Source organism: Archangium sp. Cb G35 (assembly GCF_001896145.1).
GTDB lineage: Bacteria > Myxococcota > Myxococcia > Myxococcales > Myxococcaceae > Archangium > Archangium violaceum.
In genome coordinates this window covers 58,556-173,898 of record NZ_MPOI01000009.1, presented here as the reverse complement: position 1 = coordinate 173,898, position 115,343 = coordinate 58,556, and the positions used below count along the sequence as shown (strand labels likewise).

At 69.1% G+C, this 115,343-nt stretch carries 79 protein-coding genes and 2 pseudogenes (2 of these 81 running past the window's edge); 39 read left to right on the top strand and 42 right to left on the bottom strand.

Features of this window, described 5'->3' with window-relative positions; translation table 11 throughout:
* Nucleotides 1-990 carry the 3' portion of a hypothetical protein gene (locus tag BO221_RS27000; RefSeq protein ID WP_073563403.1) on the top strand. 327 nt of this gene lie to the left of the window's left edge, so 990 of the gene's 1,317 nt are visible here — the last part of the coding sequence; its start codon lies beyond the left edge, outside the window; it ends in the stop codon at nucleotides 988-990.
* A gap of 3 nt (nucleotides 991-993) precedes the next feature.
* Here the strand turns inward: BO221_RS27000 and BO221_RS26995 are convergent, their stop codons facing one another.
* The 4 genes from BO221_RS26995 to BO221_RS26980 form a co-directional block, all read right to left on the bottom strand.
* A complete protein-coding gene (locus BO221_RS26995) occupies nucleotides 994-1,713 on the bottom strand; it encodes an isoprenylcysteine carboxylmethyltransferase family protein (RefSeq protein ID WP_073563715.1) in 720 nt (239 codons plus the stop codon).
* 133 nt (nucleotides 1,714-1,846) lie between these two features.
* Entirely contained in the window at nucleotides 1,847-2,524 is a 678-nt protein-coding gene (locus BO221_RS54980) for a hypothetical protein (RefSeq protein ID WP_158079916.1), read from the bottom strand.
* Between the two features lie 13 nt (nucleotides 2,525-2,537).
* Nucleotides 2,538-3,263: a hypothetical protein gene (locus tag BO221_RS26985; RefSeq protein WP_143195706.1), complete on the bottom strand. Its 726-nt coding sequence runs from the start codon at nucleotides 3,261-3,263 to the stop codon at nucleotides 2,538-2,540.
* 52 nt (nucleotides 3,264-3,315) lie between these two features.
* Nucleotides 3,316-5,328 (bottom strand): WD40 repeat domain-containing protein, encoded by a 2,013-nt coding sequence (locus BO221_RS26980; protein WP_233166281.1) that lies wholly within the window; start codon nucleotides 5,326-5,328, stop codon nucleotides 3,316-3,318.
* 53 nt (nucleotides 5,329-5,381) lie between these two features.
* On the opposite strand from BO221_RS26980, the gene dbpA reads away from it, so the two are divergent.
* Both dbpA and BO221_RS26970 read left to right on the top strand, forming a co-directional pair.
* A complete protein-coding gene (gene dbpA, locus BO221_RS26975; protein ID WP_073563399.1) occupies nucleotides 5,382-6,770 on the top strand; it encodes an ATP-dependent RNA helicase DbpA in 1,389 nt (462 codons plus the stop codon).
* A 31-nt stretch (nucleotides 6,771-6,801) separates the two neighbouring features.
* Nucleotides 6,802-7,857, top strand: coding sequence for an alpha/beta fold hydrolase (locus tag BO221_RS26970; RefSeq protein ID WP_083681407.1), 1,056 nt, complete (start codon nucleotides 6,802-6,804; stop codon nucleotides 7,855-7,857).
* Between the two features lie 74 nt (nucleotides 7,858-7,931).
* Here BO221_RS26970 and BO221_RS26965 read toward each other — a convergent pair whose 3' ends face one another.
* A complete protein-coding gene (locus tag BO221_RS26965; protein ID WP_073563398.1) occupies nucleotides 7,932-9,398 on the bottom strand; it encodes a M12 family metallopeptidase in 1,467 nt (488 codons plus the stop codon).
* Nucleotides 9,399-9,695: 297 nt separating this feature from the next.
* On the opposite strand from BO221_RS26965, the gene BO221_RS26960 reads away from it, so the two are divergent.
* Nucleotides 9,696-10,886 (top strand): hypothetical protein, encoded by a 1,191-nt coding sequence (locus tag BO221_RS26960; RefSeq protein WP_073563397.1) that lies wholly within the window; start codon nucleotides 9,696-9,698, stop codon nucleotides 10,884-10,886.
* A gap of 47 nt (nucleotides 10,887-10,933) precedes the next feature.
* Here BO221_RS26960 and BO221_RS26955 read toward each other — a convergent pair whose 3' ends face one another.
* On the bottom strand, nucleotides 10,934-12,187 hold the full coding sequence (locus tag BO221_RS26955) for a M56 family metallopeptidase (RefSeq protein WP_073563396.1): 1,254 nt from the start codon (nucleotides 12,185-12,187) through the stop codon (nucleotides 10,934-10,936).
* Nucleotides 12,184-12,546: a BlaI/MecI/CopY family transcriptional regulator gene (locus BO221_RS26950; protein WP_073563395.1), complete on the bottom strand. Its 363-nt coding sequence runs from the start codon at nucleotides 12,544-12,546 to the stop codon at nucleotides 12,184-12,186. The genes BO221_RS26955 and BO221_RS26950 overlap by 4 nt, the downstream gene beginning before the upstream one ends.
* 438 nt (nucleotides 12,547-12,984) lie before the next feature.
* On the opposite strand from BO221_RS26950, the gene BO221_RS54040 reads away from it, so the two are divergent.
* Nucleotides 12,985-15,555 (top strand): CARDB domain-containing protein, encoded by a 2,571-nt coding sequence (locus tag BO221_RS54040; RefSeq protein ID WP_143195705.1) that lies wholly within the window; start codon nucleotides 12,985-12,987, stop codon nucleotides 15,553-15,555.
* A 32-nt stretch (nucleotides 15,556-15,587) separates the two neighbouring features.
* On the opposite strand, the gene BO221_RS26925 is transcribed toward BO221_RS54040, so the two are convergent.
* Nucleotides 15,588-16,745, bottom strand: coding sequence for a cytochrome P450 (locus tag BO221_RS26925; RefSeq protein WP_233166280.1), 1,158 nt, complete (start codon nucleotides 16,743-16,745; stop codon nucleotides 15,588-15,590).
* Nucleotides 16,746-16,983: 238 nt separating this feature from the next.
* Here BO221_RS26925 and BO221_RS26920 point away from each other — a divergent pair, with 238 nt between their 5' ends.
* Entirely contained in the window at nucleotides 16,984-17,478 is a 495-nt protein-coding gene (locus BO221_RS26920) for a nuclear transport factor 2 family protein (protein ID WP_073563393.1), read from the top strand.
* Nucleotides 17,479-17,482: 4 nt separating this feature from the next.
* On the opposite strand, the gene BO221_RS26915 is transcribed toward BO221_RS26920, so the two are convergent.
* Nucleotides 17,483-18,712 (bottom strand): hypothetical protein, encoded by a 1,230-nt coding sequence (locus tag BO221_RS26915; protein WP_073563392.1) that lies wholly within the window; start codon nucleotides 18,710-18,712, stop codon nucleotides 17,483-17,485.
* Between the two features lie 292 nt (nucleotides 18,713-19,004).
* Between BO221_RS26915 and BO221_RS26910 the strand changes: the two genes are divergently transcribed.
* The 6 genes from BO221_RS26910 (at nucleotide 19,005) to BO221_RS26885 (ending at nucleotide 33,006) form a co-directional block, all read left to right on the top strand.
* A complete protein-coding gene (locus BO221_RS26910; RefSeq protein WP_073563391.1) occupies nucleotides 19,005-23,825 on the top strand; it encodes an Ig-like domain-containing protein in 4,821 nt (1,606 codons plus the stop codon).
* A gap of 88 nt (nucleotides 23,826-23,913) precedes the next feature.
* The gene (locus BO221_RS54035; RefSeq protein ID WP_233166279.1) at nucleotides 23,914-24,594 is read left to right on the top strand and encodes a hypothetical protein; all 681 of its coding nucleotides are present in this window, start codon (nucleotides 23,914-23,916) and stop codon (nucleotides 24,592-24,594) included.
* Between the two features lie 484 nt (nucleotides 24,595-25,078).
* The gene (locus BO221_RS26900) at nucleotides 25,079-28,315 is read left to right on the top strand and encodes a WD40 repeat domain-containing protein (RefSeq protein WP_073563389.1); all 3,237 of its coding nucleotides are present in this window, start codon (nucleotides 25,079-25,081) and stop codon (nucleotides 28,313-28,315) included.
* A 117-nt stretch (nucleotides 28,316-28,432) separates the two neighbouring features.
* On the top strand, nucleotides 28,433-29,449 hold the full coding sequence (locus BO221_RS26895; RefSeq protein ID WP_073563388.1) for an Rpn family recombination-promoting nuclease/putative transposase: 1,017 nt from the start codon (nucleotides 28,433-28,435) through the stop codon (nucleotides 29,447-29,449).
* Nucleotides 29,450-29,528: 79 nt separating this feature from the next.
* Nucleotides 29,529-31,646, top strand: coding sequence for a nitrogen regulation protein NR(II) (locus tag BO221_RS26890; protein WP_073563387.1), 2,118 nt, complete (start codon nucleotides 29,529-29,531; stop codon nucleotides 31,644-31,646).
* Nucleotides 31,636-33,006: a sigma-54 dependent transcriptional regulator gene (locus BO221_RS26885; protein ID WP_073563386.1), complete on the top strand. Its 1,371-nt coding sequence runs from the start codon at nucleotides 31,636-31,638 to the stop codon at nucleotides 33,004-33,006. The genes BO221_RS26890 and BO221_RS26885 overlap by 11 nt, the downstream gene beginning before the upstream one ends.
* A gap of 4 nt (nucleotides 33,007-33,010) precedes the next feature.
* On the opposite strand, the gene BO221_RS26880 is transcribed toward BO221_RS26885, so the two are convergent.
* Both BO221_RS26880 and BO221_RS26875 read right to left on the bottom strand, forming a co-directional pair.
* Nucleotides 33,011-34,378, bottom strand: coding sequence for a di-heme oxidoredictase family protein (locus BO221_RS26880; RefSeq protein ID WP_073563385.1), 1,368 nt, complete (start codon nucleotides 34,376-34,378; stop codon nucleotides 33,011-33,013).
* Nucleotides 34,379-34,475: 97 nt separating this feature from the next.
* Nucleotides 34,476-35,309 (bottom strand): hypothetical protein, encoded by an 834-nt coding sequence (locus BO221_RS26875; protein WP_073563384.1) that lies wholly within the window; start codon nucleotides 35,307-35,309, stop codon nucleotides 34,476-34,478.
* Between the two features lie 426 nt (nucleotides 35,310-35,735).
* Here BO221_RS26875 and BO221_RS26870 point away from each other — a divergent pair, with 426 nt between their 5' ends.
* Complete coding sequence (locus BO221_RS26870) at nucleotides 35,736-38,720, top strand: hypothetical protein (protein WP_143195704.1); 2,985 nt, start codon at nucleotides 35,736-35,738, stop codon at nucleotides 38,718-38,720.
* 219 nt (nucleotides 38,721-38,939) lie between these two features.
* A complete protein-coding gene (locus BO221_RS26865; RefSeq protein WP_073563382.1) occupies nucleotides 38,940-40,289 on the top strand; it encodes a VCBS repeat-containing protein in 1,350 nt (449 codons plus the stop codon).
* Nucleotides 40,290-40,334: 45 nt separating this feature from the next.
* On the opposite strand, the gene BO221_RS26860 is transcribed toward BO221_RS26865, so the two are convergent.
* The gene (locus tag BO221_RS26860) at nucleotides 40,335-42,083 is read right to left on the bottom strand and encodes a hypothetical protein (RefSeq protein WP_143195703.1); all 1,749 of its coding nucleotides are present in this window, start codon (nucleotides 42,081-42,083) and stop codon (nucleotides 40,335-40,337) included.
* Between the two features lie 76 nt (nucleotides 42,084-42,159).
* Between BO221_RS26860 and BO221_RS26855 the strand changes: the two genes are divergently transcribed.
* The 11 genes and pseudogenes from BO221_RS26855 to BO221_RS56410 all read left to right on the top strand — a co-directional run bounded on the left by BO221_RS26855 (nucleotide 42,160) and on the right by BO221_RS56410 (nucleotide 52,225).
* The gene (locus BO221_RS26855) at nucleotides 42,160-42,678 is read left to right on the top strand and encodes a hypothetical protein (RefSeq protein ID WP_073563380.1); all 519 of its coding nucleotides are present in this window, start codon (nucleotides 42,160-42,162) and stop codon (nucleotides 42,676-42,678) included.
* An 82-nt stretch (nucleotides 42,679-42,760) separates the two neighbouring features.
* The gene (locus tag BO221_RS26850; protein ID WP_073563379.1) at nucleotides 42,761-44,434 is read left to right on the top strand and encodes a right-handed parallel beta-helix repeat-containing protein; all 1,674 of its coding nucleotides are present in this window, start codon (nucleotides 42,761-42,763) and stop codon (nucleotides 44,432-44,434) included.
* 251 nt (nucleotides 44,435-44,685) lie between these two features.
* Nucleotides 44,686-45,114: a hypothetical protein gene (locus tag BO221_RS26845; protein WP_073563378.1), complete on the top strand. Its 429-nt coding sequence runs from the start codon at nucleotides 44,686-44,688 to the stop codon at nucleotides 45,112-45,114.
* Nucleotides 45,101-45,631 (top strand): DUF6232 family protein, encoded by a 531-nt coding sequence (locus tag BO221_RS26840; RefSeq protein ID WP_143195702.1) that lies wholly within the window; start codon nucleotides 45,101-45,103, stop codon nucleotides 45,629-45,631. The genes BO221_RS26845 and BO221_RS26840 overlap by 14 nt, the downstream gene beginning before the upstream one ends.
* Before the next feature lie 55 nt (nucleotides 45,632-45,686).
* Nucleotides 45,687-46,418 carry a M90 family metallopeptidase gene (locus tag BO221_RS26835; RefSeq protein ID WP_073563376.1) on the top strand — a complete coding sequence of 244 codons (732 nt, stop codon included), beginning with the start codon at nucleotides 45,687-45,689 and terminating at the stop codon, nucleotides 46,416-46,418.
* A gap of 224 nt (nucleotides 46,419-46,642) precedes the next feature.
* Nucleotides 46,643-47,149, top strand: coding sequence for a PTS sugar transporter subunit IIA (locus BO221_RS26830; RefSeq protein ID WP_073563375.1), 507 nt, complete (start codon nucleotides 46,643-46,645; stop codon nucleotides 47,147-47,149).
* A gap of 162 nt (nucleotides 47,150-47,311) precedes the next feature.
* Nucleotides 47,312-47,659: an outer membrane beta-barrel protein gene (locus BO221_RS52790; RefSeq protein WP_083681402.1), complete on the top strand. Its 348-nt coding sequence runs from the start codon at nucleotides 47,312-47,314 to the stop codon at nucleotides 47,657-47,659.
* A 13-nt stretch (nucleotides 47,660-47,672) separates the two neighbouring features.
* Nucleotides 47,673-47,762, top strand: a complete 90-nt coding sequence (gene kdpF / locus BO221_RS26820; protein WP_073563374.1) for a K(+)-transporting ATPase subunit F — start codon at nucleotides 47,673-47,675, stop codon at nucleotides 47,760-47,762.
* Between the two features lie 7 nt (nucleotides 47,763-47,769).
* Nucleotides 47,770-48,824: pseudogene (locus BO221_RS57655) on the top strand (potassium-transporting ATPase subunit KdpA).
* 15 nt (nucleotides 48,825-48,839) lie between these two features.
* A complete protein-coding gene (locus BO221_RS26810) occupies nucleotides 48,840-49,211 on the top strand; it encodes a potassium-transporting ATPase subunit C (RefSeq protein WP_073563373.1) in 372 nt (123 codons plus the stop codon).
* Nucleotides 49,208-52,225, top strand: a complete 3,018-nt coding sequence (locus BO221_RS56410) for an ATP-binding protein (RefSeq protein ID WP_233166278.1) — start codon at nucleotides 49,208-49,210, stop codon at nucleotides 52,223-52,225. Before BO221_RS26810 ends, BO221_RS56410 begins: the two co-directional genes overlap by 4 nt.
* A 1-nt stretch (nucleotide 52,226) precedes the next feature.
* Here BO221_RS56410 and BO221_RS26795 read toward each other — a convergent pair whose 3' ends face one another.
* The 3 genes and pseudogenes from BO221_RS26795 to BO221_RS57650 form a co-directional block, all read right to left on the bottom strand.
* Nucleotides 52,227-52,787 carry a putative toxin-antitoxin system toxin component, PIN family gene (locus BO221_RS26795; protein ID WP_073563371.1) on the bottom strand — a complete coding sequence of 187 codons (561 nt, stop codon included), beginning with the start codon at nucleotides 52,785-52,787 and terminating at the stop codon, nucleotides 52,227-52,229.
* 36 nt (nucleotides 52,788-52,823) lie between these two features.
* Nucleotides 52,824-53,303 carry a helix-turn-helix domain-containing protein gene (locus BO221_RS26790; protein WP_233166277.1) on the bottom strand — a complete coding sequence of 160 codons (480 nt, stop codon included), beginning with the start codon at nucleotides 53,301-53,303 and terminating at the stop codon, nucleotides 52,824-52,826.
* Between the two features lie 89 nt (nucleotides 53,304-53,392).
* Nucleotides 53,393-54,744, bottom strand: a pseudogene (locus BO221_RS57650) (sigma-54-dependent transcriptional regulator).
* Nucleotides 54,745-55,099: 355 nt separating this feature from the next.
* Between BO221_RS57650 and BO221_RS26780 the strand changes: the two are divergent.
* Entirely contained in the window at nucleotides 55,100-55,801 is a 702-nt protein-coding gene (locus BO221_RS26780; RefSeq protein ID WP_158079915.1) for a DUF3575 domain-containing protein, read from the top strand.
* A 16-nt stretch (nucleotides 55,802-55,817) separates the two neighbouring features.
* On the opposite strand, the gene BO221_RS26775 is transcribed toward BO221_RS26780, so the two are convergent.
* The gene (locus tag BO221_RS26775) at nucleotides 55,818-56,558 is read right to left on the bottom strand and encodes a GNAT family N-acetyltransferase (RefSeq protein WP_073563368.1); all 741 of its coding nucleotides are present in this window, start codon (nucleotides 56,556-56,558) and stop codon (nucleotides 55,818-55,820) included.
* 84 nt (nucleotides 56,559-56,642) lie between these two features.
* Here BO221_RS26775 and BO221_RS26770 point away from each other — a divergent pair, with 84 nt between their 5' ends.
* The 3 genes from BO221_RS26770 (at nucleotide 56,643) to BO221_RS26760 (ending at nucleotide 60,674) form a co-directional block, all read left to right on the top strand.
* Nucleotides 56,643-57,719 (top strand): trans-acting enoyl reductase family protein, encoded by a 1,077-nt coding sequence (locus BO221_RS26770; RefSeq protein ID WP_073563367.1) that lies wholly within the window; start codon nucleotides 56,643-56,645, stop codon nucleotides 57,717-57,719.
* A 249-nt stretch (nucleotides 57,720-57,968) separates the two neighbouring features.
* On the top strand, nucleotides 57,969-59,558 hold the full coding sequence (locus tag BO221_RS26765; RefSeq protein ID WP_073563366.1) for a methyl-accepting chemotaxis protein: 1,590 nt from the start codon (nucleotides 57,969-57,971) through the stop codon (nucleotides 59,556-59,558).
* A 108-nt stretch (nucleotides 59,559-59,666) separates the two neighbouring features.
* Nucleotides 59,667-60,674, top strand: coding sequence for an Rpn family recombination-promoting nuclease/putative transposase (locus BO221_RS26760; RefSeq protein WP_073563365.1), 1,008 nt, complete (start codon nucleotides 59,667-59,669; stop codon nucleotides 60,672-60,674).
* A gap of 22 nt (nucleotides 60,675-60,696) precedes the next feature.
* Here BO221_RS26760 and BO221_RS26755 read toward each other — a convergent pair whose 3' ends face one another.
* From BO221_RS26755 to BO221_RS26735, 5 genes are all read right to left on the bottom strand, one after another.
* Entirely contained in the window at nucleotides 60,697-61,587 is an 891-nt protein-coding gene (locus tag BO221_RS26755; RefSeq protein WP_073563364.1) for a sulfite exporter TauE/SafE family protein, read from the bottom strand.
* Complete coding sequence (locus BO221_RS26750) at nucleotides 61,584-62,204, bottom strand: rhodanese-like domain-containing protein (RefSeq protein ID WP_073563363.1); 621 nt, start codon at nucleotides 62,202-62,204, stop codon at nucleotides 61,584-61,586. The genes BO221_RS26755 and BO221_RS26750 overlap by 4 nt, the downstream gene beginning before the upstream one ends.
* Before the next feature lie 24 nt (nucleotides 62,205-62,228).
* Nucleotides 62,229-62,933, bottom strand: a complete 705-nt coding sequence (locus BO221_RS26745; protein WP_073563362.1) for an MBL fold metallo-hydrolase — start codon at nucleotides 62,931-62,933, stop codon at nucleotides 62,229-62,231.
* Nucleotides 62,934-63,056: 123 nt separating this feature from the next.
* Nucleotides 63,057-64,379, bottom strand: coding sequence for a sigma-54-dependent Fis family transcriptional regulator (locus BO221_RS26740; protein WP_233166276.1), 1,323 nt, complete (start codon nucleotides 64,377-64,379; stop codon nucleotides 63,057-63,059).
* A 109-nt stretch (nucleotides 64,380-64,488) separates the two neighbouring features.
* Nucleotides 64,489-65,766, bottom strand: coding sequence for an FAD/NAD(P)-binding oxidoreductase (locus BO221_RS26735; protein ID WP_083681400.1), 1,278 nt, complete (start codon nucleotides 65,764-65,766; stop codon nucleotides 64,489-64,491).
* A 328-nt stretch (nucleotides 65,767-66,094) separates the two neighbouring features.
* On the opposite strand from BO221_RS26735, the gene BO221_RS26730 reads away from it, so the two are divergent.
* The 5 genes from BO221_RS26730 to BO221_RS26710 all read left to right on the top strand — a co-directional run bounded on the left by BO221_RS26730 (nucleotide 66,095) and on the right by BO221_RS26710 (nucleotide 75,800).
* A complete protein-coding gene (locus BO221_RS26730) occupies nucleotides 66,095-70,210 on the top strand; it encodes a protein kinase (RefSeq protein ID WP_073563361.1) in 4,116 nt (1,371 codons plus the stop codon).
* Between the two features lie 34 nt (nucleotides 70,211-70,244).
* Nucleotides 70,245-72,596 carry a HAMP domain-containing sensor histidine kinase gene (locus BO221_RS26725; RefSeq protein WP_073563360.1) on the top strand — a complete coding sequence of 784 codons (2,352 nt, stop codon included), beginning with the start codon at nucleotides 70,245-70,247 and terminating at the stop codon, nucleotides 72,594-72,596.
* A 167-nt stretch (nucleotides 72,597-72,763) separates the two neighbouring features.
* Entirely contained in the window at nucleotides 72,764-73,732 is a 969-nt protein-coding gene (locus BO221_RS26720) for a glutathione S-transferase family protein (RefSeq protein WP_233166275.1), read from the top strand.
* A 155-nt stretch (nucleotides 73,733-73,887) separates the two neighbouring features.
* Nucleotides 73,888-74,892, top strand: coding sequence for an alpha/beta hydrolase (locus BO221_RS26715; protein ID WP_073563358.1), 1,005 nt, complete (start codon nucleotides 73,888-73,890; stop codon nucleotides 74,890-74,892).
* A 257-nt stretch (nucleotides 74,893-75,149) separates the two neighbouring features.
* The gene (locus tag BO221_RS26710) at nucleotides 75,150-75,800 is read left to right on the top strand and encodes a hypothetical protein (protein ID WP_073563357.1); all 651 of its coding nucleotides are present in this window, start codon (nucleotides 75,150-75,152) and stop codon (nucleotides 75,798-75,800) included.
* 11 nt (nucleotides 75,801-75,811) lie between these two features.
* Here BO221_RS26710 and BO221_RS26705 read toward each other — a convergent pair whose 3' ends face one another.
* The 4 genes from BO221_RS26705 to BO221_RS26690 all read right to left on the bottom strand — a co-directional run bounded on the left by BO221_RS26705 (nucleotide 75,812) and on the right by BO221_RS26690 (nucleotide 82,753).
* Nucleotides 75,812-78,511: an AsmA family protein gene (locus tag BO221_RS26705; RefSeq protein WP_073563356.1), complete on the bottom strand. Its 2,700-nt coding sequence runs from the start codon at nucleotides 78,509-78,511 to the stop codon at nucleotides 75,812-75,814.
* A 209-nt stretch (nucleotides 78,512-78,720) separates the two neighbouring features.
* Nucleotides 78,721-80,394 (bottom strand): PT domain-containing protein, encoded by a 1,674-nt coding sequence (locus tag BO221_RS26700; protein WP_143195700.1) that lies wholly within the window; start codon nucleotides 80,392-80,394, stop codon nucleotides 78,721-78,723.
* A gap of 104 nt (nucleotides 80,395-80,498) precedes the next feature.
* Nucleotides 80,499-81,158: a hypothetical protein gene (locus tag BO221_RS26695; RefSeq protein WP_143195699.1), complete on the bottom strand. Its 660-nt coding sequence runs from the start codon at nucleotides 81,156-81,158 to the stop codon at nucleotides 80,499-80,501.
* Nucleotides 81,159-81,166: 8 nt separating this feature from the next.
* The gene (locus BO221_RS26690) at nucleotides 81,167-82,753 is read right to left on the bottom strand and encodes a hypothetical protein (protein ID WP_143195698.1); all 1,587 of its coding nucleotides are present in this window, start codon (nucleotides 82,751-82,753) and stop codon (nucleotides 81,167-81,169) included.
* 188 nt (nucleotides 82,754-82,941) lie between these two features.
* Between BO221_RS26690 and BO221_RS26685 the strand changes: the two genes are divergently transcribed.
* On the top strand, nucleotides 82,942-84,717 hold the full coding sequence (locus BO221_RS26685) for a DUF885 domain-containing protein (RefSeq protein WP_198956198.1): 1,776 nt from the start codon (nucleotides 82,942-82,944) through the stop codon (nucleotides 84,715-84,717).
* 5 nt (nucleotides 84,718-84,722) lie between these two features.
* Here the strand turns inward: BO221_RS26685 and BO221_RS26680 are convergent, their stop codons facing one another.
* Together BO221_RS26680 and BO221_RS26675 are read right to left on the bottom strand one after the other, a co-directional pair.
* Nucleotides 84,723-85,382, bottom strand: a complete 660-nt coding sequence (locus tag BO221_RS26680; protein WP_143195697.1) for a hypothetical protein — start codon at nucleotides 85,380-85,382, stop codon at nucleotides 84,723-84,725.
* A gap of 8 nt (nucleotides 85,383-85,390) precedes the next feature.
* Nucleotides 85,391-86,977 (bottom strand): hypothetical protein, encoded by a 1,587-nt coding sequence (locus BO221_RS26675; protein WP_073563351.1) that lies wholly within the window; start codon nucleotides 86,975-86,977, stop codon nucleotides 85,391-85,393.
* A gap of 282 nt (nucleotides 86,978-87,259) precedes the next feature.
* Between BO221_RS26675 and BO221_RS26670 the strand changes: the two genes are divergently transcribed.
* Nucleotides 87,260-88,705, top strand: coding sequence for a hypothetical protein (locus tag BO221_RS26670; protein WP_073563350.1), 1,446 nt, complete (start codon nucleotides 87,260-87,262; stop codon nucleotides 88,703-88,705).
* 499 nt (nucleotides 88,706-89,204) lie between these two features.
* Here the strand turns inward: BO221_RS26670 and BO221_RS26665 are convergent, their stop codons facing one another.
* The 6 genes from BO221_RS26665 to BO221_RS26640 form a co-directional block, all read right to left on the bottom strand.
* A complete protein-coding gene (locus BO221_RS26665) occupies nucleotides 89,205-91,247 on the bottom strand; it encodes a lipoxygenase family protein (protein ID WP_073563349.1) in 2,043 nt (680 codons plus the stop codon).
* 52 nt (nucleotides 91,248-91,299) lie between these two features.
* Nucleotides 91,300-92,097 (bottom strand): hypothetical protein, encoded by a 798-nt coding sequence (locus BO221_RS26660; RefSeq protein WP_073563348.1) that lies wholly within the window; start codon nucleotides 92,095-92,097, stop codon nucleotides 91,300-91,302.
* Between the two features lie 103 nt (nucleotides 92,098-92,200).
* Nucleotides 92,201-94,216: a M56 family metallopeptidase gene (locus BO221_RS26655; protein WP_073563347.1), complete on the bottom strand. Its 2,016-nt coding sequence runs from the start codon at nucleotides 94,214-94,216 to the stop codon at nucleotides 92,201-92,203.
* The gene (locus BO221_RS26650) at nucleotides 94,213-94,608 is read right to left on the bottom strand and encodes a BlaI/MecI/CopY family transcriptional regulator (RefSeq protein ID WP_043397949.1); all 396 of its coding nucleotides are present in this window, start codon (nucleotides 94,606-94,608) and stop codon (nucleotides 94,213-94,215) included. The genes BO221_RS26655 and BO221_RS26650 overlap by 4 nt, the downstream gene beginning before the upstream one ends.
* A gap of 117 nt (nucleotides 94,609-94,725) precedes the next feature.
* Nucleotides 94,726-95,118, bottom strand: a complete 393-nt coding sequence (locus BO221_RS26645; protein WP_073563346.1) for a helix-turn-helix domain-containing protein — start codon at nucleotides 95,116-95,118, stop codon at nucleotides 94,726-94,728.
* A 50-nt stretch (nucleotides 95,119-95,168) separates the two neighbouring features.
* The gene (locus BO221_RS26640) at nucleotides 95,169-95,660 is read right to left on the bottom strand and encodes a hypothetical protein (protein WP_073563345.1); all 492 of its coding nucleotides are present in this window, start codon (nucleotides 95,658-95,660) and stop codon (nucleotides 95,169-95,171) included.
* Between the two features lie 224 nt (nucleotides 95,661-95,884).
* On the opposite strand from BO221_RS26640, the gene BO221_RS26635 reads away from it, so the two are divergent.
* Complete coding sequence (locus tag BO221_RS26635; RefSeq protein WP_143195696.1) at nucleotides 95,885-96,253, top strand: hypothetical protein; 369 nt, start codon at nucleotides 95,885-95,887, stop codon at nucleotides 96,251-96,253.
* Between the two features lie 100 nt (nucleotides 96,254-96,353).
* Here BO221_RS26635 and BO221_RS26630 read toward each other — a convergent pair whose 3' ends face one another.
* From BO221_RS26630 to BO221_RS26600, 7 genes are all read right to left on the bottom strand, one after another.
* Complete coding sequence (locus BO221_RS26630) at nucleotides 96,354-98,069, bottom strand: lamin tail domain-containing protein (RefSeq protein ID WP_073563343.1); 1,716 nt, start codon at nucleotides 98,067-98,069, stop codon at nucleotides 96,354-96,356.
* 184 nt (nucleotides 98,070-98,253) lie between these two features.
* Nucleotides 98,254-99,351 (bottom strand): hypothetical protein, encoded by a 1,098-nt coding sequence (locus tag BO221_RS26625; protein WP_073563342.1) that lies wholly within the window; start codon nucleotides 99,349-99,351, stop codon nucleotides 98,254-98,256.
* Between the two features lie 16 nt (nucleotides 99,352-99,367).
* Complete coding sequence (locus BO221_RS26620; protein WP_073563341.1) at nucleotides 99,368-100,780, bottom strand: VWA domain-containing protein; 1,413 nt, start codon at nucleotides 100,778-100,780, stop codon at nucleotides 99,368-99,370.
* Nucleotides 100,781-100,886: 106 nt separating this feature from the next.
* Nucleotides 100,887-103,418, bottom strand: a complete 2,532-nt coding sequence (locus BO221_RS26615; protein ID WP_233166274.1) for an ATP-binding protein — start codon at nucleotides 103,416-103,418, stop codon at nucleotides 100,887-100,889.
* Between the two features lie 135 nt (nucleotides 103,419-103,553).
* On the bottom strand, nucleotides 103,554-106,061 hold the full coding sequence (locus BO221_RS26610; protein ID WP_073563340.1) for a sensor histidine kinase: 2,508 nt from the start codon (nucleotides 106,059-106,061) through the stop codon (nucleotides 103,554-103,556).
* A 92-nt stretch (nucleotides 106,062-106,153) separates the two neighbouring features.
* Nucleotides 106,154-107,833 carry an ATP-binding protein gene (locus BO221_RS26605; protein WP_073563339.1) on the bottom strand — a complete coding sequence of 560 codons (1,680 nt, stop codon included), beginning with the start codon at nucleotides 107,831-107,833 and terminating at the stop codon, nucleotides 106,154-106,156.
* Nucleotides 107,834-107,922: 89 nt separating this feature from the next.
* Nucleotides 107,923-108,435, bottom strand: coding sequence for a GreA/GreB family elongation factor (locus tag BO221_RS26600; protein WP_073563338.1), 513 nt, complete (start codon nucleotides 108,433-108,435; stop codon nucleotides 107,923-107,925).
* Nucleotides 108,436-108,497: 62 nt separating this feature from the next.
* Here BO221_RS26600 and BO221_RS26595 point away from each other — a divergent pair, with 62 nt between their 5' ends.
* Both BO221_RS26595 and BO221_RS26590 read left to right on the top strand, forming a co-directional pair.
* Nucleotides 108,498-108,779, top strand: coding sequence for a rhodanese-like domain-containing protein (locus BO221_RS26595; protein ID WP_073563337.1), 282 nt, complete (start codon nucleotides 108,498-108,500; stop codon nucleotides 108,777-108,779).
* Nucleotides 108,780-108,891: 112 nt separating this feature from the next.
* A complete protein-coding gene (locus BO221_RS26590; protein ID WP_073563336.1) occupies nucleotides 108,892-112,815 on the top strand; it encodes a Dyp-type peroxidase in 3,924 nt (1,307 codons plus the stop codon).
* 289 nt (nucleotides 112,816-113,104) lie between these two features.
* Here the strand turns inward: BO221_RS26590 and BO221_RS26585 are convergent, their stop codons facing one another.
* Both BO221_RS26585 and BO221_RS26580 read right to left on the bottom strand, forming a co-directional pair.
* Complete coding sequence (locus tag BO221_RS26585; protein WP_073563335.1) at nucleotides 113,105-114,385, bottom strand: MFS transporter; 1,281 nt, start codon at nucleotides 114,383-114,385, stop codon at nucleotides 113,105-113,107.
* Between the two features lie 105 nt (nucleotides 114,386-114,490).
* Nucleotides 114,491-115,343: the 3' portion of an alpha/beta fold hydrolase gene (locus tag BO221_RS26580; RefSeq protein ID WP_073563334.1), read on the bottom strand. Its footprint extends 56 nt past the window's final position; the window shows 853 of its 909 coding nt (coding positions 57-909); its start codon lies off the right edge, out of view; its stop codon occupies nucleotides 114,491-114,493.

Here is a 115,343-nt window from a genome sequence, read left to right as displayed (position 1 = left end):
TCGCCGGTGGAGGAGGGCCGGGCCGCCATCCTCTCTTTCTCTCTCCTGGGTGGGGATGTGGAGCTTCCGCCTCTGCGGCCCTGGGCGGCGGACCTGTCGGTGGGGGAGGGCGCCGAGGGCCGTCCCTCGGTGTCCTTCGCGCCCATGCCGCTCCCGCCGGAGCCTCCGCCTACCGGGACGTGGCAGTACTCCTCGCACCCGCAGACGGGCGAGCCCATCTACGACCTGGGCACGATCCCCCATCCCGTGGTGCAGCTCGTCCATGGGGGCGCGGTGCTCTGGCAGGAGGAAGTGGAGGGCTCGCCCTGGACGGTGGCCCCCTGGCTGCGCGAGGACTTCGAGGGGCTCGAGGTGATGGTGCGCGCGCAGACGACGGGGGACTGGTCGTTCACGCCGCTCGGGGCCAGGTCCAGCTCGCTGGGATACCGGTTGGAGTGGCGCAGCGAGCGCCTGCCCATGCCGGGGGCCGGGTTGCGTCCCGTCAGCCGGGGCGCTTCGTGCGAGCCCCTGCCCGCGGGCGTCACGGCGTGTCCGTGGACCGATGGGCAGCTCGCCTCGGTGAAGCTCCCGCTCGTCTCCACCCAGCCAGAGAAGTGGCCGGAGGAGCTGCGTCTCACGCTGGCGGCCCCGGCCCGCCCGTCCCGCATCGTCCTCCGGGGACTGGCCGCTGATTATTTCAACAGCCCGGTGAAGAGGGTGTTCATCGAGGGCAGCGAGGACGGCGAGCGGTGGGTGTCCCTCGGTGAGCTGGTCCGCCCCGCGCTGGAGGGCGTGGACCGGGCCGCCTATCGGGATCACCGGGAGGTGGAGTGGGCCGGGGACAATCCGTTGGATCCGGCGCTCGAGGTGGACCTGGCGTCCAATCTCTACCTGGAGGGGGCCTTGCGCACGGAGGTGGCGGTGCGTCACGTGCGCCTGCGGGGTGTGCTCACGGGGAGCACCCGCCCCATCGAGTTCAAGGCCCTCCGGGAAGTGTCCCTCTTCGAGTAGGCGCTACCAGACGCCGGGCACGAGCCGGTAGCGGGTCCGCTGCGTGTACTCGGTGTAGCCGGGCAGCTCGCGCTGGAGGGTGCGGTCCTCGAGCGCGGTGCGGAGGATGAACGCGGCCATGGCGACGCTGGCGGGCACGTACGCCCACAGCGAGCCGAAGACGAGCGGCCAGGCCACCAGCATCATCAGGAGCCCGAGGTACATGGGGTGGCGCACGAAGCGGTAGGGGCCCGTGGTGATGACCCGGTGGCCGCGGTCCTTCTGCACGCGCACCGTCGACTCCAGGTGCGGGTTGGCGGCGAAGGACCACAGGATGGGGACCTGTCCCAGCACGTGCAGCAGCACGCCCGCGGGCATGCACCACGCGGGCAGCGCCGACCAGCCGTAGCGCCCGGTGTCGAGCCCCGCCACCACCGTCATCGTCAGCAGCATGGCCAGGTAGGTGTGGGTGATGCGCCGGTCGAACGGCTTGGTGTCCTCGCGCTCCTTCCACCGCTCCTGGTTCAACACGGGGTTGAGCACGCGCGTGCCATAGGCGTTGGCCGCGAGGCTGAAGACGATGAGTCCCGCGAACACCCAACCCTCCTTCCAGTCGAGCCGGCCCGCGGAGAGGAAGAGCAGCGCGCCCATGGCGAGCAGGCTGAGGGTCACCAGCAATGACTGGGGCAGGGCTCTCTTCTTGGCGGTAGCGGCTTCAGGGGGAATTGCTGGGCTGTGCTGCATGACGGCTTCTCCTGGGAAGGCGCGCATCATGTCCGAGGAGGCCATGCGAGTGGGAGTGCTCGCCTCGTCATGAAGGTGGGCCCGCTCGGATGGGGAGCGGGCGGCCGGACCGTTAGGAGGAGCGCCAGGCCGCTCAGGGCTTCTTGGGCGGAGGGGTGCCCTTCTTCTTCGGCTTCGGAGTGGGCGCCGGCTCGTCTTCGTGGCGCAGGTTCTTCTCGTCCACCTTGGTGAAACCCGCGGGGAACTGAACGAACGCATCCTCCACGGGGCCTTCCCGGAGGTCGCGCAGCTCGATGCCCTCGCCCTTCTCCAGGGTGAGCCGCACCAGGGCGCCGAGCTTCGGATCCACCCAGAGCATCGCGGTGTACGTCGTCTGGTCCCGGTTGGTCTGGACGAGCCGCCACTTCACCGTGGGACGCCCCACGGCCGTCTCCTCACCCTCGCGGGTACACTTCAGGGTGGGCTCCTTGCCGCAAGGATTACCGCTCGCATCGGTCAGGATGAGGGACAGCGGGAACTCCAGACTCCGGGTGAAGGAGCTCTCGATGGCCACCTTCTCCGGCGGGATGAGGATCCACGTCTTGCCCTGAGTGAAGTCCAGGAGGATGCCCCCGAGCTCGTCACCCGAGCGGAAGTTCATCATGTCCCCGCGCACGGTGAGCCGCTGCTTGCTGGGCATGTCCTTGCCGCCCTGGGCGATGTTCACGAGGGTGGCGGTGAAGCTCCGCATGTTGGCGGCCTCCGGTGTCTGTGCGAGCGCCAGGGGCGCGGTGAAGAGGATGGCTCCAGGCAGCCAGTACATCCAACGCATGGTGTCTCCCATGTCAGTCCTTGAAGTCAGCTCGGGTCCAGGTGCGCTCGGCGAGCCGCTGTTTGACGAGCTTGATGTAAGGCTTCGCGCCGCTGTAGGTCACGTTCTCGTCCCCGTCGTACCAGTCACCCGAGAACCAGGCGCCGATGCAGCCCCACTCGTCGCCCTTGTCGTAGCCGCCCTGCTTGTAGGGGCTGTTCATCCAGGTGAAGTCGCCCTCGTAGCAGGCGCGCCGCCAGGCCAGCGCGTAGTCCACGCCGTAGGCCGTGCTGTCCTTCGTATAGGGGTAGGTGTTCGCGTGCACCGAGCTCCTCACCTGCATGATGCCGAAGGTGGACCAGTCTTCTCCCACTTCGTCCTGCCGCCACCCGCTCTCCAACACCGCCACCGCGCGGACGATGTCCTCGTCCAGGCCCCACTTGCACGCGCCCCACTGGATGATCTCATCCGTGGTGCCGGTGAAGTCGCCGTCGATCCTGCCGGCGTACTGGGCGTTGAACTCGTCGCTGGCCCCGTCGATGCGGACGCCGGACTTGCCCCGCGTCTGGTTGGCCGTGGCGTTTCCGGGACGAGGCTCCCACGAGGAGCGCCGCACCCGGGTGGCGCACTCGGCCGCGGAGGGCAGGGGAGTGCCGGGTGGCAGCGTGGCGAAGTAGCCCTCCACCGCCGGGCCTTCGCCTCCACAGGCTTGCAGCAACGCGAACAGCACTACCACGGTGACCGGACGAGCAGGGCTCATGGCCCCATCATACCCGGTCACCTCCCGGGTTGCAGACAGGCGCGGCCGCGCTTCAATCGAGGTGCTCGGGCTCCTCGAGCGGCACGGCTGGACCGATCCAATAGAGCAATGAGAAGGGGAGGAGTTCCTCGGGGGGCGGTCCGACGTAGCCTTCGGTGCGGATGCGGAACCCCTTCTTGGTGACCGCCAGCAAGGTCGCGAGGTCGGTGACCTCGCCGTGGTATCCCATGTACACCAGCACCCGCTGCCCGACGTAAGGCGCGAGGCTGTCGCGGCGGATGTCTCCTGTGAGCACCGGGTGGGCCCGGTAGAGGCTGTGGGGATGCGTGTAACGGGCCTCCTTGCCGGATGCGCCCTTCGCGGCACCCGGAGCCCTCTCCTCGAATCGCGTGTGCCGCGTCCCGACAGCCCAGCGCCAGGGCCATGCATATCGCCCGGAGACCGAGAACATCAGCCGGGGCTCGAGCTGCTCCCGCTGCTCAGGGGGACAGAACACGGTGCCGTCCGGGTCCACACGCGTGAAGGCCCAACCTCGTTCCGTCGGGAGGAACCGCCCGGGTTCCTCCGGCGAGGGATACCAGGAAGCCGGGGGCGGTACGCGGCCCGCTTCGAGGTCGAATGAGGCGTGGGCTCGCAGCTCTCCGCTTGTCGTGCTCCAGAACGCAAGCGTGGAGAGACCCATGCCCACGAGCGTGTCGTCCGCTCCCCAGACCAGCCCCTCGAGGCCACCGACACCCGCGAGCCGGCGAATCCGCCGAGGGGCAGGTCCGATGGCCCACAGCTCGACTCCTCCATCACGGGTCAGGCACGCGCCCATGGAGCCATCGGGGGACCATGCCCAGCGACGGATGTCTTCGAGTGTGCCTGGTGTCGCTGGGCTCACCTCGAACTCCAGGCGGCACAGGAGCTTCTCCTCCTCGAAGACGCAGACCCTCGGGCGGGAATAGTCATCCATGATCACGGCCAGCCGCCTCCCGTCGGGGGACCAGACGAATTCGCTGAACGTGGGATCCTTCTCGGCGATTTGCTGGCTGAGCGTGGCGATGTGTTGGCCGGTGTGCCCGTCGATGAGCTCGAGCCGTTCACTGCCATGGGCCAGACGAGACCCGTCGGGCGAGAACGCGACGGGCAACGTCACTCCCCCGGTGTGGAAGCGGAGCGCTCCGTTCCCGGTGTCGATTGCCGACGCGGAGCCAATCCTCGTGTATTCGTTCGCCTTGTCATCCCAATCGCCCATTCGGGAACAGCGATAGCCGTAGACCCGGGAGCCATCCTGGCTCCAGCGTATCCAGGTGTGTGGTTTCAGGGGCGCATGCGCGGCGTCTGGCCGTGCTGGACACCAGCGGACATCCTCGCTGTCCTCGTTGAGCGCGGCACCTTCCCGGAAGGGGACGATGCAGCCGAGCGCCCCATCGGGCCCGGGCCCGGGCGTGGAGACGAACAGGTGCGTCTCGTCGGGCGACCAGCACCAGGCGGGGAGGTGGCCTCTCTTCTCCGCGCCCTCGGGGCGATTGGAGGCCCCGGGAGGGGGCGAGCCCCAGCGCCGGGTAACGTCGACGGTGAATGACGGGCGACCCTGGGAAAAGGCTCGCACCACGCCGACCTCGACGTCGTTGAAGACGGTGCCCACCCACTGCCCCGAAGGGGACCACTGAACGCAGGAGGGCTCTCTCCTGCCTCCCACGCCCTCGTCGAATCCGTGGACATCGACCACGCGCCCCGTCGCCAACTCCCAGATGCGCAGCTCGCCACCGAAGAAGGGGTCGACGCGCGCGCTCGTGATGGCCAGATATTGCCCGCAGGGACTGAGCGCGAATGAGCGCTGGCGGCCCGTGTAGCGCGGGGTCTCCACGAGCGGCGCCCCCGTCTCCAGGACCTTCTCGGACACCCACCGATGGAGGTCCGTGATGCCCTTCGCGCGCTCGAGCCTCAGGAGGCGCGCGCGCAGCGGAGGAAGGTCCCTGCTGGCCACGAAGCTCCCGAAGTCCGCGCGCTTCAGCATCGGCTCGATCGCCTCGTCGGAGCCATGGAGCAGCTCGACGAGGTCCGTGAAGGATCCAGGCATGGGAGCCGACATTAACCGATGGCGCCAGCGTCGGATTGAGGTAGAGGCGTCTGATGAACTTCGCCTCGCTCCCGCTCTCACCGCCGCTGCTTCAGGTCCTCGAGGAGCTGGACTTCCAGACCGCCACCCCCATCCAGGCCCAGAGCATTCCGGTGCTGTTGCAGGGCCGGGATCTCGTGGGCCAGGCAAAGACGGGGAGCGGGAAGACGGCGGCCTTCGCGCTGCCCCTGCTTCAGAAGATCCGGCTCCAGGACCGGCGGCTCCAGGCGCTCGTGCTCTGCCCGACGCGCGAGCTCTGTGCCCAGGTGGCTGGGGAGCTCCGCCGGCTGGGCCGGAGATTGCCCGGCCTCCAGGTCCTCGTGCTCGCGGGAGGCCAGCCCGTCCGGCCCCAGGTGAACGCGCTCGAGAAGGGGGCCCACGTCGCCGTCGGGACCCCGGGCCGTATCCTGGACCTGCTCCAGCGCGAGTCGCTCGAGACGCGGCGGCTCGCCACGGTGGTGCTCGATGAGGCCGATCGGATGCTCGACATGGGCTTCCGGGAGGACATGGAGCGAATCCTCGGTCAGACGCCGCCCACGCGGCAGACGGTGCTCTTCTCGGCGACGTTCCCCCCGGACATCGAGGCGCTGAGCCGTGCCTTCCAGAATCAGCCCACGCGCGTGACGATCGCCGAGGCCGCCGAGGCGGCGCCCGACATCCAACAGCTCTGTTACGTCTGCGAGCCCGAGGAGAAGACAGCGCTGCTGCTGCGCATCCTGCGGCGGTACCAGCCAGCCTCGGCCATCGTGTTCTGCAACCTCAAGGCAACGGTCGCCGAGCTGACGCGGGCCTTGCGCGCGGCCGGGGTGGGGGCGGACGGGCTCCAGGGAGACATGGAGCAGAGCGAGCGGGACGACGTGATGGCGAAGTTCCGCAATCGCAGCACCCGGGTCCTCATCGCGACGGACGTGGCGGGCCGCGGCATCGACGTCGAGGCGCTCGATGCGGTGGTCAACTTCGATCTGCCCTCACAGCCCGAGCCCTACGTGCATCGCATTGGCCGCACGGGGCGCGCGGGGAGGAGGGGATTGGCCATCTCCCTCGCCACCCCGCGAGACGAGCGCAAGGTGGAGGGCATCGAGCAGGCCACCGGCGTGAAGCTGGAGCGCGCGAGCGCGGAAACGCTCCCTCCGGCGGACGAGAAGGGTGGGGAGTCACTCGAGGCGGCCTGGGAGACGCTCTCCATCTCCGCCGGACGCAAGGACAAGATGCGGCCGGGTGACATCCTCGGGGCCCTGACGGGCGAGGCCGGCGGACTGAATGCCGCCGACATCGGGAAGATCGAGATCCACGATCATCACGCCTACGTCGCCGTCTCCAAGCGCCTTGTGGGCGTGGCGCTCCAGCGGCTGCGCGATGGGCGGATCAAGGGGCGCAAATACCGTATCGAACGGGTACGGTAGCGTGTCCCCTCGCTAACCCTTTCCCACGCTCATGTCAGACCAGCCCCGCGAACAACCCGCCAGCAAACCGCGCAAGCGATTGTCGCGACGGGCGAAGATCTTGTTATGGGGCGGCTCGATCGTCGCGCTCCCCCTGATTGGATTGACCTTCCTGAGCCTGACGGCCAGTCCGATCAGCCATTGGCGCAGCCCTGAAGGCAAACAGGAATACGAGTCCGCTTACAAGGCGGCCATGCAACGGCTGCCGCCGGTCAGCCATGTCTACGACGTCAAGACCGGCTTCGGCACCGTGCGTGCGTACCGCTGGTCGAGCGAGCGGACCTCCACCCAGATCCCCATCCTGCTGCTACCCGGCCGGCTCTCGGGCGTGCCGATGTGGCAGGAGAACATCCAGGATCTGATGGCCGAACGGCCGGTCTACGCCGTCGACGCCATCGGCGATAGTGGGATGAGTGTGCAGACCCAACGCATCGCCGGTGATGCCGACCAGGCCCTCTGGGTGGAGCAGACCTTGAAGGAGCTCGGCCTCGAACGCGTCCATCTGGTCGGCCATTCCTTTGGCGGTTGGGCGGCGGCCAATTACGCCTCGCGGCACCCGGACCGGGTCGCTTCGTTGTCGCTCCTGGAGCCGGTGCGTACCCTGGGTGAGATGCGCCTGGCGATCTACCTGCGCAGCATCCCGGCCTCGTTGCCGTTCTTGCCGGCGAGCTGGCGTGACGCGTTCCTCACTGAAGTTGGCGGCACCACCGAACTGGATCCGGATGATCCGCTGACGCGCATGATCTCCGCCGCCAGCGAGCACTACTCCGTGGCGCTGCCATTCCCGGGCATGATCAAGCCGGAGCAACTGCGCGCCTGGCCAATGCCAATCCATGTCGCCATGGGTGCGAACAGTGCCATGCACGACTCGGCGAAAGCCGTGGAAGTCGCCAAGGCCCACATCCGCCAGCTCGAGGTACACAACTGGCCGGGCGGCACCCATTCCCTGCCCATGGATGAACCCGAGCGGATCGATGCCTCCCTGCTGGCCTTCATGCGCCGGGCCGAACAGAACCTGAGCAGGGAACACCGTCCTGACGGGAAATAGCGACAGTACTTCATCGCTCCCTCCCTTCCTCTACCATCCGAGCCGGTGGCGGGCCTCCCCCGCGTTCCGCTCCTTCACTCCCAGCCCGACCAGCCGTTCTCGTACCACCTGTGTTTCAGGACGTTATCCGTACCACGCGCGAAGACATCGATCCGCCCCGGCCCCCATGCCTCGGCCGCGGGCTCCGAGGTCAGCGGCCCCCCCAGGGACTCCCAGCCCGACCAGCCATTCTCGTACCACTTGTGTTTCAGGTCGTTGTCCGTTCCACGCACGAAGACATCGATCCGCCCCGGCCCCCATGAGGCCGCCGCAGGGGAGGAACTGAGGGTGCCGCCCAGGGACTCCCAGTCCGACCAGCCATTGCTGTACGTCCTGTGGTGCAGCTGGTTGTTGGTCCCGCGCACGTAGACGTCCAGGTGCCCCGGCCCCCACGAGATCGCGGCAGGGCTGTCGAGCAGCTGGCCCCCGAGAAACTCCCAGCCGGACCAGCCGTTGTCGTACCACTTGTGATGTAGCTGCCCATCCATGCCGCGCACGAAGACGTCCAAGCGTCCCGATGCCCACGAGGTCACGGACGGCGCGGAGCCGAGCTGGCCTCCGAGCGACTCCCAGTTGGACCAGCCATTGTCGTACCACTTGTGGTACAGCTGGTTGTCGACCCCGCGCACGAACAGGTCGATGCGGCCAGGCGCCCATGACACCGCGACGGGCGTGGACGTGCCGAAGCCACCCAGCGACTCGTAGGGGTGCCACCGGGTGTCGTACCACCGATGCAGCACCTCACCGCCCTGTCCCAGGGTGAAGAGGTCGAGGCGCTTGGGTGCCCAGGAGGACACGCCGGGACCCGACGCTACTGTCGGCGTGCTCAGGTAGAACGGCGCCGGGTACGCGAGCCCCGACGCCCACTGGTCCGTCCCGCTCAGCAACCAGGTCTGGTAGCTGGTCGGGTTGCAGTAGTTCATGATGGAGTACTGATCCCAGTCGCCGATCGGCCAGTCTCCCGAGCCCGTATTCACGTGGCCCGTCTGCTGGTCCTTGCACCACTGGGGCGTGTCTGGGCGGTCCTGCTCGTGCAGGAATCCGAGTGCATGACCGAACTCGTGGACCGAGACGAATTTGATGCAGGTCCAGTAGTTGTTCGCGCTGCACCACGAGTTGAAGTTGAGCCACATCGTGGTCGGGGCGCTCGGCCCGAAGTAGCCCACGTACGAGCGGGGGTGGCTGTCGTCGACCACGATGTGGATGCCGCCGGAGCCCGGGGCGCACGCTCCCCAACCGGTGAACCGGAGGCCGCCATGGCGCTCCCACGTCTCGGCAAGCGCATCGCGAGTGGCCTGGCGCTGCTGCGAGTGCTCGGGGGCCGGGTTCTCCCAGCAGACCGGGATGTTCGAGTAGGGGCGCGGCCAGAGGAGGCTCGAGAACGCATACAGCTCGTCGCCAGAGGAGTCGAGGTGCGCGGAGGGTTCAACTTCGGAGGCGAGGTCGGGTCCGCACGCGGACAGGATGAGCGCGGATGCAAGCAGGGCCTGGAGTCGGGTCATGGATCCACTCGAGCGAGGGAAGCGGGCACACCGTCTTCCACAGTGTGCTCGTGGGAGTAGTGAGGACTGCCGCAGCGTGGGCGTGTACCACAGGCTCGCTGAGAAGGTTGGAGCCTGGAGCCAAATACTTCTCAAATACTCGCGTTCTAGAAGTCATCTCCCTCTGCTTCGCCTCTCCAAAAATCCTGTTGATTCCCAGACATTTCCGTGAGAACCATATTTCCACGATAAACGGCAAGTTACTGGTTTATTGAAAAGCAGGACGGTAACGGTTTATCGGAGATTGGAAATAATCCCATGACATACCGACGCGTCGATGTTGCTTCTTCCCGTGGGTGGCGGTGGGGCGTGGTTCTCCTGACGGCGATGGTGGGGTGCGCTCAAGAAAAGGAAGCGTCGGCTCCCGCCGAACAAGAGTCCGTTCGCGCCCTCAAGGAGCGATCGCTGCACCTGTCGCCGCCCGCGGGGTGTACGGAGATCTCCATGGGCGAGCTTCGAACTGGCATCGAGCTGACGCCCGTGCAGTACGGGCCGCAGCCGCTGTATCGCGGAGAGTTCGCGAGCTTCGGAGACCCCGCGTTCGTGGACACCGCGTACATCCGGTTGGACGTGAACACCGCCTCGGGGCTCTACGACCTGGCCAACGGCGGCACCAACCTGTTCACGTGCGAGCAGTGCGTTTATGGCTACCAGGATGTCTCGGGTCCGGCGCAGAAGACCTTCGTCGCCGAGTCGGGCTCGCTCTGGCTCGCGTTCAAGGTCTCCCCTCAGCAGACCGCTGGCGCGCTCGCCAACGTGACCCTGCGTGAGTCGGTCCCCGCCGCGCCGCTCGCCGCCCCGTACAAGGGCACCGCCCCGGTGCCGGGCGGTGAGTGCCGGTGGATCCGGTTCGCGACCTGGGACACCATCCGTTCCGGTGGTTGCGATCCGCGCGAAGGCTCGTCGGCCTCGAACCCGCCGGGCCACACCTGCGTCGCGGAGGACGCCGCGGCCACCGATGGCACGCTCGAGAAGTCGCTCGGTACCAAGGCGCAAGGCGAGGCATGCACGAAGACGCCGGCCAGCGAGAACCAGCTCGCGTCGACGGACTGCGCCCCTGGCTACGCCTGTACCGACGCCTATACCGAGGCGCGGCAGTGCCTCGCCACGTGTGACTTCATGGCCGCGGACCCGGGCTGCCCCACCGGCACCGTGTGCGGCGTCTATGGCTTGTGCATCCAGCAGTCCGTCATGGAGCCCATCGGCTACCTCTTCGACCCCGCTCTCATCGGCCAGTCCTGCACCGCCGGCTTCGCCGAGTTCTGCGGCGTCGAGGGTGCGCGAGGCGTCTGCGCGGACCTGACAGGCGCGGGCCATGGCACCTGCTACCGCTATGCGCGCGCTCGCTCGGAGTGCGGCGCGGGTGAGGAGCTCGGCTTTGTCTCCTACCCGCTCCCTGGCGGCGGGTTCGATCGCACCTACGGGTGGTGCTATCCCGACGGCCTGTGAGTTGCCCATCACCTGCCCGAGCGCGAGCTGGCTCGGGCAGGTGACGTTCAGGCTTCAGCGGCGGTCAGCGTGATGTGCAGCTGGATTCCTTCAGACTTCTCGCTCGCGAGCGGGTCCGAGCCCATTCGAATCATGCCGGGCTGGCCACTGAGCGTGCCAATCCGTGGCGTTGCGATGACCTTGCCGTCCCGTTTGATGGCCGACTTGAACATCAGCACATGGGCCTGCTTGCCTGTGCCATGATCGACCGTCCCCTCGATGGTCCAGTCGTGGCCATTGGCGGCGCCGTTGATCATGATCGACTGGCCAGGCATCGTCACGAACGTCGTGGTCGTGGGCTCGCCGCCATCGATGCGCAGCACTGCCTTCACGTGGATGCTGCCTGCTGGAAGGTTGGCCGCGGCTTCGTCGCCCGGTTGCGCGGCCCATGCGGCATAGCCGCCAGTCAGGGTCAGGGCGAGCACGCACGCATAGCCAGACAGCCAGCGCTTGAACGAGGGAAGCGGTTGCTTGAGCATGATGATTCTCTCCTTGAGTGGATGGCAGAAGCCCCAGTGACACCCCAGCGGCCACGGCTGCGTGGCCAGCTGGGTCTTCAACATCGCCTCGCCATAGGTGCGGCGTGACTCCGGATGGCGTGCGATCACCCGTTGGTCGCAGGACAGCTCCTGGTCCTGGCGGAAATGCCGCGCGGCGTAGTGCAGCAGCGGGTTGAACCAGAACAGGCAGCGCAGCAGCACCGCGATGGCGTTGAACTGAAGGTCGCCATGGACGAGATGCTGGTGCTCGTGCTCACGGAGCAGCACCCGCTCCTCCTCGGCATAGCGCACATCGAAATCCGCCGGGACGATGATGCGCGGCCTCCACAAGCCAATGGCGGCGGGAAGGCCAGCCACCGTTTCGGCCTGATACATGCCGTCATCGCGAAGGCGTACGTGCCCCAGCGCGCGCCAGAAACCACGCTGCCGCGCGGTGAACCACAGCCCGGCGGCCACCGCGCCCACCCACCAGACCACCAGCAGCCATTCCGCCGTATCCGTCGTGGAGCTTCCTTCGCTCGTGAACGTCCGCGGAAACGCTTCACCGATGAACGCGAGGACCGGTGCCGGAGCTGGCCCCTCGCTCGCCGCGGGCAGCAACACCGCCAGCAGAGCGGTAGGCACCAGGCTCCACGCGGCATACGCAATCCGCGCACCGAACCCCGCACGCAGGACTCCGCGTAGCAACATGACTCCCAATACGGCGGCACTGGAAGCCAGAGTGGTCTCCAGCAGCGTGCGCAGCGCCCCGGCAACGGTCATGGGTCCAGCTCCTCGAGCAGCTTGCGCAGCTCGGCGACGTCCTTCCGGCTGAGCTTGCGGTGCTGGCTGAAGTGCGCGACCAGCGGCGCGACCCGGCCGCCGAACAGTCGTTCCAGCAGACCCTGGCTCTCCTCCAGCACCCAGTCCTCGCGCCGGAGCACGGGGGTGTAGAGATAGCGGCGTCCTTCCTTCTCCGCGACAATCGCGCCCTTCTTGAGCAAGCGATTGAGGAGCGTCTTGATCGTGGCCTCCTGCCATTGCTGTGCCTTGGCCAGCGCCGCCACCACCTCCTCGGCGGCGAGGGGGTGCTGGCGCCATAGCACTTCCATCACGATCGACTCTGCTTCACTGATCTTCATCGTTTACGCTCGTAATCACCCGGGAGATTACAAGTGTAATTGTTCCTGTCAAGGACTCCTCATGCCCCTCGTTCCGCCGATCCCGGGCTAGGCGGTGGCCCCGGTGCAAGGGCACCAGCCCACTCCATCAACAGGCCTCCCATCTTTCTGATACGCCTGAAGCCGTGACGCCCATGACACCCGCGTCCGCTGGGCGTCCCCGCGCGAGTGCCAGTCCTGGCACGTTCCTCCCCGACCGAGCGCCGTCACGGGAGCCCGGAGTCACGCAAGCTCCGGAGATGACAGGGGAGCCACCATCCTCCGCGTCCTGGCGCAGCGGTTGCACAACGGGCGTACGTCGCGCCGGAAAGGACCGGCGCGCGTGACCCCGAGTGCCATTGCATGCATCGCGCACCCCCATGGAAGCAGTCCCTCCGTTTCCTTCTCATCGCGCCTCTCATGGCGGGGCTCGTCCCTGGCTGTGATGTCGGCGAAGCACCGCTCACCTCCGGTGGAACGCACTCGCTGAGCGTCTCGGCGGCCCTCGAGTCCGGAGCGGACCTCGTGGTGACCGAGGTGAGTGCCCCGGCCAACGTGATGCCGGGGCAGGGCTTCCCGGCCACGGTGAAGGTGTGCAACCAGGGCACCCTGGCCGTCGATGGCGACTCCTACTCCGGGCCGAGGGTGGAGCTGTTCGTGGTGACGGACGCGACGGCACCGATTCCACCGGGCGAGATGCCACTCGGCTCCGTGGTGCTGGACCAGACGCTGTTTCCGTCGCAGTGCGTGACGAAGAGCCTGTGGGGCCATGCCCATCCGCCGTTCGATGCCCAGCAGGGCGACGGTGCGTACCCGTTGGTGGCCATCGTCGATAGGGCAGGGGTGGTGCAGGAGCTGCGTGAGGACAACAACGTCCGCGTGAGCGGCATGCTGGGCGTGGGCTCCGGCTCGGACCTCGTGGTGACCGGGGTGAGTGCCCCAGCCAACGTGATGCCCGGGCAGGGCTTCCCGGCCCGGGTGACGGTGTGCAACCGGGGCACCTACGCCAGCGGCGGCTACGCCTCCCCCCGGCCGCGCGTGGAGCTGTTCCTGTCGACCCTGCCCGAGCTGACGCCGCCCTCCGCCTCGACGCCTTATCCCGGCACGTCCCCGAGCCAGGTGTCCATCGGGTGGGTGGAGCTGGAAGGGCTCGCCGTGGGCCAGTGCGTGACGAAGAACGTGTACGGCCAGGCCATGCTGCCCCCGGAGGCCCAGGGCGAGGGCACGTACTACCTCGGGGCCGTCGTCGACACGACGAACGAGGAGCAGGAGCTGCGCGAGGACAACAACGTCCACGTGGAGGGCCGGGTGGGCGTGGGCGACGGCTCGGACCTCGTGGTGACCGAGGTGAAGGGCCCGGAGAACGTGGGCAACGGTCAGAGCTTCACGGCCTCGGTGAAGGTGTGCAACCTGGGCACCGCGTCCACCGGGAGCGGCTCATACAACTGGCCCAGGGTGGAGCTGTACCTGTCCACGGATACCGGGCTGACAATTCTGGACCCGTCCTCGCTGGACCTGCCCATGGACCAGGTTTCCCTCGGCTGGGTGTATCTGGACCAGAACCTGTCGCCGGGGCAGTGCGTGACGAAGAACATGGACGCCGAGTCCTCCGTGCCGCCCGCGGCCGGGGGAATGGATGGGGCGTACTACCTCGGGGCCGCCGTCGACACGAGCAACGTGGAGCAGGAGTTGCGCGAGGACAACAACGTCCGCGTAGGCAGCCTGATGGGCGTGGGCTACCGGGCGGACCTCGTGGTGACGGAAGTGGGCTTCCCGGCCAGCGTGCCCAGGCGGCAGGGCTTCACGGCCTCGGTGAAGGTGTGCAACCTGGGCCTGGCCGCTTCCGGCAACGCCTCCAGCCGTCCCTGGGTGCTGCTGTTCCTGTCCATGGATGACGAGGTGACGGTGCCGGACCCGTCCTCGCCTTCCCCGGGCATGCCCATGGAGCAGGAGGCCATCGGCTGGGTGGAGCTGAGCCAGAGCCTGGCGCCAGGGCAATGCGAGACGGTGAGCGTGCCCGCCAGTGCCGAAACGCCGCCCATGGCCGATGCTCCGAATGGGGCGTACTACCTGGCGGCCGCCGTGGACGTGATGAACGTGGAGCAGGAGTTGCGCGAGGACAACAACCTCCGCGTGGGCGGCCTGATGGGCGTGGGCGACGGCGCGGACCTCGTGGTGACAGATGTGAGCGGGCCGGCCAGCGCGAGCAATGGGCAGAACTTCACGGCCTCGGTGACGGTGTGCAACCAGGGCACGATGCCCGCGGGCCTCGCCTCGTCCTTCGAATTGACCCAGGTGCTGCTGTATTTCTCCTCCGAGGCCACGTTCACGATGCCCGAGCAGTCCATGCCGGGCCCGGCGGGCCCGATGCCCATCGGCGGCGTGTATCTGGACCAGCCGCTGTACCCGGGGCAGTGCGTGACGAAGAGCGTGGACGCCCAGGCCTGGCTGCCCATGTGGCCGCAGACCAACACCCGTGCCTACCATCTCGTGGCCGCCGTCGACACGAACCGCGTCGAGCCGGAGCTGCGTGAGGACAACAACGTCCGCGTGGGCGGCCTGATGGGCGTGGGCAACGGCGCGGATCTCGTGGTGAGCGCGGTGACGGCTCCCGCCAGCGTGGGGATGGGCCAGGGCTTCACGGTCTCGGTGACGGTGTGCAACCAGGGCACGCTCTCCACGGACACCTTCTCCTCGCCCCTGGTGCAGCTGTTCCTGTCCATGGACACCGAGGTGACGCTGCCCACTCCGGACCAGCCGTACCCGCACTCCATGGACCAGATGCTCATCGGCTCCGTGGAGCTGAACCAGCCGCTGCCGGCGGGGCAGTGCGTGACGGAGGACGTGAACGCCCATGCCGGGAGGCCGCCGGAGATGCAGGGGCCGGGCGCGCTCTACCTGGCGGCCGCCGTCGACACGATGAACGCGGAGCAGGAGCTGCGCGAGGACAACAACCTCCGGGCGGATACCCTCCTTCAGCTCACGTACTGATCTCCGCGGGCCGTCGATATCCACGTCCGGCGCTACCGTACGGCCGGGAGCGCCTGGACGTCCCACGCCACCTCGAGGCTCTCGTGCCTCCGGACGGTGACGCTCCTCAGGAAGCCGGGATTCTGTCCCGGCACGAGCCGGAGCCCCGGGAGACGCCTGAGCAGCGCCTCGAGCGCCAGACGTGCCTCGAGCCGTGCGAGCGGCGCGCCGACGCAGAAATGGAGCCCATGGCCGAAGGCGAGGTGCTTCTTGACGTCAGGCCGCCGGATATCGAAGCGCTCCGGCTCGTGGAAACGGGCCTCGTCGCGGTTGGCCGAGGCGTAGACGATCCGGATGTGGGCTCCCTTCGGAATCGTGACTCCCCCGATCTCCACCTCCTCCAGCGCGGTGCGGAACATGGCGTGGACGGGTGAGACCATCCGCACCGCCTCCTCGACTGCACCCGCGATGAGGTCCGGCTCGTTCCGGAGCGCCTGCAACTGCTCCGGGTTGTTGAGCAATAACTCCACACCGCCCACGATGAGGCCCGCGGTCGTCTCGTGCCCCGCGAAATGCACCTGCATCAACAGGCTCACGAGCTCCGCCATGCTCATCGGCGGCGTCATCCCCTGTCCCTCCGTGACGATGTCGCTCAGCAGGTCCTCCCGGGGAGCCGCCTTCCGCTCCTCGAGCGCCGAAGCGAGGTAGCGCTGGAAGTCGACCACACCCCGCGCGGCCACGGCCTGATTCTCGACGGGGCCATGTGCCGCGAGCACCATGCTCAGGTCGTCGGACCAGCGCCGGAACCTGCTGATGTCCTCCCGTGGGATTCCAAGGATCTCCGCGATGATACTGGACGACAGTGGATGGGCGAACCGCAGGAACAGGTCCGCCTGCCCCTCATGCATGAAGCTGCTGATGAGCTCATCCACGAGGGCCCGGATGGAAGGCTCCTTCTCCGTGAGCCGCCGCCCGGTGAAGGCCTTGCTGACGAGACCCCGGAAGCGCGTATGCGCTGGCGGATCGTTGTCGACGAGGCTCGGAACCAGGGGGTATCCGTCCATCAGCGAGGTGACGACTTCTGGCGGCATCGTCGCGGCGCCCACCGTGATGGACTCGGCGGACGAGAAGCGCGCGGTATCGGCGACCACGGCGCTGATGTCCGCGTGGCGTGTCACCACCCATGCCCCGAGCGTTGCGCTGAAGAACACCGGTGCCTCTCGCCGCGCTCGTGCGAGGAACGGGTGGGGATCCTCGAGCTGAGGAGAGACGAGTGGGTTGTATTCGGAGCCGAGTCCTGAGGTGGAGCGGGGATTGGACATACGTGGGCCGAGCCTACCGCAGGAGCGCAAGCGGGCCGAGGAGCAGCCGCGCCTGCACGTGCGAGTAGTATTCCCGGCGGGGACGTACGTCTATTCTCACGGCCCCACCTTGACGAGGACCACGACCATGAGAGAGCAGAACCTTCAGTACGTCCTGGATCGGATCGCCATCCAGGAGCTGGCCGTCGAATACGGTCAGGCCATCGATTACGGCCAGGACACGGGCGACTGGAGCCGCTGGTCCAACGTCTTCACCCCCGAGGTGACGGCGGACTACACCCGGTTCATGGGCACGGAGCTGCTCACCCTCACTCGGGAGCAGATGCCGGAAGTGGCCAAAGCGGGCCTGAGGTCCTTCAAGCGGGTCCAGCATGCCACCGCCATGAGCGTGGGCATCCAGTTCAAGAGCGACACCCATGCCGAGGTGATGTCCTACGCGGAGGTCGCCCACTACTTCCCGTTGGGAGGGATCCAACAAGAGTGGACCATCATCGCCCGCTACACCTTCTCCGTGGAGAAGACCCCGGGCGGATGGAAGATCCGCAAGGTGTTGTTGGACCCCATCCACTATCGCGGAAACATGCTGGGTTTGGAGCTGGTGCAGGGCAAGAGGATCGTCTGAGCGCTCACCCCGCCTGGCGGACCGTCTGGCCCAGGTGCTGAACCAGGTTCTCCATTGCAGCGCGGCGCTTCGGCTTCTCGGCCATTCGCTTGATGGCGGCCATCATCCCCGCGGTCCTCTGGCGAATGCCCTCCTGGGAGGCCGAGGTGACCAGCTCGTGGACGCTGAAGAATTTCGCGTAGGCATCGGTGTGCTGGTAGCCGACCTGCGCCATGAAGGCGGCGGTGAGGGCATCGGAATCCTGACCGCTGATGGGGTACTGCTCGTTGAAGGTGCCCTTCACCTGGATGTTTGGGAGCTGCGTGAAGGGGCTGAAAGCGTTGATGCCGAAAAGCAGCGAGGACGTGACGGCTCCGTCGATCTGCTTCTGGAGCCCCGAGGGCATCGGCGGGGGAGAAACTCCGGTCGTCCAGGGCGCGGGATAGAGGGTGGGAATCTCCTTGATCATGGAGGTGACCCAGGCGTGCGGCACGGCGTCGAGGCTGTTCCAGATGTTCTGGTTCCAGGCGAAATAGTCCTGTGCCAGGCCCAGGCTGACCGGCGGGAACACCTGCTGGAAGAGCTTGGAGAAGTTCTCGTCGCCAGGAGTGGGGCCGGCCGTCGGGAGCACGTACACGTTGCCCCAGTTCGTGGTGCTGAACTTCGTGCCCTTCGAGGTCGCGAGGGCCAGGGCGAGCGTCGGCGCGAGCGCGCCACCGAGACTGTGGCCGGCGAAGATCAGCGTCTTCGAACCGGTCGAGCCCAGCGAGCACAGGAAGTCCACCAGGCTCTTCTGGGTCAGGTTGTCGACCATCTTCAGCAGGTTGTTGACGCCAAGCTGGGTCCCTTGCGAGATGTGTGGAGTGTCGAAGCCGGAGGGCCCATTGCACCCACCCAGCGACGGGAACGCCTGCGACCAGGGGATCGCGCCGACGACGCAGTTGTCCTCCAGGATGACGTCACTCAGGAGGGCATTGAAGTTGGTCCCCGCGATGGAAACGAAGTAGGCGGACCGGTCGGGATTCGCCGCGACGTACATGACATTGGCCGGGACGCCCAGGGGGGCGTAGACCACGGGGCCCCAGGCGAGCGACCACTTACCGCCCAGGTTGGGAAGCACGGCTTTGTTGAGGTGCTCCGCCAACTCGAAGGCCAGCGCGAAGGGAAGGCCCGACTCGTTGGCGTTACCCAGGTAGTTGGACTCGTGAGAGAGGATGAAGGCCTGCTGACAGAGATTGAGGGTAGGGAGTTGCATGGTCGTCCTTGTCACTTGGCTCGTACCGGCTCGAGGGTACGAGTCGGGCGTGGGATTCCTGGCTTCCGTCTTGGGCACCCGCGTGGGGACTGATAGCAAGTCATGGGCCAGCTCCGGTCCGTGCCACTCTTCCTCGGAGCGGGCGCTGCCGGACCGTGGCGGCTGGCATGTCGCGCCACGGTTGACGCGTCAGGCAGGAGGGCTGGCGTGTCAATCACCGCCAGTGCGTGCCGGTACGGGTTTTCCTGGGGGCTTGAGACGCGTCAGCCGTTGGTGACACCCTCCCGGCCGAATGTTCACGGTCCGACACCTGTGGTTCCTCGTCTCAGCTCTCGCCGTCCTCCTCTCCTGCGGTGAGCCGTCTCCATCACCCGCCGCCCACTGGGTGGAGGCGGGCCGTGCCCAGGAGCTCCGCCTGGAGCCTCGCCCCGGTGAGGTGTCTCCCTCCGCCGCCATCGCGCGGCTGCGTGCCGAGCCGGGAGAGGCGAGCCAGCTCGCCCTCGCCCAGGCGTACTTCCCGGAGATCCTCACCGGCACGCCGGTGGACCTGCCTCGCGTTCCTCCGGAAGCGCTGCTGCACGTGCGCATGCCGTCCCGCCTGGGCGGGGAGATGGTGCTCACCACCCGGGGCCTCACCTTCACGGTGCGGCAGRCGGGGAGTGGAGACGCGGCGCTGCGCTCCTCGCGGGGCGCGGCCTTCTAYGGAGACGGACACTTCTGGATGGCTCCGGGCGGCTCGGCSGCGGAGAGCGGCGAGTGGAAGACGCCGCGCGTGGAGGAGCTGCTCGTCCTGCCCGAGGGTGGGGGAGYGCACCGCACGCTCTACGCGCTGACGCTTCCGCCCGAGGTGACGGCCGCGCGCGACGTGGGCGAGTACCTGGAGCTGGTGGATGCGCATGGGGTGCCGGTGCTGCGCCTGCACTACTCGGTGGCGAGGGATGCGGCGGGCCTGAGCCGGCAGGGGCGGGTGCGCCTGCTGGGGGCGGTGGCCGAGGCCTCGCCCGTTGCCGGTGCACCGGTGCGCTACGCGGTGGGCGGGACGTTGTCGGTGGAGATGACGGTGGACCTGGAGGGCCTGGCGGGTCCGGTGGTGGTGGATCCCGGCTTCTCCTCCACGGGCTACCTGTCGACCCATCGCTACTATGCGGGCATCTCGCTGCTGCCCTCGGGCAAGGTCCTGGCGGCGGGTGGTGGCTGGGGTCCCTTCGCCTCCTGCGAGCTGTACGATCCGGTGTCCGGCACCTGGAGCGGGACGGGCTCGATGGTCTACGTCCGCAAGAGCGCCGCCGCGATCATGCTGCACACCGGCAAGGTGCTGGTGGCGGGTGGAGAGGTCAGCACCAGCGCCGCGACCTCGGAACTGTACGATCCGGTGACGGGCACGTGGAGCATCACGGGGGCCCTGCCAGGGTTCCGCCGCGCGTACTCGCTGACGCTGCTGCGCAACGGCAAGGTGCTGATGGCCGGTGGCTATGACGCCGCCAACACCCGGCTCACCGACGCGGCGCTGTACGATCCGGCCACGGGCAGGTGGTCGGTCACCACCCCCATGCCCACGGCCCAGGCGGGCCACACGGCGACGCTGCTGCCCTCGGGCGAGGTGATGGTGGCGGGCGGCTACACGAACTCGGCGGGCGGCAACCCGTTGATGATCTTCAACCCGGACACCGCGACCTGGCGGCAGCCGGGCACGCTGCCGTATCACGTGTCTCACACGGCGACGCTGCTGCCCTCGGGCAAGGTGCTGCTGGTGAGCGGCACGCAATCGACGCTGTATGACCCGGCCACGGGACTGGTGACGGCCGCCCCGCTGACGAAGTTGCGCTATAGCCACTCGGCGACGCTGCTGCCCTCGGGCAAGGTGATTGTGGCGGGGAGCACGGGAGGCTCGGGCACCGGCGTGACCTCGGAGCTCTACGACCCGGCCACCCATACGTGGACCAGCGCCAGCCCGCTCCCCCTGGACTTCGGCAGCCACGTGGCGGTGATGCTGACCACGGGCAAGGTGCTGCTCACCGCGGATGGCACCACGGCCAGCCTGCTGTATGACCCGGGCGAGTCCAGTTGGAGTGCCGCGCCCTCTCCGGCGACGAAGCGGCAGGAAACGGCGGCGGTGCTGCTGCCCACGGGCAAGGTGCTGGTGCCGGGCGGCTACCCCGGCGCGGGCGCCCTGGCCCAGGCCGAGCTGTATGATCCGGAGACGAACACCTGGTCCCCGGCCGGCAGCATGTCGGTGGCACGTGAACGCCATTCGGTGACGCTGCTGCGCTCGGGGAAGGTCCTGGTGGTGGGCGGCCACCTCGGCAACTCCTCGGGGACGACGTCGGTGGACATCTACGATCCCTTCACGGGGACGTGGACGGCCGCGGCGCCGACGCTCCAGCCCCATGTCAGTCATACGGCCACGTTGCTGCCCGATGGCACGGTGCTCGTTGCCGGAGGCGTGAGCAGCGGCTTGCCCACCCAATCCGAGCTGTACGACCCGGCCACGGACACCTGGCGCTATACGAAGGGGGCCCTGATCTCGCCTGACCGGACCGAGCATGCGGCCGTGCTGCTGCCCAATGGCAAGGTGCTCGTGTCGGGAGGGAGGGGCGTGGCGACGGCGGAGCTGTACGACCCGGCCACGGAGACCTGGAGCGCCACCGGCTCGATGGTGACCGGCCGTGAGAGCCACCATCTGATGCCGCTGCCCAATGGCAAGGTGCTGGCGGCGGGTGGCCCCGCGGACTCCGTCTCCGCGGAGCTGTACGATCCGGCGACGGGCACGTGGACGGCCACCGGCTCGACGGCGAGCCCGCACTACCAGGGCGTGTCGGTGCTGCTGCCCTCGGGCCGGGTGTTGTTGGCCGGAAGCAGCCTGGAGGGAGCGTCCGTCGCGGAGCTGTATGATCCGGGGACGGGGACGTGGAGCAGCGCGGGCACCATGCCCTTCCCCCGGCAGGCCGCCGCGGCGGTGCTGCTGCCCAATGGCAAGGTGCTCGTCGCGGGCGGCAACCTGTCGTCCAGCAGCGTCAGCAGCCTGTTCGACGAAGCGGGAACGAACGACGCCTGGCGCCCCAGCCTGAGCGCGCACACTCCGTTGGCGCCGCTGGCGGCCTTCACCGTGACGGGCACGCGGCTGCGCGGCATCTCCGAGGGGACCATTGCCGGAAATGTCCACCAGACCTCGCTCTCGAACTTCCCCGTGGTGAGCCTCATGCCGCTGGAGGGCAACACGCTCGTGCGGCTGCCCCTGAGCGGCTTCTCGGACACGTCGTTCAGCTCGACCGTGCCCGCGGTGTCCCCCGGCTACTACCGGCTCTTCGCCACGGTGAATGGCATCCCGGGTGGCCGGATGGTCCGGGTCTCCAACAACAGGACGCCGGTGGCGGAGCCGGGCTCGGCAACGACGACGGAGGACACGGCGGTGGCCGTGACGCTGAAGGCCTCGGATGCGGACGGCGACACGCTGACGTACACGGTGGTGTCGGGCCCGGCGCACGGCACGCTGTCGGGGACGGGCACCTCGCGCACGTACACGCCCTCGGCGGACTACCACGGTCCGGACTCCTTCACCTTCAAGGTGAACGACGGGGCGGAGGACTCCAACGTGGCCACCGTGACGCTCACCGTCACCTCGGTGATCGACGCGCCCGTGGCCCTGGTGGGCTCGGCGACGACGACGGAGGACACGGCGGTGGCCGTGACGCTGGGAGCCTCGGATGTGGACGGTGACACGCTGGCGTACACGGTGGTGTCGGGCCCGGCGCACGGCACGCTGTCGGGCTCGGGGGCTTCGCGCACGTACACGCCCGCGGCGGACTACCACGGCCCGGACTCCTTCACCTTCAAGGTGAACGACGGGACGGTGGACTCCAACGTGGCCACCGTCACGTTCACCGTCACGCCGGTGAACGACGCGCCAGTCGCCCATCCGGGCGCCTCGACGACGCTCGAGGACACTCCGGTGTCCATGACGCTGGGAACCACCGACGTGGACGGCGACACGCTGACGTACACGGTGGTGTCGGGCCCGGCGCACGGCACGCTGTCTGGCTCAGGGGCCTCGCGCACGTACACGCCAGCGGCGGACTACCACGGCCCGGACTCTTTCACCTTCAAGGTGAACGACGGGACGGTGGACTCCAACGTGGCCACGGTCTCCCTCGCGGTGAGCTCCGTGAATGACGCTCCGGTGGTCCTGGCGAACCCGGTGGTGACGGCCGAGGAGACGGTCGTGACCGTGACGTTGGAGGCCACGGACGTGGAGGGCGACACGCTGGCGTACACGGTGGTGTCGGGCCCGGCGCACGGCACGCTGTCTGGCTCGGGCGCCAGCCTCGCGTACACGCCCGCGGCGGACTACCACGGCCCGGACTCCTTCACCTTCAAGGCCAACGATGGGACGCAGGACTCCACCGAGGCCACGGTGACGATCACCGTCACGCCGGTGAACGACGCGCCCGTGGCCCTGATGGGCTCGGTGACGACGGCCGAGAACACYCCCGTGRCCGTGACGCTGGGTTCCCTGGACGTGGACGGCGACACGCTSACGTACACGGTGGTGTCGGGACCGGCGCGMGGCACGCTGTCGGGCTCGGGCGCCAGCCTCACGTACACGCCCRCGGCGGGCTACCACGGCCCGGACTTCTTCCTCTTCCAGGTGGGGGATGGGACGGTGGAGTCCACCGTGGCCGCCKTCACGCTCACCGTCACGCCGGTGAATGACATGCCCGTGGCCAGGGCCCTGTCGTTCACCACCCCGCATGGCGAGCCGGTGTCCGTGCGGCTCGAGGGCACCGACGGCGATGGCGACGCGCTGTCCTTCGAGGTGGTGGGGGCTCCCGCGAATGGCACGCTCTCGGGAACCGCGCCGGCCCTGGTCTACACGCCCTCGGCCGGGTTCGCGGGGGAGGACTCCTTCACCTATCGCGTGAGCGATGGGCAGAGCGCCTCCGAGCCCGTCACCGTCCGCATCACCGTGGCGCCGGCCCCGGTCACCGAGCCTCCCGTGACGGCTCCGACGGGCGGTTGCGGAGGCTGCGCCTCGACGGAGGGAGGGGCTTCGCTCGCCTGGGCGGGATTGCTGTTGCTGTTCGCCCGGGGCTCGTGGCGAGGCCGGCGCGTCTGAGGGCTGCCTCACCCTTCGCGCACTGCTGAGCGACCTGGGGGCGAGGCCTGTAGTAGCCTCGCCCCCGTCTTCAAGGAGGGCGCACCAGGTGTTCAACGGCCTTCGGTGGATGGAATCATTGCTCGAGCGCGTGGGGCTCGGAGGGGTGGTGGAGGAGGTGTATGGGTCGCTGCGCTCGCGCGTCCTGGGCCCACCGCCCGCGCCCCCCGCCCCGGCCGCCTCGCTGTCTCCCAAGCCGCCCCCACCCGTGTCAGCGCAAGCGCTCCGGGTGAAGGAGTCCCCTCACGAGGCCGCCCCCGCCAGGCCGCCGAAGGCGTCGCGCGCGAGGAAGGCCTCCCAGCCGAAGAAGAAGAAGGCCGCGGCCGTGCACAAGGCGGCGGCCCCCCGTGGCAAGAAGGTCGTGGCGCCCCCGCCGGCCCCCGCCTCCGAGTCGAGCGATGCCGTGGGCGCGTTGGTGGACGCTCTTCGGGCGCACCCCCGGCACCAGGAACTGCTGGTGGCCGGGCGGCTCAAGGATCAGCTCCTGCGCTCTCTCATCCCCTTCTATCTCGCCCGGAGCTTGAGCGTGGAGGTGACGTCCGGGACCACCTCGCGCTTCTGGGGCGAGCTTGGCGTGACGTACGCCGCCCCCAATGCGGCCAAGGCGCTGCGCCTGAACACCGGCTTCACCCGGGACACGAAGAAGGGCAAGGCGCTCACCGCCAAGGGCGTCAAATACGTGGAGGACGCGCTCACCCAGCTCCGCTCCGCGACCGGCGACGAACTCTAATTGCCGTAGATCTTCACGTAGACGTCCTCCGTCGCCGGGTTGTTCACGCCACGCAGTCGCGCCCTTGACGGGTCCCCCTTGCCTCGAGCCCGGCCTGAGCAATTGGTTCTACGCGGGAAACGCGTGGTCACTCCATGCGAACATCCTCGCGGCCGATTGGGTGGAGCGCACCCGTGTTCCAGGTCTGAGTGTCTGCGCGAACATGCTCGAGGGGCTCGCCGGGCGGAAAGCGTGAGCGGCGGTTGAACAGGAGGCGTGAGGCACGGGCGCTCCGCGACGGACGAGTGGCGGCCTGTTGCAGCGGGCGGGCAGCGTCTACGTTCATCCTGGCAATCAGCGCAATCCCTCCCGAAGCCTGAAAGCATGATAGCCATTGGGCTCCGCTCATCTCATTCGTAGCGGTTAATCTGACAGCATCTGGGGCGCCTCCTACGCTGCACCCGTCGCTCGGGCCCACGAGCGACGGACACGGAAAGGCCCTCCCATGAAATGTCTGACACCCAGGCTCGCTGGCTGGCTCGCGGCGGCCCTGCTCCTCACCACGGCGTGCACTCAACAGCCCACCACTGGCTCCGCCCTGCTCTTCGGCTCTCTTTCCCAGGCGGTGTCCTCCGAGGATGTCACGCGCGTGGTGGTGACCATCAGCGCCTCGGACATGCCCTCCCGCACCGAATCGCTGGCAAGAACAGACGGAGCTTGGGGCGGCACCCTCGGTGATATTCCCGCCGGTACCGACCGCACCTTCACCGCCGACGCCTTCGACGCGGCCGGGACGAAGCGCTTCAGCGGCCAGGCCACCCACGTCACCATCACCACCGGCACCACCACCGTGGTGGCCCTCTCTCTCCAGTCGCTCGACGCGCCTCCTCCCTTCGACAACGCCGCGCCCCTCATCGACTCGCTCACCGCCTCCACCAGCTCCGTCTCTCCCGGAGGCTCCCTGCTCGTCCAGGCCACCGCGCACGATCCCAATCCAGGTGACGCGCTCTCGTATGCCTGGACTGCCTCGGCGGGCGCCTTCTACTCGCCCTACTCCCTGATCTCCACCTGGGCCGCCCCTGCCACTCCGGGTCTGGCCACCCTCACGCTCACGGTGACGGACACCCAGGGCTCCTCGGCCTCCATCAGCTTCACCGTCCAGGTGCGGTCCGGCGCTGGTGGCGCCTCCGTCGGCCTGCGCTTCAACACCGCGCCCGCCGTTACCGGCATCACGGCCTCGCCCTCGCTCGTGAGCACGGGTGAGACGGCCACGGTGGTGGCCACCACCACGGACGCCGATGGGGACGCGCTCTCCTATCAATGGGCGGCCGGCTGCGCGGGAAGTTGGACGGATGCGGCCTCGGCCACCGCGCGCTTCGTCCCGGGCGTCTCGACCACGGGAGCCACCTGCACCGGCTGCCCGCTCACCGTCACCGTGACGGATGGCCACGGCGGACAGACGACGGGCACCCTTCACATCTGCGTGGGCCCGAAGACGGGCATGCGCCTGCCTCCGCGAATCGAGAGCACCTATCAGTCCTCACGCACCGTGCCCGCCAGCGGAACGGTCGCCCTCCGCGTCACCGCGAGCGACCCGCTGGGCAGTGCCCTCTCCTTCTCCTGGAGCGCCTCCACCGGCACGCTCGGCAGCACGACGAACAGCGCCACCCAGAGCGAGGTGAGCTGGACTCCTCCCTCTTGCATGTCTTCAGGGGGCACGCCCTCCATCACCGCCACGGTGACGAATGCACAGGGCCTCTCCGCCTCCACCACCTTCAGCGTCACCGGGGGAACAGCCTGCTCCGGTGCCGTGGGCTGGGTACGCACGGGCAACATGAGCTCACCACGGGTCGCGGGACATACGGCCACCCTGCTGCCCTCGGGCAAGGTCCTGGTCGCGGCGGGAGCCGACATGTGGCCGGGTCCCCTCGATACCTCCGAGCTGTACGACCCGGCCACCGGCACCTGGGCTCCTCCCATCCAGATGACCTCGCGCCGCATGGACCACACGGCGACGTTGCTGCCCTCGGGCAAGGTCCTCGTGGCGGGCGGCTACGTCCACGTCAGCGACACCAGCGGCTCCAACGGCCCCTCCGCCACCGCCGAGCTTTATGATCCGGCGACAGGCTCCTGGAGCTCGACGGGCAGCATGCTTTCCCCTCGCCAGTACCACACGGCGACGCTGCTGCCCTCCGGCAAGGTCCTGGTGACGGGCGGCAGCGGCAACTCCGGTGAGCTGTACGATCCGGCGACTGGCACCTGGGCTCGTACCGATGCCATGAGCACCTCCCGCGGCAAACACACGGCGACGCTGCTGCCCTCCGGGAAGGTCCTCGTGGCGGGCGGCTACACTCCCACCGAAGCGCCCGCCGCCACCGAGGAACTCTACGATCCGGCCACGGGTCACTGGACTCCCACGGGCGCGATGGCGTCGCCGCGCCAGTACCACACGGCGACGCTGCTGCCCTCCGGCAAGGTCCTCATGGCGGGCGGTGGCGACATCCGTGCAGAGCTCTACGACCCGGCCACCGGCACCTGGACTCCCACGGGAGCCATGGGCGCATCCCGCAGTGCCCATACAGCGGCCCTGTTGCCCACGGGCAAGGTCCTGGTGGTCGGGTCGGCGTCGAACAACGTGGAATTGTATGATCCCGCCACTGGCACCTGGACTCCCACCCACAGCACCGCCGCCATTCTGGGTCGCTCGACGACCACCCTGCTGCCCTCCGGCAAGGTCCTGATGGCGGGCGTGGACGTCACCAACGGCACTGGCTTCGCCGAGCTCTACGACCCGATGACGAACAACGGGAGCTACGTGGGGGGCCTGGCCTCGCATCACGCACACCACACGGCGACGCTGCTGCCCACCGGCAAGGTCCTGGTGGCGGGCGGTATCGGCGGTAACAACAGTGCCGAGCTCTATGACCCGGCTACCCGCACCTGGGCTCCTACCGGCAGCATGAGCATCGCCCGCGACCGCCACACGGCGACGCTGCTGCCTTCCGGCAAGGTCCTGGTGGCGGGCAGCGGCAGCGGTACCAACAGTGCCGAGCTGTACGATCCGGCCACCGGCACCTGGTCCCCCACTGGCAGCATGAGCACCGCCCGCGCATATCCAACGGCGGCGCTGCTGCATTCCGGCAAGGTCCTGGTGACGAGCGTCGGCGAAACCAGTGCCGAGCTGTACGACCCGGCCACCGGCACCTGGTCCTCCACGGGCGGCATGAGCATCTCGCGCAGCCCCCATACGGCGACGCTGCTGCCTTCCGGCAAGGTCATGGTGGTGGGCGGCGACAGCACTGCCGAGTTGTACGACCCGGCCACCGGCACCTGGTCCCCCGCTGGCAACATGGCCGGGTCCCGTATGTTTCACACGGCGACGCTGCTGCCTTCCGGCAAGGTCCTGGTGGCTGGCAGCTACGGTATCGACAACAGCGCCGAGCTGTACGACCCGGCCACCAACACCTGGTCGCCCACTGGCAGCATGGCCGTGTCCCGTAGCTTTCACACGGCGGCCGTGCTGCCTTCCGGCAAGGTCCTGGTGACAGGGGGGTTCGAGGGCAGCTATGCCCCCGACACGACCCTGGAGGAATACGACCCGGCCACCGGCACCTGGGCCTGGGTGGGGACCATGATCTCCTCGCGCGCGGGCCACACGGCGACCCTGCTGCCCTCCGGACAGGTCCTGCTCACCGGGGGGGAATCCCACTCCACCGCCCAGGCCGAGCTGCTCGGCCCGTAAGCGCCCGCAGGTGCGAGGCCAGCTTCGAGGTGTCAGAGGATTTGTAAGGCCTCTGGAGGATGACCCCGCCGGAGGTCGTGCGCCCCTGGCCCGCCGCATGCTTGAGCGCGGCTGGCCATGTCTGGACCGCATGACCTCTTTGCTCGCTACACCTTCGGCCATCCCGAGCGGGCCGCCGCTGAACTGCGCGCCGTACTGCCCGCGCATGTCGTCTCCGAGGTGGACTGGTCGTCCCTGCGGCGAGAGCCTGTCAGCGTGGTGGACCCGGAACTGCGCGAGACCGAGAGCGATCTGCTCTTCACGGCACGCCTGCACACGGGGCAGTCCCTGCTGCTCTACGTGTTGCTGGAACACCAATCGTCGGTGGATTCGTGGATGGCGCTGCGCATGCTGCGCTACGTGGTGCGGCAGGTGGAGCGCTGGAGACAGGAGCATCCGGAGAGCGCGTTGCTGCCTGTCATCATCCCGCTCGTCATGTACCACGGGCCGGATGGAGCCTGGACGGCGCCGCGCCGGGTGGAGGACCTCTTCGCGCTACCAGGGGAGCAGTGGCGAGCGCTGGTACCGCGATTCGAGTACCTGCTCGATGACCTGACGGCCGAGCGGGAAGAGGCACTGAGAGCGCGCTCGGGTCCGCCGCTGGCCCGGCTGGCGTGGCTGGTGTTGCGCTACGCACGTACCGGGGAGCTGGCTCACCGTCTACCGGATTGGACGGTACTCTTCGCGCAGGTGCAGGCGGCGCCCGAGGGAGCCGAGCATGTGGTAGCGGTCATCCGTTACATGCTGTGGGTGGAGAAGGATGCGGCCGTCCACGCAGCGGCGAGGCGGGTGTTACATTCGGTGCTGGATGAGCAACGAGCGGAGGAGCTGATGGGTACCTGGGCCGAGGACATGATGGAGCGGGGCGTCCAGAAGGGTCTGGCCATGGGTCGGCAAGAGGGCCGGCAAGAGGGACGGGCGGAGGGGTTGAGCGGGGCCGTCGTGCGGATTCTCACCGCGCGCGGCGTGCACGTCGATGAGGCGGCCCGGCAGCGCATCCTCACCTGCACGGACATGGCCACCCTGGAGCGCTGGTTCGATCGCGCCCTGAACGCCACCACCCTCTCCGACGTGCTGGACGGCCGCGCTCAGTAGACGTGCTCGCTTCGGACGATGGACAGGCAAAACCCGCCCTGCCGGCTCTGGGCTACACTGGCCTTCGCCCTCTTCCCCCATGAACCGCAAGGCCCTCGCCTCCGTACTCCTGCTGTGCATCGCGCTCGTCAGCGTGGTGGCGGGCGTGGTGCACCTCATCCGCCGTGACCGCGCCGCGCTGGTGGACCAGTTCGCCTCGGACCGCATGGCCCAGGTGGAGGCCGCTGCCCGCGAGGTGGCCGATGCGCTCGACGATGCCGCCGATGACCTCCGCTTCGCTGGCGAGCTGCTCTCCCGGCCCGGCACCATCGCCGAGCACCGGCGTGAGCTGCTCGCCCTGCTCGAAGTCGTGGGCCAGTACAAGGCCATCGTCGTCCTGGACTCGCAGGGTGGGCAGCGCTTCGCCATCATGGACCGGCGTGCCGGCCCGGCCGTCACCCGTGGCGCCGTGGGCACCGTCCTCACCGAGACGGCCCGCGAAGCGCTCGCCGGGACGCCCGGAGACATCCTCACCTCGCCGCCCGTGGCCGCGGCACCCGGCGGTTGGTTCCGCGTCTTCGCCACCGCCTACGCCCCCTCCGAGGATGGGCCCGGGGGCTCGGTCGCCGTGCTGGTGGACACCGAGCCCTCCTTCGCCGCCCTGAAGCTCATCGCTCCCCAGCCGGGGGCGAAGCTGCTGCTCATCGGCGCGCACGGCGTGCCCACCCCGGCGAGTGACCCGGTGCTCATGGACTGGCACAAGCGGCAGAAGGCCGAGGCCAGCTCCGTCCCCGCCTACTCGGAGCTGCTGACGCACATGCGCGCGGGCGAGCGCGGCACCGTGCGCATCCCCGAGAACGAGGCCGCGCTGCTGGGCCTGGGCTCGGACGATGTCATCGCCGCCTATACGGACATCCGCATGCGCGGCGGCGCCCACTGGTCCGTGGCCACCTTCTCCTCCACCCGGGAGCTGCGCGCCCACGAGCGGGGCGTCATCCTCCGCGTGGCGCTCGGCGCCATGCTGGTGACCTTCTTCCTCTCCGTCTTCGGCGCCTACGTCTTCGTCGCCTCGCGCCGCGCCGTCGCGCTCCAGGAGAGCCGCCGCCACGCGGACCGGCTGGCCCACCTGCACGAGAAGACACAGAAGATCCTCGACAACATCCCCACCGGCGTCCTCGCGCTCTCCGCGACGGGCCGCATCACCGCCGTCAACCAGGCCCTGCGCGAGCGGTTGCCTCCCACCGCCGTGGGCTCCCTGCTCTCCGAGGCCTTCCCCCATGCGCCCGCCGCCGTGGTGGACCGGCTCTCCTCGCTGGTGGAGGCGGCCTGCTCCGCCGAGCGCGTCCTCAGCCTCCACGGCGAGCCGCTGCCCCTCTTCGGCGAGGAGGGCCAGTACCGCATCCAGGCCGTGCCCCTGGAGCGCCTGGACCCCGAGGTGCGGGTGCTGCTCGTGGTGGAGGACCTGAGCAACGTGCACGCGCTCGAGTCCCAGCTGCTGCGCGCGGAGAAGCTGGCCACGGTGGGCATCCTCGCCGCGGGCATCGCGCACGAGATTGGTACCCCGCTCGGCGTGGTGCGCGGCCGGGCCGAGTACGTGCAGGGCAAGCTGGGCCCGCAGCATCCGCAGGCCGCGGGCATGCAGGTCATCATCGATCAGATCGACCGGGTGAGCCGCACCATCCGCCAGTTGCTGGACTTCTCGCGGGTGCAGCCGGCGCTGGTGAAGGGCGTGGCGCTGGAGCCGCTGCTGCGGGGCGCGCAGGAGCTGCTCCACGGCGAGGCCGAGCGGCGCAAGGTGAAGCTGGAGGTGGAGGTGCCCGAGGGGTTGCCTTCCCTGTCGGCGGACCCGGACCAGTTGCAGCAGGTGGTGCTCAACCTGGCGCTCAACGCGTGCGACGCGTGCGAGCCGGGAGGCTCGGTGCGCATCGCCGCGCACGTGGAGGCGCCGGTCGAGCCGGGGGCCTGGAATGGGGTGCGGATGACGGTGCGCGACGACGGGCGCGGCATTCCGCCGGAGAGCCTCAACCGCGTCTTCGACCCCTTCTTCACCACGAAGAAGCGCGGCCAGGGTACGGGCCTGGGCCTGACGATGGTGGCCCAGATTGTCCGCAACCACGGGGGCCGCATCGAACTGGAGAGCGAGCCCGGGCAGGGCACGTGCGTGACGCTGTGGTGGCCGGCCACGCCCCTGCCGAGCGAGGAGCGACATGCCGTCTGAGGGACGAGTGCTGGTGGTGGATGACCACGTGGAGATGGCGCGGCTGCTGGCCGACCACCTCACGGACGCGGGCTACACGGTGGACGTGGCCACCAGCGGGCAGGAGGCGCTCGCGGTGGTGAACGGGCGCGTGTTGGACGCGGTGGTGTGCGACCTGCGCATGGAGACCGTGGACGGCTTCGACGTGCTGGCCGGGGTGCGCAAGGTGGACCCCACGCTGCCGGTGCTCATCATGACGGCCTTCGGCGGGGTGGAGAACGCGGTGGAGGCCATGCGGCGCGGTGCCACGCATTACTTCACCAAGCCCTTCCGTCTGGACGAGGTGCTCCTGTACGTGCAGCGCGCCGTCGCCGAGCGGCGGCTGCGCGAGGAGAACCGGGCGTTGCGCCAGGCGGTGTCGGACCGCTCGGCCTATGGGGCGCTGGTGGGCCGCAGCGCGCCCATGCGCTCGCTGTACGAGCTCATCGAGCGCGTGGCGCACTCCCACGCGCCGGTGCTGGTGCGCGGCGAGAGCGGCACCGGCAAGGAGCTGGTGGCCCGCGCGCTGCACTTCGAGGGCCCGCGCAAGGACGGCCCTTTCGTGGCGGTCAACTGCACGGCCATCCCCAACGCGTTGCTGGAGAGCGAGCTGTTCGGCCACGTGAAGGGCAGCTTCACCGGCGCCACCACGCCGCGCCGGGGCCTCTTCCTGGAGGCGGATGGCGGCACGCTCTTCCTCGACGAGATTGGCGATATGGCGCCCGAGCTCCAGGCCAAGCTGCTGCGCGTGCTGGAGGACGGCGAGGTGCGCGCGGTGGGTGCGGATGCCTCGCGCAGGGTGGACGTGCGCGTGGTGGCCGCCACGCACCAGGAGCTGGAGACGCGCGTGCGCGAGGGCCGTTTCCGGCAGGACCTCTTCTACCGCCTCAACGTGGTGCCGCTGCACGTGCCGCCCCTGCGCGAGCGGCGCGAGGACATTCCCCTGCTGGTGGAGCACTTCGTCGCCGTGTCCCGCAAGCGCAACCCCCGCGCGCGCCTGGCCGGCTTCACTCCCGAGGCCCTCGCCGCGCTCGCCGCCGCGCCATGGCCCGGCAACGTGCGCGAGCTGGAGAACCTCGTCGAGCGGCTCGCCGTGGTGACGGTGCAGGAGACGGTGGACCTGCCCACGCTCCAGCTCCACGCGCCCGGGGTGGCAGCGGACTCCCATCCGCTGTCACGTGCCCAGGGCCGGCTCATCCCCCTGCGGCAGCTCGAGGGCGAGTACATCGCCTATGTCGTCGCGCAGTGCGGCGGCAACAAGACGAAGGCCGCGGAGATCCTCGGCATCGACGTCTCCACCATCCACCGCCGCGAGCGCGAGCGGGGCGGAAGCAGCACGTAGTGGCTTAGAGCGAGCGGAGGAAGGCCACGAGCGCTTCCCGATCATCGCGCTCCAGCCGCTTGAAGCGCTCGCGCGAGGACTCCGCCTCTCCCCCATGCCAGAGGATGGCCTCCTCGAAGCCGCGGGCCCGTCCGTCATGCAGCAGCCGGAGCTGATGGTTGACGGTCTCCAGCAACCCCAGCCCCCACAACGGAGGCGTCCGCCACTCGGAGCCCGTTGCTTCCGCGTCCGGACGCCCATCCGCCAGCTCCTTCCCCATGTCGTGGAGCAGCAGATCCGTATAGGGGCGGATCGTCTGTCCGGACAGCTCCGGGACGTCGGCGATCTCTCCGGTCTTGAATTCGGGGTGGTGACACGCGGCGCAGCCGGTCCGCTGGAAGAGCTCCTGGCCCCGGCGCACGGTGGGTGAGCTCCAGTCCCGGCGCGCGGGCACCGCGAGCAGCCGGATGTACATCGTGGTCTTCTCGAGCATCTCCGCCGAGAGCGCGGGCTCCTGGGCGCGGGTCATCGCGCGGCAGGCCTCCTGCTTCGGCGTGCAGGTGGGCTCGGGGTAGAGCGCGGAGGTGAGGCCGAGGTCCTCCGCGTAGGCCTTGGCGATCTGCTGCTCCAGGGAGGGCTGGCTCGCCTTCCACCCGAACCTGCCGAGGACGGTCTGGCCCGTGCGCACGTGGGTGACCCGGTTGGGCCGCCCCGAGATGCCATCGCCATCGGTGTCGCCGGGATCCGCGCGGGCGAGGAGCTCCGCCTCCGGGATGGCCTCGAGCAGCCCCAGGCCGAAGACGGTGGCGGGAATCCGGGGGGACCATTGGGTCTTCGGCGCGAACGGTCCATAGCCCAGGGGGGAGAACTGGTACTGGGGCCGCCGCAAGGTGTACGCCGTCGCGTCGGCATAGCGGCCCTTCACGGGGACGTACTTCACCTGGACGGTCCCTTCCGCGGGAACCCCGGGCGTCCCCCGGTCGTTGAACTGCCCGCCATAGACGGGCTCGGGCGCGCCTCCAGGAGCATCCTTCGTGGGGACGCTCAACCGGATGAGGAGCGGGGCCTCGGGGCCGAGCGCGCCATACGGACGATCCCTGCCATCCTTGAAGTGGCACGAGTTGCACGCCTGGGCATTGGTGAGGGGGGCGGCCAGGGCGTGCGGCGGAGCGCTCCAATCCCTGACGAACAACCGCTTGCCCTCGTGCAACGTCTTCCAGCGCGCGGGCTCCATGTTGCCGAGTGCCCGGCCAAAGGCATTGAGGGTGGTGTCGAAGACCGTTGTGGCGCCCCCCGACAGTTCCTCTCCCGGGGTGGAGGGAGGCGGCGCGCTCGGCGCTTCTTGAGGACCCGCGGCCAGGACGACGGTCAGGCACCACCAGGCTTTCATCATGGGGAGGTGACTCGGCTGGGGATGGAGGCGGGTTGCGGGGATACACGGAGCGGAAGAGGGGAGACGGGGCCCCCGCTTCCGCTCCGGGACGACGGGGTTACTCGGCGCGGACGACGGTCTGGTTTCCGAGATGCGCCGTGCCGCCCGAGGCCTGCAGCAGGATCTGCTCGAAGCTCAGGTAGGGGTAGCTGCCCGAGGCACGAACCTCCTCGAGCAGCACGATCCGGTCGGCCTCCACGGTGGTGCCGTCCGTGAGGACCACGGGGGTGCTCGGCTGATTGTCGAGGGTCCACTCGCATGCGCCGATTTGCGCCGCCTCCAGCCGGTGGTTCTGGAACTCGACGGCGTGCTCACACTCGCGATCACAGTAGCTGCAGTCGCCGAACCCCGCCGCGTTGCACTGACTGTAGCAGGCGGAGACCGACTGCCGAAACCCGCGGCACGGGGGAGGTGAGTTGACGGCCCGGGCCTGGGTCAGGACGCCCGTCTGCCCGTTCCGGACTCCCGTGACCTCGCCCTGAAGCTCACCCTGGAGATAGACCCGGACCGTGTAGGTGCTGTCCGCTCCCGAGCCCGTGAAGGTGGCGGAGATCGCGCGGCCATCTCCCTCCCTCCTGGAGGTGGCGGTGCTGATCTTGGCTCCATCCGACACGGCCGTGAACGTGGTCCGCTGGGAGTCCTCCGTGGAAAGGGGCACGAACGAGGCGGTCCACTTCGTGGCCTGTCCGAGCGAGATGGCGGCACCATCCGTCCCCTCGTCTCCGAGGTTGCTGAGCTCGAGCTTGGACTCATCGAGCTGCTTCAGCTGGGCCTTGCCGATGGCACAGACGTTCAGCCCGTCCGACTCCACACACTGCTGTGCCTGGCTCTGCGAGAGGGGGAGCGCCAGGGCCACCAGGGCAACCCAGCACGAGCTCTTGAAGCGATGCATGGACATCTCCTTGTCGTGACCAGGAGGGTGGGGGGGCCTGGCCCGTTCCGGGTTGGCTTCAACTTCGGTGCCAGGGCGTGATGCGCCCGGAGCCGGGAAGGGTTGTTGCCCTGGAAGCAACGGCTTGGAGTGAGCGTGTTGCCCCGTTGGCGACAAACGAAGACTCCGCCTGGAGAGGGCAGTCCTGCGAGTCCCAGGGCCTTGCACCGCGAGTCCCAGGGCTTTGCACGTAGAGGGCCAGGCGAGGTGCGAGCGGTGCTGTGGCCGCGAAAGCAACAAGGCCCACGCACCCTGTCTGTCATTGGCGTGAAGCCTGGGGCGCCCGGGCTTGCCATGTCACTCCACTGCATAGGATGTGCAACCTCGAACCGAGGGATTTCCGGACCGTGTTGGACGGAGCCGTCCCTGGAGACAAGGCATCACGATATGAGTTCTCGTACATACATCCGATGGGCCGCCGGCATGCTGACGGCGTGCTTCTTCTCTGGCTGTGCTCCCGAAGCGCAACCCCTTCCCTCCGCGCCGGTGGAGGCCAGCGCCCAGGCTCCCTTCGACGTGCAGAAGGTCATGGAGCAGGTGCACTTCGCCTTCCGGCCCGAGGGCAAATCCTGGCGGGGCGGGCATGGCACCTACGAGGTGCGCGCGGAGGCCGGGGGCCTGAGCATCACGCCCTACCACTACCCGAGGACCTTGTCCGAGGAGCACCTGGAGCGCCGGCGTGAGGGACTCGAGGCCGCTCATGTGGAAGGCGCGCCCGTGCGGCTGGGCGCGGCCCGGGTGAGCCGGGGAGACGTGGTGCTGTCGGGCCCCGAGGGTGTGGGCCGGGTGGAGGCCACCGGGACGCTGAGCCTCGTGCGCGGCGAGGTGGTGGAGTTGCTGCGCAATGGCGCGGACGGTGTGGAGCAGAGCTGGCGCTTCGAGCGGCGGCCCGAGGGAACGGAGGCCCTCGAGGTGCGGGTGCCGGTGGAGGCGGGGCGCTTCCTCGGTGAGACGGCCGGGGGGTTGCACTTCGCGGATGGGAGCAGCGGCCTGGGCGTGCGCTATGGCCATGGCACCTGGGTGGATGCGCGCGGCGAGCGCACGTCCGTGCCCGCGCGCTTCGAGCGGGACGCCATCGTGCTGCGCGTGCCGGCCCCGGTGGTGGAGGACTCCGCCTATCCGGCCGTGCTGGACCCCATCGTCTCCCCCGAGTTCGGCCTGGACACACCGGTGACGGGGTATGCGGACAACTCCCAGGAGTCGCCCTCGGTGGCCCATGACGGGACGAACTACCTGGTGGTGTGGAAGGACGCCCGCCATGGTGGCAGGACCGACATCTACGGTGCGCGGGTGAGCGGCGCGGGCGTGGTGTTGGACCCCATTGGCCTGCCCATTTCCAAGACCGGCGACGCGAAGTACGAGCCCGCGGTGGCCCATGACGGGACGAACTTCCTGGTGGTCTGGTCGAGCAACATGTCCTACTCGCTGGACATCCAGGGCACGCGGGTGAGCGGCGCGGGCGTGGTGTTGGATCCGGGTGGCATTTCCATCTCCAGCGCCTTCAACAACCAGCGCAAGCCCGCGGTGGCCCATGACGGGACGAACTTCCTGGTGGTCTGGCAGGACCTGCGCAACGGCGCCCACGACATCTACGGCGCGCGGGTGGATGGAACGGGCACGGTGCTCGACACGAGTGGCATTCCCATCTCCACGGCGACCAACGAGCAGCTCGAGCCCGCGGTGGCCCACAACGGGACGAACTTCCTGGTGGTCTGGCAGGACTCGCGCAGCGGCGTCTTCGACATCTACGGGACGCGGGTGAGTGGCGCCGGCTCGGTGCTCAACACCAACGGCATCCTCATCTCCGTCGCCGTCAACGCCCAGGAGCGCCCCGAGGTGGCCTACAACGGGTCGGACTTCGTGGTGGTCTGGGAGGACTCGCGCAACGGCAACGCCGACATCTATGGCGCGCGCGTGAGCGCCACGGGCGTGGTGCGCAACCCGAGCGGCATCCCCATCAGCGTCAACGCCAACCCGCAGCGCTACCCGCGCGTGGCGCGCGTGGGCACGGAGTGCATGGTGGTGTGGCACGACAATCAGACCGCCTACATCTATGGGGCCCGGGTGAGCAACACGGGCGCCGTGCTCAATCCGAGCGATCTGCTCATCGCTTCCCACTTCGCCTACAATGAGAGCCTGGCACTGGCCTCGGATGGGACGAACCTCCTGGTCGCGTGGGGGGGCTACTACGCCAGCGGGGGTCACGCCACGGAGGTCCAGGCCACGCGGGTGACTGGCCTGGGCGTGCCGCTCGACAACCCGGCCCTGGCGCTCTCCCAGTCCGGCAATGGCCAGAACACGCCCGTGGTGGCCCATGACGGGACGAACTTCCTGGTCGTGTGGCACGACACGCGTAACCCTCGCGGCGACATCTACGGGGCCCGGGTGAGCGAGACGGGCGTGGTGCTCGATCCGAGCGGCATCCGCATCTCGTCCTCCAGCAGCAACTCGCCCACGAGTCCCGCGGTGTCCCACGACGGGACGAACTTCCTGGTCGTCTGGGCGGATTACCAGTCGGGCTATGGCATCCACGGGGCACGGGTGAGCAGCGCGGGCAGTGTGTTGGACACCCCGCCGCTCGCCATCTCCACCTCGTCCTCGGGACAGTTTCGCCCCGAGGTGGCCCATGACGGGACGAACTTCCTGGTCGTCTGGCATGATTTCCGCCAGGGCCACGGTGACATCTACGGGGCTCGGGTGAACGGCACCTCGGGCTCGGTGCTCGATCCGAGCGGCATCGCCATCAGCGCGGCCACGGACAACCAGCTGTACCCCCAGGTGGCCCACAACGGCACCAACTTCCTGGTCGTCTGGCACGACACCCGGAACAATGCCTCGGGGGATATCTATGGCGCGCGGGTGAGCAGCGCGGGCGTGTTGCTCGACACGAGCGGCATCGCCATCTCCGCTGGGAGCAGCGCCGAGTACAATCCCGCGGTGACCCACAATGGGATGCACTTCCTGGTGGTCTGGGAGGACTGGCGCTCGGGCCCCGTGGACATCTACGGGGCGCGGCTGGACAGCACGGGCGCGGTGCTCGACACGAGTGGCATTCTCATCTCCCACGGCACCAGCCAGGCGCTCCGGAGGGAGCACCCCACGGCGGTCTATGACGGCGACACCTTCGTGGTGGCGTGGCAGGACTACCGGGCGGGCACGGGCCTTTCCGACATCTACGGAGCGCGGGTGGATGCCACGGGCGTGCTGGTGGACACCCTGGGCTTCGCCATCGCCGCGGGGCCCGATGCGGAGTCCGCGCCCGTGCTGGTGTCCATGGGCGGGCAGAGCTCGCTCGCCGTCTATGTGAGTTCCCAGTTCACGGCGGGCACGAACTCCGAGCGCGTGCAGGCCCGGCTCGTCCAGATGCCCTGAGCATGATGGAAGCCCCCGGTGTGTGACGGCGGAGACCCCTCCGCTGTCACGCGCCCGGGGTTGGCGCAATGCGGTGGCAACAAGACGAGGGCAGCGGAAATCTCAGGCCTCGATGTCTCCACTCACCATCTCAGCGAGCGAGAGTGGAGCGGAAACAGCGCGTCGCGCGCGCGAGGTGTCTACACTGCGGACCTCACTTCCTCAGGAGGATCACACCTCGTGTCCACGCCACGTTCTTCCATCCTCGCCTTCTTCGTTTGCGCGTTGAGTGCGGTGCTCGTGTTCTCTCCCGGCTGTGAGCCGGACCCGCTGCGGCCTGGGGGGGGAGGTCCCGTTCTGCCCGGTGGTGGAGGCGGCAATCCGGACGGTGGCGGTGGAAACTCGGATGGAGGGGTGCTGGTGGTGCGCGGCGATGGCGGCAGCTTCGCGGCGAAACCCTCGTGCCCCAGCGGCTCCGCGTGCACGGGCGCCTGCCCGGATGGCGGGGTCATCTGCGCGGGCAACTGCGGCTTCCTGACCCCTGTGCAATACGCCTACGCGGGAGACCCCAAGGCCATCGTGCTCGGAGATGTCGACAAGGATGGTGACAACGACCTCGTCACGGCGAACAACGACGGCAAGTCGGTGGCCGTGATGCTCAACCTCCGCAATGGCAACATCCGGACGCCCGACCTGTGGACGGCCCGCCGGGAGCCCTCGGCCCTGGCGCTCGCGGACTTCAACGAGGATGGCTCGTTGGACATGATCGTGGCCAACAACACCGGGGACACCTCGATCGAAGTGTTCCGGGGCCAGGGCAACGGTGACTTCCAGGCGCCCATCGTCAGCGGGAGCATCGGCCTGGATCTCAACGACCTGGTGGTGGACAAGTTCGCCGGAAGCGAGTGGAGCCTCGCCCTGTTGCGCGGGGGCGATCGGAAGTTGTCCGTGTTCCCGTTGAAGAGCGACGGCACGCTGGAGACGCCGGCCGACTATGAGTCGTCCGCGGGGGCCTACGCGATGGTGGCCGCGGACTTCAACGGGGATGGCAGGAAGGACCTGGCCATCACCCATGAGTCCGCGTGCGGCACGCCGTCGGCCACCGCGTGCCAGTCCGTGGGCGTGCTGCTGGGCAAGACGGATGGCACCTTCCAGCCCCCGGTCTACACGTCCACGGGCGGCTCGCCGCGGGGCCTCGTGGCGGCGCAGCTCGACACGGATACGTCGATGGACCTGATCGTCGCCGACGCGAGCCGCAACCAGGTGCTCGTGCTGCGGGGCCAGGGCAATGGCCGTTTCTATGATGCGGTGGCCTATCCCACGGTGAAGGCGCCGTCGCGGGTGGCGCTGGCGGACGTGAACCGGGACTTCGTGCAGGACATCCTGGTGACGAGTGCCACGGGCAACCAGGTGGGCCTGTTGCTGGGCCAGTCGGGAGGCTCCTTCTCGTCGCACGTGGCGCTCACCGCGTGGCCCCAGGACGTGGGGCTCCAGGGACTGAGCGCGTCGGACTTCGACGGCGACAGCCAGGTGGACCTGGCCGTCCTCACCCGTAACGGCATCCAGATGCTGTGGGGCATCTGCCGGTAGACACCCGGGAAGGGGCCGGCGTGTCCGGTGCCGGCCCCTTCTGTGTCAGAGCGCGAGGCGCTCGCCCACGGGCGGCGGAGTGAAGGGCCGCAGCGCGCCGTCCTTCCAGCGGATGAACACGAGGGAGGGATCCTCGAGCGGCGTGTCGAAGGTGAAGCCGAGCCGCGTGGGCCCCTTTCCGTTGTCCTCCAGCACCGTCACCGTCATGCCCTGGAGCTTCACCTGATCTCCCTTGCGCAGCGGGTGGCTCGGGCCGCGGAACACGGACTCGAACTCGCTGGTGAGGAGCTCGTTCCTGGTGAGCGCGAGCTCCAGGGAGTCCTGCCCCGAGCGGGTGAGCTCGTGTGGCTCCGGTGAGTAGGACAGCGTCCACCAGGCGCCCGGCTTGGGCATGCCGCGGGTGACCATCACCATCGGGAGGTACATGGAGAGCATCGGCACCGGTGCCGGGAAGACGACCAGGCGCTGCTGGGGGAGCCGCGAGTAGTCCAGCTCCCGCTCCAGGAGGAGGAAGCTCGGCTCCATCTGGGAGGCGCCCTGCTGGAAGGCGGCGGTCATCAGCGGCCAGAGCAGGGGAGCCAGCACCAGATGCATGAACGCGAGCACGGCGGCCACGGCCGCCACGCCCCGGGGACGCCAGCCGCGCGCCCGCGAGCGCCACGCCGTCACGAGCACCACCGCCACGGCCACCGAGCCGCCCAGGCCCGGCAGGAGCAGCAGCCGGTTGGAGGGGAAGGTGGCGGCCACGGGCAGCAGGGACAGCGCCGCGCCGAGGAAGAGCCAGCGGCAGTGCCGGCGCTCGTCCTCGGAGAGCGAGGGCCACGCGGCGCGCACCAGCAGGGCCACACCCCCGAGTCCGAGCAATCCCAGGACCACCAACGTGGGACGGAGCTGCGCGCTGATCACCCAGAGATCCGCGGGCACCTGCAGCAGCAGCCCGCCGAGCAGCACCGGTATCCGCGCCAGCGCTCCGGCGAGGAACCGTCCGGGCTCGCCCACCGGGTCCATATAGGAGCCGGAGCCGTAGGCGCCGTAGCCGTGCAGCTTGTACACCACCAGGTAGACGAGCCCGAGCAGCGCCGCCGGGGCGATGGCCCGCAGCCGCTCCTTCAGGCTTCCCTTGTTCCCGAGCAGCTCGTAGGCCAGCACGTATGCGAAGAGACCCAGGGCGCTCTCTCCGCCCATGAGGCCCACGGCGAGCCCGGCCAGCGACAGGGGCAGGCCCCAGGGCCGGCGGGACTCGCGCCACTCCAGGTGCATCCACAGGCCGAAGAGCGCGGGCACGGCGGCCACCAGCGCGTTGCGGTTGGCGATCCACCCCGCGGCCATGAAGTGCCCGCCGTTGATGGCGAAGAGGAACAGCGCGAGCGCTCCGATGGCACCCGGCAGCAGGCGCCGCAGCAGCGCGCCGTAGAGCGCCACGATGCCCAGGTACCAGGCCAGCGAGTGGAGGTGGTAGCCCACGGCGTTGCGGCCGAAGAGCGTGTGGTCCATCACCGCGAGTGCGCTCGACAGGGGCCGCCAGAAGGTGAGCTTCAGCTCGGGCAGCGTCCACCAGGGGTAGGGGCCCTCGTCCATCAGCGGCCGGGTGCTGGCGGGGTCTCCATTCGCGAAGCGGAACAGGTCCCAGGGGCTCGCCGGAGAGGGGAAGCCCTCGAGGATGAGCAGGTGGATGAAGTCGTCGCTGATGAAGCCGAGCCAGACGGTGGGCAGGGTGAGCACCAGCGCGGCGAGCAGCGAGAGCCAGAGGATGCGCGGGAAGGCGAGCCACCGGCCCCGGGAGGGAGTGTCCATGTTCTCCATCTAGCCCACTCCGTCAGCTTCGTGGTGCCGCGGGCGTCCTCTGCCGCGCACCTCCGGAGGAGACATCATGGGAGACCCACGCAACCCCAGACGGGCGGACGAGCCCTGGAATCTCGGCCGCCTCCGCATCGCCGAGGCCGAGCTGCGGGCGCTCGCCCCGCTGGTCACCTTCTCCGGAGGGTGGGCCTGGCACTTCATGGCTCCGCCCCACGAGGAGCTGAAGATCTTCCACGACCACAAGGACGTGGACCTCTTCGTGGAGCCCGGGCGCTTCCCCGAGCTCGTGCAACTGCTCACGGACCGGGGCTTCCACCGCATCTGGAGCCGCTTCGACGCCACCTCCACGCACTTCTACCGCTACGCGAAGTACGTCGGGGACGCCAAGGTCATCCTGGATGTCTTCGTGAGGCACGTGCCCTCGGTGGAGGTGGGCGGCGTGCGTTTGGTGGAGCCCGCCACGTTGCTCACCTTCTATGGCGACATCCACAGCACGGATGACTGCGTGTCCGTGCTGGCCGCGAAACGGCTTCTGGACAGGGGAATCGACCCCATCGGGCGTTCAGAGCTGGTCACTCGTCCCCGCTGAAACGGCGAGCGAATTCGAGCGCGGCGAGGGCTCGGCGCTATGGTGGGGCTCATTCCGCCTCTGGAATGGGAGTCCTGTGCGCATGAGCCGAGTGGATGTGAGACACCTGTCACTGCTCGTCGTGGGACTGGCGCTGGGTGGCACGGGCTGCGACGAGCATGGCGCTCCGCTCGTCACCTATGAGCCGCCCGCCCCTCCCGCGGTGCCTCCCTCCATCGAGGGGGCCTCCGCGGCTCCCGCTTCCGTGGGCCCCGGAGAGGTGTTGAGCCTGGGCGTCACCGCCACGGTGTCTCGCGGGACGCTGTCCTACGCGTGGACCACGACCGCGGGCACCGTGGGCGCCCGGGTGGGTGGCTCCGGTGGCAGCGAGGCCCTCTGGATGTCCCCGTCCTGTCTGCCCGCGGATGTGACGCCCTCGGTGACGGTGACGGTCACCAGCGATGCCGGGCTGAGTGACTCCCACACCTTCCCGATCTCCTGGGCGGGTCCCGCCTGCACGCGGGCTCCGTGTTCCTTCTCGCTCGAGGAGGGGCGGCTCGCGCTGGCGGCCGATTGCACCACGGACTCCACGCTGTTCGTTCCGGACGGCTACAGCTTCGATGGCGCGGACCACACCGTCACCGCCGTGGATCCTCCGGGAGGCGCCTTCACGGGGGCCGTCATCCGCAACCGGGGAGGCATGGCGCGCGTGCACGACGTGAGCGTCACCGCGAGCGGGTTGAAGGACGATTGCCAGACGGGGGCCGCGGGGCTTCGGGGCATCCTGCTGGAGGGGGCCTCGGGAGAAGTGGTGGACAGCGTGGTGAACGGCCTCAACAAGGGCGCCACGAGCGGCTGTCAGGAGGGCTTCGGCATCGAGGTGCGCAACGACGACGCGAGCCGCGGACCCTTCCGGGTGGACGTGCTGCGCAACAGCGTCTCGGCCTTCCAGAAGGTGGGCATCCTGGCCACGGGCGCCGTGGAGGTGACCCTCGCGGAGAACACCGTGGAGGGTGGGGGGCCCGTGGACCACATCGCGCGCAATGGCATCCAGGTGACCAACGGGGCCAGGGCGCGGGTGACGGGCAACAGGGTCTCCGGCAATGCCTATACCCGTGCCGATGCCACCAGCACGGGCATCCTGGTCCGGCGGGACACGGGCGCGCCCCTGGTGACGGGACTCGTCGTCGAGGGCAACACCCTCACCGACAACGACATCGGCATCTACCTCTTCCAGGACGCGGGCGATCCACCGGATGCATCGGCGCGCGCGCGGATCTCCAACAACGTGCTCCAGCACGGTGCGGTGTCCAATCCGTATCAGGCCGCCATCGTGGACTATTACGCGACGGGGAGCCTCATCACCTCGAACGACATCTCCGGGGAGGGGTACGATCCGGCCACGGTGCCCGATGGCACCTTCGACGTCGCCGTGTACACCTTCCATGCGGCGTCGAAGCTCGCGTTCCTCACGTCCGCGTATGACATCGCGGCCGGCGCCTGCTCGGGCAGGGTCACCGTGCAGAGTCAGGACAAGGACGGCAACCTCGTACCCTCGGAGGAGGCGTTCTCCCTGAAGGCCTTGGGCCCGGCGGCGCCCGGCGTCACCTTCCACGCGGAGCCGGACTGCTCCGGGGCCCCCCTCACCACCGTGGACCTCTCGAAGGGGCACGCGGAGGCGGCCTTCTATTTCAAGTCCTCGCAGCCCGGCGCGGTGACGGTGGAAGTATCCGGCGGGACCCTGACCACGGCCTCCCAGGTGCAGGCCATCCAATGAGTCCCTGGGACGGCGGCATCTTGCTTACAATTGCAACCCGCGTTCACCCACACCCTGAGTGGCCCTGGCACATGATCCTCCCCGTGGCCACCTTCCAGAGGTCCTTCGAGCCGGGTGGCTGAATGCGCGGGCGTGGCAATCCGCCAGGGGGCTCTTGCACGGTGCAACGTTGCGCCGCGGTGCGTCGGGACCCTCCCGAGGGAGGGGATACAGGCATGTGACTTGCTGGTGGATGAGGGAGAGGAGCCGCCATGCGTCACCCCTTGCCATGCTGCGTCATCCTCGCGCCGGACGCGGACGAGTCGCTGCGCTCGCTGCTGAGTGACGTGCTGGGCGACATGGGCATCGCCCTGCGTCCCGGCGGCGGAGGGACGCGGCCGGACGTGGTGCTCGCGCTGGTGCAGCGAGAGGACAGCATGTCGCGGGTGCTCGGGGCGGCCGGGAATGAGGCGGGCGCGGCGCCTGTCTTCGCGCTGCTGCCCTTCGAGGACGAGCGGTTGCGGCAACTGGCGGTGAGCCTGGGTGCGCGGGGTTGCTACGCGCTGGGGACGCCGCTGGAGTTCCTCAAGGAACTGTTGCGGGACGTGGTGGGGGGGCTGCCACGTCCGCGCGGTCCGGAGCGCCTGGCGGCCGCTTCGGGGATGAGTGGTGAACGCGGGAGGCAGGATGATGGAGCGTGAGTCCTGGCTGGAGTCGCGGCGCAACCCGAAGTCGGTGCTGAGGTTGGTTCCCACCCTTCCACCGGAGCCACTCACCCCCTCGGGGGAGCGGGTGCTGGTGGCGGCGGAGGGCATCCGGCTCACCAGTGAACGCCTGGAGGCCGCGGGAGGCTCGTGGCGGCTGGAGGAGCTGAGGGGCTTCCGCACGCGGCACGAGGCTCCGGGCCTCAAGCTCCCGCTGCTGGTGGGCGCGGCGGCGGCGCTGGTGGTGCCCTCGCTGATGTTGCAGCCGAGCTCGTTCCGGGTGACGGCCGCGCTGGTGGTGGCCACGGTGCTCGTCTTCGCCTCCATCGTCCGGCTGGTGGTGGCGGCGGACACCTACTGGCTGACGGTGCGCACCGCGGACGGCGAGCGCCAGGTGCTGCGCTGCCAGGATCATCAGCTCTTCGCCCGGCTGGTGGAGGCCCTCGGCGAGGTGCTCGAGCAGCCCGGGCTCCGGCCTCCGCCCACCGTGCGCCGGCTCGCGCTGGTGCGCTGAGAACTCCCTCTCCCCCTGGGAGAGGGTGGGGGTGAGGGTCTAGCATCGCCGTCCCATGCCCGGCCTCTTGCGTACCCTGCGGCGCCGTCACCTGCTGCGCCGCCCGTTTCCCGCCGAGTGGTCCAGCCACCTGGAGCGGCGCGTCCCCTTCTTCCCCGAGCTGCCCGGCGAGCTGCGCCCGCGCTTCCTGGAGCTGCTCAAGCTCTTCGCCTGGGAGAAGGAGTTCATCGGGGCCGGCGGCTTCACCATCACCGACGAGGTGCGCGTGGTGGTGTCGGCCACGGCGGTGCGCCTGGTGGTGCACCTGGACTTCTCCTATTACGACCGGCTGCGCGAGGTCATCGTCTACCCGGATGCCTTCCGGATTCCGGACCGCACGGGCGTGGTGCTCGGCGAGGCGAAGAACTGGGGCACCGTCATCCTCTCGTGGCAGTCGGTGCTGGCGGGGCTGGCGGACCCCCGGGACGGGCACTCCACGGCCACGCACGAGTTCGCCCACGTGCTGGACCGGGAGGACGGCGCCTTCGACGGCACGCCGCAACTGCGCCAGTACTCGCACTACCGGGCCTGGGCCTCGGTGATGGGCGAGCACTTCCACAAGCTGCGCCAGGGCCGGCCCGCCGAGAGTCAGGTGCTCGACGAGTACGGAAGCCTGAACGAGGCCGAGTTCTTCGCCGTGGCCACCGAGTCCTTCTTCGAGAAGCCCCGGCAGATGCGCGAGAAGACGCCGGAGCTTTACGCGGAGTTGAAGCGCTTCTACGGATGGGATCCCGCGCCGGGAACGTAGGAGCTCCAACGGGCGGACGGGACGCTCGGGCCGCTGCTTGCCTCGGGGGCATGCGGGTACGCCAGCGGACAGCGGAAGCGGGCCGGGACGTCCACGGGGAACGATGGGGGTTGCCGATGCGTCTCTTCATTCCGAGCATGTTCGGAAGAGCGTCCGGTGGCCGTACCGCGGCATGAGCCCGAGCCGGGTGAGCCGCACCGGGGCGTGCTCCAGGGAGGTGTGGGATGCGCTTCACCGATTATCTGTCGGAGGACTGCATCTGTCCGGACCTGACGGCCCGGGACAGGGGGGGCGTGTTGCACGAGCTGGCCGGCCTGCTGGCGGCGAGGACCCAAGCGCCCCAGAAGCAACTGGAGGAGCAGCTGGTGGCGCGGGAGCGCATCTCCAGCACGGCCATTGGCGAGGGGGTGGCCATTCCCCACTGCCGCTCCGAGAAGCTGCGGAAGATGGCGGCGTGTGTCGCCGTGGACCGCGAGGGGGTGGACTTCGGGGCCCGGGACGGGAGGCTGGTGAGGCTCTTCGTGACGCTCGCCTCGCCGACGCACGCGCCGGGGACGCACCTGAGCGTGCTGGCGCGCATCGCGGCGCTGATGCGGGATGCCCGGTTGCGGCAGGCCCTGGTGGAGGCGCGCACCGCCCCCGCCATCCGCGAGCTCCTGGTGCGGGCCGAGGACGCCTACCTGGCCAGCCAGGCCCGCCCCGACGCCAGCACACACGCCAGCGCCCTCTGAGCGGCACCCGGGGACCTTTCAGGACGCAGGGGGCTCGGAGGGGTCATCGTGCAGGTTGCAACCGGGACAGGACGCCCGGGGCTGTAACCCCTTGAAATCCGGGGCCGTGGCGGAGGCGGCTCCTGGTACAGCGGGTGCTGTGGCGAAGGGGACGAGGTGTCCATGTCCTTCGCCGTGCTTCCGTGTCTGCTGCCCTCCCTGCTGCTCGGCCAGTCCGAGCCCGAACCTCCGCCGCCCTCCGCGCTCGAGACGCTCGTCTCCCGGCTGAAGGTGGAGGGCGGGGTCGGCGTCTATTACGGCTACAACTTCAACCGGCCGGCCGGCGGTGTCAGCTTCATCCCCGGCACTGGCACCACGGGCAAACGCGACAACGAGCTCACCCTCAACCTCGCCAGCCTGGGCGTGAGCCTGGAGCCGGCGCCGGTGGGCTTCCGGGTGCTGGTGGGAATCGGCACCGCCGGTTTCTTCGCACTCGCGTGGGCCTGCACCCACGGCTGCGAGCGCCTCTGAAAGGCATGCCCCCATGACCTTCGAATACGTCTCCGGCGCCGCGCTCGCGGTGCTGGTCACCGTCTACCTCGTCTACGCGCTGCTCCGGCCGGAGCGCTTCTAGGCCCGCCATGACCCTCATTGGTTGGTTGCAGATAGTGCTGTTCTTCGCGCTGGTGCTCGCGGTGACGAAGCCGCTGGGCCTCTACCTCTTCCACGTCTTCGAGGGGTCCACGCAACCCCTGTCCAGGGTGCTCGGGCCCGTGGAGCGCGTGCTGCTGAAGCTGTGCGGCGTGGATCCCAGGCGGGACCACGAGCAGACGTGGGCGCGGTACACCCTGTCGCTGCTGGCCTTCAGCCTCTTCAGCGTGCTCATCGTCTACCTGCTGCAGCGGTCGCAGCACGTGCTGCCGCTCAATCCCCAGGGCCTGCCCGCGGTGGGGCCGGAGCTGGCCTTCAACATGGCCGCCAGCTTCACCACCAACACCAATTGGCAGTCCTATGCGGGCGAGTCCACCATGAGCTACCTCACGCAGATGGTGGGGCTGGCCTGGCAGAACTTCGTGTCCGCGGCGGCGGGCATGGGCGTGGCATTGGCGCTCGCGCGAGGCTTCACCCGGCGCCCCCGCCCCGAGGGCCAGAAGACGCTGGGCAACTTCTGGGTGGCCATGACGGGCGATGGCACCAACGACGCGCCCGCGCTGGCCCAGGCGGACGTGGGCGTGGCGATGAACACCGGCACCCAGGCCGCCAAGGAGACCGGCAACATGGTGGACCTGGACTCCAACCCCACCAAGCTGCTGGAGGTGGTGGAGGTGGTGGAGGTGGGCAAGCAGCTGCTCATGACGCGCGGCACGCTCACCACCTTCTCCATCGCCAAAGACGTGGCCAAGTACTTCGCCATCCTCCCCGCGCTCTTCATGGGCGTGTTCCCGGAGATGGGTCCGCTCAACATCATGGGCCTCACGTCGCCCTACAGCGCCATCCTCTCCGCCGTCATCTTCAACGCCCTCATCATCATCGCCCTCATTCCGCTGGCCCTGCGCGGCGTGCGCTACCGGCCCCTGGGCGCGGCGGCGCTCCTGCGGCGCAGCCTGCTCCTCTACGGCGTGGGCGGCGTTCTCGTCCCCTTCACATCGGTATCAAGGCCATCGACGTGCTCCTCACCGCCGCCGGGCTGGCCTGAGAAAGGACCTTCCTCATGCTTTCCACACTCCTCATCGGTCTGCGCGCCGCGCTCGTCACCCTGGTGCTCACCGGCGTGCTCTACCCGCTGGCCGTCACCGGACTGTCCCATGCTCTCTTCCACGAGGAAGCCAACGGCTCGCTCGTCACCACCTCGGGCTCGGGACTGGATCCGCACCTGTCCCCCGAGGCCGTGCGCTGGCAGGTGCCCCGTGTGGCCCGCGCCCGCCATGTGACTCCCGAGCGCATCCTGGCCGTGGTGGACGCGCACACCGAGGGCCGCACGCTGGGCGTGCTCGGTGAGCCGCGGGTGAACGTGTTACAGCTCAACCTGGCATTGGACCGGCGGTTCGGCGAGAGCGTGGGCACGACGGCAGAGGCACCGTGAAGCGGAAGAATCGCGCGGAGGACTTCCTCGAGCTGGTCGAGCGTGGCCGGCGCGGGCGGCTGAAGCTGTACATTGGCTTCGCCGCGGGCGTGGGCAAGACGTACCGCATGCTCGAGGAGTCCCACGCCCTGAAGCAGCGGGGCGTGGACGTGGTGCTCGGCTTCGTCGAGACGCACGGCCGCGCCGAGACGGCCGCGCTCATCGAGGGGCTGGAGGTGGTGCCGCGCGAGGTCTTCACCTACCGGGACGTGGCCGTGGAGGAAATGGACCTGGACGCGGTGCTGGCGCGCAAGCCCCAGGTGGCGGTGGTGGACGAGCTGGCCCACACCAACGTCCCCCTGGGCCGCCACCGCAAGCGCTACCAGGACGTGGAGGAGTTGCTCGCCGCCGGCATCAACGTCATCGGCGCCTTCAACGTGCAGCACCTGGAGAGCCTCAACGACATCATCGAGCGCGCCACCGCCGTCCGCGTGCGCGAGACGATTCCCGACAGCTTCCTCAAGAACGCCGACCAGGTGGTGAACCTGGACCTGGCGGTGGAGGATCTGCACGAGCGGCTGAAGGCGGGGAAGATCTACGCCCCGGACAAGGTGACGCATGCGCTGGAGGGCTTCTTCAAGCAGGAGAACCTGTCCTCGCTGCGGGAGCTGGCGCTGCGCGAGGTGGCCGAGAGCCTGGACCGGGCCACGGGCACGCGCTCGCGCACGGGCGAGGAGCCGCAGCAGAAGGGCGGGGGCTGGGGCCGGGTGATGGTGGCGCTCAGCAGCAACCCGCCGCACGCGGCCACGCTGATGCGCCGGGGCTCGCGCATGGCGGGCCGGCTCAACACGGACTGGTTCGTCGTCTACGTGGAGACGCCCGGCGAGGCTCCGCACCTCATCGACTCCGAGGCGCAGCGCCCACCTGCTGGCCAATATCGAGCTCGCGAAGGAACTGGGCGCGGAGGTGGTGCGGGTGAAGGGGAGGGAGCCGGTGGCGGCGCTGTTGGACTTCGCCCGCTCGCATGGGGTGGGCCACATCATCGTGGGCCGCTCACGCCAGCCGTGGTGGAAGCGGTTGCTGGGGCGCGCCTCGGACGTGCGCCTGTTGCGCGAGGGCGAGGGTTTCGACATCCACGTAGTGTCCTTCACGCCGCCGCAGGAGGAGCGCCAGCCATGAGCCTGCGCGACAAGCTGCTGCTGGCCCAGGTTCCGCTGGCCCTGGCGCTGCTGCTGGTGGGGGTGGTGGCCGTCGGCACGCTCGGCCGGGTGGGGCATGCGGGGCAGGACATCCTCGCGGACAACTACCGCAGCGTGCGGGCCATGCAGCGCATCATGGAGCACCTGGAGCGCCTGGACAGCTCCGCCCTCTTCCTCGTCGCGGGCGAGCGGCAGCGGGGGCTGGAGCAGGCCGGGGAGCACCTGCGTCCACTCGAGGTGGAGCTGACGGTGCAGGAGGGCAACATCACCGAGCCCGGCGAGGCTGAAGCCACCTCCCGGTTGCGGCGGGCCTGGACGCACTACCGCTCCGAGTACGAGACTCTCACCGCCCTGGATGCGTCCGATGCGCGGCGCGCGGCCTACTTCGACGCGCTGGCGCCCGCCTTCCGCGAGGCGAAGGCGGCCACCCAGGCCATCCTCGCGCTCAACCAGGACGCCATGGTGCGCAAGAGCGATGCCCTGCAGCGGCAGAGCCGCCGGGTGAATACGCTCATGGTGACGGCGGTGGTGGTGGCGCTGGTGGGAGGCCTGCTCGCCTCGGCCTCTCTCACCCAGCGGGCACTGCGGCCGGTGTCCGTGCTCTCGCGGGCGGTGCGGCGGTTGGGGCAGGGGGACCTGGCTACCCGCGCGGTGGTGCAGGGCCAGGATGAGATCGCCCAGCTCGCGCGGGACTTCAACGCCATGGCGGAGGCGCTGCAACGCTACCGGCAGAGCTCGCTGGGAGAGCTGCTCCAGGCGCAGGCGTCCTCGCAGGCTTCCATCGACAGCCTGCCGGATCCGGTGGTGGTGTTCGGCGTGGAGGGCGGGGTGCTCAACGTCAACCGCGCCGCGGAGGAGGTGCTGCGGCTGTCGGTGGAGGGAGGCAGCGGAGCGCTGGGGCAGGTGGCACCGGAGGTGCGCGAGGTGCTGGAGCGGGTGCGTGCGCACGTCCTGGGCGGCAAGGGGCCCTATCTGCCGAGGGGGTACGAGGAAGCGGTGCGGGTGGAAGGTGGAGAGGGAGACCGGTGGCTGCTGCCTCGTGGCAGCCCGGTGTACGGAGAGGCGGGAGGAGTGGTGGGGGCCACGGTGCTGCTCCAGGACGTGACGCGGCTGCGGCGCTTCGACGAGCTGAAGAACGATCTGGTGGCCACGGTGGCGCACGAGTTCCGCACGCCGCTGACCTCGCTGCGCATGGCCATCCACCTGTGCGCCGAGGGCGTGGTGGGCCCCATCACGGAGAAGCAGGCGGACCTGTTGCACGCGGCGCGCGAGGACTGCGAGCGGTTGCAGGGCATCGTGGATGACCTGCTGGATTTGTCGCGGCTGCAATCGGGGCGGGTGGAGCTGGAGGTGCGGCCGGTGTCCACGGAGGCGGTGTTGGAGGCGGCGTTGGCACCGCACCGGGTGGCGGCGGACGAGCGGGGCGTGCGGCTGTCCCTGGAGCAGGAGCCGGGGCTGGAGCGGGTGGAGGCGGATCCGGAGCGGTTGCAGTTGGTGCTCTCCAACCTGGTGGCCAACGCCGTGAGGCACACCTCCCGGGGAGGCGAGGTGGTGGCGCGGGCGCGGCAGGAGGGGGCGCGGGTGCGTTTCGAGGTAGCGGACACGGGCGAGGGCATCGCACCGGAGCACCAGCAGCGCATCTTCGAGAAGTTCTACCGGGTCCCCGGAGCGAGCACCGGAGGCGCGGGGCTGGGGCTGTCCATCGCGCAGGAGATCGTCCAGGCGCATGGGGGAGAGATGGGGCTCTCCAGTCAGCCGGCAGTGGGGAGCACCTTCTGGTTCACCCTGCCGCGGATTGGGGGAGTGGAGGGGTCCGCTCCGACGCCCGAGCGCTGATTCAATCGCCGAGCTCTTCGCGGATGAGCTGGGCGAACGCGGGCACTGTCTTCGCGAGCCCGTCGAGGAGTTGGGGCAGCTCCATGGGCGGTCGCTTCAGTGCCGCGGTCTGTTTCTTCAAGAGAGCCATCATCCTGGATGGATCCAGATCGAACAGGTTGACGAGAAATTCGTCTGGGTGTTGTGCCTCGATGCCGCGAGGCAGGTCCTTCGCCCGGAAGTGTTTCAGGTTGCTCGTCACGATGACCTGCGCATGTGCGTGGAGGGCTACGGCAACGACATGGCGATCTCCTTCATGGTTGCGCAGGTCTGGCACCAATGACTCGTGACCGGTCACCAGTGCATTGGGAAAGGCTTTTTGCATCTGAGCGATGAGGGAGCGGGCGCGCTCCTCTGTCGTGGTCGCCGTCGACACCAGGTTACGGCGCATCTCCTCGAGGATTTGCGCGCTCCAGTAGGGCTGGTAGTGCCCTGCATGCGCAGCTCTCAACAAGGTGTCCCGCAGAGAGAAGGGGAAGAGCACGCAGGCATCGAGGACGCTCTTGAAGGTTGACGTGAGCAATCGGTTGGGACACCCTAACCTCCCAAGTCACTTCCTTCAACTGCACTCGGAGTAGCCGCCAAAATCCTGGCTCATTTGCGCCAACTCATCCAGGTCCGCTTCTCGTTGAGCGTCGCGCTTCTCCTTGTACGCCAGCAGGTCATTGATGCGGATGCGCCGGTGCTTTCCGGTCTTCGTGTAGGGGATGGCCCCTTCATCCAGGAGGCGGACAAGGTATTGGCGGGAGACGTTGAGCAGATCCGCGGCCTGTTGTGAGGTGAGTTCCTTGTGAACCGGGACCACGGTCACGGCGTCTCCCCGAGCCAGCACCGTGACGACCTGCCGGAGCAGGTGGAAGACGGGTTCGGGCAACTCGAGGGTCTCGCCTTTGGGGCCGACGAGCCTGGGCCGCTGTGTTCGTTTGTCCTCCATGACTCGGGCCAGTTCGATGACCTCGGCCAGGGCCTGCTCGGAAGCGGAGACCGGATTTTTCGGGTCCAACATCGCGGGAGAGGGGGCTTTGCGAGCGCGAGACATATCCTGAATCTACGACTAATCATCCCAAACGCAACCACCTCGTAGGTAGCTCTCTCGGCTAGCGGACACCGGCCTGAGTGCCGTTTCCCTCATCCCGTGCCGCTTGGAGTCGTCTCGTACTTCTTGCGCTTGCGCCACAGCGTGGACGCGTCGATGCCGAGGATGTGCGCGGCCTCGTCCAGGGTGGGGGCGCTCGCCATCACCCGGAGGATGTGCTCGCGCTCCACCTCCTCCAGCGTGTGTGGCCCGCCCAGCGCCACCACCGAGCCCGTGGCCGCCGCGATGCGCTCCGGGAAGGCCTGTGGCTCCAGCACCTCCGCCGGCCAGACGATGAGCGCCCGCTCCAGGGCGTTGCGCAGCTCGCGCACGTTGCCCGGCCACCCGTAGGCCAGCAGCATCTTCTCCGTCGCCGGGGACAGCTCCGGCACCGGCCGCTTCGCCGTGCGCGCGAAGAAGGCCAGGAATCGCCGGGCCACCGGCAGGATGTCCTCGGGCCGCTCGCGCAGCGCCGGGAGCTTCACCTCGATGACATTGAGCCGGTAGAGCAGGTCCTCCCGGAAGTGGCCTTCGGCCATGGCCTTCTCCAGGTCCCGGTTGGTCGCCGCCACCACCCGCACGTCCGTCCGGCGTGTGTGCGCCCCTCGCCCAGACGCTCGAGCTGCTTGTCCTGCAGGAATCGCAACAGCTGTGCCCGCAGCGCGGGACTCATCTCCGTCACCTCGTCCAGGAAGAGCGTGCCGCCCTCGGCCTGCTCCACCCGGCCCGGCTGGTCCCTCACCGCGCCCGTGAAGGCCCCGCGCACGTGGCCGAAGAGCTCGCTGGAGAGCAACTGCTCGGAGAGGGCGGGACAGTTGACGGTGACGAAGGGGCGGCGGCGCCGCGCGCTCATGGAGTGCAGGGCCCGCGCGAGCACCCCCTTGCCCGTTCCGCTCTCGCCCCGCAGCAACACCGCCGCGTCCGAGGTCGCCGCCCGGGTGATGAGCGCGAGCGCCGCGTGCATGGCCGGCGAGGCCGTCTCCAGCGTGGCCTCGGGCACCGACTGCGCGAGTTGTCCCTCCAGATTGCCGAGCTGTGAGCTCAGCTCCTGGTGGGCGCGCGTCTTGTCCACGAAATGCCGTATCTGCGCGGGAGTGAAGGGCTTGGGGAGGTAGTCGCGCGCCCCACGCTTCATCGCCTCCACCGCGGTGTCGAAGGTGGCGTAGGCGGTGATGAGGATGACATCCAGGGTGGGGGACTCGGCGAGCAGACGGGGCAGCAGGTCCAACCCGCTCGCGGTGCCCAGGCGCAGGTCCACGAAGGCGAGATCGGCCGGGGACTGGGCGAGCGCGGCGAGCGCGGCGTCGGCCGTGGCCGCCTCGCGGACCTCGCAGCCCAGGCCCTCCAGGCACATGCGCAGCGTGGTGCGGATGTTCCGCTCGTCGTCCACCACCAGCACCCGCATCGGGCGCGGTTCCACCATGGGCGCGACAGGTCCTGTCTCCATGCCCTCATCCTAAGCCATTGGAAGACAGTGCTTTCAGGGAGGGCGCACCGTACACGCAAGCCGTGCCCTCGGGTTCTGCCCGCCTCCCGGGCGCGCTCTTCACCAACTTGTCCAACTGTTGGACAAGTCTGGCGAGACCGCGCCCGGAGGGGTCCCTTCCGACAGAATGTCGCGTGAGCTGCCGGAGGGCTCTGGCCAATCTGGCAGTCCCGGGGGCCACGTCACGGGCGTTTCACTCTGGGGCCGGGCGTGGCACGTGCGCTGCAAACGTCCGCATCGTGCCGTGAGCCGGACGGCGAATGGAGGAAGTGCGATGCGGACGATGATGCAGAGGGCGATGCGGTGGGCGGCTTGTGCAGCCGGAGTGGGACTGGGACTGGTGCCGATGACGGGCAGCGCCCAGGAGCAGGAGGTGCCCGGGGAGGCTCAAGAGGCGCGGCGCACGCTGGTGATGGCGCTGCCGGGGACGCCGGTCTCGAGTATCTGGGGCCTGGTGGGCCAGCTGGGCGCCGGGGTGGAGCACGCCGTGAGCCCGCATGTGGCGTTGGTGGGCTCGGTGCAGGTGTCGGGGTCGCTCCAGGGCACCGACTCCCTCTACACCGGGGGCTCGGGCTCCTCCGGCCAGACGTGGGGCGTGGGGGTGGATCCGGGCGTGCACTTCTATCTGACCGGCCGTGCCCCCGAGGGATTCTGGGTGGGGCCCCATCTGGAGCTGGGCACGTACCATTGGACCACCCGGACCGAGTACCTCACGGGGCTCGGCTCGTCGGGAGAGGTGGCGCTGGTGACCGTGGATTCGAGATCCCGCACGGTGCAGTACGGGGGGAGCGTTCGTGTGGGCTACACCGCCATCCTGGCTCCGGGATTGACCTTCCAGGTGGGCGCGGGACTGTCAGCGCTCTCCAGCCTCAACACCATCTTTGGTGAGCCGAGCACGGTGAGCTCCAGCATGAACAACATCCGCAACTGGTCCCTCTCCCCGCGCATGACGCTCGGTGTGGGCTGGGCCTTCTGATGGCTCCGGGCGGACGTTACTCCGCGTCCGGCTCCGGGGCTTCCGGCACGGGCGCGATGGCCACCTTCCTCCGGGCACCACCGGAGGCCGTCCGCTTCGCCCGGGGCTTCTTGCCCAGGAGCGCGGGTCCGCTCACCTCCTCGGGCATGAGGCCCGTGGTGGGCGTACCCTCGGGACGCGCGGGCCGCGGCTTGATGCGGCGCGGGGGCAGCAGATCCGGCTCCCCGGGCACCTTCTGCGCGAGGAAGATGGCCGCATCCAGCTTGTAGAAGTTGCGCGCCCGGTACCACGAGAGCGCGGACTCGTTGTTCTCCGCCACCTCCAGCACCAGGTGCGTGCAGCCCCGCGTCCGCGCCAGGTGCTGCAACTGCTCCATGATGAAGCTGCCCACGCCCCGTCCCTGGTAGTCCGGGTGCACCGCCAGCTCCTCGACGAAGAGCGGCCGCATGCCCCGCTTCTCGAACCAGCGCGGGTTCACCCAGTTGTCGTCCCCCGTGGCCTCGAAGGCGCACTCGGAGTAGCCGACGATCTCCCCGTCCACCTCGTAGACGAGCTGTTCTATCCACTCCGAGGAGTACACCTCGAGGAAGCGCCGTTTGGAGCGGGGCCGCTGGTACTCCACCGTCTCGCGGTTGACATCCCGGAAGACGAGCTTGAGGAATTCCCAGGCCCGGTTCAAATCCCTCCGGTGGATGCGCCGCACGCGCACCTCGAGCGTGTCCTTCTTCTTGCGCGAGGCGGGTTTCGTCTCACTCATATACCCCCCACTCCTAGCCGACTCGGCGGCGCGATGCGCGGGGAACCGTACGCGACTACCCACTGCCCGGCATATGGTGCGCGCGTGACCCCTCCGACGAACCCCACTCCCCGTTGGCTGTTGTACGGCGCCACCGGCTATACCGGTGCCCTCATCGCCGAGGAGGCCGTGCGTCGCGGCCACAAACCCGTATTGGCCGGCCGCTCGCGCGAGAAGCTTGTCCCCCTGGCCTCGCGGCTCGGGCTGGAGGCGGTGGCCGTGGGCCTCGACGACATGCGCGGCCTGGTATCCGCCCTGGAGGGCCTGCCCCTGGTGGTGCATGCCGCCGGCCCCTTCGTGCACACCAGCGAGCCCATGGTGCAGGCCTGCCTCGCCGCGGGTGCCCACTACCTGGACATCACCGGCGAGATTCCCGTCTTCGAGAACACCTTCCGCCACGATGCCGAGGCGAAGCGCCGGGGGGTCGTCCTGATGTCCGGCGTGGGCTTCGACGTGGTGCCCACCGACTGTCTCGCCCGCTACGTGGCGGACAAGGTGCCCGGCGCGCACGAGCTGGAGCTGGCCATCGCCGCCGCCGCCCAGCCGAGCGCCGGCACAGCGAAGTCCATGTTGGAGGGCCTGCCCTCCGGAGGCTTCGTACGCCGGGGCGGCCAGCTCCAGCCGTGGCCCATGGGGCAGGGCGTGCGCCGGGTGCGCTTCTCCGACAAGGAGCGCACCGTCGTCCCCATCCCCTGGGGAGACCTGGTGACAGCCTGGCATTCCACCGCCATTCCCAACATCACCACCTATATGGCCCAGCCGGCGGCCGTGGCCCACGCCCTGCGCTTCACCTTCCCCGTGCTCCGGCGGGTGGTGGCGGTGGAGGCCGTGCGCGAGCAACTGGCGAAGCTGGTGGAGGCGCGCGTCCAGGGGCCGGATGAAACATTGCGTCAGCGGGGCCGCTCCCAGGTGTGGGCCGGAGCGCGCGCGCCGGACGGGCGGCGGGCGGAGGCGGTGCTGGAGACGCCCGAGGCCTACGCCTTCACTGCCCGTGCCACGGTGCGCGCGGTGGAGGAGGTGCTGGCCGGAGCGCGGCGGGGCGCCTTCACCCCGGCCCAGGCCTTCGGCGCGGACTTCGTCCTCTCCATCGAGGGCGTGCGCCGCATGGACCTGCCCACGTAGGTGCACTTTTATGCCGGCCGGTTACCCACCAGGCGGGGAGGCTCGAAGGGGAGACGCGGGGTCATCCCCACCCCGGGTGGTGGCTGACATCCCTGGAGGGGGGCGGCGCGCGCCAGGGGAGCGCATCCGATATCCTGCGGCCCGTGCGCGGCGAAGCCCGCCGCCCGTGGGGAAGCGCGGAGCCACGAGGGCCCGCCGAGGAAGGAGAACCATGTCCAGGCGTTGCTCGTCCCGGGCCGAGGAGGGCCGATGACGTTCAAGCGGAAGGTCTTCCTCCTGCCGGTGGTGGCCACCCTCTTCCTGCTGGGCATCCTCGGGGGCTCGGTGGTGGTGGGCCAGGACTCGGCGCGGTTGAGCCGGCACATCGCGGACGGGTACTCGCCCGCGCTCGCCACGGCGCGGAGCCTGGAATCGCGGGCGGCCTCGCTCGAGGCGGGCCTGCGCGAGGCGTACCAGGGGCGGGACACGGCCCGGTGGGAGGCGCTGAGCGCGCAGGCGAAGGAGTTCGAGGCGGAGCTGGAGCGGAGCGCGGGCAACCCGGTGATGGAGGCCTCCCGGCTGAAGTCGTTGGACGAGGCCTTCGATGGCTTCTGGGCACAGGGACAGCGCGCGCTGGAGCTGGCGGCACGGGGAGCGGCGGAGTCGGAGGCTGCCTTCGCGCAGGCGATGGAGCGCTCGGTGACGCTGAGGCAGCTGCTGCGTGGCACGGGCGAGTGGGCCACTGCCGGGCTGGAGCGCTCCTTCGACGAGATGAGCGTGCTGCAGCGCGGGCGGCAGGCGTGGGTCATCAGTCTGACGGTGCTGTGCATCCTGGCGCTGTGGGGGCTGTCGCTCTGGCTGGTGCGGGGCGTGGTGGGTCCGCTCCAGCGGCTGACTCGGGTGACCACGCGCATCGCCACCGAGGGAGACCTCACCCAGCGCATCGACGTGGACTCCGAGGACGAGCTGGGCGAGCTGGCGCGGGGCATCGAGGCGCTGGTGACGCGGCTGCGCACGGTGCCGGTGACGCTGGAGGGCGTGCTGGGCGAGCTGACGGAGGCGGCCGAGCGGCTCACCGAGGCGAGCCAGCGGCAGCTCACGTTCCTCAGCCACCAGTCGCGCAGCCTGTCGGAAGCGGGCTCGACGATGAGTGAGATCGCCCAGACGTCGAACCTGGCGGCGAGCCGGGCGGAGATGGTGCTGCGGGTGGCGGCCCAGGCGGATGCGTTCAGCGCGTCGGGGCGCCAGTCCATCGAGAGCAGCGCCCAGGGGTTGCAGCAGTTGCGCGAGCGGGTGGATGCGCTGATGCGCAGCGTGGCGCACCTGTCGGAGCAGGCGGCGCGGGCCGGGGAGATCATCGGCAGCGTGAGGGACCTGGCGGACCAGTCGAACGTGCTGGCGCTGAATGCGTCCATCGAGGCGGCGCGAGCGGGGGATGAGGGGCGGGGCTTCGCGGTGGTGGCGCGGGAGATGCGGGCGCTGAGCGGTCAGTCGGTGCAGAGCACGCAGCGCATCGGGAAGATATTGCTGGAGATCAACCAGGCCATCCGCCGGGCGGTGTCCATCGCGGAGCAGGACAGCCAGCAGATGGAGGCGGGAATCGTCCAGGTGATGACGTCCGCGGACCGGCTGAAGGAAATCACCACGGTGGTGCACGAGAGCAGCCAGGCGGCGAAGCAGATCGTCGCCTCGGTGACGCAGCAGAACGCGGGCATCGCGCAGATGACCAACGTGATGACGACGCTGTCGCAGATGATGGGCGACGTGGTGGAGTCCACGATGAACGCCGAGGAGTCGGTGATGCGGATGAACGCGACGCTCGCGCGGCTGAAGCAGGTGGCCACGAGCTTCCGCGTGTAGCCCCCAGCGTCAGACGTCGGCCCCCGCGAGAGAGGCCGGCGTCGAGAGGGGTTCCGTGTCTTTGCTCCCTTGGACCCCTGGCCCGCCGCGTGCTTGGGCGCGGTTCGCATGTCTGGACCGCATGATCTCTTCGCTCGCTACACCTTCGGCCATCCCGAGCGGGCCGCTGCTGAACTGCGCGCTGTATTGCCCGCGCATGTCGTCTCCGAAGTGGACTGGTCGTCTCTCCGGCGAGAGCCCGTCAGCGTGGTGGACCCCGAGTTACGCGAGACCGAGAGCGACCTGCTCTTCACGGCTCGCCTGCACATGGGCCAGCCGCTGCTGCTCTACGTGTTGCTGGAACACCAATCGTCGGTGGATTCGTGGATGGCACTGCGCATGCTGCGCTACGTGGTGCGGCAGGTGGAGCGCTGGAGACAGGAGCACCCGGAGAGCACGCGGCTGCCCGTCATCATTCCGCTCGTCATGTACCACGGGCCGGACGGAGCCTGGACGGCGCCGCGCCGCGTGGAGGACCTCTTCGACCTGCCGGGTGGCGAAGAGGGACGGGAGCGTTGGCGCGTACTGGTGCCGCGATTCGAGTACCTGCTCGATGACCTGACGGCCGAGCGGGAAGTGGGGTTGCGAGCGCGCTCGGGTCCACCCCTGGCCCGGCTGGCCTGGCTGGTGCTGCGCTACGGACGTACCGGGGAACTGGCGCGGAAGCTCCCGGACTGGGTGGCGCTCTTCGCGCAGGTGTACGAGGACACCGGGGGAGCCGAACATCTGGTGGTGATCATCCGTTACCTGCTGTGGGTGGAGAAGGATGCGGCTGTCCACACGGCGGCGAGGCGGGTGTTACATTCGGTGCTGGATGAGCAGCGCGCGGAGGAGTTGATGGGCAGCTGGGCCGAGGAGATGATCGAGCGGGGAGTCCAGAAGGGGCTGGCCAAGGGGTTGCAACAGGGGCTGAGTGGAGCAATCCTGCGGATTCTTGCCGCACGCGGTGTGCACGTCGACGAGACAGCCCGTCAGCGCATCCTCGACTGCACGGACGTGGTGACCCTCGACCGCTGGTTCGATCGAGCCCTGAACGCGACCGCCCTCTCCGACGTGTTGGACGACCGCGCACAGTAGGCCTGCCCTCGAACCTTCCCGCTCACGGGTCCGCCGTGTTTCCGCGGTTGCTCCGGAACAACAGCGCATAGGGCAGTGACACCGCGCTCACCACCCCCACGAGCCCGAGCCAGGGCCACGGCGTGGCGAGCATCGGCGCGATTCCCTCGCGTACCGAGGGAGGTATCTGTCCGGCGAGCATGACGCAGGCGATGCCGAGCACGAACACGGCGAAGCCCTTGCGCAGCGCTCGCGGGGAGACATGGTCCGCGAGGCGCCCACCCAGGAAGCTGCCACCCACGGCCGTGCCCACCACGGCCGCCGTCAGTCCCCACGGAAGCTGGACATGGCCCAGGTGCCCGAGCAGCCCGGCGAAGCACTGGAGCGAGATGACGGCGAGCGAGGTTCCCACCGCGGCCTGTGTGGGCAACCCCACCAGCACGAGCGCGGGGACGATGAGGAAGCCCCCTCCGGCGCCCACGAGTCCCGACAGCAGGCCCACGGCGGCGCCCTGGGCGAGCACTCGCGGCACGGGCAGCAGCACCGGCGCCTGCTCTGAGTCACCCGGTTCGTTGGGCGCCTCCTTGCGCCGCAGCATGGCCACGGCGGCGGCCACCATGATGGCGGAGAAGAGCAGCATCAGCCGCCCCGGAGGAGCCCACTGCGCCAGCCTCCCGCCGAGGAACGCGCCGGACATGCCTCCGGCTCCGAAGATGAGGGCCGTGCGCCAGTGCACCCGTCCGGCCCGCGCGTGCACCACCACGGCCGAGGCGCTGGTGAGGCCCACCACCAGCAGGGACATGGCGATGGCCGTCTTCGGCTCGACGCCGAGGACGTAGACCAGCAGGGGCACGGTGAGGATGGAGCCGCCGCCGCCCAGCAGCCCCAGTGTGACCCCGATGAGCAGCGAGGCGGCGATCCCGAGCATCATCATGCGGCGCTGCTCTCCGGACGCGATACGGCGAGAAGATCCCTGCACTCGCGCAGCATCCCCTCCCAGGCGCCCGGGTCCTTCACCGCCGCCTGTCCGGCCGCCCGCAGCAACTCGAGCATGCAGAGGAGCTGGGCATGCGTGGGCGCTCCGCCCTGCGCCTGGAGCAGTCCACGTGGAAGGGACGCGGGCACGCCACCGCCCAGCTCCCGCATCCGCGCGAGCAGCGTGTCGAGCACGTCCGCTACCTGGAGCTCGGGCGGGTGCTCCGCGCGCACCACCGGCAGCCCCGCCTCGTTCCACGCGAGCATCCCCCCGCGCAGGTTCATCACCCGCTGGAAACCCTGGCGCATGAGCTGTGCCGCGGCCCGGCCCGAGCGCGCCCCGGAACGGCACACCATCACCAGCTCCACGTCACGGGGCCATCTCCCGGCCGCCTGCTCCACCGTGCTCAGCGGCACGAGCTTCGCCCCCAGGATGTGCCCGAGCAGTCCGTCGAACTCCGGGGGCTCGCGCACGTCCACCAGCCGCACCTCGTTCTGCTCCCCGGCCACCGCGCTCACGTCCACGTCCCGGTAGCCCTCCGCGTGCGGCGTACCCTTCTCGTACAGTGCGCTCATCGTGTGTTCTCCGTACTCGGGCGCTCAGCTCAGCGCCTGGGCCGTGGGCGCGGGCTTCCCGCACGCACGGTTCGCGGGCACCGCGATGTCCAGCTTCTTGGGCGGCGCCAGCTTGCGGTTGTTCATGAACTCGATGAACCACTCGCGGCTCCTGCCCGCCAGCCGCGGGTTGTGGCGCTTCTCCTCGCCGATGGTGCTCATCGTCTGGCCCGCGTAATCGTGGCCCGGGTACACCTCGGTCTCGTCCGGCAGCGTGAAGAGCTTTCGCGTGATGGCGTCGTAGAGCTGCCCGGCATCGCCATTCTGGAAGTCCGTGCGTCCACAGGAGCGGATGAGCAGTGCGTCACCCGTGAAGAGCTTGTTGCCCACCCGGAAGCTCACGCTGTCATCCGTGTGTCCCGGCGTAGCGAGCACCTGGATGCTCAGCCCGCCCAGTGCCAGCTCCTCGCCATCCTTCACCGGCCGGTCCACGCACGGCGCTCCCGCCGCGCTCGCCGCCACCCGCGCTCCCGTCAGCTCCCTCAGCCGCCCCGCTCCCGTGACGTGGTCCGCGTGGATGTGCGTCTCCAGCACCAGCACCAGCTTCAGGCCCAGCTCCTTCACCAGTTGGAGCTCCCTCTCCACCTGCTCGAGCACCGGGTCCACGAGCGCCGCCTCGCCCGTCGTCTCATCGGCGATGAGGTAGGTGTACGTCCACGTTTCCTGGTCGAAGAGCTGGCGGAAGAGCATGTCCGCCCCTCATTGCGAGGGCCGTGCCAGGCACTCCCTCTCCCTCGGGAAGAGGGCGGGGTGAGGGAGAGGGGACTCCACGGTGAAACCCTTCGTGAAACGGGTGAAACGGTTTGAAACGGCTCAGGCGATGCCCATGTCCCGGAGACGGCGCCAGAGTGTCACCCGGCTGATGCCCAGCATCCGGGCGGCCTCCGTACGGTTTCCTCCCGCTCTCGCCAGCGCCGTCCGCAGTGCCTCCGGATCATGGGTGTCCTCCGCCGGCACGGTCACGGCTGGGGCGGTGGCGGCCGGCGGCGGCCGCGGCTCGGAGAACTCGGGGGGCAGGTCGGCCTCGTGCAGCACCGGGCCCTCCCCGATGACGTAGGCGTACTCCATCACGTTGCGCAGCTCGCGCACGTTGCCCGGCCATCCATGTGACTCCAACAGGTGCCGCGCTCCCGGCGAGAAACGCTCCACGCTCCGTGGGCCGTTCTGCTCCAGCTCGTCGAGGAATCGCCTCGCCAGCGGAAGGACGTCCTCGCGCCGCTCGCGCAAGGACGGCAGGAAGAGCGGCACCACCCGCAGCCGGTACATCAGGTCCGCTCGGAAGCGGCCCGCCTCCACCTCGCGCCGCAGCGGCCGGTGGGTGGCGGCCACGATGCGCACGTTCACCGGCACCGGCGAGCGTCCTCCCACCGGAATCACCGAGCGCGTCTCCAGCACCCGCAGCAGCTTCCCCTGGAGCTCCAGCGGCATCTCTCCCACCTCGTCCAGGAAGAGCGTGCCTCCGTCCGCGAGGCGGAAGTGGCCCGGGCTGTCCCGCACCGCGCCGGTGAAGGCGCCTCGCACGTGGCCGAACAGCTCGCTCTCCAGGAGGCTCGGCGGCAGCGCGGCGCAGTTGATGGCGCGGAAGGGCCCCTTGCGCCGCGCCGAGATGGCATGCAGCGCGTTGGCCACCAGCTCCTTCCCCGTGCCCGACTCGCCCCGTACCAGCACGCTCGACTCGGTGCGCGCCACCTTCTCCACGATGCGGAACAGGCGCTTCATCCCCGGGTTCCGCGTCCACATGCCGTGGAACGTCTCCTCGGCGTCTCCCCGGTTCCCCTCGGTCTCCGCCTCCGCGCCGAGCAGCACCACCCACCCGAGCCGCTTCGATCCCTGCTCCACGGGCACGGCCCTCACCCGCATCACCCGCACGGCTCCCGGCGTCCGCGACCGGGCCTCCACCTGGCGCCCATGGGAGAGCAGCGCCTCGAGTCCTCTCGCTCCCTCGGACACGGAGAGCGCTTCCGCCAGCGGTGTGCCCGGGCGGACGGTGGCGGGGCCCAGGCGCTCCTCCGCCTCGGGCGTGGCCGCCGTCACCCGCTGCTGAGGGTCGACGAGCAGCACGGCCCCCGCCAGTGCCTCCAGGGCGGGCAGCAACAACGGGGAGCCGGTGGTTGGCATGGAGCGCGAGTGGGGCATGGGCTCGAACGGGTGAAACGCCGTGTTTCACCTCGTTTCATAGCCCCTCCCGGGCCCGCTCTTCACGAACTTGTCCAACTGTTGGACAAGTTTTGGAAGACCGCGCCCGTCAGGCCCGCCCGCGCAGCATCAGCTTCCAGTAGAGCTGCGGCAGGCCGTACTTCTTGAGCAGCCACATGTCATGCCGCTCCTTGAGGGTGTCGATGAGCGGGATGCTCGGCGTGGGCTTGCCGTCGTAGTCGAACTCGGCGAGCAGCAGCTTGCCGTAGCCCGTGGTGAGCGGGCAGGACGCGTAGCCGTCGTAGCTCGCGGTGGGTGCCCGGCCGGCCATGACCGCGAGCAGGTTCTCCACCAGCACCGGCGCCTGCTTGCGGATGGCCGCCCCGGTCCTCGACGTCGGCAGGTCCGACGCGTCTCCCAGCGCGAACACCTCCGGGTGGTCCGGGTGCTGCAACGTGTGCTTGTTCGCCTTCACCCACCCCTTCGTTCCACCCTCCTGCCAGGCCAGCGGGCTGCGCTTGATGAAGTCCGGCGCGCTCTGCGGCGGGCACGCGTGGAGGATGTCATAGGGGATGACCACCTCCTCGGTGCCTCCCTCTGGCAGGGTCCGCGTGAAGACGGCTTCGTTCCGGTCGCCCCGCACCTCGGTGAGGTTGTGCTGGTAGCGCGCGTCGATGCCGTAGCGCTTCACCACCTGCTCCAGCACCGCGGCGAACTCCTTCACCGCGAAGATGGCCTTGCCCCCCGAGGCGAAGATGACGTGCGCCTTGTCCTGGAGGCCCCGCTTCCGGAAGTGGTCCGCCGCCAGGTACATGATCTTCTGCGGCGCGCCCGCGCACTTCACCGGCGTGGCCGGGTGGGTGAAGAGGGCGGTGCCTCCCTGGAAGGCGCGCAGCATCTCCCACGTCTTGGGCGCATAGCGCACGTCGTAGTTGCTGGAGACGTTGGGCCGCTCCGCCAGCGCCTGCCGCAGGCCCTTCACCTTGTCCCAGTCGAGCTGGATGCCGGGTGCCACCACGAGGAAGTCGTAGCCGATGTGCTTGCCGCTCCGCGTGCTCACCGTCTTCGCGACCGGGTCCACCTCCTCCGCCCAGTCTTGAATCCACTTCACGCCCCGGGGGATGAGGCGGGCCTCGTCGCGGATGGTGTCCTCCACGCGCGCCTCGCCCGCGCCCACCAGCGTCCAGAGCGGCTGGTAATAGTGGTGCGCACTCGGCTCGAGGATGGCCACGTCCTTCTGCCCCGCGTGCGCCAGCCGCGCCGCCACGCTGATGCCCGCCGTGCCCCCTCCGATGATGAGGACCCGGTACCGCTCGGCTCCCGGAACCCGGGCCACCGGCATCTCCATCGGTTGCTTGCTGACGTGCCCACTCACGACATCGCTCATCCCGGCCTCCCGTGCCCCGGAGGGCAGTTCATGTCTCGTGCAACACCTGTCTCCGTCTCATTGGAGCCAGGTTCCGTTCCACGGGGGTTGTGCAGATGGCGTGCCACCCGTTCGCTGCCGGGCACTCGGGAGGTCACGGGGCGAACGGACGGGCTCGTGACTGTTTCACGGTGTTTCATCCGGAAGCCGCGTATTTCAGCCGGGGCCTCGCGTGCCTCCCCAGGGGACGGCCCACACGGCACGGGGTCCTCTGGTGCCCTCACGTCCCAGGCTCATCCCTCTCTGTTCTCCAGGAGAGGGGTGCGAGGACGAGGCCCGGGGAGGTGCGATGAGCAGGGATGCTCCTCAGGAGGACGTGCGGGCGTGGCCGCCCACCGAGGCGGGTGGCTTCTCCGGGGCCTCGGATGCGGAGGACTCCTTCCTGAAGGAGGTACTTCAGGTCGAGCCGTCGTCACGGCTGCCGGACCCCGGGGAGTGGCTCGGGGGCGCGGACGGCCGGCGCTTCCAACTCCTCGCGCCGATGGGACGGGGGGGAATGGGGCAGGTATTCCGCGCGTGGGACGAGACGTTGCGGCGCGAGGTGGCACTCAAGTTCCTGCTGCCCCGTCCAGGCATGGAGAAGCTGGCACTCGCGGAGGCACGGGCGGTGGCCCGGCTCGACCACGAGAACATCGTCCGCATCTTCGATGTGGCGGAGTGGCGCCGGACGCCCGGCCAGGCCCGGGTGCCCTTCCTGGTGATGGAGTGCCTGGAGGGCGAGCCGCTCACCGGGCCGCTGACGCGCGAGCGCCTGGAGCTCCGGCGCGTCCTGGAGCTGCTCGAGGCCATCGTCGCGGGCCTGGCGCATGCGCACGAGCGGGGCATCGTCCACCGCGACCTCAAGCCCGGCAATGTCTTCCTCACGCGGGAAGGGACGGTGAAGCTGCTGGACTTCGGCCTGTCGCACCTGGCCGTGGAGCCGGTCCGCTCCAGGCTTCAGCCGGCGGGAGGCACCCCCGCGTACATGGCACCGGAGCAGTGGCGCGGGGAGCCGCAGGACGCGCGCACCGACCTCTGGGCCGTCGGCGTGGTGCTGTACGAGTTGCTCACCGGCGAGCTGCCCTTCCAGGGCGCCACCCTGGCGGAGCTGCGCGAGCAGGTGACGTCCGCGCGGCCCGTGCCGTCCGTCCGCATGCGTCACCCGGAGATACCCCGGCAGGTGGAGGCGCTGCTGTCCACGCTGCTGGCGAAGGAGCCGGCCCGTCGCTTCTCCTCGGCGCTGGAGTTGCGCGAGGAGCTGCACGAGCTGCGTGGGCGTCTCTTCGGCACCGGGCGCGAGGTGCCGGACGCTGCCGCCGAGCCCCAGTGGCGGCAGGTGACGCTGGTGTCCTGCCAGCTCTCGGGGCTCGCCGAGGGTGGAGCACCGCTCGATGCCGAGGAGCTGGGCGAGCTGGAACTGGCCTTCCACGAAGCCTGTGTGGAGGTCATCGAGCGGCATGGTGGCTCCGTGGCCCTGTCCATGGGTGGCGAGGTGCTCGCATGCTTCGGTTGGGCCCGGGGCCGTGAGGACGATTCCGAGCGCGCGGTGCGTGCCGGGCTCCAGCTCGTCCAGGCGTTGCCCGAGGCGCTTCAGCGCCGGCTGCCGCACCTGCCTCTCTCCCGCCTGTCCGTGCGCGGGGGCGTCCACACGGAGTGGATGGCGGTGGGCGCGCGGCTCCAGGGCGAGGCCCCGAAGGTGGCCGCCTGGCTCGCGGCGCGGGCCGGGCCCGGGAGTCTGGCCGTCAGCGAGAGGACCTGGACGCTCGTGCGCCACTCCTTCCTCGGCGAGCCGCTCGGGTCCCAGCCCTTCACGGGACTCTCGGGCCGTGTGCCTCTGGTGGCCCACCGGGTGTCGCGCGAGCGGGAGGTGGGCTCGCGTTTCGCGCGGGCCCGCATGGCCGGGCGCCTCTCGCCCCTGGTGGGGCGGGAGCGCGAGCTGAGGGAGCTCCTGTCGCTCTGGGCGCGGGCTCAGCGGAGACAGGGTGCCTTCGTCCTGGTGAGTGGCGAGGCGGGCATCGGCAAGTCCCGGCTCATCGAGGCCCTGTGTGAGCGGGCCGCTCCGCCGCTCCAGCTCATCCGCATGCAGTGCTGGTCCCGGTTCAGCACCCAGGCCCTGCATCCCGTCATCGAGCTGCTCCAGACGTTGGTGGCGGCCGGCCCGGAGCAGCCGCCGTCCGAGCATCTGCGTCAGTTGGAGGCGTGGGGCCACTCCCAGGAGGACACGCACCTGCTGGCGTCGTTGCTGGCCCTGCCCCTCCCCGAGGACTCTCCGGTGCTTCAGCTCACGCCCGAGCGGCGCAGGGAGAAGACCCTCGAGGCCCTGGTCCACCTCCTCCTTCATCGCTCCTGTGATGATGCGCCGGTGCTCCTGGTCCTCGAGGACCTGCACTGGGCCGACTCCAACCTGCTCGCGTTCCTGGGCCTGCTCCTGGAGCGGAGCGAGAGGGCGAGGCTCCTCGTCGTGCTCAGCGCTCGCCCGGAGTTCCAGCCGGACTGGCCCCGGCGTGACAGGCTCCATCGGCTCGTGTTGGAGCGGTTGCCCGCCGGGCTCGCGGCGGCCCTGGTGCGGGAGGTGGCCCGGGGCCATGGGCTGACGGAGGAGGCCGTCCAGACGCTGGTGGAGAAGACGGATGGCATCCCGCTCTTCATCGAGGAGATGACGCGCATGGTGCTGGAGGGCGGGGCCGCCGCGTCCATCCCGTTCTCCCTGAACGAGTTGCTGCTCGCGAGGCTGGACCTGATGCCCTCGCGGCAGAGGTCGCTGGCGCAGGTGGGCGCGGTGGTGGGGCGTGAATTCTCGTACGCCCTGCTCTCGGCGGTCGCGGAGCGGGACGAGGCGCGCTCGAGGCGCGAGCTCGCCGGGTTGATGGAAGCGGGACTCCTGCGGCAACGGGAGGGCGCGGAGGGGCCCATGTATGAGTTCCGGCACGCGCTCCTCCAGGAAGCGGCGTACCAGTCCCTGTCCCGGAGCGCGCGGCGGCGTCTCCATGGCCGCATCGCCCGGGTGCTGGCCGAGCGCTTCCCCGCGCTGGTGGAGGCAAGACCCGAAGCACTCGCGTATCACCTCACGGAGGCGGGGGAGCACGCGGCGGCCATCGAGCCTTGGCGACGGGCCGCAATGCTCGCCCTGGCGCGCCAGGCCTTCCCGGAAGCGCTGGGCCATGTCACCCGGGCGCTGGAGTTGTGGCAGGGACTCCCGGAGGCGGAGCAGCACCCCCACGAGGAACTGCGGCTCCGCCTGTTGCAGGGGACGGCGATGGTGGGAGTCCAGGGTCTTTCCTCGCCCGGGGCCCCGGAGGTGTATGCCCGCGTCCGTGAGCTCATCCTCCAGGTGGGCGAGGCGTTACCTCGGTGGGAGTGGTTCTTCTGGGGACCCTTTTCCTTCCACTACGCGCGGGCTGAATTCCAACAGGTCCAGGAGCTGGCGGAGTGGCTCATGGGCCTGGGACAGCGCCACGCGAATCGGGGCCTGGAGCTCATGGGCCGCCGGATGGTGGCGAGCGTCCTCTTCTCCTCGGGGCGGCCGCGAGCGGCCTTGGCTCAGCTGACGCGAGTGCTGGCCAGCGCGGATTTCCCCCTCGAGGAGCAGCGCAGGCTGGCCATCTTCCAGGGAGTGGCGCTCCGAGTGGCGGTGTGGGCCTATGGCTCCGTGGAACATGCGCTCCTGGGCCAGATGGAGGAGTCCAGGCGGTGGGCCCGGGAGGCATTGGCGCTGGCCAGGCGCGTCGGTCATCCCCACACCATCGCCTTCACGCGGGTCTACGTGTCCCTGGCCCATGTCCTCCGTGGCGAGGCGCCGGAGGCCCTGGCGATGGCGGAGCAGGCCCTGGCCCTCTCCAGTGAGCGCAGCTTCCTCGTGTGGCTCGTGTGGGCCGCCGTCGTCCAGGGGTGGGCTGTGGCCAGGCTGGGACGGCCCCAGGAGGGCCTCGCGATGCTGCGGAAGGCGCTCGAGCGTTGGCGGACGCTGGGCATTCGTGCTGGCATTCCCTTCAACCTGAGCATGCTCGCGAGCATCCTGCTGAAGCAGGGGCGGTTCCGGGAGGCCCGGGTGGCGGTGGAGCAGGGGCTGCTCCACGGCGCGGAGTACGGGGAGCACATCGCCGATGCCAGGTTGCACCAGTTCCGGGGCGAGTGCCTGCGGCGTCTGGGAAGGGAAGCGGACGCGCGGCGATGCTTCCTCCGTGCCCTCGCGATTGCCCGCGAGCAGGGAGCGGGGCTCTTCGAGCTGCAGGCGATGGTGAGCCTGTGCCGTCAGCAGCGGGACCTGGGGCGGACGAGGGCCGCGTGGCGCCTGCTGTCACGGGCCATCACCCGCTTCGAAGCGGGCGGTGACTCCGCCTACCTCCAGGAAGCGAGGGCCCTGCTGGATGCGCTCCAGCCGGGCGGACCCCTGGTGGCGCCGGGGCGGCTTCCGGCCGCACCTTGAAGCCCATAGGGCTTTTCCAACCTCGGTCCAATGAATGCGCACGGCACGGGAAATCCGGGAGGAGATTGAAGCGCGCTTCGGGTTCTTCCCCCCGTTCTTCGCGCCCGCGGAAGACGACGCCCAGGTGCTGGAGAATCTGTGGAGGCAGTCGCTGCTCGCCTACGTGGACAATCCCCTCCCCGCGCTCTTCCGCGAGAAGCTCTTCGCCTGGTTGTCCCGCTACTGCGCGGTGCCCTATTGCATCGTGTGCCACTCCTGCGCCCTGCGGCCCATGGGCATGCGCGCCTCCGAGGTGCTGGCGCTCCTGGAGTCCCTTCCGCCTCCCCACGGGGCCATCGACGAGACGCTCTCTCGCCTGGAGTCCAACCATGCGGGGCTCGAGCGCTGGCCAGCCCCCGGCTCCGCCCTGGAGGAGGACCTGTTCCGCTGTTCGGTCTTCCTGTTCGTCGACCAGGCGAGGGCGGAGCGGTGCCGGGAGCGGGTGCGCCGGTTGCTCGGCCCCGTGCGCTACGGCCACCTCATCGTGTTCCTCGCCTATGTGAAGACGTGCCTGCTGTGGGTGGAGGCCCATCCGGAGTTGTCCTACGAGGCGGACCAGCGTGCCCGGGAGAACCTGGGGCCACTGCTCCAGGAGGAGCCCCGGCTGGGGGAGTTCTTCGCGGGGTACACCGAGCGGGTGCGCCAGGAGCGGGAGGCGCGCGAGCGGGAGGAGCGTGAGGCGGCGCGGGCGGGCGAGCGCGCCGAGGCCCTCTCCCAGACGTTGAGCCAGCGGACGGAGGCGCTGCGCGAGAGCGAGGCCCACCTGCGGCTCGCGCTGGAGTCGGCCGCGCTCGGCACGTGGGACTTCAATCCCCTCACGGGCGAGCTGCGCTGGGATGCGCGTTGCGAGGCCCTCTTCGGACTGCCGATGGGGACGCCCGTGGACTACCCCACCTTCCTGTCCAGTGTCGTCCCGGAGGAACGGGAGCGGGTGGAGGCGTCGGTGGCGCGGGCGCTCGCCCCTGGCGGTGACGGCGAATACCGCGAGGAGTTCCGCATCCGGAGGTTCCAGGACGGCCTGGAGCGGTGGGTCACCTCGCGCGGCCAGTGCTTCTTCGACGAGCAGGGCCACGCCGTGCGCTTCATGGGCACGGTGACGGATGTCACCGAGCGCCGGCGCGCGGAGGACGACCTGCGCTTCCTCGCCCAGGCCAGCGTGGTGCTGTCCTCCTCGCTCGATTACGAGGACACCCTGCGGAGGGTGGCCACGCTGGTCGTGCCGGTGCTCGCCGACTGGTGCGGGGTGGACGTGGTGGATGAGCAGGGGAGGGTGCACCGGCTCATCAACGTCCACAGGGATCCGGAGAAGGTGCGGCTGAGCGAGGAGCTGCACCGGCGCTACCCCATCCAACCGGACGCCTCCTCCGGCGTTCCCCGGGTGTTGCGTACCGGCGAGCCGGAGCTCATCCCGGAAGTCACCGACGAGGGACTCGTCCGCTACGCGCGGGACGCGGAGCACCTGCGGCTGATGCGGGAGTTGGGACTGCGCTCCTATCTCACGGTGGCGCTGCGCTCGCGCGGGCGGGTGCTGGGAGCCCTCACGCTGGTGCGCGCCGAGACGGGACGGCGGTATGGGCAGGAGGAGCTCCGGCTGGCCGAGGATCTGGCGCGCCGGGTGGCCGTCTCGGTGGACAACGCGCTGCTCTACCGCGAGGCGCAGAAGGCCATCGGGTTGCGCGATGGGTTCCTCCAGGTGGCCGCGCACGAGCTGCGCACGCCCGTCACCGCGTTGAAGCTCAACGTCCAGTCGCTGGTATCCGGTGCGCGCCGGGAGGAGGCCTGGAGCGAGCGGACCGTGTCCCGGCTGACGGGCCTGGAGCGCGGGGTGGGCCGCCTGGGCGTGCTGGTGGACGAGTTGCTGGATGTATCGCGCATCACCTCGGGACGGCTGGTGCTGCGGCCGGAGGAGCTGGACCTGGCGGAGTTGGTACGGGAGGTGGCCGGACGTTTCCGCCCCGAGGCCGAGCGCGCGGGCTGCATCCTGCACGTGCGGGTGCCCGGGCCGGTGGTGTCGCGGTGGGACCGGCTGCGCCTGGAGCAGGTGTTGAGCAACCTGCTCTCCAATGCCCTCAAGTATGGCGCGGGCCAGCCGGTGGAGGTGGCGTTGAGCACCTCGGGCGAGCGGGTCCTCCTGCGGGTGCGCGACGAGGGCATCGGCATCGAGCCCGCCGTCCAGGCGCGCATCTTCGAGCGCTTCGAGCGCGCGGTGAGCGACCGGCACTACGGAGGGCTGGGGCTGGGGCTGTGGATTTCGCGGGAGATCGTCACCGCCATGCGGGGCACCCTCCACGTGGAGAGCGCGCCGGGGCAGGGGGCCACCTTCTCGGTAGCGCTGCCCCGGGGGTGAGGCGCTCCAGGTCACTCGGGCCCCTGTCCCTCCGCCTGCCCGTCGTGCGCGCGGGCTCGCTCCAGTCCCGTTGCACGCCCGGGTGATTGCCCGCCTGACGCGGCGTACCAAACGTTGGCATGTAACGGAGGTGAAACGTGGGAATGTTGGTGGACGGAGAGTGGCGTATGGACTGGTACGCCCCGGACGAGGCCGGACGCTTCGTGCGTCCGCGAACGCGCTTCCATGACCAGGTCTCCGCGAGCGGGGAAGGACGCTTCCCGGCGGAGGCGGGCCGCTACCATCTCTATGTGTCCTATGCCTGCCCATGGGCGAGCCGCGCGCTCATCATCCGCAAGCTCAAGGGGCTGGAGGCGGCGGTGGGCATGACGGTGGTGGATCCGCGCATGGGGCGCAACGGCTGGGGCTTCGGGGGCTACCCGCGCTCGGGCCCGGACAAGCTCAATGGCTCGCGCTACCTGAGCGAGCTCTACCTGAGAGCGGATCCGCACTACTCGGGGCGGGTGACGGTGCCGGTGCTGTGGGACACGAGCGAGCGCACCATCGTCAACAACGAGTCGCGCGAGCTGCTGCGCATGCTGGACACCGAGTTCGACGCCTTCGCCGAGCACCCGGTGACGCTGTGTCCCGAGGAGCTGCGCGAGCAGGTGGACGAGACGATCGACGCGCTCTACGAGCCGGTGAACAACGGCGTGTACAAGGCGGGCTTCGCCAACAGCCAGGGCGCGTACGAGCTGGCGGTGCGCGAGCTCTTCACCGCGTTGCACCACTGGGAGCGGGTGCTGGAGCATCAGCGCTACCTGTGTGGGGACGTGCTCACCGAGGCGGACATCTGCCTCTACACCACGCTGGTGCGTTTCGACTTCGTCTACTACTCCCACTTCAAGTGCAACCTGGCGCGGGTGCAGGACTTCCCCAACCTGTGGAACTACCTGTTGGACCTGTACCAGACGCCCGGGTTCGCGGAGACGACGAACATCGAGCACATCAAGGTGCACTATTACTGGAGCCAGGACGCCATCAACCCCTCGCGCATCGTGCCGATGGGGCCGCAGGTGGACCTGTTGACGGCGCACAACCGGGACCGGTTCGGCCCGCGCAGGCTGGCACCCGCGCCGGGAATCACGAGGCACTGAGCAAGCCCTTCGAGCGAGCCCATTCGCCCCTGACCCCACTCCGCCCCTTTCCCCTCGCCCTCCGGGAGAGGGACGGGGTGAGGGTGCCGGAGTTCCCGGGTTGAATCCCCATCCCCCCGCCGTGCCACACTGCGGGCCTCACAGGGGGACGGCACATGGGACGCCTCAGCATCCTCTCCACGCTGATGGGCACGAGCTTCGCCACGGCAGCGCGGCGCCTGAAGCATGGCCCGCTGCGTCCCGGGTGGAGCTTCAAGTACGAGGCCACGGTGGCCTTCATGAGGGCCACCAACGAGCGCATCGTCCACCTCGACGCGCCCTCGCAGCGCGCGGAGATGGAGAGGATGTCGCTGCCCTCCTCGGCGCTGAAGCGGGTGCGGCGCGAGCCGGTGGACGCGGGCGGAGTGCCCGCGGAGTGGTTCACCCCTCCCGGTGCCACCGGGGACGAGGTGGTGGTGTACCTGCACGGCGGCTCGTACGTCTTCGGCTCCACGCGCACGCACGGAGACCTCATCGCGCGAATCGCGCTGGGCACGGGCGCGCGGGTGCTGGGGCTCAACTACCGGCTGGCGCCCGAGCACCCCTTCCCCGCGCCGGTGGAGGACACGCTGTCCGCGTACCGCTGGCTGCTGTCCACGGGGGTGAAGCCGGAGCGGGTGGCGTTCTGCGGGGACTCGGCGGGAGGCGGGCTGTCCATCGCCGCGTTGGTGGCGCTGCGCGACGCGGGTGAGCCACTGCCAGCGGGAGCCGTGCTCATCGCGCCCTGGGTGGATCTGGAGTGCAGCGGCGAGAGCGTGGTGGCCCACGAGCGCTTCGACTGGGGTGACAAGCGCATGCTGCTGCACTGGGCGAAGTGGTACGTGGGTGACGCGGACGTGAGGAATCCGCTCGTCTCGCCCTGGTACGCGGACCTGCGCGGGCTGCCGCCGCTGTTCGTCCACGTGGGCAGCGCCGAGCTGCAGCACGACGATGGGGTACGCATCACCGGGAAGGCCCGCGCCGCGGGAGTGAAGGCGCACCTGGAGGTGTGGCCGGAGATGGTCCACAACTTCCAGACGTTCGGTGAAGCCTTCCCCGAGTCCGTGCGTGCCACCGCGAAGCTGTGCGAGCACCTGCGGAGTGTGCTCGGAGGCGCCGGGGCTCGCGCCAACGTGGGCTGAAAACGTGGGCTGAAGTGGCTCTCTTCTTCTCGTGACATGGGAATCGTGAGGCCATGGGCGCTGGCACTGTTGCGCCTCCGACGCTGAACGCCCGCTGGCGTCGGGGAATGGCCATGGGGGGATTGCCGGGATTGCGGAGGTTGCCGATATAGGTCTGCACCCGAAAGGGAGGGCCGGGTGGGTCGCACCCCGGGAAATCACGAGGGCTGGGGGCCTCTCGCCGGTTTCGGAAACGCGCCCCGTCTGGGAGTCACATCATGGCCCGGCACCCAAGCAGACGCTCTCCCCGTGCGGGTACGCGAATCTCCGGTCTGTTCATCCAGCTGCTCACCACCGAGTGGACGAAGGGCACGCGGGGCGGCGCGGGCGCGCGGGTGCGTGACGCCACGCCCCTGGCGAGTGCGCTGCCGGAGGCGGTGAGCGGGGCCGGGGGCAACGCCAGCTTCCAACTGCACCACGTCTACTTCTCCGAGCAGCGGCGCTTCCTGCCGAGGGACTGGACGGAGGTGCGCAGGGGCAGGCCCTTCATCGAGGTGGAGGCCTTCCGCGTGGAGCGCATGGACGAGGGAGATGTCCGGGTGCTGCTCGACTACGGGAAGATGGGGATGCCGGGACGGCTCGAGTGGAGCGGCGTGTCCCGGGGCGAGCCCCACGAGGAGCTGTTCCGCGTGGCTCCCGGCGAGTGGGCGCGCGGCGTGTACAACGAGCGGCTCCAGTACTGGGAGACGGGGCACTGGGGCTACTGCAAGCACGTGCTCAACGTGGGCCTGCTGTTCGACGCGGAGCTGGATGTCTTCGTGCGCACCGCGCCGGAGACCGAGGTCCGCCGCGAGTTCCAGTTGCACCAGCGCGGGTCCGTGGCTCCGGGAGCGCATACCTCCCGGATGCCCGCCGTCGCGCGGCACTGAGCCATGACGGATTAGCGTCCGAAGATGCCGCGGAGGCGCTTCTTCGCTTCCTCCTCGGCCTTCTTGCGCGCGGCCTCCGCTTCCTGCCGCGCCTTCTCCTCCAGCTCCTTCTGACGCTTCTCCGCCTCGGCCTTCGCGGCCTCCTTCGCCGCGTCCGCGCCGCCGGTGATGATCTTCCCCACCTCCTTGCCCTTGTCCCCCAGCGCCTCCGTCGCCGCGCTCGCCACCGCCATCTTCCCGATGGCCAACGCCGCCGGCTTCACGTCCAGCCCCGTCACCTCCGGGCTCCACGCCTTGCCCGTCAGCTTCAGCGCCACCGGCACCGGCTCGGTCGGCTTCGCCCGGCCCAGCGTCATCTTCTCGATGAGCGGCGGCCCCAGGTTCACCGTGCCCGCCAGGTCCAGCGTTCCGTCCAGCCGGATGCCGCCGTCGAAGCTCATCGCCGCCTCGGGCCGCGTCCACGTAATTGGCTTGGACAGCTGCGCCACGCCATCCTTGATGGTCACCCCGAACGGCAGCTGCTCCGCCAGCTCGGTCACCCCATCGCTGTCCAGCACCTTGCCCACGAAGGGCAGCGCCTTCACCAGCGGAGCGGACACCGCCGCCGGAATGTCGATGCCCGTGAACGCCCCGCCCAGCAGGTTGCCGTCGATGGCCCCGGCGAGCCGCTCCTGCAGGCTCTTCATCTCGTAGCCCACGCCCGACAGGTTCATCTGCCCGTTGAACTTCCCGTCCAGCACCTTGCGCGGCACCCGCGTGGACAGCGCCTCCGCCACGTTCATGTCCTTCACCTCGGCCTTCAGCTCGAAGGGCCGCTGCGCCGCATCGGGACCCAGCCGCACCGAGCTCCCGCTCGCCGACACCGTGCCGCCATAGATGCCCGTGGTGAAGCGCTCCACCGTGATGAGGTCGTCCACCATCTTCAAGTCCGCCACCATGTTGGACAGGTCCATCTCGTTCATCCGCAGCGCGCCAATCTTGAAGGACATGTTCCCGCGCATGCCGTTGAAGCGCTTGGGATCCTGGGGCCCCTCCTCCGCCTCGGGCTGCGGACCGCCCGCCGTGGCCGCCACCTCCTCGTCCGTCATCAGCATTTCATCCACGTTGAGCCGAGGGCTCTCGAGCGCCAGGGCGAACGTCATCGTCTGCTTCGCCCCCGTGCCCGCCTGCGAGTACGACGCCGTGCCGGCCATCGTGTACTCGAGCAGGGCGATGCCCAACTTGCTCAGGTCCACCTTCATGGGCTGCTTGCCGCTCTCGGGCTGGTACGTGCCCGCCGCGTCCACCGTGAAGGTCTGCCCGGGCCGCTTGTCCAGCAGCAGCCCCGGCCGCATGTCCACGCCCGACAGGTCCGACTTCGCATCGAAGCGCAGCGCGCCGCCGCTCGCCGCCGCTCCGGTGAGCCGGGCCGTCAGCCGCATGGGCGCGCCCGCCTCCTTGGAGAGCTGCTCGGGGATGCGCAGCCGCACCGGCGTCAGGTCCACCTCGGCCGTCAGCGCCTGCGACTCCTGCGTGCCGCCTCCGCGCACCACCAGGCCGATGGGGCCCGCCACCTGGTTGGCGAGCTGCTTGCGCAGCGGCGGGTAGTACTCGGCCAGCACCGCCGGATCGAGGTTCTGCCCCACCAGCTCGAAGTCCTGCACCGTGGGCGTCTCGGTGAGCAGCCCCTTCACCTGGCCCTTGCCGGTGATGCGCGCCGGGCCGAGCTCCATCCGCAGCGTCTGGAGGGACAGGTCTCCCTTCTCCATGTCGCCCGTCACGTCGGTGTCCACCACCACGTCGAGCGCCTTGCCGCCCTCGGCCCCGGCGAAGCGCAGGCCCTGGGCACGCAGGCCGCCCTTGAGGTTCGTGGGCCCGGTGCCTCCGGGCACCGCCGCGCCGAGCTGCGCCGTCCAGTCCGCCTGGAGCGTGCCCGCCTGCAGCCCCGCCTCGGCTCCGAGGAAGGGGCCCAGGGGCGCCAGGTCGATGGGCTCGGACTTGAGCTCCACGCGCTCGGGCACGGGGATGAGCGAGGCCGGCAGCGGCGTGGTGTGCAGCGTGAGGTGGAAGTTCTGCTTCTGCGCCAGCACCGCGGCGTGGAGCACCACGTCCAGCGGCTTGCCCGCGCGCAGGTCCTTCACCTCCACGTCCAGGTCGGTGATGGCCAGCTCCCGCGCCTGCGCCGCGCTCCGGTCGATGAAGCGGATGGTGGCATCGGTGAGCGCCGCCCGGTCCACGCGCACCATGGAGAGGTCCGTGGGCTGCTCCTCGGCGGGAGGCGTCTCCTCCTTGGGCTGCTGCTGGGCGAGCTTCTCCATCAGCCGCGAGGCATTGGTGGTGCCGTCCGGCAGCCGGACGACGTTGATGGTGAGCCCGGACACCTCGGCGTTCTTCACCTGGATGTCCTGGCCGCGCGAGGTGAGGGCGGGCCAGAGCGCCACCGCCACGTCGAGCTTCTTCATCTCCGCCAGCGGCACCTGCTCGCCCTCGGCGGCGCCGACCACCACGTTCTCCACCTCGACGCCCACATGGGGAATGAGCTGGGTGGAGATGTCACCGATGTCCACTGGCCGGCCCAGCGTCTGGGCGAAGGCAGCGGCCTCGGTGCGCGCGCGCTGGAGCAGGAAGGCGTCGAGCCGCCACAGGGCCACGGCCACGGCCACCACCAGGAACAGGACGATGCCGCCCAGGACGTAGGGCCAGCGCTTCTTCTTCGGCTGCTGTTCGGACATCTCTCGGTACCTCCACCAGCCCGGGGCCTCGGGGGTTGCTCGGAGCCCGGGCTGTCAGGCTGGCGAACCCTTAACCCAGGAGGCCCCATCCCGCACGTTCCTCGTGAGCGGGGGCTTGGGATTGGATGTTGAAGATGGCACTCACGGGCTGGGACGGGAGCCGCTCGCGGATATGCAATTCGTCCCGTGAGGCCTGCCCGCCCGGCCGCTCACGGGGAGCGAACGGTCGGGGTCCACTGGAGGGGGCCTTTGGGCACCGTCCGGCTGAAGGTGGAGCGGTCGAGCACCATGCGGCCCTGGGTATCGAGGGTCTGCGCATCCTCGGGGACCTTCCGGACGAGCCGCCCGGTGCTCATGTCCACCAGCAGGCCCTCGGAGAAGACGAAGTCCCCGGCGGCCACGAGGCCGTACCCCCTCTGCTCGCCGAGCTCGCGCTGCGCTCCCGTCGTGGTGTCCACGAACCAGAGGGGCCTGTTCTGGTTCTTGGGTCCGGGCCGCTTCACCAGCGCGCGGGTTCCCTCGACGTAGTGCACCTCGCCGCGCATCGGGTGCACGGTGCGCGTCTCCAGGTCCACCACGCTCTGGTCGGAGTCGCCCAGGGTGGAGGCGGGTGAGATGGGGAACAGCCGGGGAGGATTCAGGGAGAGCGGGGGCCGCCCCGCGTACTCGGTGGCGATGCCGAGCGGCTGGTGGACCCGGGCCCCGTGCAACTCGAGCGCGTTGCCCTGGGCGGTGCAGGCAACGAGCACCTGCTCCCGCGCTGCATCCACGTGGAGGACATTGGCGCGGCAGCTCGCGGGCACCCACTCGGTGTGCTGGCCCGAGGCCTGTTCGACGAACACTTCTCCCTGCTCACCCTGGCGCAGCAGGGCGTCTCCGAGCGGCTGGAGGACACCTTCCCTCGGGACGAGCGGGCCGCCGTCCACCCGGCGCAGCAACCACGTGGCCGTGTCGCCCTCCTGGCCATAGGTGCCGTAGGACATGATGGGACCCCGGCAGTACCTGGACGCGAGCGACGTCTGCGCCCGGGGCCAGGTGAGCTGTCCATCTCCATCCGTGTCCTGGGTGACGACGCCGAACCAGACCCACCGGCCCTCGGGGTCGAGCGAGGCACGGCCCAGCAAGCCGGGGCCATGGGGCACCTCGCGCTTGCTGCCGTCTTGGAGGTTGATGAGGAAGGCCGTGGCCCGCTTCTCCGGCCCGCTCAGGGACACGAGGAGCAGGCGTTGGCCGTCGCGCGAGAAGGACACGGGCAGGGAGGCGCTGGGCGCGGTGCTGTCGGGGATGGCGTCGGGAGGGGAGAGCTCGGTGTCGGCGCGCGTGTACGTGTCGAGCAGCCGGAGCGAGCCGCCGCGGACCACCACGAGGTAGCGGCCGGTCGGATCCGCGGCGAGGAAGTCGTCGAGCCGTTCACCTTCGCCGGGCTCGAGGAACAGGTAGGGCGCGAGCGCGTCCCCGAACGTGTCCCCGTGCCGGCCGAAGATGACCTCCAGCTTGCCATCGCCGTTGGTGTCCTCGCGGGCCTGGCAGGCGATGAGCCAACGGCCGTCTTTGGCGGCCTGCTGGAAGAGGATGGGGTGACGCGTGCCGATGGGGCCTGCCTCGCGCTGAAGGGCGGTGGGGGGCGCCACCGTGAACTCAGGGGCCGGAGGGAGAGCGGCGACCGGTGGGCTGATGGGTTCGGGGGCCGGAGTGGCGGCGGCGACAGGCGCGCTCGTGGGCTCGGTGCTCGGAACCGCAATGGGCGGGCTCGTGGGCTCCGAGGCCGGGGCGGGCGCGGAGACGGGCGGGCTCGTGGGCTCGGCGGAGGGAGGAGGCGAGGCTCTCCGCGCCGCACAGGCGGGGAGGAGGAGGGCGGAGGCGAGCAGCACGCGGAGTTTCATGGGGGGCGAGGCTGGAGGAGGAGACGCCGGGTGCGCAAGCGCCACGAAGTCCACTCCGAGCGCCTTCCCTGCCACGCGTGGGGACTGGAGACTGCGGAGGTGCATCACCCTCGAGCGGACTTCACCCGGGCGAGCCAGTCCTGGAACTCGTCTCCCAGATTCATGATGAAGTCGAAGCGGCCGGTGGCGATCATCTCGACCAGCCGCCGGTCACGGGCGATGAGCTCGGGCACGCTGGTGGGAAAATGGATGCCGGGCATGCCATCGAAGAGATAGCCCTGGTCCACCATGAGCATGTCGACGTAGTGGGAGAGGGCCTCGAAGAAGCGATCCACGTTCGAGGCAATGGGCAGGACATACCTGTCCATGTAGGCATCGATGTAGATGACGGGTTGGCGGCCTTGCTCATCGGCGAGTTTTGGCACCACTGCGTAGTAGTAGGCGAGCCCGGGGATGCTCCCGAAGATGACGGAGGAGTGGAAGGGTTCCTCTGGGCGGCGAAATCCTTCCGTGTCCAGTGCGATTCCATTGAGCTGGTCATCGACCCGGTTGAGGAAGAGCTGTCCACCGAACTCTCCTCCGAAATCAGCCCTGCCAAGGCGCCTGTAGACGGCCGCGAGTACAGGGTCGAAGGGGTAGCCTGCAACGAGTGCTCCGGCTTCAGGTGGGGAACGCCCTGGCGGAAGGGTCTCCATGTGCAGTCCGTACTTTCGATGCACCTCCATCAACCGGTCGAGTCCAGGCAGTGGGACATCCGCAGTCATGGTCATGCTCATTTCAGGAGGAGGTCCACCAGTGTCTTCACTTCGCCAAGAGCATCTGCCTCGGCCTTGGCGAGTGCGGACGCAGAACGGCCCACTTCGTAACGCTGGTTGAACCAGCGGCCAAAGTGCCGGTCGACGATGTCTGCCACTTTTCGCACGTCTTCCTCAGTGGCCCTGCCTTTCGCCCGCCGGAACGTCGTCCAGACATTGTTGATTCCCTTGTGCACGAGTTTGTGCACGCCCCATAGGTTTTCGCGGGCGTTGATGTTCAATCGCTGGAAGAGATGAGCGTACTCCAGGGGAATGCGATGGTGCACAGGGTAGCTGAATCCGTTGTCATCGATGAGGAGCTTGGCCAGGTCAGTATGGAACTTGCCGTAGAAGTCCTTGTGCGCCATCTGCCTGAGTTCTTTGCTCGCAGTGTCGTCCAGCCTGGCGTCGAGGAGCTTCTCGAAGCGGGCCATGAGCTTGCGTAACTGCTCCTTCTCCGCGACCGACAGTCCCTGTGTCTGGGCCTTCGTCCACAAGCGATGGAATTGTTCCCGCTCCGCCGGACGTACCCGGGCGAGAAAGGAGCGGAACCAGGCCACGGCTTCCGAGCCGCCGCGAGCCAGGATGGGGACCAGCCTGGGCGCCACCGCCTCGAAAAGCGCGATGCCACCGCGTAATGCGAGGCCGCTGATGAACCAGGTAGCGAGGAACTCGGTGCTGCTGACTCCCGCCTGCAGGAAGGCGTCCTGGGTCTCCTCTCTCCACTCGCGGAGGATTCGCTCGTAGAGCGCATAGTGCTCGGCGACGAGGTCGGGTGGGGCTCCCGTGGCTGAGCGCAGCGTCACCGCTTCCATCACGCGCCAGCGTGCATGCCGTTCAGCCCGGTGGTGTTCCGCCTCCAGCGTCAACCGGACCGTACGTGGCCCGAGGCCGTGGGTGAATGGCAGGATCGCCTGGGTGAGTTGTGCGACCAGTTCTGGCGAGGGCTCGCGGATGGGCGGGCCCCCATGGGACTCGTATCGCGCAATCGTCGCGCCAAGGACCCGCTCATCATCCAACCGGACATCCGCCAACGCCGTGGCGCTGCCCCCATCGGGTACCCGCAGCCCCTTGGCCAACTGGGTGGCCATGGCATGCGCCTGGGAAAGGGTATCCGCCGTCACGCCCGTGCGCCGCACGGGTAGCGTCCTGGCCTCCAGGGGTTTGGAACTCTCCGAGGTGGTGAGCGCACGCAGGCCCCATCCATGCCGCGCCCGTTGCAAGGTGAGGACAATCTCTCCGGTGCGCGAGTCCAAGTAGGTGGGCAGGTGCGTTTCGAGACCTGGGGCAAACGCAGCACCCTTCTCGGCGGAGCCCGAGCCCGTGGCCTCACGCTTCCAGGACAGCAGTGTCAGCACACCGTTTTGTGCCCAGAAGCGGAGGACCAGGTTGGCACCGGCTTCCTCCACGAGGCTGGCCACTCCACGCATGCCCGAGAGCGCTGTAGTGGTTTCGGCCCGGCGCGCGTCTTCGTCCTCTTGCGTGTCACGCGCCTCCCACGGTGGTGGTAGCGCCCTCCCGATTTCCTCCGCCGGAATGTCCTCCTCGGGCTCGATGCCATCCATCGCTCCCGTCGTCGCGCAGGCCTGGAGCACCAGTGCCAGGAGGCATATCCACCCGGCGGGTCGAGCTGTTCCCCATCTCATGTGGGGGAGAGCCTATATTGCATGCCCTTCCAGGGACGTGGCGACTCCGCGAAGTCCACTCCGAGCGCCTTCCCTGTCACGCGCGGGGAATGGAGACTGTGGACGTGATGATTCGAGCCACCCTCTGCAGTGCCGCCCTGCTCCTGATGCCCGCGTGTGCTCCGCGCACGGGCTCCGGGCCGGCGGCCTCCGCGTCCGCCATGGCCTCCACTCCCGCCGATGCCGAATACGCCCGCTTCGCCCGCGAGTACCTCGACTGGTACTACGCCGCGCACCCGGTACGCGCGACGAGCCTGGGGCTGCACCAGTACGACACGCAGGTGCAGGACCTGTCGGCCGAGGCCTTCCAGCACCGGGCGAAGGAGTTGCACGGGTGGCTCGCGAGGCTGGAGCGGCTGGACCGGGCGACGCTCACGGGGGACGCGGTGTTCGACGTGCGCATCCTGGAGAACGCCATCCGCGCGGAGCTGCTGGAGCTGGAGGAGGAGCGCGGCTGGCAGCGCAACCCGATGCTCTACAACAGTGTGATCGCCAGTGCGCTCTCGTCGCTGTCGCAGCGGGAGTTCGCTCCGGTGGAGGAGCGGGGGCGGAGCCTGCTGGCGAGGATGGAGCGGATTCCGGCGGTGGTGGCCGCGGCGAAGGCCAACCTGCGCGACGTGCCGAAACCGTGGGCCGAGCAGGGGCTGCGTGACACGCGCGGCACGGTGGGCTTCCTGCGCTCGGACCTGCCGAAGGCGCTGGAGTCCCAGGGGCTGGCGCGGGTGGACGCAGCGCTGCGACAGGAGCTCACCACGGCACTGGCGCGAGCGGTGGCCGAGGTGGAGGGCTTCGCGCGGTGGCAGGAGCGGGAGCTGTTGCCGAAGGCGAACGGGGACTTCCGGTTGGGGAAGGCGCTCTTCGAGAAGAAGCTGGCGCTGGAGGAGCATGTGGAGCTGACGGCCGAGCAGCTGCGAGACGTCAACGAGCGGGCCATCCGGAGGTACCAGGAGTGGGTGGCGAAGGAGGCGGCGCGGGTGGACGCGACGAAGTCACCGGTGGCGGTGATGGACGCGCTGGTGCACGACCATCCGGCGGCGGAGGAGCTGATTCCGCTGGCGCGCAAGCAATTGGAGGAGTGCCAGCGATTCGTGGTGGAGAAGGGGCTGCTGACATTGCCCTCGGAGCGGCTGCCGACGGTGCGCGAGACGCCGCCGTACGCGCGGATGGGCTTCGCGTCGATGGATACGCCGGGACCCTTCGAGACGCGGGCGACGGAGGCCTTCTACAACATCACCAACGTGGAGCCGGAGTGGACGGAGGAGCAGAAGGCGCAGCACCTGACGTACTTCAACCGTGCGGGGCTGTTGGGCATCACGGTGCACGAGGGAATGCCGGGGCACTTCGTGCAGCTGTTGTACGAGGCCCGGATTCCGACGGAGGTGCGCAAGGTGTTCACGCCGGCGTCGCTGGTGGAGGGCTGGGCGCACTACGTGGAGCAGATGATGGTGGACGAGGGCTTCGGTGAGGGAGACCCGGCGGTGCGGCTGGGGCAGTTGCGTCGGGCGCTGCAACGGCATGCGCGGTGGCACGCGGGCCTGTCGATGCACGCCTTCGGTGAGTCGGTGGAGAACGCGGCGAAGCGTTACGCGGAGATCGCCTACTTCGAGCCCTTCCCGGCGCTGCGTGAGGTGCAGCGAGGCACGTTCAACCCGACGTATCTCTATTACGCGCTGGGACGGATGCAGATTTTGAAGCTGCGCGAGGACTACAAACGTTACCTGGAGGCACGAGGACAGACGTTCTCGCTGAGAGACTTCCACGACCGGTTCCTGCAACTCGGGCTGCCGGTGTCACTGGCGCGGCAGGCGATGATGCCAGGGGACACGGCTCCGTCGCTGGAGTAGGGGCATCACCCTCGAGCGGACTTCACCCGGGTGAGCCAGTCCTGGAACTCGTCGCCCGGGTTCATGATGAAGTCGAAGCGGCCGGTGGAGATCATCTCGACCAGCCTCCGGTCACGGGCGATGAGCTCGGGCACGCTGTCGGGAAAATGGATGCCGGGCATGCCATCGAAGAGGTAGCCCTGGTCCACCACGAGCATGTCGACGAAGTGGGAGAGGGCGTCGAAGAAGCGGTCCACGTCCGAGGCGATGGGCAGGACGTACCTGTCCATATAGGCATCGATGAAGATGACGGGTTGGCGGCCTTGCTCGTCGGCGAGCTTGGGCACCACGGCGAAGTAGTGCGCGAGCCCGGGAATCCTCCCGAAAAATACGGAGGAGCGGAAGGGTTCCTCCTCTTCACGAAACTGCTCGGTCCTCAGTACGACTCCATTCAACTGGTCATTGACCTGGTCGAGGAAGAGTTGCCCCCCGAATTCTCCGCCGAAATCAGCCCCGCCAAGACGCCTGTAGACGGCCGCGAGCACGGGGTCGAAGGGATAGCCCGCGACGAGTTCTCCAACTGAGGGCGGAGCGCGCCCTGGCGGCAAGGTCTTCATGTGCAGTCCGTGCTTCCGGTACACATCCATCAATCGGTCGAGTCCAGGCAGTGGGATATCTGTATTCATGGCCATGCTCATTTCAGGAGGAGGTCTACCAGTGCCTTCACTTCGTCGAGAGCATCCGCCTCGGCCTTGGTGAGTGAGGACGCGGAGTGGCTTGCTTCATAACGTTGATTGAACCACCGGCCAAAGTGCCGGTCGACGATGGCTGCCACTTTCTGCACGTCTTGCTCATTGGCCTTACCTTTCGCCCTCCGGAATGCTGTCCAGATGTTGTTGAGTTTCTTGTGCACGGCCTCGTGCACGCCCCACAGGTTTTCCCGGGCATTGATGTTCAACCGCTCGAACAGGTGCGCGTACTCCAGGGGGAGGCGATGGTGCACGGGATAGGGCTTTCCTCGCTCGTCAAGCAGGAGCTTCGCCAGATCGGTATGGAACTTCCCGTAGAAGTCCCTGTGCGCCATCTTCCTGAGCTCGTCGCTCGCATCACGGCCCAGCTTGGCGTCGAGAAGCTTCTCGAAGTGGGCCATGAGCTTGCGTAACTGCTCCTTCTCCGCGACCGACAGTCCCTGGGTCTGGGCCTTTGTCCACAAGCGATGGAACTGTTCCCGCTCCGCCGGACGTACCCGGGCGAGAAAGGAGCGGAACCAGGCCACGGCTTCCGAGCCGCCGCGAGCCAGGATGGGGGCCAGCCTGGGAGCCACCGCCTCGAAGAGCGCGATGCCACCGCGTAACGCGAGGCCGCTGATGAACCAGGTAGCGAGGAACTCGGTGCTGCTGACTCCCGCTTGCAGGAAGGCTTCCTGGGTCTCCTCCCTCCACTCGCGGAGGATGCGCTCGTAGAGTGCGTAGTGCTCGGCGGCGAGATCGGGTGGGGCCTCCACGGCCGGGCGTAGCGTCACCGCTTCCATCACGCGCCAGCGTGCATGCCGTTCAGCCCGGTGGTGTTCCGCCTCCAGCGTCAACCGGACCGTGCGTGGCCCGAGGCCGTGGGTGAAGGGCAGCAAGGCTTGGGTGAGTTGCGCGACGAGCACCGGCGAGGGCTCGCGGATGGGCGGGCCCCCATGGGACTCGTATCGTGCGGTCGTTGCGCCAAGGACCCGCTCGTCATCCAACAGGACATCCGCCAACATCGTGGCTCTGCCCCCATCGGGTACCCGCAGCCCCTTGGCCAACTGGGTGGCCATGGCATGGGTCTGGGCAAGGGTGTCCGCCGTCACGCCCGTGCGTCGCACGGGTAACGTCCTGGCCTCCAGGGGCTTGGAGTTCTCCGATGTGGTGAGCGCACGAAGGCCCCATCCGTGCCGTTCCCGTTGCAAGGTGAGAACAATCTCTCCGGTGCGCGAGTCCACGAAGGTGGGTAGGTGCGTTTCGAGACCTGGGGCGAATGCCGCACTCTTCCCGGCGGAGTCCGTGCCCGTGCCATCACGCTTCCAGGACAGCAGTGTCAGCACCCCGTTTTGTGCCCAGAAGCGGAAGACCAGGCTGGCACCGGCCTGCTCCACGTGGCTGGTAACTCCACGCATGCCCGAGAGCGCTGCGGTGGTTTCGGCCCGGAGCGCGTCTTCGTCCGCGGCCGTGTCACGCGTTTCCCACGGTGGCGGCAGCTCCCTCCCGACTTTCTCTGCCGGAATATCCTCCTCGGGCTCGATGCCATCCATTGCTCCCGTTGTCGCGCAGGCCTGGAGCACCAGTGCCAGGAGGCATATCCAGCCGGCGGGTCGAGCCGTTCCCCATCTCATGTTGGGGAGAGCCTATATTGGAGTTCTCCGATACCTGCATGGGGGCGGTTTCCACGATCGGTTTCTGCAACTCGTACTGCCCGTACCGCTGGTGCAGCAGGTACGGACGCCGGAGGACACGAGTCCGTTGCCGCAGTATCGTGTGCCTCCTCACGGTATGCGCTTCGATATCCCGAAGCGGCCGAAGAGGGGGAGTACCAAATGAAGCGCGTAGTGATTGCGAGTGTGCTGTTGTCCACGCCTGTTCTTGCCGCGGACTATCGGGACTGCAAGGAATTGTTCGTCTCGCCCATGGAAGTAATTGCTCCTGAAACCAAGTCCACTGGAGCAGCATGGGACAATGGGTCGCATGCAGACCCCGAGTTGATGGCCAGACCTGCCGAGCGGAACGACGTGCCCAGTGTCGCTATCGGGCCAAAGTTGGAGGATACGCCCAAGCCGCGGTGGAACAGCATCTTCGTGGACGAGACAAGTACAGGGGCGTGGCTTCCGGTGCGCGTGGGGGACAGTATCCGGCTGAGCCTCGTTGACCGTGATGCCATGTCGGACGATTTGATGGCGCAGTACGCCGTGGAGGTGCCCAAGCAGCTCGCGACGAATGGAGTCGCTTTTGTCGTGGCAGGTGGGGACACGCGCAACCCTTTGTTCCTTCGTATTTCCGCCACGGACGGCAAGCGCGCGTGTTCGGGGGTCGAGTCCCTGGAGCCGCTCGTCTACGAACTGCCCAAGCCGGCCTTCATTGCGAAGGTGGACACCACGCTCTTCGAGAAGATCAAGGTCTATAATCGCTGCAGCGTGAACGGGGCCTCGGCTGCATGCAAGGCGGCGAACTACACTGCTGTGTACGGCGACATCAACAAGGACGGTGTCACGGATACGATCGTCAAGGGAGGGCCTTTTGGCGGTGGAAAGGCCATCGTGATCGCGATCACCCAGGGCTTTGAGCCGTCGACTCGTCAGGACGTCTTCCTGGGGGCCTGCGATGACATGGGAGTCTCCGCTTCGGGCGAGGCCGCGTGCACTGCGGAAGGGAAGACGACCCTCATCTCCATGAGCAACGGCAAGGCGGAGGCCCGGGAGGCTTCCGCGAAGGAAGTAGAGGCCGTGAGCGCGAATACGGCTGCACTCAAGGCCGGGGAGGCCAAGGCCAACCTGAAGGCGCTCTTTACGTCACAGCGAGCGTTCTTGCAGGAGAAGGATCGGTACTCAGCCAATGCTGTCGAGCTCGGATATTCGCCCGAGCGAGGAAACCGCTATGCCTATTTCCTCGCCGCCCGCGGGGTCGTCCAGAAGCGCGATTCAGCGCAGCTCCTTTCGCAGCCGACCGTCAACATCATCGCTCCAGACACTCACCGGCATCCTGAAGCGGTTCTACATTCTGGGTTGAAGGAAGCGGGCTGCCCCCTGACTTTTGGCACGAATCAGGACGGGGAGCCGGTGGGCTTGGGTGTCTCGGGTGCAGGGTCGGAGCAGCATTTCATCGCCTACGCCATCGGTAACGTGGATTCGGATCCGGACATGGATTGCTGGTCCATTTCCGATGTGGATCGCAAGACGAAGAGCGGGGACATCATTCCTGCTGGCGAACCCTTCCAGGAGCGGAGCGACTACGAGGAGCCGAAGACGGCGACCTCGCCGACGCCGTGATGCGCCCTCACGGCTGATGGGGCACTGGTGGTTGGACTCGAAATCACGACCACCGGTGGCGGAGCGCCCGAGGGCGCAAGACACGAAGACAACCAGTCGTGTCATGTTCGTCCTCGGGCGGCGCTGCGGTGATGGGTTCTGAATGCCAGTGTCTTGTTCGTTGATGTTGCGGGAACTTGTTCCGCAAGTCGGGTCTGGAGTTCCTCGGAGTTGGCGAGGCCTCGCTCCATAGCCAGAGCGCGATGAGATCCTCGTGCTCTCCAGCCGGGTAGTGCGTGAGCCGGTAGACGCCACGACGGGCTCGCTGCAGGCGGCCCTGCTTCACATGGTGGGTCAGGAGCGGCAGCGAGTAGCTTCAGGGGTGAGTGAGTCCGCCTTCCGGGCGCGCTCTTCACGAACTTGTCCAACTGTTGGACAAGTCTGGCGAGACCGTGCCCGGAGGGGTCCCTCCTGCTTTCGAGCTGAGGACAGACCCCTGAACGGACTTACTTCGGCTGGCTTAGATGTTGATGCTCTGCGGAATCGCCGTGGGCAGCAGCGTCTCGTAGGGGATGCGCGACAGGTTGCGCTGGCCGATCTCCCGCTCCGTGGTGCGCAGGCGCTTCTGGAAGACCTCCAGCGCGGGCCACACGCGCGCGTCCGCGAACCAGGGCTCGTGCAGGTACGTGTCGTAGCCGCCCAGCTTGGTGAAGTACACGTTGCCCAGCCCGAAGGTGACCGCCTGCTGCAGGAAGGCCATCTGCAACGGCGGCAGATGGGTCAGCTCCGTCCTCGCCGGCAGTTCCTCCACGGAGGTGGGCGCGGGGGCGTAGGCCGCCAACGGCAGCGCCGGGGTGTAGCTCATGATCGTGCGCTGCGGGAAGTTCACCGCCGCGTGCTGCACGCTCGCGGTGAAGATGATGTAGGTGGCCAGGTCCACCAGATACTCGAACGTCTGGATGCCCCCGCCGTCCTCCCCGACGTCCTTGAGCTTGCCGACCTCGGGGCTGGAGAGCTCCTTGACCCAGGCCTGCAGCTCGTAGTCGCTCCGCACCGCGGCGTCATCGTTGTAGTAGATGGCCAGGTAGTCGCTCACCCAGGCGCGGATGTCGCTCCAGAGCAGCAGCGCGTCGTCGCGGTACGGGTAGTCCGGCAGCTTCGAGGCGTCGTCCACCTGGCGGGCCGCGAGCTCCCGGGGCAGGAACGCCTGGTTGATGGAGTGGTTGGCCACGGCCTGGATGCTCACCTGGGTGGAGGCCTTGATCTCACCGGCGAGCAGCTGGTCCACCGGGCCACCGGGCGCGATGAGGGACGTCTCCGCGGCATTGTTGATGGCCAGGGTGCCCTGGAAGTGCGGCGTCAGCAGCTGGTAGAGCGGGTGCTGGGGCGCGAGCTGCCGGTGCGTGGACAGGGTGAACTCTTCCAAAATCAGGTGCGTGAGGCCCAGGTGCGCGATGAGCTCGTGGTAGTTGCCATCCGCCACCTGCACGTGGAGGCGCGCCAGGTTCCAGGAGGTGCCGTCCGCCGGGGTGAAGATGGGGTTGGAACGGCCCGGGGTCTGCGAGCACTGGATGGCCACCGCGCGCAGCTTCCGGTCGGCCTGGTTCGCGGCGGGCACGGCGAACAGGGCGAGCGGCGCTTCGATGTACTTCTGTCCGCCCGACGTCTGCCCGGTGGGGATGCCCTGGAAGACGGCGTAGTCCAGCAGGTACAGCCGTCCTTCCTGGCCCGCGCGGGCCAGGGTGTCCTGCGAGCCCATCACGGACTGGTACTGCGCGTCCGTCACCGGGAACTTCTCGGGGAGGGCCGCGATGCCCTGGAGCAGCGCCGGGTTGGGCCCGGCCAGCCGCATGCGCGCGAAGATGATGTCGGTCTCGTAATTGCTCGCGACCGCCGGAGGCTGCAGCAGCGAGAACTGGGCCGTGTAGTTGTCGAGCGACGCCGCCTTGCCGTACAGCCCCAGGTACTTCAGGAACAGATCACCCGCCTCGGACAACAGCTTCTTCAACAGGGTGTCGACGAGGTCGAGGATGTCCTGCCCGATGGCGGGCGCATCCAGCGCGGCCTGGGTGGCGAGCTCGGAGACGATGGCGACACCGGCGGTCTCCTCCAGCTTCTGGCCCGCCGCCTTGAGCAGCGTCCGGGGGCGCTCGATGACCCCGGCGATGAGCGCCACCCCCGGAGAGCGCGGGGCCTGGTGGAGCCGGGACGTCCGGTCCGACAGCCGGCTGAATCCGTCGGTCAGCTCCCGGTAGGTCCCCTCGACCCTGCGAAGTTCCGTCTCGGACAGGCCGGCGTCGTTCTGGATGGCCTCCCCGTTGTCGAAGAGCTTCGCGCCGATGGCCAGCACGTTGCCCAGGAGCTGCAGGGCGGTGGTGGCGATGCCATCCAGCCAGACGAAGGAGAAGTTGTCCTGACGGGGGACCTGGGCCGCGATCCCCAGCGGACTCAGCCGGCTGTCGAAGTTGTAGGCGTAGACCTGCCGCTCTTGCGTGAGCGTGGTGAGGCGCTGCTGCTGCTGAGTGGGCGAGTCATTCTGGGGCAGGGAGGGAATGGGACGCATGGCGCTCCTGGGCAGTGGAGCCACGCATCATCTTCGCTCTCCGTGAAACCCTCTACTCCTTCCGGCCGCCTCCCTTGTTCTTGGAGAGTGAGCGGATGTAGTTCCCGTCGATTCCGTGGATGCGCATGTCCACGAGTTGCTCGATCGTGACATTCGGATATCCGGCCTCGCGCATCTCCTGGACGAACTTCGGCGTGACGCCGTGGATGCGCATGGACATGAGCTGCTCCAGGGAGGGATTGGAGAAGCCCAGGCCCTTCACCTCGGCGACGAACTTCGGCGTGACGTCGTGGATGCGCGTGGCCACCAGTTCATCCATCGTGAGCTTGTCGTAGCCGGCCGCCTTCATGGCGCGGATGTGCTCGGGCGTCAGCTGGAAGATGGCCACCTGGAGCAGCTCGTCATGGGACATCTTCCCGTAGCCGAGCTCCGCCAGGGCCTTCACCCGCGCCGGCCCCAGGTCGAAGATCGCCAGCTGGAAGTGCTCGTCCGGGGTGATGTTCGTGTGGCCGAGCTTCCCCATCTCCTCGAGGTACGCGGCGTTCGGCTCGAAGGTGTAGTGGCCCGCGCCCTCGCCGTTGGCGAAGCGGCCCTCGAAGCGCAGCGTGCCCGCCTCGCGCACGAGCTGGAACTTCGTGTCCGCGCCGTCCTCCGTGTTCAGTCCCTGGAAGGAGGCGCGGGGGATGCTGAGTCCCATGTTTCCGTGCTCCTTGACGCGGAAGTTCATCTGCAACGTGTCCTCACGCGGGGTGGCCGTCCACGTGCCACTCTTTGGCGCGGCCAGCGCGGAGAAGGTCCACAGCAGCAGGGCGGAGATGAGCAGCGTGTACGTCGTCCGTTGGGTGGTCATGGTTCAGGCTCCTTCAAGGCATTTCGGGCAAAAGGGAGCCCGGCGGCTCGCGCGCGGGGCGCGGCCGGGGGCTCGTGGGAGGTGAGGGGAAGGGGACTGCCGGTTACTGCTTCTTGCGCAGCTCGCGGATGAAGTCCGCGTCCACGCCACTGCTGCGCAGGCGGATCAGCTCATCCACGGAGAGCTTGTCCATGCCCTCGTCGCGCAGCTTGCGGATGAAGGCCGCGTCCACGCCGAGGGCGCGCATCTGCACCACCTCTTCAGCGGGGAGCTTGTCGAGCCCCGCCTCGCGCAGCGAGCGCAGGTACTCCGGCGATACGCCGAGCGCCTTGAACTGCGTCAGCTCGTCCGCCGGGAGCTTGTCGTAGCCCGCGGCCTTCAGTGCCTGCACGTACTCGCCATTGATGCCGAGGGCGCGCAGCTCGATGAGATCATCGAAGGGCAGCTTGTCGTAGCCAGCGGAGCGCAGCTCGTTGATGAATCGCTCGTCCACGCCGAGCGCCGCCGCCTGCGTCAGCTCGTCGGCCGAGAGCTTGTTGTACCCGGCCGCCGAGAGCCCCTTCACGCGCTCGGGCGTCACGCCGACGTGCCGCATCTCCACCAGTTCCTCGGCGGTGGGCTTGCCGCCGAGGATGGCCGTCATCTCCTTCACGTACTCGGGCGTCATGTGGGCGTGGCCGAACTGCACCAGGTTGCCCACCGTGGGCTCATAGCCGAGCGACTCCAGCTCCTTCACGCGCTCGGGCGTCACCCCGGCCACCTTGAGCGAGACGAGCTGCTCCACCGAGAGCGGCTTGTCACCCACGCGGGTGGTGTCCTCGTCAGCGTCGTAGTCCGAGTCCGGATCCATGCTCCGCTTCCCGGAGGGCATTGGCTTCGGAGCAGGAGCCGGAGCGGGGGCGGGCGCCTGGGCGAGTCTCAGCGCTGGCGGCGGGGGCGGAGCCATCATCGGAGCGGGAGCCGCGGCGGGGACGGGAATCGCGGGCGCCAGGGGCGCGCTCACGGCGGCGGGAGGCTCGGGGGCCTCGGCCGTCGCCGCGGGAGGCGCGGAGGGCAGTGCGAGGGCCACCAGGGGGCCGGCCACGGCCACGCCGCTCATCAGCGTGACGAGCGATGCACCGGCCACCCACCGCGAGGAGCAGCGCGCCGCGGGGGCGCCCACGAGCCTGCGGACGCGGTCCGTGAGCGAGCCGCCCAGGGCGGACATGGCCGGGCTCGCCATCCCGAGGGGCATCACGCGCAGCGACTCCAGCGCGGTGAGGGCCCGGGCGTAGGAGATGGCGTTGCCACTGGTGCCCACGGCGATGTCGTCACAGCAGTGCTCGCGCTCGACGCGGATGACGCGCGACATCCACCACACGGCCGGGTGGTAGAAGAGCAGCGTCTCCACCAGCGTCTGCACCAGGTTGACGGCGAAGTCGTGGCGGCGGATGTGCGCCAGCTCGTGGGCGAGCACCATCTCCAGCTGGCGGGCGGACAGTCCGGTGAGCGCCGTCACGGGCAGCAGCACCACGGGCCGCACCCAGCCCACCGCCGCGGGCACGTCCAGCGCCGCCGAGCGCAGCAGCCGCACGGGGCGCGTCATGCCCAGGCGCCGCGCCAGCCGCTCCAGCGTCTCCTGCCACTCGGCGGGCGCGGGCTCGGCCTCGTGCACCAGACGGCGCAGCTTCAGCCACCCGGACAGCAGCCGCAGCGATGACACCGTCACGCCCAGGCCCCAGGCCAACACCAGCCAGTGCATGTGCTCACCGAGCAGCGGCAGCGTCCGCTCCAGCACGGGCGTGGGCCTGACGGCGAAGGGGGCCACCGGGGAGTGCTTGTCCTCGGCGCGCTCCAGCACGAAGCCGGGGGTCCGGGCCACGGTGGAGGAGTGCTCCACTGCCGCGGGGGCGCTCGGAAGCGACTCCCCCTTCTGGAGGGAGGCGTAGTGGTGCCAGCCGGTGAGGGCGGGCAGCACGAGCATGAGGGCCAGTGCGCCACAGGAGAGCAGATAGCGCACGGAGGCCGCGCGCCGGTCGAGCACCCGCAGGGCGGCGGCGAGCGCCACGGCCACCAGGGTGCCCTGCCACAGCAGGTGCAACAACGCCCAGCCCAGGGACTGCGACACGGCTCCGTTCATGGCGTCTCCTCCCCTTCCAGGGTGTCCAGCAGCTTGCGCAGCTCGGCGAGCTCCTCCGCCGAGGCCTTCTTCGTCGACAACGCCTGCATCGCCAGCTGGGCCGGGGAGCCACCAAAGGCCCGGTCCAGCAGGTCCGTCACGAGCTGCCGCTGCGTCTTCTGCTGCGTCGCCCGCGCCTTGTAGACGTGGGCTCGCTGGGACTCGTCGCGTTCCACGAGCCCCTTTTCCGTCATGATCTGCATCAGCTTGAGCACCGTGGTGTAGCCGGTGCCCTCCTGGCCCTTGTTGAGGGCCTCGTGCACGTCTCGCACGGTGCTGGGGCCTCGCTCCCACAGCACCCGGAGGATGCCCAGCTCCGCGTCCGTCGGGCGCGGCAGCGTCGGTTCACTCATTTCACTCCCTCCCGTCAGCTTCCTCTCCAAAGTATACGAAGGGGTTCGTAGATGTCAACGAAGGCCTTCGTAGATGGGGATGTCGACCAGGGAAGGACGTCTGCTCGGTGGCATTGCTTACGGAGTGGCGGGGGCGAGGGCGCGCTTGCCAGTGGCCCTCTTCACGGTCGCCCGTTTCGCTTTGGCGGGGACGGGGCGTACCGGGCGTCTGGATGGCTTGCGCGCGAGCGGCTCCAGACGAACGGAGTAACCCATCGCGTACACCACCTTGAAGAGTGTCAACTCGGTGGCGTTGGCCCTCCCCGACTCGATCTTGCTGATTTCACTCTGGGGCACACCGGAACGCTCGGAGAGCTGGTGTTGAGTGAGGCCCTGGGCCTTCCGGGCCTCGGCGAGTTCTCGAGCGATGCGGAAGCGAGCGCGCTCGGCTTGGAGCGCGGCCTGGGCGGCAGGGCCCTCGTGAGCTGCCTCCTCTTCCACGAACGCCGTCAGGTCCTTGAGAGTGCGCATCGCTTCTCCTCCAACTTCACGATATTCCTATAACCCATAAAGCGACAAGCCTACTTCCGCCCCTTGGCTTTCGTCGGGGTGGGCTGCTTCCTGGCCTTGGACTTCTCTCGCTGTTTGAAAAGAGCCAGACGTTCCTCGGCGATGGCGATCTGCTGTTGCTGGTGCCGCTTGGAGGGATTCTGTCCCTTGTCGTAGCCGTGAAGGACCAGCGCTTTCTTCTGTCCGTGTGGGTGGAAGAAGACGCGCAGGAGGATGTCCTCGCCCGCGTCTTCCGGATGGAGCTCTTTCGGGGCCTTGCCAACGCGTTTGAGCACCTGCTCCTCGCTCTGGCGGATACGCAGCTCGATAACGCCGCCTCCGATGTTCTTGCCGAAGTCGGTGCGCACGACGTCGGGCCCCATGTACGCGACGAGTTCCTCCAGCGCGGCGGTCACGGAGCGGCGCTGGGCCGGGGAGAGTTCCTCGGTCATCCACCTGAAGACGGGTGAGGAGCCATCTTCGTCTTCGTAGAAGCCAACATCGTAGAGAGGGGACTCGGGCATGGCATGGCGTCAGGAAGAGCGGGGTGGAGTGTCTGGTACCGCTCTATGCCGGGGCAGCGGGGGCGCCAGGACGAGGACGTGTGACTCCGGACGGGAACTTGACGAGCAGGCCGCTAGCCGACTGTCTGCCTGGCCGCACCCGCACCGTACCGGGAGGGGACTACCGGCACCTGGGAGCGCACCCCACCTTCCGGGGAGATCGGAATGTGGAGCAGGAGGCCGTGATGGCGGACAAGCGCAAGGGTGGAGCGGGGAAGCAGAAACGCACGGTGGTGCGCCGGCGCCGGACGGCGGGAAGCTCCGCGGGACGCATCGCAGTGCGCCGGGACACCGCCCCGTACCGCAGCGCCGCGATGGACGAGCACTCCATCATGGTGCGTGAGCAGATCAACGCCGCGCTCGCCGAGGCCCGGCGGATTCGCGAGGACATCGAGCAACGCATCGAGGAGCGGCTGAAGGAGGATGACCAGGGCACGCCCGGTCAGGTCATCTCCCGGCTGAGGACCGAGGCCGGCCTGCACATGGTGAAGCCCCTGGGCCTCGACGCCCGCGCGAAGGTCGAGGACAAGGGGCGCGCGAAGAGCTCGAAGTAGAGCCCTCCCCGCTACCCGGTACCGCGCGATGCAGTTGCAGTCCGTGTGTCCCGCAGGCTCCAGCCAGCACCGCGCTGGAGCCGAGGGGAACGTCCGTCACTCAGTAAGCGGTGCCGTTGGCGCGCTTGCCGGGCGAGGACGCGGAGCTCGACAGGGTGGTGTGCAGCACGAAGGTGCCGCTGCTGGTGACATCCGGGTTGCGGTTCATGGACACGCCGTCGGTACCCGAGAGCGACGAGCTATAGGTGGTGGTGTTCACCGTCGTGCCCGACGCGTTCTTCAGCGTCACGGTGTCGCCACTGTTGCTCAGGTTGAGCATGCTCGTGGAGGCGCCCACGGCGTTGCTCACTCCCGAGGGAATGCCCGCGGCGGAGCCGAACACGACGATGGCCTTGCCCGCGGCGAGCGAGGTGCCGCTCGCGAAGGTGTGGCGCACGCCGGAGGCGTCCGAGAGCGTCCAGCCGGAGAGGTCCGCGGCCGTGCCACCCGAGTTGACGATCTCCACGAACTCACCGTTCACGTCCGAGCCGGCCTCGTTGGCGAGGATCTCATTGATGAACACCACCGCCGCGCCGCCTCCTCCGCCGGAGGTGGTGATGGAGAAGTTCGCGTTGCTCGTGTCGGTGATGGCGGAGTTGGAGGCGTCGCTCACGCGCACCCTGGCGGTGGTGGAGGTGGTGCTCGGGACGGTCCACGCGTAGGAGCCCGTGGAGGCCGAGGTGCTGGAGGTGAGGGTGGTCCAGGTGGATCCGTTGAGCGTGTACTCGAGCTTCACGTTCGTCACGCCGGTGGCCGTCCAGGTGATGCGCTGGGCGCTGCTGGTCGCCCAGCTCTCGCCGCCGTTGGGCGAGCCCACCGTGATGCTCGCGGTGGTGGTGGTGCTGTCGGGGATGAGGAAGTCCTTGATGACGGCCATGTGCTGCATGTTGGTGGCGCCGCTGTCACCCGAGAGCGCCGGGGAGATCTCCGAGAGGGGCGAGTACACGCGGGTGTCGATCACCGTGCCGGCGGCGAAGGAGCTGGAGCCGATGACGGTGGCCGTCTGGTAGGCGCGCAGGTCCGCGTCCACGAGCACGTGGTCATACGGCTTGCCACGGCTGGCATTGGTGTTGGTGTTGCCGTTGCGGTCCGCGGGGTACGGGCTGGCGGTGCTCACCACCTGGGAGAAGGTAGTGAAGCAGGCCTCGGAGCGGCTGTCGGTGTTGAGGTCACCGGCGATGACCAGGTAGTCGCTCGTGGGGACGTTGGCCTTGATGAAGTTGGACAAGTTGGTGGCCTCGGTGTTGCGCACGCTGCTGCTGGCGGTGAGCAGGTGCACGCTCACCACCCAGAGGTCCTTGGGACCCGGCACGTCGATGCGCGCCCAGGCGAAGTCACGATTGTCGACCTGGTTGTCGTCCCACTCACCCGAGGCGATGATGGGGTAGCGGCTGATGATGCCGTTGGGGATCTGCGCGCCGGCCTCGCGGTAGTAGTAGAAACCCGTGCCGAAGGCGGTGTTGACGAAGTTCCGGATGGCGGTGGCCGAGTTGTCCCCGTAGTTGAACTCCTGGATGGCGACCACGTCCGGCTTCGTGCCCTGGAAGATGCGGGTGCCGTGGCCCGGGTCGTAGCTCTGGTAGTTGCCGCTGGAGATATTGGCGGCCATCACGCGCAGCCGCACGCTCGCCGCGGCCTCCTGGGTGCCCAGGATGTCCTCGCCGGCCTCCTCCTCGGTCGCGCCACCGCAAGCCGCCAACGTGAGGGAGAGCACGGCCGCCAGCAGCCGGCGGTCGAGGCGCGTGGGCCCCGAGGAAGAGGTTTCAGTCTTTCGCACGATGTCGGTTCCTGCCCCGGGACCCGGAGCGGTGGGAGGGTTCGCGGAGACACCACGTCTCCTGGCGAAGAAGGCGGATGCCCGCCTGCTTCTCCTCCTCTCGTTATCGGCGAAAAAACGAGCGCTGTTGCGTAACGGTGTGTGAATTCCGCTGCGGCGCGATGCGTGAGCGGAAACGGATCGCTCAGCTCCCGACCTTGGTGGACTCGGGCAGGGGGGCCGGGGCGGGAGCGGAGCCCGAGTCCTCCTGGCCCAGGGCCGCCAGCTTGCGCGCGAGCTGCTCGGCCTGCGCGCCCTTGGAGCCGATGTCGCCGCCCTTCACGCCGACGAGGGACACCCGGGCGCGCTCCAGCAGGGCCACCTGCGCATGCAGTTGCGCCAGCAACCGTTCCCGCTTGCGGCCCAGCAAATCCAGGTGGTTGAGCTCCTCGCCCAGCGACGAGGCCGCCAGCTCCAACTGCCGGCGCGCCACCGCGTCCGTGGCCGCGGCCGCCTTGTCGCGCAGCTCCTTCACCTGGGCGTCCACGTCGCTCTGGTGCACCGCGTGCAGCTGCGCCTCCAGTTCCGCGTGGGACTCGGCGAGGGAGAACACCTCGCGCGCCATCTTCTCCAGCACGCCCACCAGCTCCGTCTTCCCGGGCCCCGGCGTCAGGCGCGCCGCCTCCTTCTGGCACTGCCGGTACAGCGTCACCGCGCGCGACACCAGGCCCTGCGCCTCGCCGGACAGCTGCTTCTCCAGCGCCGTGCCCCGGGCCTCCACCGCGTTGCCGTGCACCGTCATGTGGGTGGCCAGCATGCCCACGCTCCAGAAGAGCGCCACCGCCGCCATGCCCAGCACCGCGCCCACCGCGCCCAGCCGCCCGTCGAAGAGCCGCGCGTCCATCACCGTCTTCACGTACAGCCCGAGCGGCACCAGTGCGCCCGCGCCCACCGCTCCGGCCAGCACCTGCAGCGGCCGGGGCTTCCACCGGGTCCCCAGCCAGCCCACCACCCCGGCCGCGAGTGCGCCCGTGCAGGCCTCGGACAGGGGCGAGGGGATGAAGAGCATGTCCGGGACGTTCAGCAGCACGGGGAAGCCCAGCAGCATCCCCACGCGCACCTTCCAGTCCGTGCGCGCCCCGGCCAGCGCCGCGCCCGCCACCGCGAAGAAGCCCGCGTCCACCTGGACGTACAGGCGCGAGGCCGCCACCGCGAGCAGACCCGCGGCCGCTCCGCCACCCAGCGCACGCAGGGTGCGCACCTCGAAGTCCTCGCGTTCCTGGAGCTGTATCGACAGGGGCATGGCCGGGCTTTCCTGATCAGTCTGTGTCGTAGGAGTTGTTCTGACCGAAGGTTCTCAGCGACTTGCGATGAAGCTGTAACGCCTCACGCTTCACGGAAGTTTCATCCTGGGCGTTGAGGTAGGCTGCCTTCGTCCGGTCCACGTCCGCAAGCTCCCCCGCGAGCGCCTCCGCGGAGCTGCTGAACAGACTCCGGGCGTTGTCCAGCATGCCCAGGGCCTTCTGGCGGTTGCCGCGCTTCATCTCCTCGGCGGCCGCCTGCATCTCCCGGGCCCCGAGCGCCTTCACCGCGTGCACCCGCACCTCCTGGTCCAGGTTGGCCCGCACCAGCGCCTCGTCGTCCGTCACCTTCGCCGACAGGGGCAGGTACGTCTCCACCGGCCGTGCGGCCTCCACGTCCTGGTAGCGCAGCCGCGCCCCCAGCACGCCCCGGCCTTCCTTGGAGGACTCCAGGGACAGGGTCAGCTTCACCACCACCTGCGCCTCCTGCCCACCCGCCAGGTCATACAGGCGCACCACCCGGCTCTTGCCCTCGCGCCGCGCCGGCACGCCCATCGCCTCCGCGTCCAACACACCCTCGGGCAGCTCCAGCCGCAGCTCCACCCCGCGCGCTAGCGTCCCCGCCGCCTGCTCCAGCTCCCGCCGCAGGATTTCCGCCAGCTTCTCCGAGTCCTGGATGTAGCCGTAGAAGCCGCCGCCCTGCTCGGCCATGCCCCGCATCAGCCGCTCGTTGAAATCATCCCCCACGCCCAGGCCGCTCACCGTCAGGCCCTGGCGCTGGTACGTGTCCGCCAGCTTCAGCAGCTCCGCGTCCTCGACGAGGCCCTCGGTGGGTTGCCCATCGCTGAGCAGGAGGATGCGGCTCACCCGGAAGCTCTCCACGTAGGGGAGCAGCTGCTGGGCCGCCGCCTGCAGGCCGCCGCTGATGTTGGTGGCGCCGTCGTCCTCGATGGTGTCCACGAAGTCCAGCATCTGCTGGCGCGCCTCGTCCGTCACCTGCTGGCTGGGGAAGACGCTCACGTCCGAGCCGTAGTGCACCAGGGCCAACCGGTCCTCGGCACCCAGGCGCTGCACCAGCAACCGCGCCGCGCGCTTCGCGTCCGCCAGCTTCTGGCCCTGCATGGAGCCCGAGCGGTCGATGACGAGCGCCAGGCTCACCGGCACGCGCTTCTCCTCGCGGGGCTTGTCCGCGCGCACCGTCAGCACGGCGTAGGCCTCGCTGGGCCCGGTCATGAGCCAGGCCCCGGACAGCTTGCCCTGCAGCGTCACCGGGCCGTCCTTCGCGGTGGCCGGGGGCAGCACCACGCCGGTGGGGGCCTCGCCGGGCTGGGCCAGGGTGTGGCTCGTGTCCTTCTGGCGGGGCAGGCCCACCACCGCCGCCGTCAGGGCGAGCAGTCCGGTGGTGGCCAGCAGCAGGGCGGTTCGGTTCATCGGAAATCCTCGAAAGGCGGGGGAGGTCGGTCCACGCAGCCTGTCTCAGGTGCGCCACTTTCCCCATCCGTCACCAGGAGGAGGGTCCGACAACAGGAGGATGCCGTCAGTTCCCCACGGCGGACGCGTTGTTCGTCACCAGCTCGCGCACCACGCGCCGCACGGCCGTTTCGTCGAAGGGTTTTTCCAGGGTGGGGTTGGGCACCCGGGCCAGGAAGTCCCGCGCCCCCTGGGTGAAGGCGCCGCCGGAGACGAAGACGAAGCGCCGCTCCAGCCCCGAGCCCCCCTGCTGGACGGCCTCGTACAGGTCCTTGCCGCCCAGGTCCGGCATCATCACGTCGCACAGCACGGCGTGGAAGCGGTTGTCCGCGGACAACTTCTCCAGCGCCTGCCGGCCGCTGGTGGCCAGCTCCACCTCGTGCTCGCGCAGGATCCGCCGCAGCGCCCGTCCGACGGCGGGCTCGTCGTCCACGATGAGCACCCGTCCGCGCTGGGTGATGGGCACCTGGGGGGCCGGCACCGGCTTCTGCACCCGGGCGCCCGGCTCGGCCGCGGGCAGCACCACCCGCACCGTGGTGCCCCGGCCCGGCTGGCTCTCCACGGAGATTTCACCGCCCAGGCTGGTGATGATGCCGTGGCAGATGGACAGGCCCAGTCCCGTGCCCACGCCCACCGGCTTGGTGGTGAAGAAGGGATCGAAGATGCGGCCCATCACCTCGGCGGGGATGCCCGCGCCCGTGTCCTGCACCTCGGCGATGATGCGGCCCTGCTCGCCCTCGCGCGTCACCAGGCGGATTTCGTTCTTCTCCGCCGCGCCCTCGGGGATGGCCTGCGCCGCGTTCACCACCAGGTTGAGGAACACCTGGCACAGCCGGCCCTCGTTGCCCTTCACGTGCGGCATGGGCCCGTACTCGCGCTTGAGCCGCGCCCGGTGCTTGATTTCGTTGGCGGCCAGCATCACCGCCGAGTCCAGCACCGCGTGGAGATCCACCGGCTCCAGCCGCTCCTCGTCCGGGCGGGAGAAGGCCTTGAGCTGGCGGACGATTTGACGCACGCGCTCGGCGCCCTCGCGGGCCTCCATGATGACCGAGCGCCACTCGTCCACCTCGGGCCGCGCCGCCAGCCCGCCCGGCATCATGGACGGCATGCGGCGCATCTCGTCCAGGAGGAAGCCCAGGTTGGAGATGACGAAGGCCAGCGGGTTGTTGATTTCGTGGGCGATGCCCGCGGCCAGCGTGCCCATGGAGGCCATGCGGTCCGCCAGCGACAACTGCGACTGGAGCTTGCGCTGCTCGGTGACGTCCCGTGCGATGGACACCACGGCCGGCTCGCCGTCGAAGAGCAGCGGCAGCGAGGCGAACTCCGCCACCCGGATTCTTCCGTCCTCCCGCCGCATGCGCCGCTCGCCCGTCACCAGCGACACCATGCCCTCGGGCGTGGGCGGCTCGTCCACCAGGAACTCCTGCAGCCGCCGGCCCATCAAGTCATGGGGCCGCTCGAAGCCCAGCGCCGTCACCAGCGCCGAGTTGGCGTAGATGATGTGCTCGTCCCGCTGGATGGCCGCCGGCTCCGGCACGCCCTCCAGCAGCAGGCGGAAGCTGGCCTCGGACAGCTTGAGGGCCTCCTCGAACTGGCGGCGTTCGGTGATGTCCCGGGCGATGCCTTCCACGGCCACGCACAGCCCGGTGGCGTCCATCACCGGCGTCACCACGTGCTGCAACCACACCAGCCGCCCGTCGCGCCGGGTGAAGCGCACCACCACGGGCGTGTCCGCCATCCGCTGTGGGTCGGACAGCAGCTGCTCGAGCACCCGCAGATCCTCCGAGTGCACCTGGCGGTGCCACAGCTCGGGGTCCCGGTAGTGCTCCTCCGGGGAGAAGCCCAGGTTGTTCGTCACCACGCCGCTGATGAAGGCGAAGCTGCGCGTGCCCGCCAGCTGGTAGCGGTAGAGCACGTCCGAGGCGTTCTCCGCGATGCGCCGGAAGCGCAGCTCCCGCTCACGCAGCGCGCGCTCGGACTGCCGCTGCTCCATGCTCAGGGCGATGGCCCCCGCCGCCGCCCACAGCAAATCCACCTCCAGCTTGTCCCACTCGCGCTCCTCGGCGCAGTTGTCGAAGCCGATGAAGCCCGCCAGCGTCCCGTGCACCCACAGGGGCAGCGTCAGCAACGAGAGGATCTGCTGCGGCTCCAGGACGGCCCGCTCCTCCGGCGGCATGTTCTTCACCAGCCCCGACAGCACCTGTCCGCGCGACAGCAGCTCGTACTGGTGGGGCCTCTGCCGCTCCAGCGGCATGTCCTGCAGCAGCGGGTTGTGCAACTCCGGCTTCACCCCGGGCGCGCACCACTCGGCGCGCAGGCTGAAGAGCTGATTGCCGTCCGGCGAGCGGTGCGCCTCGAAGATGTAGGCACGGCTGGCGCCCGAGGCCTCGCCCAGGGGCGCCACCAGCCGCTCGAAGAGGTTCTCCGAGGCCGACGCCGCCAGCAGCCGCTGTTGGATCTCCACCACCGCGGTGAGGTAGCGCTCGCGGCGGGCCAGTGCGGCTGTCGTCGCTCCCCTCTCGGTGACGTCGTTGGGCGGGCCGCACGTCCCGGGGGACGTGGCCTCTTCCGCGTGGATCTGCTGAGGCTTCGGATGCATGAGGATGGGGGTGCTTCGGATTCCAACGGACTCGGGGGGGCCCGGGGAACCGCCTCGTTGGAGAATTACGATAGCCTGCCCTACACCCTTCTGCACCATCCTCCAAGAAAACGTGTATTTCCGCTTGTTCGTGGATCAGCTGGCCACGGCGGCCACGGGGGCGGCGGGCGCCTCGCGGGGCAGGCGGACGTGGAAGCAGCTGCCCAGTTGAGCGCCGGGGCTCTCGGCCCAGATGGTGCCGCCGTGGCGCTGGACGATTTCCCGGCAGATGAAGAGGCCCAGGCCCAGGCCGCCGAAGTGACGCGCGGTGGCGTTGGAGGCGCGGGCGAAGGGTTGGAAGAGCAGGGCGATGCTCTCGGAGGGGATGCCGATGCCCTCGTCGCGCACCTGCAGCTCCACCGCCTCGGGGGACAGGTGGAAGCTGACGCGCACGGTGCCGCCCTGGGGCGAGTAACGCACGGCGTTGGCCAGCAGGTTGGTGATGACCTGCTCCAGGCGGGGGCCGTCCCAGATTCCCTCCACCGCCTGGGTGGGGGCCTCCAGCACGAAGCGCAGCCCCTCGTTGCCTCGCAGCTCGAAGCGTTCGATCACCTCGCGCACCAGCGGGAGCAGGTCCAACGGGGCGCGCTCCAACTCGAAGCGGCCGGCCTGGATGCGGGAGGTGTCCAGCAAATCATCCACCAGGCGGGTGAGGCGATCCGTCTGGCGGGCCATGGAGCGCAGGGCCTTGAGGGTGCGCTCGCGCTCGGGGAAGTCGCCGCCCTTCTCCATGCGGCTGAGGGTGAGGGCGGCGAAGCCCTTGAGGGGCGTGAGCGGGGTGCGCAGCTCGTGGCTGGCCACGGAGAGGAACTCCTCGCGCAGCCGCACGGCCTCGCGCAGCTCGCCCTGGGCGGCCTCGGTGCGGGTGGCCATTTCGTTGAAGCCGTGGCACAGCCCGCCCAGCTCGTCGTTCTCCTCCACGGGGACGCGGCGGGACAGCTCGCCCCGGCCGATGGCGTCGGTGGCCTCCACCAGCGTCTCCAGGCGGCGGATGATGTCGCGGGCCACGAACTGGGACAGGGCCAGCATGAGCAGCACGCCCAGCGCGAGGATGGCGATGAAGGCCACGCTGGTGCGGGTGATGGCGCGGTAGGCCACGCCCATGTCCTGGGCGACGACGACGCTCCACTCGGTGCCGGGCACGGGCGCGTTCGCGGCCAGGAGAATCCGTTGATCCTCCGGGCCGAACGTCTCCACCACGCCCTCCTCGCTGGTGGACAGCTTCTGGCGCAGGACGCCGGGCAGGTAGGCCTCGCTCAGCAGGGGAGCGCCGGGCTGCGTGTCGCGCAGGAGCAGCAGGCCGCGCCGGTCCAGCACCTGGACGCGGAAGCGCTGGGCGGCGGGCGTCACCGCGGCGGACAGGCGCTCCAGCGAGAGCAGGCCCACCAGCATGCCCTCCAGCTTGCCGTCCTGCTTGAAGGGCAGGGCGATGGCGACGTGGGGCAGATCCAGGATGCTGATGTAGGGGCGCGAGACGTAGGGGGCGCCGGTGCCCATCACCCCGGCGTAGTAGTCGCGGTGGGCGAAGCTGCCGAGGTTCTTCGTGCCGTAGGAGGAGGCGAAGCCCTCGCCGTCCTTGGCCACGACGATGGCGGCGTCGAAGGCGCGGGCCTGGGCGGGGAGGTTGCGCAGGTAGAGGGCCACCTGGGCGGTGTCCCGGTTGGCGTAGGCCTTGCGGAAGCCGGGGGACTCGAGCAGCAGTTGCAGGGACTCGCGCGCGTCGTCGAGGTAGCGCACGAGGAAGTCGGCCTCGCCGGCGGCGGCGCGGAGGGTGTCGTCGCGCACCTGGCGCTCGACGGCGTTCTGGGCCATCCAGGCCGCGAAGCCGCCCAGGGCCAGCAGCGGCACCACGCCGGCGAAGGCCAGTCCGCGCAGCAGCTTGAAGCCGATGGTGCGGGGCGCACGCGGGCGGAAGCCGAGCACCGAGATGACGCACGCCAGGGCGAGGATGATGTAGATGCTGGCGGCCGGCACCGAGCCGAGGCGGGCCACGGCCCAGGCGAGCAGCGCGAAGTCCAGCGCGAGCAGGCCCAGCAGCACGCGGGGCAGCCGGGGCTCGCGATGCACCGCGGGGGACAGCAGCCCCGCGCCGCAGCCCAGGAAGACGAGCCCCATGGGCACCAGCAGCGGCGCCACGGAGGCGTAGAAGACGGGCGGGAAGCGGTGGCGCGCCACCAGCAGCAGCAGGCCGAAGGCGAGCGAGATGAGCGCCACCACGCCGCGGAACACCTCGCGCCGCCGCCACGAGGGGGATGCCTCCAGGGCCAGTCCCGCCAGCAGCAGCGGGTAGAGGATGGCGCCGGTGAGGCCGCCGGTGCGCACGTGCAGCACCCACCAGTACAGCCCGGTGACGGCGCCGAAGCCCACGCGCCCCAGCACGTCCAGCCAGCGCGGGGCCTGGGCGTAGAGCATGGTGGCCATGAGCACGATGCTGCTGGCCAGGTAGGCCACGCCCATGGCGCGGACATAGGGGTACAGGGGCCGGAAGTACGCCGCGTGGAACTCGTACGGCACGTACGTCATGGCCACGCCGAAGATGAGACCGAACACCGCCGCGGGCCAGGTGAGGGGCAAGGATGAAGGGCGGGGGGGCTCTGCTCTCATGCACCTCCCTTCCAATCAGCTTGCCCGTTCCAAATCCACCGCCCGCGGGTGATTCGTCCATCGCCCGACACCCCGCGTGTGGGGAAGAGTGCTCAGGGGGTGGCCTCGAGCGGAAGCTGGACGGTGAAGGTGGCGCCAGCCCCCAGGGTGCTGGTGACGCTCACGGTGCCCCCCAGGGCCTCGACGATTTGACGGGTGATGTAGAGGCCCAGGCCGAGGCCGCCGTAGTGGCGATCCGACACGGCGCGCTCGAAGCGGCCGAAGAGGCGGGGGAGGCTCTCGGGGGCGATGCCGATGCCCTCGTCGCGCACCTCGAGGCGGGCGCACGCGCCGTCGGAGGACACCTTCAGGCGCACGGGCTTGCCAGCGCCATACTTGAGGGCATTGGAGAGGAGGTTGGTGACCACCTGCTCCAGGCGGATCCGGTCCCAGGCGCCCACGGCGGGGCCGGAGAGCTCCAGGTGGATGGGGCTGTGGGCCTGGGTGGCGGGCAGCTCGAAGTGGGCGGCCACGTCCTGGACGAGCGCGGACAGGTCCACCGGCTCCAGGTCCAGGCGCAGGCGGCCGGCGTGGAGGTGGGTGACGTCCAGCAGCTCGTTGACGAGCGCGTTGAGGCGGCCGGCGTTGCGGTCGATGTTCTCCAGCTTGGACAGGAGGGAGGCGGGGGCCTGGCCGGCCTCGGTGCGGCGGGCGCCGCGCAGCAGCGACTGCACGTTGAGCTTGAGGGAGGTGGTGGGGGTGCGCAGCTCGTGGGCGGCGACGGTGAAGAACTCATCGCGCTGGGCCACGGCCTGGCGGGCCTCGCGGAAGAGGAGGACGTTGTCCACGGAGAGGGCCACGCGGTCGGCGAGGTCCTCGGCGAAGCGCAGGTCCTCCACGCCGAGGGTGCGCGGGGAGAAGGTGTAGAGGACGAGCGCGCCCAGGGGGCGTCCGCGCGCGCGCAGCGGCACGGCCAGCACGGAGTGGGGCCCGAGTGCCTGCATGAGGCGCAGGTGCTCCGCGTCCCGGGCGAGGGCGTGGAGGAGGGGTGGCGTCAGCTCGGTGAGGAGCTGGGGCACGCCCTGGGGCAGCATCAGGCCCACGAGGCCGGGCTCGCCGGAGGCCTCGCCGCCGGAGGCCTGTGAGGAGCGCCGCAGCACCTCGAGGAGCAGGGCCTCCTGGACGGGCTCGGTGGTGACGGTCTCGCACAGGAGGGGCTGGCCGCGGCTGTCCATCACCTGGAGGACGCAGGCGTCGGCGAAGGAGGGGACGCAGCGGCGGGCCAGCTCGCGCAGGGCGCTCTCCACGTCGAGGGAGGCGGTGAGCAGGTGGCTGGCCTCGGCGAGGAAGGTGGACTCGCGCTCCTCGCGCTTGCGGCGGGTGATGTCGTTGAACCAGATGGAGAGCCCGTCGCCGCGCTTGAGGGCGACGATGCGGAACCAGCGCTCGCGGTTCGCCAGGGGGAAGTACACCTCGTCCACGTAGGGCTGGCCGGTCTCCACCACGAGGGCGAGGCGGGAGTGGATGCCGCGGCTGCGCGCGTCGGGGAGCAGCTCGATGATGCCCCGGCCGAGCACGAAGGCCAGGCTCATGCCCATCATGGTCTCGGCGGCGGGGTTGGCGTACAGCCAGCGGAAGTCCACCAGCGTCCCGGTGCCGTCGCGCACGGCGGCCACGGCCATGTAGCCATCGGGGTGGTCGGCGGCGAAGACCCAATCGTCCACGGGCGTGGGAGTGGGCTCCTCCGGGCACTCCGGACGGATGCTCTTCGCGGCTCCACGGGCTTGGGACATGGCGCGCGACCTCCTGTGGTGCAGGGCCCCCCTGCGCTGCTGACGCGGGAAGCGTGAAAGGAGTCGCGGTGGGGATCAAGCCGGGGTGGTCAGGCGACCTCGAGGACCGTCCACTCGCGTACCTCCCCGGCGAGGGTCACCTCGATGGTGTCACCCGCCCGACGTCCCAGGAGGGCGCGGCCCACGGGGGAGGCGGGGGTGATGACGGAGAGGAAGCCATCGCCCCCGGGGCCGGTGAGCTCGGTGCCGGCGCCGACGGGGAGCAGGAAGAAGGTGCGCTCGGAGAAGCCCTCCTCGTCCTCGGTGGACACGTCGATGAGGGCGCCGAGGGCGACGGCGCTCTTGCGGGAGAAGCGGGGGACGCCTTCCTGCTGGAAGTCGGAGAGGGCCTTGATTTCCTCCTGGACGCGGCGGGCACGCTGGGCCTGTCCGGTGGCGAGGCTGCCGTACTCGATGACGGCGCGGCCGTCCTCCTTCTTCTCGGACTCGGTGGCGAGGGTGCGGGCGGCCTCACGGGCCTCGAGCTCGGCGCGGTGGGCGAGGCGGTCGCTCTGGCGGAGCCGGTCGGCGAGCTGGTCGAGCAGGGCGTGTTTGTCCAACATGGTGCGACGGGACTGTAGCGTCCTGGTGGGAGGGCTCCAGTTTCCGGCTACAGTCCGGGGCCATGACGCCGAAAGAACTGTCGCAGAAGGCCCGGGAGCTGGTGGGGCAGGGGTGGATGTTGCTGGACGTGCGGACGCCGGAGGAGTTCCAGATGGGGCACCCGGAGCCGGCGAGGAACATCCCCGTGCAGGAGTTGCCGCGGCGGGTGGCGGAGGTGGGCCCGCCCGGGACGAAGGTGGTGGTGTATTGCCAGGCGGGAGGCCGCAGTGCCATGGCGACTCAAATCCTCCAGGCTCACGGTATTACAGACATCTTTGATTTGAAGTCCGTGTCCTATTGGTGACAACAGCAACACAGTCACCCGGAAGAATCCTTCCAGCGCCGTGCCCCTGCTAGCGTTCGATGGTGAGCACTCACGAAGGGTGCTCATCACCACTACCTGGGGGAATCACGACATGAATGCGCGGTTGCCGCTGTCTCGAGAGCTCCATTCCGCGGAGCGCCTGTCCACGAAGCATGGACGGCAGATCAGCCACGACGTCTGGGGACTGGTGCAGCGTGGCCTGGTCTATCCGGCGCCCTACGCGTTGTTCGCGACCTTCTGGCGCATGGCCGAGGGAAAGGGCCAGCCGGTGACGCTGGACATCCTGCGGCGGCTGATGAAGGACGTCCGCGAGGAGATCCACGCGAATTACGGCAGCGCCAATACCAGCGCCATCGTCGGCGTGGGTTTCCGGCTCTGGCAGCAGTGGTGTGCCGAGGCGGGCACCGAGCTTCCCAAGGGAATGCAGCTGTGCTTCCCGGAGGAGGGGTCCGCCTATCGCTCGTCGGTGTTCTCCCGCTCGTGTGGGACCTTCGTGGATTCGCAGGGAGATCTCTGGTTCCACATCAAGTCCGATGAGGAAAGCCATTGCGAGGGGGTCTTCGAGTTCATCCGCAAGCGGTTGGAGGAGGAGGAGCGCTGTGCGCATTCCCCGCCCGGCAGCAACCAGAAGGCGGCCACGAAGTCCACGCGTCCGGACAAGCGCGGCGGCAAGGTGCTGGGCTGCCGGTTCTCCGAGACGCTGAACAATCCCGCGGATCCTGTCTCCGTCCAGGAGCAGACCCTGGTGGGATTCGAGGACCCGGTGCACGTCGGCGCCTCCTTCGTGGTCGCGCAGCGGTTCGTCATCAACTGGGAGCACCTGCTCAACATGAGCCCCCAGCAGATCGAGGACCTCGTGGGGCGCACGACCGAGGACATCCTCATTCCCACGCATGACGACCGGAGCCACATCAAGAGCGCCCGCGTGCAGGACGCCCAGGGCAACACCATGCAGGTGCTGCGGCTGAGCCTCCCCTTCGGGAGGGCGCGCTCCCTGGAGAACGACGAGCTGCGCGCCAAGGGGGCGAGCCTCCGGGATGAGGAGGGGCTCTACTTCGCGGGCTATGCCCGGAGCATCCAGGTGCTCGAGTCCATCATGAACCAGCAGATTGGTGACACGGGCGGCTTCATGAGGGACCGGCTCCTCTCCGAGATGAGCGCCAACCTGGGAGGCTTCTACTACGTCCCCAGCCAGGCGGACCTCGGCCTGGAGCCGGTTCAGATCCAGGGGGTGGACGCAACGGATTGGACGCGCTTCCCCGGAGTGGACTGGAGCCGGCTGGATCGGCACTTCGACAGGTCCTCGCCGAACGGGTACATGCAGTACAACCACAAGAACTACCTGTTCGAGATGTCCACGATGTCCGAGGAGGATCGCGCGAAGTATCTGCCGCCCTCCCAGCGGGTGTTGCAGTTGCTCTCCAGCACCTTCTCGCGCTGGCAGGACAACTGGTACTTCGATCGCCGTCAGGAGGAGCTCCAGCACCTGTGTGCCTACGTCGCGCGCAAGTACGGCGCGGACAAGGCCCGGGAGGTGATGGGGTTGCCCGTCGTCGAGCGCATGGGCTGGGCCATCAAGGTGAGCCTCGGGGACGCCTTCGTGGACCCCGCGTATGGCTTCCGGGGACGCAAGCAGGATGCGAAGGGCAACTGGTACAACGGGGCCGACACCTACCGCATCCACCCGGCGGAGCTCATCGTGGGCGCCATGCCGAACCTCGGACTCGGACAGGGCCGCTACGTCATCGACTACGCCCGTGAGGACGAGCGCATCGGCAACTTCTTCGCCGGGCTGAGCTATGCCTCGGGCGTGGGCCACTTGGTGCCCGGTTTCCAGCGGATGTTGGACAAGGGCCTCGGTGGCCTCGTGGCCGAGGTGAATGCCCGGCACGACTCGACGACGGACGAGAAGAAGCGCCAGTTCTACCGGGGCGTCCTGCGGGCGCTCGAGGGCGTCCAGGAGCACTGCCTGGCCTATGCGAAGCTCGCGGGCGAGCTGGCGGCCGCGATGGAGCCGGGCCGGCGCGCCGAGCGGGACAACCTGCTGGCCATCCAGGAGCGGATGAAGCGGATCTCCAGCGCGGCTCCCAAGACGATGCTCGAGGCCGCGCAGCTCATCTTCACGATGCACGCGTGCCTGCACCTCATCGGCGAGCCCACGGCCATCGGCCGGCTCGACCAGATGCTCTTCCCCTTCTACGAGCGGGACGTGGCCAACGGGCAGATCGACGACGAGCAGGCGCAGGAGATCATCGACTGCTTCTGGATCAAGGTGGGCGAGAAGGTGCAGCTCAACCGCCAGTTCGTCGAGGACCACCAGCCCTACGGCAACCTGGCGATGGGCGGCATGAGCGGCAACTACCCGCAGGGCGCCGCCAACAACCAGTGGATCCAACAGGTGACCGTGGGTGGCACCGTGGCGGATGCGGCACCGGGAGCGGGCAGGCCCGCGTACAACAAGGTGACGCTGTTGTGCCTGCGCGCCGCCCGGCGCCTGCCGCTCAACGCGCCCTGCCTGTCGCTGCGCGTGCGCAAGGACATTCCCCCCGAGTACCTGCACGAGGCCTCGCTCGCGCTGCTGAGCGGTGGCGCGCACCCCATCCTGCTCAGTGACGAGAAGATCATCCCGGGCCTGCAACACAGCGGAGACGGGGTGGGCAACGGCACGGGGGCGACGGCCTTCACGCCCGTGGCGGAGAAGGCGGGCGCGGTGTGGCGCAGCGAGGTGGCGCTCGAGGCCGCGCGCGACTACGCCTGCGATGGCTGCTACGAGCCGCAGCTCGTGGGCAGGAACTGGTTCACCCTGGGCGGGATGAGCTCCCTGCAGCCGCTCGAGGCCGCGCTCAACCAGGGCAAGAGCTGGACCTCCGCCGGGCCCATGTACTTCCGCGGCCAGCGTGTGTCGTTCACCTCGCCGCATCCGAAGGACATCCGCTCGTTCGAGCAGGTGTTGGAGCTCTTCTTCGAGCACCTGCGCTGGATGTACGCCAAGCAGGTGGACGGGTTGCTGGGCGTCTTCGGCACGATGAGCGCCGTGTGCCCCTCGCCGCTGCTGTCCGTGTTCGTCGATGACTGCCTCGACAAGGGATTGGACCTCTACGAGGGCGGAGCGCAGTACAACGTCGTGGCGCCCTGCTTCACGGGCTCCTCGACGGTGATCAACTCGCTCTACGCCATCCAGAAGATGGTGTTCGACCCGGACACGGCGGTGACGTCGCTGCCGGAGCTCGTCGAGGCGCTCATCTGCGATTGGGGCTACAAGATGGACGAGCCCTTCATCAGCACGCTGGCGGGCCCGGCGCGCATCGAGGCCAAGGCCGAGCGGTACAAGAAGCTGCGCGAGGTGGCCATGGCGCTGCCCCGGTACGGCCGCGGCCACCAGGAGCTCGACCGCATGGGCGACGAGCTGCTCGCGCGCATCGCGGAGACGGGGATGCGCGTCTTCACCGAGCCGGCGGAGCCCACGGCGCAGAAGATGGTGGAGCTTGCGCGGCGGCTCGGCACGCCGGACAAGCCCTTCGGCGGCTTCCAGGTGCAGCCGGGCGTGGGCACGTTCGAGAACTACTTCGAGTTCGGCGCCATGTTCGGGGCCTCGGCGGATGGCCGGCGCCTCGGGGAGACGCTCGCCTCGGACCTGAGTCCGTCGCCGAGCTTCGCGGACCAGCCCGTGAACCACCAGGACGTGGGCTTCCTCCAGTCGCTCTCCGGCTTCACGGGGAAGGGCGCGGATGCCTTCACGAGCGGGGCGCCCACGGACTTCAACATCCGCGAGGAGTTCTCCGCCGAGGCGCTCCAGCGGGTGCTCACGGCGTTCGCCGAGGGCCGGGGCTCCAACATCCTGACCGTGACGTGCGCCAACCCGGAGACCTTCGCGGAGGCCTCGCGAAGCCCGGAGAAGTACGACGTGCTGCGCGTGCGCATGGGCGGCTGGTCGGAGTTCTTCGTGGCCATGTACCCGGGCCACCAGGCCCAGCACCAGCGGCGTCCGCTCAGCACTCCTGACGAGACGCGCTAGGCCAGCCGAAGTAGGTCCGTTCAGGGGTCTCTCCTCAGCTCGAAAGCAGGAGGGACCCCTCCGGGCCCGGTCTCGCCAGACTTGTCCAACTGTTGGACAAGTTCGTGAAGAGCGCGCCCGGAAGGCGGACTCCCTCACCCCTGAAAGGACTTTGTTCCGATGGCTTGGGCCAGGAGAGAAGTCCTGTCTGGAGGGAGGGCACCCCACGCGTTCCTACGAAGCACTCCCCGCGCTCGGGGGGAGACGTGGACCGGGCGGCGGGGAAGTCTGCCCGGTCCGTGCTCGAGCCTCAGGACAGCGCGGGCTCGGTGGACGGCTTGGGCGCGGGAGCGGGCTGCTCGCGGATGCCGGCCAGCACGAGCGTCGCGGCGACGACGAGGGCGCCCAGCATGAAGTGGAAGCCGGTGGCGTAGTCATTGCCGTTCCACTCGATGACCTTGCCGATGAGGATGTTGGTGAGGAATCCGCCGATCTGCCCGCCGGTGTTGATGAAGCCGGAGCCCGAGCCCATGAGCTTGGGCGGGACGAGAATCATGGGGAGGGTCCAGATGGCACCGGCGGCCATGAAGAGGAGGAAGCCGGCGATGCACTGGGCAATCATGTACGGGACGGGGTCGTTGATCTGCGTGAAGAGGTAGAGGCAGACACCGCCGAGGGCCTGGCAGCCGAACACGAGGTACTTGCGGCGGCCGCGGAACCAGCGGTCGGACACGTAGCCGGCGAGCGTGCAGCCGATGCCGCCGAAGAGGAACGGCAGGGCGCCGAGCAGGCCGGTCTTGGTGAGGGAGAGCTTCTTCACCTCGAGCAGGTACGTGGGCAGCCAGTTGAGCCAGCCGTACATGGTGAGGTTGTAGACGAGGGCGACGAAGAAGAGGACCCAGATGGCGGGGGAGCTGAGCAGCTGGCCGAAGCTGGCCTTCTCCAGGGTCTGCTCGGAGTTGGCGGCCTGGGAGCGGCTGTCGCGCTCGAACTCCTCGAGCTCCTCGCGGGAGACGTTCGGGTTGTCCTGGATGGAATTGGTGATGTAGAGCCAGGCGGCGAGCAGGCAGAGGACGCCGGCGCCGCCGAGGGCGAAGAAGCTGCCGCGCCAGCCGAGGATGGGCAGGAACCAGGCGAGCAGCAGGGAGGAGATGGCGGGTCCGAACGCCACGGACGAGAGGATGATGGCGTTGGCGGTGCCGCGGTTCTTCTTGGTGTACCAGTTGCCGATGACCTTCCAGACGGCGGCGGGGAAGATGCCCTCGCCGATGCCGAAGAGGAAGCGCACGGCGAGCATGCTGGCGAGGCCGCCGACGACGCCGGTGAGGGCGGTGAAGACGGACCACCAGGCGAGCGCGAAGAGGATGACCTTCCGGGGCCCGATGCGGTCGGCGAGCATGCCGCCGGGAATCTGGAAGAGGGCGTAGCCGAGGAAGAAGGCGCTGAGGATCCACCCGATGCGCTCTGGCCCGACGTTGAGCTCCGTGCGGATGAACGGGATGGTCATGTTGATGGCCATCCGGTCCAGCCAGGCCACGAGGTAGCACAGGAGCACTGCGAGCCCGACCTTGTAGCTGGTCTTGAAAGTCATGGAGCGGGAGCATATCCGCCCGGTTCGCTGACAGGTAGGCGCTCCGAGGAGATGACGGGGCGTGCCGGGGCCTGGGACCGCGGGTAGAGGAGGGCGGGCAGGCGGCTACTCCGCGCGAAGCGAGCGCAGGAACTGCTTCACATCGTCGACGAAGCGCTGGGGCAGCTCGACGTGGGGCGCATGGCCGGTCTCCGTATAGAGCACGAGGGAGGCGCTGGGCAGGGCCTGGGCGAGGGCCTGCTGCTCGGCGACGGAGAAGAACCCATCGTGGTCGCCGCCGACGACGAGGGTGGGGACGGAGATGTCGCGGAGGCGGGCGGAGTGGTCCTCGGCGATGAGGCCGTCGAGTGCGGCCTTCCAGACGCGAGCGGGGACCTTGAGGCTCTCGGAGACGGCGGTGTCGAGGAAGGAGGGGGGAATGGGGCGGTAGAAGGTGCCGGCCTGGAATTCGCGGACGAAGGCGGGGTCGATGGGCTCGGAGAGAGTGTCCACGACGGACTTCAGTTCGGCGGCGACGGCGTTGCCATGGACGGTGGGGGCCGAGCCGATGAGGACGAGGGCCTGGACGCGCTGGGGGTGCTCGAGGGCGGCCTGCTGGGCGATGAAGCTGCCCATGGAGTGACCGACGAGGACGGCGCGCTGGATGCCCTGGGAGTCGAGGAAGGCGGCGACATCGGAGGCGAAGTCGGATGGGGAGTAGCAGCAGTCGGGGCGGGAGGAGTCCCCATGGCCGCGCTGGTCGAGCGCGTAGACGTGGAAGTTCCTGGGGAGGAGGGGGAGGACGCGCTCGAAGGAGAGATACGAGTCGGTGTAGCCGTGGAGGAGGACGAGGACGGGACCGTCGTGACGGCCCTGCTCGACGTAGTGCATGCGGACGCCGGTGGAGAGCTGGACGGAGGCGTGGCGGAAGGAAGCGGGCTCGGATGCGAGCGCGGGGGTGGAGGCCTGGCTGGTACGA

Bases quoted from the DNA above. Each gene is read 5' to 3' on its own strand.
- BO221_RS26995 (WP_073563715.1), bottom strand. From the start codon at position 1,713: ATGCAGCACAGCCCAGCAATTCCCCCTGAAGCCGCTACCGCCAAGAAG.
- BO221_RS54980 (WP_158079916.1), bottom strand. From the start codon at position 2,524: ATGCGTTGGATGTACTGGCTGCCTGGAGCCATCCTCTTCACCGCGCCC.
- BO221_RS26985 (WP_143195706.1), bottom strand. From the start codon at position 3,263: ATGAGCCCTGCTCGTCCGGTCACCGTGGTAGTGCTGTTCGCGTTGCTG.
- BO221_RS26980 (WP_233166281.1), bottom strand. From the start codon at position 5,328: ATGCCTGGATCCTTCACGGACCTCGTCGAGCTGCTCCATGGCTCCGAC.
- dbpA (WP_073563399.1), top strand. From the start codon at position 5,382: ATGAACTTCGCCTCGCTCCCGCTCTCACCGCCGCTGCTTCAGGTCCTC.
- BO221_RS26970 (WP_083681407.1), top strand. From the start codon at position 6,802: ATGTCAGACCAGCCCCGCGAACAACCCGCCAGCAAACCGCGCAAGCGA.
- BO221_RS26965 (WP_073563398.1), bottom strand. From the start codon at position 9,398: ATGACCCGACTCCAGGCCCTGCTTGCATCCGCGCTCATCCTGTCCGCG.
- BO221_RS26960 (WP_073563397.1), top strand. From the start codon at position 9,696: ATGACATACCGACGCGTCGATGTTGCTTCTTCCCGTGGGTGGCGGTGG.
- BO221_RS26955 (WP_073563396.1), bottom strand. From the start codon at position 12,187: ATGACCGTTGCCGGGGCGCTGCGCACGCTGCTGGAGACCACTCTGGCT.
- BO221_RS26950 (WP_073563395.1), bottom strand. From the start codon at position 12,546: ATGAAGATCAGTGAAGCAGAGTCGATCGTGATGGAAGTGCTATGGCGC.
- BO221_RS54040 (WP_143195705.1), top strand. From the start codon at position 12,985: ATGGCGGGGCTCGTCCCTGGCTGTGATGTCGGCGAAGCACCGCTCACC.
- BO221_RS26920 (WP_073563393.1), top strand. From the start codon at position 16,984: ATGAGAGAGCAGAACCTTCAGTACGTCCTGGATCGGATCGCCATCCAG.
- BO221_RS26915 (WP_073563392.1), bottom strand. From the start codon at position 18,712: ATGCAACTCCCTACCCTCAATCTCTGTCAGCAGGCCTTCATCCTCTCT.
- BO221_RS26900 (WP_073563389.1), top strand. From the start codon at position 25,079: ATGAAATGTCTGACACCCAGGCTCGCTGGCTGGCTCGCGGCGGCCCTG.
- BO221_RS26895 (WP_073563388.1), top strand. From the start codon at position 28,433: ATGTCTGGACCGCATGACCTCTTTGCTCGCTACACCTTCGGCCATCCC.
- BO221_RS26890 (WP_073563387.1), top strand. From the start codon at position 29,529: ATGAACCGCAAGGCCCTCGCCTCCGTACTCCTGCTGTGCATCGCGCTC.
- BO221_RS26885 (WP_073563386.1), top strand. From the start codon at position 31,636: ATGCCGTCTGAGGGACGAGTGCTGGTGGTGGATGACCACGTGGAGATG.
- BO221_RS26880 (WP_073563385.1), bottom strand. From the start codon at position 34,378: ATGATGAAAGCCTGGTGGTGCCTGACCGTCGTCCTGGCCGCGGGTCCT.
- BO221_RS26875 (WP_073563384.1), bottom strand. From the start codon at position 35,309: ATGCATCGCTTCAAGAGCTCGTGCTGGGTTGCCCTGGTGGCCCTGGCG.
- BO221_RS26870 (WP_143195704.1), top strand. From the start codon at position 35,736: ATGAGTTCTCGTACATACATCCGATGGGCCGCCGGCATGCTGACGGCG.
- BO221_RS26860 (WP_143195703.1), bottom strand. From the start codon at position 42,083: ATGGACACTCCCTCCCGGGGCCGGTGGCTCGCCTTCCCGCGCATCCTC.
- BO221_RS26855 (WP_073563380.1), top strand. From the start codon at position 42,160: ATGGGAGACCCACGCAACCCCAGACGGGCGGACGAGCCCTGGAATCTC.
- BO221_RS26850 (WP_073563379.1), top strand. From the start codon at position 42,761: ATGAGCCGAGTGGATGTGAGACACCTGTCACTGCTCGTCGTGGGACTG.
- BO221_RS26845 (WP_073563378.1), top strand. From the start codon at position 44,686: ATGCGTCACCCCTTGCCATGCTGCGTCATCCTCGCGCCGGACGCGGAC.
- BO221_RS26840 (WP_143195702.1), top strand. From the start codon at position 45,101: ATGATGGAGCGTGAGTCCTGGCTGGAGTCGCGGCGCAACCCGAAGTCG.
- BO221_RS26835 (WP_073563376.1), top strand. From the start codon at position 45,687: ATGCCCGGCCTCTTGCGTACCCTGCGGCGCCGTCACCTGCTGCGCCGC.
- BO221_RS26830 (WP_073563375.1), top strand. From the start codon at position 46,643: ATGCGCTTCACCGATTATCTGTCGGAGGACTGCATCTGTCCGGACCTG.
- BO221_RS52790 (WP_083681402.1), top strand. From the start codon at position 47,312: ATGTCCTTCGCCGTGCTTCCGTGTCTGCTGCCCTCCCTGCTGCTCGGC.
- kdpF (WP_073563374.1), top strand. From the start codon at position 47,673: ATGACCTTCGAATACGTCTCCGGCGCCGCGCTCGCGGTGCTGGTCACC.
- BO221_RS26810 (WP_073563373.1), top strand. From the start codon at position 48,840: ATGCTTTCCACACTCCTCATCGGTCTGCGCGCCGCGCTCGTCACCCTG.
- BO221_RS26790 (WP_233166277.1), bottom strand. From the start codon at position 53,303: ATGTCTCGCGCTCGCAAAGCCCCCTCTCCCGCGATGTTGGACCCGAAA.
- BO221_RS26780 (WP_158079915.1), top strand. From the start codon at position 55,100: ATGCGGACGATGATGCAGAGGGCGATGCGGTGGGCGGCTTGTGCAGCC.
- BO221_RS26775 (WP_073563368.1), bottom strand. From the start codon at position 56,558: ATGAGTGAGACGAAACCCGCCTCGCGCAAGAAGAAGGACACGCTCGAG.
- BO221_RS26765 (WP_073563366.1), top strand. From the start codon at position 57,969: ATGACGTTCAAGCGGAAGGTCTTCCTCCTGCCGGTGGTGGCCACCCTC.
- BO221_RS26760 (WP_073563365.1), top strand. From the start codon at position 59,667: ATGTCTGGACCGCATGATCTCTTCGCTCGCTACACCTTCGGCCATCCC.
- BO221_RS26755 (WP_073563364.1), bottom strand. From the start codon at position 61,587: ATGATGATGCTCGGGATCGCCGCCTCGCTGCTCATCGGGGTCACACTG.
- BO221_RS26750 (WP_073563363.1), bottom strand. From the start codon at position 62,204: ATGAGCGCACTGTACGAGAAGGGTACGCCGCACGCGGAGGGCTACCGG.
- BO221_RS26745 (WP_073563362.1), bottom strand. From the start codon at position 62,933: ATGCTCTTCCGCCAGCTCTTCGACCAGGAAACGTGGACGTACACCTAC.
- BO221_RS26740 (WP_233166276.1), bottom strand. From the start codon at position 64,379: ATGCCCCACTCGCGCTCCATGCCAACCACCGGCTCCCCGTTGTTGCTG.
- BO221_RS26735 (WP_083681400.1), bottom strand. From the start codon at position 65,766: ATGAGCGATGTCGTGAGTGGGCACGTCAGCAAGCAACCGATGGAGATG.
- BO221_RS26730 (WP_073563361.1), top strand. From the start codon at position 66,095: ATGAGCAGGGATGCTCCTCAGGAGGACGTGCGGGCGTGGCCGCCCACC.
- BO221_RS26725 (WP_073563360.1), top strand. From the start codon at position 70,245: ATGCGCACGGCACGGGAAATCCGGGAGGAGATTGAAGCGCGCTTCGGG.
- BO221_RS26720 (WP_233166275.1), top strand. From the start codon at position 72,764: ATGGACTGGTACGCCCCGGACGAGGCCGGACGCTTCGTGCGTCCGCGA.
- BO221_RS26715 (WP_073563358.1), top strand. From the start codon at position 73,888: ATGGGACGCCTCAGCATCCTCTCCACGCTGATGGGCACGAGCTTCGCC.
- BO221_RS26710 (WP_073563357.1), top strand. From the start codon at position 75,150: ATGGCCCGGCACCCAAGCAGACGCTCTCCCCGTGCGGGTACGCGAATC.
- BO221_RS26705 (WP_073563356.1), bottom strand. From the start codon at position 78,511: ATGTCCGAACAGCAGCCGAAGAAGAAGCGCTGGCCCTACGTCCTGGGC.
- BO221_RS26700 (WP_143195700.1), bottom strand. From the start codon at position 80,394: ATGAAACTCCGCGTGCTGCTCGCCTCCGCCCTCCTCCTCCCCGCCTGT.
- BO221_RS26695 (WP_143195699.1), bottom strand. From the start codon at position 81,158: ATGACTGCGGATGTCCCACTGCCTGGACTCGACCGGTTGATGGAGGTG.
- BO221_RS26690 (WP_143195698.1), bottom strand. From the start codon at position 82,753: ATGGATGGCATCGAGCCCGAGGAGGACATTCCGGCGGAGGAAATCGGG.
- BO221_RS26685 (WP_198956198.1), top strand. From the start codon at position 82,942: ATGATTCGAGCCACCCTCTGCAGTGCCGCCCTGCTCCTGATGCCCGCG.
- BO221_RS26680 (WP_143195697.1), bottom strand. From the start codon at position 85,382: ATGAATACAGATATCCCACTGCCTGGACTCGACCGATTGATGGATGTG.
- BO221_RS26675 (WP_073563351.1), bottom strand. From the start codon at position 86,977: ATGGATGGCATCGAGCCCGAGGAGGATATTCCGGCAGAGAAAGTCGGG.
- BO221_RS26670 (WP_073563350.1), top strand. From the start codon at position 87,260: ATGAAGCGCGTAGTGATTGCGAGTGTGCTGTTGTCCACGCCTGTTCTT.
- BO221_RS26665 (WP_073563349.1), bottom strand. From the start codon at position 91,247: ATGCGTCCCATTCCCTCCCTGCCCCAGAATGACTCGCCCACTCAGCAG.
- BO221_RS26660 (WP_073563348.1), bottom strand. From the start codon at position 92,097: ATGACCACCCAACGGACGACGTACACGCTGCTCATCTCCGCCCTGCTG.
- BO221_RS26655 (WP_073563347.1), bottom strand. From the start codon at position 94,216: ATGAACGGAGCCGTGTCGCAGTCCCTGGGCTGGGCGTTGTTGCACCTG.
- BO221_RS26650 (WP_043397949.1), bottom strand. From the start codon at position 94,608: ATGAGTGAACCGACGCTGCCGCGCCCGACGGACGCGGAGCTGGGCATC.
- BO221_RS26645 (WP_073563346.1), bottom strand. From the start codon at position 95,118: ATGCGCACTCTCAAGGACCTGACGGCGTTCGTGGAAGAGGAGGCAGCT.
- BO221_RS26640 (WP_073563345.1), bottom strand. From the start codon at position 95,660: ATGCCCGAGTCCCCTCTCTACGATGTTGGCTTCTACGAAGACGAAGAT.
- BO221_RS26635 (WP_143195696.1), top strand. From the start codon at position 95,885: ATGGCGGACAAGCGCAAGGGTGGAGCGGGGAAGCAGAAACGCACGGTG.
- BO221_RS26625 (WP_073563342.1), bottom strand. From the start codon at position 99,351: ATGCCCCTGTCGATACAGCTCCAGGAACGCGAGGACTTCGAGGTGCGC.
- BO221_RS26620 (WP_073563341.1), bottom strand. From the start codon at position 100,780: ATGAACCGAACCGCCCTGCTGCTGGCCACCACCGGACTGCTCGCCCTG.
- BO221_RS26615 (WP_233166274.1), bottom strand. From the start codon at position 103,418: ATGCATCCGAAGCCTCAGCAGATCCACGCGGAAGAGGCCACGTCCCCC.
- BO221_RS26610 (WP_073563340.1), bottom strand. From the start codon at position 106,061: ATGAGAGCAGAGCCCCCCCGCCCTTCATCCTTGCCCCTCACCTGGCCC.
- BO221_RS26605 (WP_073563339.1), bottom strand. From the start codon at position 107,833: ATGTCCCAAGCCCGTGGAGCCGCGAAGAGCATCCGTCCGGAGTGCCCG.
- BO221_RS26600 (WP_073563338.1), bottom strand. From the start codon at position 108,435: ATGTTGGACAAACACGCCCTGCTCGACCAGCTCGCCGACCGGCTCCGC.
- BO221_RS26595 (WP_073563337.1), top strand. From the start codon at position 108,498: ATGACGCCGAAAGAACTGTCGCAGAAGGCCCGGGAGCTGGTGGGGCAG.
- BO221_RS26590 (WP_073563336.1), top strand. From the start codon at position 108,892: ATGAATGCGCGGTTGCCGCTGTCTCGAGAGCTCCATTCCGCGGAGCGC.
- BO221_RS26585 (WP_073563335.1), bottom strand. From the start codon at position 114,385: ATGACTTTCAAGACCAGCTACAAGGTCGGGCTCGCAGTGCTCCTGTGC.